Consider the following 95,349-nt stretch of genomic DNA (forward strand, 5'->3'; position numbering starts at 1 on the left):
TCTTAAGCGTGTCTCTGCTTCTATTAATCAAATTACTTATTCTGGTTAATCAACAGACGTGATAAATAAAACCATTTTGATCTATATGTACTCTTGATTAAAGCTACTGAGGGTATTATGAAATTGATTCAAATAATGCTCAATAAAAATAATTATTTTCGATAACGAAGTTAAGCACTCTGCTTTCTTTGTTTTTTTGTGTTCTAAGAATGGCTTCTTTTTTTGAGAGAAGAAAGGAGTACGCCAAGACGATAACGAATAGCTTTATATAGTTAAAATGAATGTTAACGGAGTATTATCGCGACGTCTCTGAGGAAACAAAAACCTGGAGGGGGAATGTTATGAGGTTCACGCATCTGGAAAAAGCGACAACTGTGCTGTTGGATCATCCGGTTCGTCTGACGTCTGCTTATGCAGTCGGTCCGGTCAAGCTGCCGGAAAATTGCGGTGTGGGTAGGGCATGGTCCGATCATTTTACCCCTGAGGAATGGGATTTGGAAAGGGCTTGTAATGAAGAAGGACTGGAGCTTTCGGCTGGAGGAAAGGCAGCGTGCCGCTTTTTAACTGAGCTGGACCCCCGGAACGCCGAATTGAAATTAGGTGTCTTTTCGCCCCTGACTGAGCAAGAAAGGCTTTTGTTGGTTTCTAATCTCCGCTGCGCGGCAGCACAGGAAGTTATTTTCAGACCGTTTGAAGGAACAGGACAAATTTGGGTGGACGGCATATTGGTATATGCGGAATCCGGTCCTTTTCGCCTGGTTCTGGATGAAGGCGATCATACGGTGGTGGTCGTTGCAGCCTTTATTCCCGATGAAGCTCGCTCTATTCGGATTAGTGGAACTCTTATTTATGATAGTGCAGATGTGGCGGAGCTGCATCAGGAATTCGTAGAGCGCAATATACGTTTTCATATGGCATGGCTGGAGGTGGAGAAATCCGCTGGCAGGGAGGGAGAAGACAGTCCGATCTCATTTTATTTGCTGCGCAAGGATCGGATAGATCTTCCTGAAGATCAGCCGTTATGGGTCGAGGTAACGAATGATGAGGGAACATTGCTGGACCGGTTTCAGGCGTTTTGGGAGCAGGAGCAGCAATATGCTTGGAATGAGGAAGTTGTCGGGAATACGGGAATGCTGCATTTTACGGTTACATATCAGGACCATGAGGCAAGAGAGCATTATTTTGTGTACTCGATGCTTGTGCGGCCTTTGTTGGCGGTTGTGGAGAGTTTGCAAGAAAAGTACGACCAGTATAGTCAAGCTTATAATATAGATGCTTTTGGCTCTGCGAAGAAATTACAGGCAGAAGGCTTGCTGGCTGAGCTGAAAAGGTTAACGGCTTTGCCGGAAGATCCTTTTGAAATCTGGGATAATCGCATAGTGCGGGAATATATCAAGCTGCTAAAACGGATTTTCACACATGCGTATACGGAACGGCCTCAGCATCCATCTCGGGAGGATAACATCCTTTTGTGCCCTGACGGGATTGGCGAAGGCTTTTTTGTCTCCCGTTTGGACAACAGCCTGCAACGCTACACGATACAGCTTCCCCGAAGCTATTCGGCGGATCGGCAGTATCCTCTAATCGTCCTGATGCCGGGCAAACGGTATGAGCTGGGTCTGCCGGATTTTCAGAAACGGGGGTTTGGACGGGGCTGGGAAGAGGAAGCGATATTCGTCACTTTTTCGTGCCGTGGAGTTACGCTGGGCAGCTACATTGGCGAAGCCGCTTTTCTGGAGGCGCTGGATGTCATTCTGCAAGCGTACCCGGTGGATGAAGACCGAATCTATCTGACGGGCTATTCTAACGGCGCATACGCTGCCTGGGCGATGGCACAGGCGTATCCTTCGCGTTTTGCGGCTATTGCTGTCATTGCCGGCGCACCGCATCCGAAGCATCTGATGAACCTGCTGAATATGCCCATATTCAATGTGGTGGGAGATCAGGATTACTTGTTTGCGCAAGCTTATACAGCACCTGAAACCGAGCTTGCATCCGACTATTATAAAGGAATGGTGGAACGGTATGCCAACCATTGGGACACGCATGAACTGAGGCTTTTGGACGGTGTACTGAGCTGGCTTATGCAATGGACGAGAGTGATGCTGCCACAGCGTATTGCCTACCGAACGGAGCGGGGGAGACATCATCGGGCTTATTGGCTGGAGCTGTCGCAGGCAGATGAAAACGAGGAATACGCGGAGCTGTACGGTGAATTAAGCCAAACGGGTGAACTGGATGTTAGAGCCGTCCACGTTGATGAATTTATTATTCACCTCTCACATGAGATCGTACCATTGGAGCTTGCACATGTCCGTATTGGAGGGCGGATTTTCGTGTTGGATTTGCTAGAATATAACCGCTTTCGCTTCGTTAAAATAGAGTTGCGGAAACGCCCCTCACCTGAATATCGATTAATTGCTGAACGGGGCAGCGAAACAGATGGGATTTCTGGAAAAGCAACAGATGATGAAACGGCTATGTTTAGGTTAGACGGCGCAGGTCGGAATCCTTCTGGCCATGGTATGGGAGTGCTAGACGTTTATATGGATCGTCTGCATATTGTCCTTCCATCCAGCTATGCTACACCCGAAGAAGAGCAGGCGGTAAAACGGACGGCAAAGGCTTTGGCCAGCCCTCGGACAGCGACTTGGAATCCTTATATTGGTGTTCATTATCCTGTGGTGGCTTCTCACATGATTTCGGAGGAAGAACTGGCTGACAGTAACGTGATTTGTATCACCTCAGGTTTGTCCAGACATGAGCTGCTTCAGCGGTATCAAGCCCATTTGCAGATCACCTGTACGGAAAAAGGGTATGTACTGGGTGGTGATTTCACGTCAGGCGAGTATTGTCTTTCGTATATCCAGCCTGTCCCGTGGTCCCCACGCCAACAAATGCTTGTTGTGGCCACCAATTCTCCCCGCATGCTAGCTAAAAACCTGTTCACGCGCAGGCTGATTATGCCCGGTTATTTTAACGGTCTGCACCCGTATTTGAACAAGGATATTATCGTGTATGACAGCAAGGGTGTGCGTGCTTTTAATTTTACTTCCATAAATCATGCGCAGCAAAAGCTACAAAACTGATCCAAAAGCCGTAATGAAAAAAACCGTTCGGAGCCACGCTGGCGATCCTGACGGTTTTTTGCTGCTTTATTGCAGTGGTTTGTCATGGTAATGACGTCATATATAGAAGGGCGTTAGGACAGATCAGTTTTTATACTGCTCCATCAGATATACGATCTTGACCTCATCGGCCAAATCGCCAAAGGGTTCATAAGGATTCTCCTGAATGATATGATATAAACGCTGGACTCGTTCCTTTGGCAGTTTGCGCACATATCTGGAAATAAAACCGGCGTGCGTGACCACGTAGCGTTTTTTACGGACAGCAGCGTTGGCGACACGGACGAGAATATCCTCGCCTCCTGCCATTTCCAGAATGCGGCGTTCATAAAAGGTCACGTAACGGAACGTCCGATCCTTGATCAGCTCACGATTTAATCTGGCAATCTCTCCGATATATCTGACCATAAGCGGCTCAAAGCTTTTGATCAGGAGAGGGTCGAGCGTTAGCTCCATATCCTTGCGGAGCACAAAGGATTGCAGCAGAGCGACCTGCTGGAGCCTTATCCGGTCATTGTGGATGAGTACGGCAATCTCACGCAGCATTTCATAGGAGACACGCTCGTTGAGCTGTCGCAGGGCAACTGCGTTTTTATGATTGATATTCAGGCCCTGTTTAACTTGCTCTATGCGGCTTCTGAACAGGCGTATAAGCTGCCTGCGCTGCTCATAGGGACGAATACGCTGCTGTAAAAGCACCAAGGGTAGCAGGAGAAGTGCGCCGACGATACCACACAGGAGCATTTGCTGGGTAGAATGGCCGAAAAAGACGGCAGCGACCAGTAGCACGATGACGAAGGCAAGGTCCTTGCGAAAATAAAGCTCGGCTCTGTGGTGGGCATATTGCTCTACAGGAATCAGTGCATCCCGACCGCAAGACGTACATTTATCTTCCCATAGGGCAGTAAACTGTCCGCAACGCTTGCAGATCCGCAGCTTTTGGTACGCATGCTCGGTGTGGATAAACGGACGAAATTGTACAGGCTGTTTGGCACTACTCATTGCGATCACTTCTCCGGTTCAGCAGGGCTAGAAGCTCGGTGCTCAATTGTGTAATCGAGGGAGCGCGTTTTTTATGTATAGAGTAAGTGATTAATTTGATGGCGACAAAAAGAAACAAAATCGCCAAACATCCGTATGAGATCATAGTGTACTTCCTCTTTCTGCTCAGATTTTTACAGCGATAATTTGCAAGAGCGGGTTTCGCTTCTGTCATTTTTGTCGTATAAAGGAGAAGGCTGGTGCCCGATTGCCCTTGTTGGGGTATAATTATATCATTACTGCAGGATATTGGTAAAATCCCGCAGTATAATAGGCTTCTTGGCTGTAATCAGGCTATTCGGGCATCATTTTCAGCTGGCTCTCATGTAAAACTCATTATAATTTAATAGTAGGAGAGTACAACTGTAATTTAGAATGAGAACTAACCGGCAAAGGGGTACAAGCGATGTATAGTAGAGACAGAAAATGGTTTTTGGTCATCGGAATCATATGTGCAATGATCATGACCTCAATTTCGGCATGGCAGCCGCAGACGGCGAATGCCGCTTCAACCTCAGCCTCCAAGGTGGATGCGGTGCTGGTTGTCGATGTGAGTAATTCCATGAATACCAGTGATCCAGGCAAAATTGGCAATGAAGCCATGAAAATGTTCATTGATATGCTGTCGACGCAAAATGACAAGGTCGGTATTGTAGCGTATACGGATGTCGTACAGCGCGAGAAGGCTTTGCTTAATATTACGTCCGAAGCGGACAAGCAGGAACTGAAGTCGTTCATTGACGGGCTGAACCGGGGGGCGTATACTGACACCTCCGTAGGTGTCAAGGAAGCGATTCGCATTTTGCAGGATGGCAAAACAGCCGGACATGCGCCTATGATCGTCATGCTGGCCGATGGTAACAACGATTTAAATAAAACAGCGGGCAGAACTGAAAGCCAATCCGATCAGGATATGGCGAAGGCTGTGGCCGAAGCTAAAAATAGCGGTGTTCCGATCTACACCATCGGTTTGAATGCAGACGGAAAACTGAATAAAAACAAACTCGCAGACATTGCGCAGCAAACGGGCGGTAAATCTTTTATTACAAGCTCGGCGGATGACCTGCCGAACATCTTGAGTGAAATCTTCGCCAGCAATTTGAAGCTGAAAGTTGTTCCTTTGAAGTCCATTACAGCGAACGGCAACTATCAAGACGTTACGGTAACTGTACCGAACGATAGCGTGCAGGAGGCTAACATTTCGATTATGTCCTCCAAGCCGGTGGATGCGAGACTGATAGACCCGTCGGGCAACACCAAGCCGATTCCTTCAAGTGATGTACTGCTGTCCAAATCGAAAAGCTACTCGCTGATTAAACTGCTCAAGCCTGTGGCTGGCGACTGGAAGCTTCAGGTCAAGGGAGTCCAACAGGATCAGATTGATATTAATCTGGTGTTCAACTATGATTTGGAACTGAAACTGGACGCACCGCCTGCCAAAGCCTTCAAAAAAGGTGACGCTGTCCAAATTCGTTCCTACCTGACGAGTAACAACCAGCAGCTTCAGGATCAGGAACTGTATGCAAATATGAATGCAGTTCTGAAGGTCAAGGACCTTGATTCCGGTACAACGAATGAGGTTCCATTGAAGAATGAGGGGGACGCTTTTACTGGCTCGTACACGATACCAGAAACGCATGACTATGAACTGACCGTCAGAGCAGAGGAAAAGAGCTTCTACCGTGAAACCCAGCCTGTGACCATCAGTGCCAAGGCTGCGGCGGGCAGTGGCACAAATAATGGTACTACGACGGCGCCGGCAGCATCTGCCGAGAAGTCCAAACTGCTCCCCCTCATTCTGTTGGGACTGGGACTGATCGTTCTGCTGCTTGCAGCCTACTTCATCTGGAAGGCTGTCAAAAAAGCCAACCGTGGCTTCGTTGGACAAATCGTTCTGGAAATCAGGGACGAAAATACCGGCGAAAAAACGTATCCGCAATACAAAAAGCTGAACACCTTCCGGGGTAAATTCAATCTGCACCAGTTGCTGCAACTGGCACCGGAATTTGCCGGAACCGATAAGGTAGTGTTCACGCCAGCCAATCAGGACCGTATCATGGTGCGCAGCACTCCGGAGATTACGATTGAAAAATCTGGACGCGCTGTAGATACAGGCAGTGGTCTTGAACTGAAAAACGGCGATCGTCTGACGATTCCGCTGGCAAGCGTGGACAAAACCATTTTGCTGGAATTCATTTCAGTAAACAGCTAAACGAACCCTTAGGAGGTCAAATCTATGAAACCAGTAGTTAGAGAGCATATCCAGCAATTAGACGTATCACTCGGCGGAGGGATCGTAAGCGATAAGATTAGAGTGGATACCATTGATAATCCCATTTTGATTATCGGACTCGGAGGTACGGGTATTGATGCCCTTCTCCGCTTGAAATATCAAATTAACCGCAGATTCAAGCTGCCGGCAGATCCGGTTTCCAAGAAAAAGAGCGAGAAGCCGGACAACGTGGAATTTCTGGCTTTTGAAACAAATGAACAGGATCGCAACAAAAAATATAAAGGGATTGGCCTGGACCCGATCAACGAGTTTGTCCTGCTGTCCAATGCGGAAATCGGCGGATTGCTGCAAAACCGCAGCATTTTGGAGCCGTACATTACGGATTGGCTGTCACCCGAGCTGAGTATTACCGATGGCATGAACGGGGCAGCAGGGGTGCGTCAGGCTGGACGTTTGCTGCTGTTCACCAAAATCAATCAAGTCGTGCAAAGCATTGACAAAAAAATCAAAACCCTGTCTGAAGGCACCAATAAGAAGCTGATGGTGTTCCTGCTGTCCGGTTTGTCCGGCGGTACGGGGAGCGGTACCTTCCTTGATATCTCGTATATCGTCCGTGGGATTATTGAGCGTGATTACGGCTCCGCAGGTGTGGACCGTGTAAATACATTAGGGTATCTGTTTACACCGGACATTAACCTGGCGAACAAAAGCCTGAGCGAGCATACACGCGAATATATTAAAAAGAACGGCTATGCCGCGCTCAAAGAGCTGGACTACTGGATGAATGTAGACAGTCGCGGAGAACGGTTCAAGCAGCAGTATGGCAACATTTTGACTGTGAATTCACCGTTGCCGCCGTTTAATCTGTGCCACCTTATTTCTGCGACGAACACAGAAGGCAAGCTGCTGGAAAACGCCTATGATTACTGCATGAATGTTACCGCCGAGAACATCACCAACTTTATGGCGAGTGAGGAAAAGCAGTCAGGCGAAGAATTTGCCATTCATGACTATATCAGCAACATTCGTACCAATATTGCACAAATGAACAAGGCATATCCTGCCAACTACGATTACAATATTATCGGGGCTTCCTCGGCGGTACTGCCGATGGAGGAAATGACGACATATCTGGCCTACCGGATGTTTGGCAAAATGTCCAAAATGTTCGAGCAATCGCCGAATCAAGAGGATGTCGAGAAGTTTGCCCGCAAGCTGGGCGTGGATCTGGACAGTATGATCAAAAACTTCGAATCCCGCGTCCCTGAGCCGTTGCCAGGCTTTGAAAACAGTGAACGATTAAGCTATAACAATGTGGTCAAAATGCAAGTTGTGAATATGGACACCGAGCTGGAGCAGACCTTCCTGACACGTGCGCGTGAGGAATATATCAAGGCGAAGAAGCAGCTTCCGGGTGAAATTACGGGGCAGTTTACCGACCAAATTCGGCGGATGTTCCTGCATCCCGAGCAAGGGCCGTTTTATGTGTCCCGTATGATTTATACGGAAAAAGGTTTTAGCTTGCTGAAAATGCTGCTTTCCTACATTGAGACGCTGCGTGAATCACTACATCGTATCCCAACGGATATTGAATGGGCGCGTGAACAGGCGGGCGAAAAGCTGGGCGATGCCAAGAGCGCGTTCGTGTCCAAGGATAAAAAGAAAAATGCGTACATTGAAGCGAAAATCAATGAATACTGGCTTCGGGCCGACGTGGAGCGAACAGAGCAGCTTATTGAATTTTATGAAGACCTGTATGATCTGCTGAACAAGGAAAACAGCCGCATTTATAATGTATTTACTGAAATTTTGAATGCCCTGAGCGCAATTTTCGAGAAGAATGGCGATCTGCTGATCAACGGCGAAGAACAATCCGATCACAGAGGCAACAAGACGTACTATTGGAACCTGGTCAGTGTCCCGGATATTTCCGAAGTCGTAACCAAGTTGCTGGATAAGCGTGACGGTGACGATTTGATCCGTGATTTTGCCCAAGAGTTGCTGGAAAATTCGGATCAATGGGTGAAGGATCAGGATATCGACATCATTAGTTCTATCTCCAACTTCCTGACCGATAAGTTCGGTGATCTGATCACCCGTTCGATGGAGGATTTCCTCGTGATGAAATACGGGCAGGATGAGGCCATTGAAAAATTCGTGGAGCGCTATATTGCAAGCAAGCTGGATGAAGAGGCCGTACCTGTTTTTCATCTGAGCAATAGCTCTGGTAACCTGTATTTCCCGTCATGGGGCTTCGTTTCGGTTCCGGTGCAGTCGCCTAATATTCTGAAAGGCGTTCGCAATTATCAAAATAATGCCATTGGTAAATCACACTTTACAATTAAAGAGAGCGAAGTCCGTAACCGGATTTTCTGGCTCAATACGCGCAATGGTGTGCCGTTGTTTGTATATACACCGCTCAAGGTGTATGAAGAAAGCTATGAAAAAACGATTCTTGACCGCGAAGGTATTGGCCGCCATCTAGTGCAAACGGGCCAGAACAACTGGACGAATTTGCCGTCACCGATTCCTGAAAAATCGTGGGGCGAAACGTATGTCAATTCGCGTGTGCAAGCTTACAATGCCCGCATCCGTAACGATTTCGACCGTGCCAAGTCACTTGGCGTGATCCGTGAGAAGGATGTTGACCAGAATACGAGCAGCCGCTTTACTGTGCTGCGTTCACGTGCGCTGGATCTGAATGGTCTGCTGGCAGGCTACGATATGCGTCTGCAAGAATCCAAGCCGAATCTGGGTGAGGTAAAGAGAGCATGGTCTGAGCTAAAACGTCTGCTGGCTGAAGGGCTGGAACAGGCGGGAAGCAAGGACATCTTTGGCAGCATCAATGAAGAGATGGCGAAGGAAAATCTAATCCGTTCACCGGAGTTAACGCAGGTGGTTCGTGAAGAACTGGCGAAATATACACAGATGGAAGCGAAGGCTGCTGAACTGGAAGCCTTGCTGGGCAAATATCAGGATGAGGAAAAATGGCTGGATCAATTCATTCAGGCACTCTATACCGACACGATTACGAAAAAAGGCGCTTTATACGTATATGACCGTGACGAAGAGGAAGAGGCATGGGAGCCGTTTGCTAATGTCATGAAGAGCCGTAATTACGTGGAGTTTGAAGTGTTTACGAATTTCCGTGGTCTGGAAGATAAAAAATATGCAGCCCTGATGCGTAAGGCGGACCGCCGTGATGCTGTCCTGACTTCGTCTGAGGACATTGCGCCGTTGCTGGCGAAGCTGGATGAGCTGGCTGCAACCTACACGGAAGCCCGGAATCAGTTGGAATATGAAAAGGTGGAGCTGGCTAACGGTGCGGAACTCTATGCGTTTTACGCTCAAATGTCCGGGAAATTAAACGATATTCGCAGAAAGTTGAAGTAAAGTATGAGAGAGCAGCTGTTACGTTATGCGGCTGACTATGCAGCCGCAGAGGACCAATTAATCGGTAGCGGGGATGGACGCAGCAGCATCCATTTCCCGTCCGTGTTTCTTTTTATCGGTGACCGTATGGGCCCGGTGATGAACACCATTGCAGATATCAACCGGACCAAGTGGGATAACAGTACGGGGGTAACGTACATTCACATCCAGTCGCAGGAAAACCATGCCGCTGTAGACCGTTCGGTGGATGCTATTGTCCATACGGTAGCGGTACCGGAGGAAAACAGCCACAAAACCGGACGCCGTGATTTGCATCAGGCTTTTTATACACATGAGTCGCAGTTGGTTGAGCTTAACACCGCGTTGCGCCGGGCGAGTGGGCACTTGGCGGATTACGGTCGTTTGTATTCGTCGTTCGAGCGTGTCCATCTATCGATCCTGACGACAGCCGACGATCCCATGAATGTATTGGTTCCCGAGATTACGCTGTTGGCGGAATATATTTTTGCACAGTCCTTTAAGTCGGTGCAGATGGATCTGTACGTTTTGATCAGCGAAAGCGATCAGACAGCCCAATTTGGCTATAGCAGCGCAGCGTCAGTCGCTTTTATGAGAGAACTGGACTATTTCCAAAGTCCGGATTATACGTTCACGGCGCCACTGCATATGACTGAGGACAGACTGACCATTCCAGTATCTCATGCTCCGTCGCCGTTGTTCGATCTCGTCTATGTGCTGTCCGACAAGAACGAACGCGGTGTAACGGTGCCGAATAGCCTGCGAGAGAGCTGTGATATCATTTGCCACATTCAGCTTCTCAAAAACCGCTATCAGGCGGGAGATTCCTATCGGTCACAGGATGGGGGGTACAACAATACATCGTTTAAAAACAACATTATGACGGAATCCGGGCGTCAGGGCTATGTGTCGGCCGGATTTTCCCGGGTCAAGCGCCCTAATGAGTCGATTGCGCTTACGGTGCTGCATCACTTTTATGTGAAACTGCTGGCCCGTATGAGAACAGAGCAGGAATGGGATATACGCGATAAGCTGGATTATTTCGGTTTGGATGCTGCCGAGCGCAGCCGTACACGAAATGACCTCGTTCCTGGTAATGAGGCCATTACGGACATGAGCGCTTTAATGACCAGCGGAGCCAGCTACGGCTCGTTAAAGCGAATGACACTGCGCGAGGCGGAGGAAGCCTTGTTCGGACAGGGCTGTGAAGCCTTTTTCCGCGATAATTGTGAACGGATCGTACAGAAACGGTTGGGGGATTTTCAGGCGGAATTACGTCTGCAAACGGCTGTGAACGAATCGGCCAAGGAGCACCCCGAGATCGGTTTGTTCGAGCTTACGGACTGGACGGATGAGAATAAGACCGGGAATGTGCTTACCGCCCTTCGGGGACTGATTCGTGATACGTCCAATGATTTGCAGATCAGCGCTGCTGAGCTGGATGCCCTATATAGCGGACGGGTGGAGGATCAGCCATTTCAACGCTTACCGCTGATGGATAAGCATAATGTGCGCAGCTTGATCCGTTACCTGACTGAGACAGTTTACGGGCACAAGCTGCACATGCTGCGGATTCAAACGGATCTGGAGCTATTTCGCCGTTATGAGCTGGCTCTTGAAAAGTGGCATATGCAGGCGAGACATATTACCGTACAGCTTGCCAATTTGGAGCGTGATCTCCATCAGACTGCAACGGACAGCGTCCGTCAGGCTGACAGCTATACAGGCCAAAACCTGTTTGAGTATTACGAGCGTGTGACGGAGGATGTCATGCGTGAGCTGGAGACCAAGCGGGGGAAAGCCGTATTCTTTGATGTCCGGCATATGGGTCCTGTATCCGGTTTGCTGGATGGAGGTCCGTCAAAGCTGGTGGATCGACTCACACAGACTTGCCGCACTCTGATCCTTAGCGCACAGCCGTTTAACCAGACATTCGAGGAAGAATTGCTGCGGCGGGCGAATGTGGCTGCTGCCTATGAAAATCGGCTGGTTGTTCCGAAGGATGAGCTGTTTAAAAAACTGTACCAAACGCTGGAGGAAAACGGTGGTATTAACATACGTTTGCTGGATTACACCCATGAGCATCGGTATGAGGAAAAATATTTCTTTGGTGACTATGAAGGCGAATTTCTCCCGTATGCACTGGATGTGGATATTACCTCGCGTATTTACAAGCTGGGGTTTGTGCATGAGCGTCGCAGCAGCGGGGTAGAAAAGCTTCATTTGATGGGTGGTTTCCATCTGGAGGATCTGATGGTCTACCGCAACGGCAAGACGTATTATGAGACATATATCGCGAATGGTTTCGTGTTTCACGGGATCAACGCGGATCGGCTGCCGGAACTGCGGTAGCAGCAGATTTATCCTACGAGGAATTTGCACAATCCTCCTACTTTAATTATGGAAGGAAGCAACGATTCTTATGAAGCACCGTAAATTTAATGTTCTCCTATTGCTGTTCGGCTTGCTGGGCGCTGTGGTGGGCTTCATCATTGGAGAGCTGATTCTTAACAAACTGATAGGCCACTGGCCACATATCATCGTGATTGGGCTGTATTTTGGCATCATAGCGCTGTGCATTGGTCTGGGATGCCTGATGGGTGAATGGATTTCGCCACAACTGAACGGGCCGTCATGGCGGCAGCGGTACTCTGGGCTGTCCTGGAAGCTGCTGGTGCCTGCTACGCTGGTAATGCTGTTCGTGGCAGGGCTGTTACTGGAGCTGGGCTATCAGGTGAACCCGGAGGGCCGCAAAAGCGTACAGGACCTCGTGCTCGTCATTGATAATTCCGGGAGTATGGAGCAAACAGATCCCGACAATGAACGTCTGACAGCCGCCAAGAGTTTAATTGGCCAAATGGATGGAGACAAGCGGGTAGCCATCGTTTCCTTTGAGTCCACTGCACAGTTGGTTCAGCCGTTTACCCCGATTGGCACAGATGCGGAGAAGCAAGCCGTTTATGCCAAAATCGACAGCATGCAGACCTTAATGACAGGCGGCACAGAAATCGGTCTTGCTTTGGATGAAACCATCAAAGAAATCGAAACTCAGGGTAATGCGGACAAGGGCTCTCTCGTTATTATGCTGTCTGACGGCTTTAGTGATCTGGATAGCCAGACGGCATTGGCTCCTTACATCGCCCGGCAGATTCCGATTAATACAATCGGTTTGAAGCTCGCTGAATCCGATGGTATAGCATTATTGCAAAATATTGCCCAAATGACGGGTGGAACTTACTTCAATGTGGCGAATGCGCAAGGTCTTACTCAGGCGTTTGGTAAAATTTATGACAAAATCGGCGACCGTACACTGGTAACAGAGCGAACAGGTGAGTATGCCGACAGTCTGTATTTTGCCATTTACCGTGTAACCGCACTGGTAATTATTGGAGTACTGCTGGGATTGGCACTCGGACTGATGTTCGATAACCGTTTTCTGGCCCGGAATTTCGCGATTGGCGGGATTCCTGCGGGCTTGCTGGCTGGCTTTATTTTGGAAAAGGGCCTGTCCGGCTCGCCCATCGGTGATTTGATGATTCGTTTGGTGGCTGCGCTCGTATTGGCGGCTCTGATCGCGGTCTTCTCGCTCGTGTTGCCAGTTGCGGAAAATACTCGCCGTTCTTCCGGAGGAGGAAGCCCTGGTAACCCATCAGGTCGCCGGAGAGGGGAACCGGAAGGCCCTCCGCGCAATCGACGCAGCAGTGGATTTTAGAACGGGAGGCTGGAACTAATGCAGTATAGGGACGCGCAGCCCGGTGATCCTGTTATTTCGGAGCTGAGCCACAAAATTGACGATAACCGGGTTGTGCTTCGCTGGCAGTGGCCAGAAGGAATCGCCGTGGTATATATTGCGAAACAATTAGCCGATCCGGGTGTGAATGGGCAGGAAGATGCCGAAGCGTTGCCGCCTTTTTCAAGCCTTAAGCTCTTCACACGTGAGGAGTACAAGGCTGCTGGCAGCTACCGTGACCGAATCGATGGCATTGGACGCGTGCGATATACCGTGTATCCGGCTGTACGGGAGGACGGAGATACTTTTGTGATCCGTCAGGAGGATGGAGCTAACCGGCTGGAGCTGAGCACGGGTAGAGCTAAAATCAGATATGCGGTCCACCACAAAAAAGGCTGGTTTCGCAGCCGCAAAACGGTGCAGATTCAGGTGACGGCTGAAGTTCCTGTTCCGCAGGAGGCGCTTTGCTATGTGAAAAAGCGTGGTGGCTATCCGGCTGACCGGGAAGACGGAACCTTGTACCCGTTTACGGCACCGTTTGTCGCGGGACGGAATGTGTTGCCCGCTGTCGAAGTGGGCGGAGATGAATTTGTGCGGCTGTTTTTTACGGACGGCCAGAAATATGGCACGGTATATGAATTAGTCCCTGAATGAAAGGAGGCCGCAACCGATGAGTTTTCTTAGCAATTTATTCAGAAGAAAGCCGCAGGCAGCACCAAGGCCGTTATTTTATGATATTGTGTGCCCTTATTGCTTTAGTAAGTTTTCCCCGGAGGAAGTTGTATTCCGTGCTTCCCATCACCGTGAGGATGACGAGGATTACGCTTTGGGCGAGGACGAGCTGCTGAACAAATATCGGGAGCGCTTTGGTTTGGACAGCGTGCATGATATGGAAGCCATTCTTCGTCCCCTTGATGTTCCTGAGGAACACCGTTTGTACTCGGATCATGTACTGACAGGTCTGACGGATCGCTACGGCGAGCTGACACGTCGCAGATTGTGTCCACATTGCCATAATGAGCTGCCGGTGACCGCAGGCAAGGTGCCGAGTAATATCATTTCGATTATTGGAGCTTCACAGGCAGGAAAATCCGTCTATATGACCTCCCTAATTCACACGTTGCAGCATGTTACGGCCGATCATTTTGATGCGGCTTGCATGCCACTGAATGCAGAGATCAGCCGCAAGTTCCGTACGATGTATGAGGAACCGTTGTTTGAGCGTGGGGATCTGCTGACCTCCACACAGAAAGAAAAGATGCAGGAGCCTTTTATCTTCCAGTTTGTGTTTAAGGATGAGGAGAAGCCGCCACTGACGCTGGTGTTTTTTGATGTCGCCGGTGAGGGGATGGTCGATCAGGACTATCTGGGTCTGCACGGTCAGCATATTAAAAACTCGGCGGGCATTTTGTTTATGGTTGATCCGCTGCAAATCCGCTCTATTCGGGAGCGTATCAAGATCAACATCGGGGACAAGCCGGGCGAGTTTGTTTCACAATATGATGAGCCGCGTGATGTTGTACTTACGATGTTCGGTGATTTTATCGCATACCAGGAAAAAGGGAAGACGGACATTCCAACCGCCATTGTCCTGACCAAAAGCGACATGCTCACTGCGCTGTCAGATGAAGAAGGCACGTACATCAAGACAAACAGCAATATTTTTAATCCAATGGAGCACCGGAAATATATGGATTTGAATGAGTTTGCTAACATTGATGGCGAAGTGCGACGGTTCATTGAAAAGGTGGATAAGCCGTTCAAGGGCACGATGGATGTGTATTTTACAGACACGGCCTATTTTGCGGTTTCCGCCTTGGGCAGCAATCCAGTAGATCAAAAGCTGCAAGGGCTGGTTAGTCCGATCCGTGTGGATGAGCCCTTCATTTGGCTGCTCTACAAGCTGAAGTACATTGAGGGGAGAGAATCACAGTGAGTAATTCTACCTCTCATTTGATACAGCAGCAGATGTACACACGGGAACGGCGTGGTATTTTCCGTTCAACGGAAGGTTTCGATACGGTGGCCAATTCCAAGGGGCTGGACACTTCTTTTATTAAAAAGGTGCTGCATCCCTTGTGTGTGTATGATGCGCCTGCTGCTTTAACGGCGCGTGGCGAGAAGCAGGAGAGCGTCTACCCGGAAGCCATGCATCTGGTACGGACGGAGTCCGGAGATGTGGTGCTAGGACGCAGTATCTACAAGGCAGCGGATTTTACTGGGTTGCGGAGCGCCTTTTTTACGCACAATTATGTGATTCCAGGCGGGCATGGTGAATCTCCGTCGGATTACAAGCAGTGGCTGAACACATCTTTTGTCGATACTTACGATATTGAGCAAGGAACGGAATTGCCGGAATTGGAGCGTCTGCCGGGTGGGAGCGTATTTCCATCTGTTGATCCGTCTGCGGTGCTGTCTCAATTGCAGCTCAGCGAAGAAGTTTTCAAGCAGATTCTATATGCAGTCATGATGTCGGCTACGGGCCGTAAAAAGGTATATATAGCACTGAACGTTCCAGTAGAAGCGGTGGCATCTTCAGCCAAGCTGCTGCTGGGTGTGTTGTATGCGGCGCTGCCTTATGCATTTCGCAACAGGCTCGGATTTCTTACATATGCGAAGGAGCCACACAGCAGAAAAGGCATTCATTTGATGTTTGTTGAGCCTTTCAGTTTGCGTCCCGGGGATCGGAATGTGGAAAAGGATTTTGTATTTGACCTGACTAACAGTGGTCGGGTACTCAATGTGGATGCAGAGCAGGTGAGACAGCCGTATTTTGACTGGATTACCCGTACGTTGCTGAATGGCGAGACGCCAGACGATTTTTTCAAATTTGCGGAGCAAATGCTGACGGGCATGGAGGCAGGGCGTGATCTGACGCTATCCAGCTATCACGAGCTCATTACACTGTACAGAATAGAACAGGAAGAACGCGGGTTATATAACGAACGGCGCATTTCCGTACTGAGAAGCTTAACCGACTATTTATCTTCTCCCGATGCGTTGCCACGTAAAATGCGGTTGAATGACTTATTTCTGTCGTTTTTTGATCATGAATTTGATCGGGTGAAGGATGGATATATTCCTGACGTGGGTCTGGTTGACTGCTTCAAGGATTACTATAAAGTTCACGCGCGTAGCAGCGAGAATCGGTTGGTGGAATATTTGATCCGCTCGCTGAATAACGCCTATACCGCCAGAAATACGGAAGCTGTCACTTATATTTATCATACGATTGAAGAAAATCCTTCATTGGGCAAGTCGTATTTTACGAAGGTACTGGGTAATCCGGCGCTCACAAAGCTGCTGTTTATTCCTTACATGGATAGCCAGATGAAAAGAACACCGGATGTGAAGGGGCTGCTGGCTGTCGTGCATGAATGGGGCAGTCGATATATTGAAGTATCGGCGAATGCCGATTTTCAGCTTTTGGCTGAGTCCGCATTGATGGGCAAACTGCGTGCCGAAAGAAAGCCGGTAGAGGCTGTGGCTGCTATTCATCAACGGTTGCAACAATGGGAAACTAGCTCTGCGGTGAGCCAGTTCTCTCCACTGGAGCAATCCGGGTTAACGGAACGCTTGCAGGAAGCGTCGGATCGGTATTTGCTTACGGAAGTGGAGCTCAAGGAAATCTCGCCTGATCAGGTCGTACAGATTCCGTTCTTGACACGTCCTGATTTGGTGCAGTGGGTCGGGAAACTGCATGCCCCGCTCAAGGGACAAGCGGTGCGCTTGATTGCGGCTTACGATTGGTTTGGCACGGAGAACCCGGAACCGTCAGTGCTGGAGGGGCTGGAGCCGGGCGAAGTGGAAAAGGTGCAGGATTGGGCTTACAGTTGGCTGCCCCAGCAGCTTGCGGAGGGCTATTTTGCCCGTCTGCTGCCCGCCTTCTATCGTTCTGATGGCACGGGCGAAGGAATACTGGATTTTGCCCGTCTGGTTAGCTCGATCCGCAAATGGGCGAAGGATAACGATACGATGTACCGTTTTATCCGCTGGTCGGAGGGACATGCCGAATTTGCTACGCCACGAGGCGGTTTTGAACCAGCCTACCGACGTGCGTTGCTTTTGTTCTTCCAGAAGGAAGGACGCGAAGGGCTGCATAAAAAAACGCTGTGGCGTGAATATTTTGAGCCTGCCAAGCCTGTTTTTAAAAATTTCTATCTGACAGCGAGGCATGAGACGGATACACCTTTAGTCAAAACGCTTCGTCGCTTCCGCAAGGGTGGGCTGATCTCCGGGATCGTGCTTGTCGTCATTGCAGGCGCGCTAGGCGGCCTGAAAGCAGCGGGCGTAATCGGCTCGGAAGCCACGCCAGCACCTGTCACTACACCCAAGCCAGTGCAGCAGCCTGTAGTGGAGCCAACAGCACCCGTAAAGGAAGAGCCTACGGCGATTGTGACTCATGTACCCAACACCAAGGCGACTACGAAAATGGTCAAGCTGCTGTTTGCTTTTCAAACATCGGCGGAGCAGGCGGCGTTTAAGCCTAAAAAGCTCGTCATTGTCGGTGCGGATCAACAGGAGTATTCATACGAAAATTTTACGCTTGCTGAACAGAACGACAAGGAAGCAGCCAGTAAAGCTAACACGGGTCAGCCCGGTGATGCGAAAACCGGCAGTGCCACTATAGGAAGCACGATAGCAGGGGAGGCTACTGGCTCAACGGTTGGCGGAGGTACATCCAGCAGAAACAGCGCGTATCAGGTTGGAACGGTGACAGGCCAATCGGGCGCAGGCACGACATCGGGGACTCCTACAGGAGAGAGCGGCACAGCAACCGATGGAACCGGAACCGGCTCTGACGCACCAACCAAGTATGACCTGAAGCAGTATCCTTATCGCACACTGCTGACCATTTGGCAACGACTGGAGCTAGACGATGCTAGTACAGTTACGGTGGATGGAGAAGAGTACCCGCTGGTTCAAGTGAAGACTGCTGATTAAACAAGCAAAATGAAATAGAAATGAAGTAAAAGACGGGCTTCCTTACAGGGCTCGTCTTTTACTGTAATCTCTTTTATATTTTCCGTAAGTATTGACACCAGATAGGCGACTGTTTAAGATTAGTTGGAATTCAAACTATTAAAATTCAATGATTGTGGAGGTTAGTAACGACATGGGAAGTGAGGTGTATCCCGTTTGTCTCCCTTGGGAGGAAGAGAGCACGATGTATTTAATTAAATGGATTTTCACAACAGTCCGGCGCGAGATTGAGACGGCGTTGCGTCCTTTGGGGCTTACCTCCCCGCAATCGCAGACGCTTTATATACTGGCAATGTCGCCAGGAGTGACCAATACGGATTTGGAAAAGCTGCTGCTTATTGATAAATCAAGCGTTACCAGCCTGGTGAACGGGATCGTTAAGAAAAACTGGGCAGTACGCAAAAGTCACCCTCAAGATGCGCGTATGAAGCAGATTTATTTGACTGAGGAAGGCTGGAAAATTCACAAGGTAGCTGAGCATACAGTTGAGCAGATTAAAAGCTCGGCAGGCGAAACATTATCTGTGGGGGAGTTAGAGATTCTTCGAGGTCTGTTGAAAAAAATACTTCACAATTACCGTCCTGCGAACGCCCGCGTTTGAACGGATATGCACGGATAGGGGTACTCAAAAGCTGAGTTATTACAGCATAGATAGATTTTACAGGAGAGGGAAGAGACCCGATGATAAAAGAACAAACTTATCCCAATGCGGATAAGCTTATGCGTGTGTTGGCCTTCACACTTGTTTTTTCAGTGATGAACGCCTTTATGTTTAATGTAGTCATGCCTGTAATTCGCGAGGAGTTCCATATTAGTGCTTCCGATGTGAGCTGGCTGTTGACCGGTTATATGATTGTGTATGCGGTTGGCTCGGTGACCTATGGAAAGCTGGCGGACAAATACCGTCTCAAGGATTTACTGACGTTTGGGATTATCTTTTTTGCGTTAGGCTCGCTTATTGGTCTGTTGGCCAATCAATTTTGGCTGCTGATTGTAGCCCGTTTGCTTCAGGCCGCAGGGGCTGCTGTTATTCCGGCGACAGCTATGATCATTCCTGTCCGCTATTTCTCTGCTGAAAAAAGAGGACGCGCCTTGGGCATTACTGCAATCGGATTGGCACTGGGTACGGCGCTGGCTCCGATTATTTCCGGCTTGATTACAGGCTTTGCAAGCTGGCGTTTTCTGTTCGTTATTTCCATGCTGCCGGTTATCGCCTTGCCGTTCTTTCGCAAATATTTGGACGACCAGCGTGGAGAGAATCAGAAATTTGATTTTCTCGGTGGATTGCTGCTGGGTGGCACGGTGGCCTTCTTATTGCTTTCCATTTCGCAAAGCAATAGTATATTTTTTCTGGTCGGGATTGTGCTGTTTGCTCTGTTTATATGGCGGATTACTACCGCTAAAGATCCATTCATTCAGCCCAAGCTGTTCAGAAACAAGCAATATTCCTACGGATTGTTTATAGCCTTTTTGGGAGCAGGGGTCAGCTTTGGGCTGCCATACCTGGCGCCGCAGTTTCTGAACAGTCTCAATCAGCTTACGCCTGCAACAATTGGATTGATTATGTTTCCGGCTGCTATTGCGTCGGCGTTGCTTGGTAAAAGCGGTGGGCGTTTGGCCGATAGCAAAGGAAATTCATTTCTCGTCTACACGGCAGTTACGCTTATGTTTATCTGCTTTATCAGCTTGTCTACCTTTGTGGGCGCGTCTCCGTATCTCATTTTATTTTTGCTCATTTTCGGCAACGTAGGTCAAACCTTTATGCAGATTGCCATGTCTAACACGATTTCCCGTACCTTGTCGAGGGATCAGATTGGTGTTGGAATGGGGCTGCTGTCTCTGCTGAATTTTATTTCCGGTGCAGTGACGACAAGTATTTTGGGCAAAACGCTAGATACCTCGTCTACCTTTCACCTGAATCCTGTCGTATCCAACGTACAGGTGTTCAATTTTAGCAATATATTTACGGTGCTTGCGCTGATTGCGCTCGCGACCATGGCACTTTACGCCTTGCAGCTCCGCCAGGGCCCACGCAGCAATACGCCTGCTGCTCAGCAAGGATAAACATTTTATGCAAACTCATGCCAAAACAAGGGTATAATATAGAAGGAAAAGTTCATCTACGGAAGGATGGAGTGTCCGGCATGACAAGAAACCTTCAATATGTACCCTATGGCTATGAGCCTCCAGTCGAGACGCATAAAGGGACTATGATCTATTATGATATGTTTGAGCAGATTACAGCTGGAGAGCTGGAGATTTTTGCTGAAACGGGAGCTGCGTTATCCTTTAAAAAGCTGGTACTATACCCGTTGCATGAGGAAACAGTCAGAAGAATGTGGAAGCAGTCGGTTCGCTCGTATTACAAGCGGGTGGATGCTCTTGGGGAGTGGCAGCGCGAGCAGGCTTTGGGTGCTGTCGTAATCGAGAGCTGGGAAGGTAAACGCAAAAAGTATACGCCGATTGAAGCAGCAATCCGTTTTCTGGCGGAAAAATATACTCCCCCGCTTTTTCTGTACATGAGTCCTGAAACTGCAAATTTGTGTGCATCCTATGCATCGTTTGATGAATGGATCAGAAACGTCAGATTGCTGCTTTCCACTGAGCCATTAGAACTTCATCCGAAGCTGGCACAGTACCGTAATCGCTGGAATTCAGTAGAAGAAGCCATAAACCGTCAGTCAAAGGTTGACAAAGAGCACCATGAATTATAGAATAGAACTAATCGTAAAAATTACTATTGTAATTGTATACCATGTATTCCATTTAAGGAGGAAGAGAAATGCGCGTAATTGTTACCTTGGCATGCACCGAATCTGGTGACCGCAACTATACAACAACCAAGAACAAAAGAAATCACCCGGAGCGTCTTGAAATGAAAAAATACTCTCCGCGTCTGAAAAAGTATACGATCCATCGTGAAACTAGATAATTTGGGTTTGCTACATAGCAACCTGAATTATTTTGCATCCTGAACGAAGTCTGAAATCTATTGATACAGGGCTTCATAAAGGAGCCATAGCATGGTCTCTCCACTTCATGATGAAGAAATCGTGTTAAGTTTGCAAAAGCCTGCGTTATGGAACCGGCGAAAACTTGAATTAGTCCAGTGGATAGAGCGTCCAAAGATAAAGCTTACGCCTAAGCGAATGGCTTTTTTCATGGCTGTACGATAGATGCGGAGCTGCATGGTACGCTTTGCCTTTTGAATCGAAAGCACGTGGCTACCGAGTTCTCCTGTGCTGGTGTCAGCATTTGGGACGAGCCGGAGGACCATTCACTATATGCTTATATAACGATGAAGGCTGACGAAAGATTCGGAGCGTTCGTGCAATGGGCGATGCGATATATGCGGCATCGTTTGCTTGTCGTTTACGAACCTGAGCACAACCCTTACGATCTGTCGTCTTTTTTTTCTGGGACATAACCGTTCCTTTTGCTAAGTGATGGAATGTTGCGCCAGTACGTTTGAGTTTGAACCAATAAAATGATATGAAAGCTTAGGTGAATAATATGAAAAAAGATCTTCATCCAACATTGAACAAAGTTATCTTTTTGGACCCTAGCTGTGGATTCTCTTTCCTGAGTGCTTCCACTAAGTATTCCCAAGAAACGATGGAATGGGAAGATGGCAACACATACCCGGTTATCCGTGTAGATACCAGCTCCGCTTCTCATCCGTTCTTCACTGGTAAACAAAGAAACGTGGATATCGGTGGACGTGTGGATCGCTTTAACAAAAAATATAACCTTTAGAACAAGACGAGCGTTATGTTCACGGATTATACAAATAATTCGTGGACGTCGCTTTTTAAAACACCTCCTGCAGATGCAGGAGGTGTTTTTGTCTTAATCCAGAACTGCCATTTAAAGCGAAATAAAGCACTGCTCCCATTGGTCGGTAATGGATGCTTTATCCAGTTGCTCCCCAATGAGCGTGACATACCCCTGACTCACGGGGAGCGCGGTGGGCTGCCACTCCAAGTGACTGCCTGAATATTGCAAGAGCATCGTACCTTCGTGCGGAAGCACGCAATAGCCTTTTGCGCGAAGCAGGGAGGAGCCGATTCCAGTCAGGAAGCTTTCCAATCGTTCCTTTTCCAGCGACTGTAAAGTATATTGATGCAGCGTTAAGCTCTCCAGACGGGAAAACGAATGGGGCTGGTTGGGATCGTGGCTATGACTGTGCCCAGAAATGACCTTGAATGCTGTACTTCTGGAAATACTGCCGGGTTGCCCGATACCTTTGACAGAAATAGGGTCGTCCGATGCCGTTGCATCGGTTCGTTGCGCCTGTGCTGCTGGTGCGGGTTGAGATACCTGTACAGGTTTTGCGGCAACGGATACGGAGGCCAGTGCAGGCTCCAGCAGGGGTCCAAGGTCAACCCGGCTATACTCAGCGGTTTGCAGCTTGGCCGTATCATTGAGCTTGCGAATGCTCTTGACAACCCTCTTCACTTCGCGGCTACTTGCCGCATCTGTCTTGTTCACTACAATGAAGTCTGCGGTGCGAAGCTGCCCGTGCAGGGTCTGGACCAGTTCCTTGTCAGCGGTGAAGCGGCTATTGTATTCATGAAAAAGCTCAGCGTCCACAACACTGATGCTGTGAACCAGATAAAGCCGATCCGCCAGCAACGGGGAGCGAAGCTCTTCCAGCACTTGCTCAGGGTTGGCTACTCCGGTGGTTTCCATGAAGATCAGATCCGGGTCCTGACTGAGCAGGGTGTGCAGAGCGCCTGCCAGCTCATTTCTTTTGCTGCAACAAATGCAGCCCTCCAGCAGTCCCTCCACCGATACGTCAGGCATTTCTTCAGTAATAATGGCACCGTCTACATCGTATTCACCCATTTCGTTCATTAATACTGCGGGACGGAGCGGAATTTGGCGGGCATGGGCCAGCAAGCGCAGAAGCAGCGTCGTTTTACCGCTTCCAAGAAAACCGCTGATTAATATCACAGGAACCTTGTTCATCATTATTCCTCCTTGATAGGGTTAGTGTGCTGCATTCAAGCGATCAAAGGTGGCTACTGAATCTGCCTGGGTATAAACATAAGGGGATTCCGGCTGTGCGACTGCGGTTATTTTCTCGGATCGAATTTCGAGTACGGGTGCATTGCCTTTCTGTGTGGCATGTAATGTGCCTTCAATGGTCACCCACGTATCCTTGTCAAAGGACGGGGCCTTCTTGGATTGGACGATGATTCCGAATGGCATGGCATCGGCGGTACAGCACATAACAAGGAACCTTCCCACCGCAAATAGACCTTTGCCCGGCAGGCTGCCGTCTTTATAGACAAAGCCAGTCACCTGCACCTTTTTTCCTTCAAAAGCGTGCTTATACAATTCGATGGCCCCGATAGTCTCGGAGAAAATTTCCGGTTTGATCAGTATGATCGGCTGCTGGTACAGACGCTTCGCCAGCTCGGCAAATTCTACATTGTACTTATCAGGCGGAACGAACAGCTTATCCAGCGTTTCCTGACTCCATTTTCCCCCTGCGGGGGGCGAGGCTGAGCTAGAAGATGCAGTAGATAAAATGGAGGATACAGGTGCTTTCGTGGTTTGTGTATCTGTTTTGCGTCGGATCTCCGGGTTGGGATACGTGAAGGACATGCCTTTTTTGGCCGCCATATCACTGCCAAGCGCCTGATTGGGCAGCAGCGAACCGAACAGCAGCGGAATGAGCAGCATTCCATATACGAGCATTTTTTTGAACCAGCCTTGCGGTAACGGATGCTCACAATCACATAAATCCTCACCTTCTCGGTCCCCGGCTATGCCGTGCCATGCCATGGCCAAAGCGATAAACAGCAAGGGCACGGGGCAGAGCAGGAGCAGCTTTTGCATTTGCGGAGCCAGATAGTAATGAAGGGAATTCGAGCGGCTCAAGGTGATGATATACACAGCCAATCCAATCATGAGCAAGGAGCGCATGCCATACTGCCAGCGCATGCTAAAGGTTGAATTCACGTTCGTATTCACCTCCCCAATAACCATTCAGCAGCTATAGAGCCCGCCAGGACGAACGAAACAATGAGTAAGCACAAGACGGCGACAAATTTGGTGCGGAAGGTGCTTAGCAGCATGAGCGTGCCTTTGAAATCCAGCATCGGGCCTAATACGAGAAAGGATGCCAGCGGACCCAGTGTAAAGGTATGCGAAAAAGCAGTAGCGACGAAGGCGTCGGAGGTGGAGCATAGCGACAGGACGTAGGCAAAGCCCATCATAAAGGCGTACGAGCCAGCCGTTCCATCGCTTAGCGAAAGCATTTCATCACGCGGGATGAAGGTCTGTATGCAGGCTGTCAGCAACGCGCCGATAATGAGATATTTGCTCATGTCCAAAAATTCGTCGCCAGCATGTACAAAAAAGCCCCGCCATGTGCGATTGTGCTGATGAGTCTGGTTGTTCTGCCTTTGCTGGCTAAAAGAGAGCAATGACCTTTTGAGCGGATGCACACGCACAAAGGCATACACGATCAGCCCAATGATCGCGGAAACGGCAAAGGCCAGCCCTATTCGAACGGCAGTGACCTCGGGATGGGAAGGGAAGGCCATCATCGTCGCAGCCAGCACTACGGGATTGATAATCGGCCCGCTTAAAATAAAGGTGATGCCCATATAGGCAGGCATTCCCTTGAGCATCAATTGGCGAACGACAGGGATCATGCCGCATTCACAGATGGGAAACAGCAGACCCAGCAAGGAGGCCAGCAGGACACCCGACACAGGATGCGCAGGCGCTATTTTACGAATCCATGTCTCTGGTACGAGCCATTGCAAAAGGGATGAGACGAGTACACCGATAAGGAGAAACGGGACAGCTTCCAGAAAGATGCCCATAAATACCGTTTTTAACGGTTGCAGTTGACTCATATCTAACAAACGAAGCCATCGGGGAGATAGCGTAACAAGCACAGGGATGAGAAAGGCAAACGGAATCATAAAAGGCAGCATTTTCAACAGCGTACTGGTTTTCATTCCACGGCTCCTTGGGAATAAGGGTTCTTGTCTACATTCTATGCCTGTAATGGGACAAACATGTCCGCTGGTAGCGTATGAAGTACTCCCTTATAGACGGTTCATGCGTGAACATCTATATAATTGTGTTCTTTAATTGGACAATGTGCCTATACCAATTTGTAAATATTACGATTAAAATCCGATAAACGATTGCAAGAAGGAATTTTTTACGGTACGATCCATATTAAAACGTTGGAAAGACAAGGAGGATTTTATGATACCGATTGTTGTTTTGTCTGGATTTCTGGGTAGCGGTAAAACAACTCTTCTTCAGCATGCGCTGGCTTACTATAAAGGGCAGGGGCTCAAGCCAGCTATTTTGATGAACGAGTTGGGCGATGTTAACTTGGACGGCAGCCTGGTGAACGATCAGGCTCCCATGAAGGAAATGCTTAGTGGCTGTATATGCTGTACCATTCGTGGAGATTTAGGCGTTGAGCTGATGAATCTTGCCGAGGAATATAAGCCGGACGTGATTATCGTAGAATGTACCGGAGTAGCTAATCCGATGGAAATTGTAGATGCCGTGACAGATGCCTCCATATATTCCACTATGATTTTACAATCCGTCATTACAGTGGTGGATGCCCGTCAGTTTCTGGATTTTGCGTCAGGTCACGAGAGAAACAAGTCGTATCGCCTGATGCAGGATCAGCTTCGATGCGCTTCCAGGCTGATTATTAACAAAACTGATTTATTGGCTGCCGGGGAGTTGCCAAAGGTACAGGCACTCATCAAAGAATTAAATCCGTATGCGCTGACGGTGAGCACGCAACGGAGCGACGTGGACGCTGATACTTTTTTCGCTATTCAAGGAGAGGATCGCATGGACGTTTCGGGGCAAAAGGAGTCAACTGCCGATAGCGAAAATAATCTTCATCGTTCGGAAAATCATCCACACGCTCATGATCATGAAGACCATGCAGACCATCACCATCATGACCATGACCACGAACATGGGGAGCATTATCATTCCTACGACCATGTAGTTGTTCACACGCATTTCTTTGGACAACCTGTGCCACGCTCCGAGTTTGAACAGTTGTTTCGCAGTTTGCCAGCTGAAATTTACCGAGCCAAAGGAATTGTGCGTTTTCTGGAATCAGAGGGTCAGATGATGTTCCAGTTTGCCTACCGGGAGCTGGAAATCATTCCGATTCGCCCGCAAAAACAGGTAAACGATGTAGCCGTCGTCATGGGCGAAAATTTCTCTGCTTCCGAAATCGAGGAACGGTTGAGAAAGCTGGAAGCGGCTGAAAAGCCTTTGACTGGTTCATGACGTCAGGAATGAGTGGCATGTAAAGTAAACGAGTAAAAGACCTGCAAAACATTGACGAACCTTTTCTAAACTGTTAAACTTGCTAATGCGTAAAGGTTACGTTTATCAAACGCTTGTTTTTTTATTATCTAATCGTAATAATTACGGTAGATGGTTTAATGAGAATAAACGACCTGGAGAATCTGCGCGGAGGTATGCCGTTCAGATGGCTCCAGGCTTTTTAAAGGAAAGGGAGATTTGCGTCATGTTATTAGCCTCACTGGAACAAGTTACATTTGGCTACGGGGATGTTCCTAACCTGGTAGATGCCAATGTTGAAATTTTTTCTGGCGAATTTGTGGCCATTACCGGGCCGAATGGGGCTTCCAAATCGACAATGCTCAAATTGTTGCTCGGTTTGCTTCAACCTTGGAAGGGCAAGGTGTTTATGTCCGACCGCACAGGTGAGGGCAAGAAGCTTGTTGTTGGATTCGTATCGCAGCAAATTGCTGCTTTTAATGGCGGATTTCCAAGTACTATCCTGGAATTTGTCCGTTCAGGAAGATACACTCATGGCTCCTGGTTGCGCCGCATGCGGCCCGAGGATCATGAACGGACAGAGCAGGCGCTTCGTCAGGTAGGCATGTGGGATTTGCGTCATCGTAAAATCGGTGAGTTGTCCGGTGGACAGAAGCAGCGCATCTGTGTTGCACGAGCGCTCGCTCAGGAATCGGATTTGCTCATTTTGGATGAGCCCACGACCGGAATGGATCAGGAAAGCCGTCATCACTTCTACGATCTGATGAATCAGCAGGTTAAGGAATATGGAAGAACCGTCGTCATGGTTACGCATGGCCTATCGGAAGTGCAGCATTATCTGGATCGTATTATTGAGCTTGAGAGGAAGGAAGATGGCGGATGGAAATGCTGCACTACGACTTCATGCAGCGGGCATTTTGTGCCGGTGGGGTAATTGCACTGCTGGCCTCGGTGCTTGGAGTGTACCTGATGCTGCGGCGTCAGGCGCTGATGGCGGACATGCTATCGCATGTATCGCTGGCAGGGGTGGCAGCGGGAGCCTATTTGGGCATTAATCCGACGATAACCGGTTTTATTGTGGCTATAATCGGAGCGATTATCGTTGAATACGTCCGCAGGTCTTATAAAACGTACAGCGAGATTTCTGTGGCAATTATTATGGTAGGTGGCCTGTCGACGGCTGTTATTTTAATGAACCTGAATCAGAGCATTAATAAAGGCTTTTCAGCTTACTTATTCGGTTCGGTAGTAGCGGTCAATCAGACAGAGCTGATGTTGATGATCGCAGTGGCTGTGATCGGTGGGATTTTCTTTTTCGTATTTCGGCGTCCTTTGTACCAGATTACCTTTGATGAAGAGACGGCGAAGACAAATGGCCTTCCTGTCAAATCCATTTCATTTGCGTTTAGCATTTTGACAGGGATGATTGTAGCCGCTGCCATGCCGATTGTCGGTGTGTTGCTTGTCTCCTCACTGATCGTGTTACCGGCTGCGTTGGCGATTCGAATTGCTCCAAGCTTTGCCGCAGCCATCTGGATATCTATGGTGACCGCATTGATCGGGGTATTTTCGGGTTTAACGGCGTCGTATGAACTGAGTACACCCCCAGGGGGAACGATTGCCATGGTGCTGTTATTATTCCTGATCGTGGGAACCGGTATTCAAAAGCTGGTCCGCAAGCTGGGTAAGCAGCAGGCCTCCCGGCAGAAGAATGCAGCACGCCAGTGAATGAAACAGTGCGTATTCTGAAAAACCAAACAAATAAAGGAGTTATGAGCATGAATACATGGTTCAAAAAATCATTCGTATGGTCTGCGGGGCTGGCACTTATTTTGTCCGGCTGCGGAGCTAAATCTGATCATACAGCTACCAACGCTCCCCAAGCCGAGCCGAATCAGGCACAAACGACGGACAGCGGCAAAAAGCTGAAAGTGGTTACCACTTTTTATCCGATGTATGAGTTTACAAAGCAGGTCGCTGGAGATCATGCTGATGTAACCGTGCTGGTTCCTGCTGGTGCGGAGCCGCATGACTGGGAGCCAAGCGCCAAAGATATGGCACAGGTGAAGGATGCCGACGTTTTTGTATATAACGGTATCGTCGAAGGCTGGGCAGAGCAGGCTTTGAGCAGCGCGTCTAACGACAAGCGTGTTGTGGTTGAAGCAAGCAAAGGGCTTAACCTGATGGAAGGTACTGCTGAGGAGGAAGAAGGAGAAGCACACGCTGAGGAAGGTCATAGTCACGATCATGTGCTGGACCCTCACGTATGGCTTGATCCGGTATTGGCCCAAAAGGAAGTAGAGTCCATTAAAGCGGGTCTTATCTCTGCAGATCCTGCGAACAAAGCAGATTATGAAAAAAATTCCAATGCATACATTGCTAAATTGAAAGAGCTGGATACCGAGTTTAAAACAGCTCTAAAAGATGTAAAGCGCAAAGACTTTATTACCCAGCATGCTGCTTTTGGTTACCTGGCTAAGCAATACGGCCTGACCCAAGTGCCGATTGCTGGACTTTCTCCGGAGCAAGAGCCTACACCGGACAAGCTGGCGGGAATTATCAAATTTGCCAAAGGGAATAATGTTAAAACGATTTTCTTTGAAACCCTTGTTGATCCAAAGGTCGCTGAAACTGTAGCTACTGAAATCGGTGCAAAAACCGATGTACTGAACCCACTCGAAGGACTGACGGATGAAGACAAACAGAAGAACCTCGATTACCTTGGCGTTATGAAAAACAACATGGAGGCTTTGAAAAAAGCCCTGAATGAATAGAATATATTTGCAGACAGACGCTGGGACTATATGGGCGTCTGTTTTTTTATGCATGAAAAAGAGTAGGCGGAACGGCACAATAGGTCACTTTTAAGTCCAGCTTATATAGTGCTAAGGTTCCAGTGTATACCTAGTACTTTGTGATCTTCACCCTACAGGAATAATTTACGTCATTATGAAAACCTGTTTTGAAAACTAATTCAATAGTATCTGGTTTAAAATTCCGTTTGTAATCCATTGGTAACGTTTTTATTTTTAACAGATTTTTTCTATTAACTTCAGTTATTATTTCACCGATATTGAAACTTGGATATGCATTTTGTTCAGCAGTCAGCATCTGAATGAAGAAGTATGATATATACAACGACAGGAGAGATTAACCTTGGCAACCATTATAGTCGTCGACGATTCTTTATTTATGCGATCTGTGCTTAAGGATATTTTTTTGGATTTGGGTCACTCTGTTATTGCGGAGGCGGAAAATGGGTATGACGCTGTTTTGAAGTACTCGAACCTTCGTCCAGATCTAATCACCATGGACATTAATATGCCCAAGATGGATGGACTTGAGGCTGTTGAAAAGATTATAAGGCTTGATCCTCAGGCTAAAATTTTAATGTGCTCTGCTTTGGGTCAGCAAGAAGCGATTATCAAAGCATTTCAGGCAGGTGCAAAGGACTTCATTGTTAAACCATTTCAAATGGAGAGAGTTGTGAACGCAATCACAAAAATATTTGGTAGTTGATTGATCGGATTAACCGTACCCATTCATGATGATGGCTGCAATCCATAAGTTGAACGAGAGAGCAATTCTATGACATAAGATTTTAATTTACATAAATATGAAGCATCTTGAAAATGAGTAAGAGGGTTGTGATTTAAATGAATGTGGAGATGAATAGGATGAGCAATCGGGTTTTATCTCAAAAGGTATTTATCGATGAACTGATCACCACGGTTAGGAAAGGAGGGCTTGTCCCTGTATGTTATGAACACCTCATTAGCGAGCAACGAGAAAGAATAGATGCTCTTAACAGTGAACTTACCGCGCGCATAGAAGGGGTGGAAACGGATTTAATTCCTGCTTCGACGTATTCCATTCCTTTTTCCAATGGTGACATTATTTTTCTTGCTCGTTACATTGTGCTCATTGGGGACAACACCGAGGGTTGCTTTGTTTTTTACAGAGCTGAAGAATGTGAAAGCCCGGAAGAGTACCATTTTATAACAAGCTCTTACCAGCTTCCACATTTGTTGCCTGAGTTATCTCTTATGTTAAAAGAACATAGCGCTAATGAGCCTGTTGATATCCTGACTTATTGGAGTGGCCAAGCCTATCCGTTGAAAAGTTTGAATAAAGAGGATATCAAGCTGTCCACCTACGAATTTTAATTCCGCACCAGCGATTTAATTCTGACAAGCGTTAAATGGCAAGCCCCTCATCACTTGGAGGCTTGCCACTTTTCTAATGTTAAGAACTGTCCAACTTCGAGGGAGTGTTTAAATATTGAATTAGTTGTGGATGTGTTGTGATTCGTTATTATTTAGATGAATATTCGTTTACTTCGAATGTCAAAATTTTATTGAATATTACATAGTCTTTGCGGCTGTTGAAAGGGCCCTTGTTATTGGTATGTCTATCAATGGCGAAGAAAGAAGCACCCCGTCCGGCATCTTTAGCGTCATACCACTGAATGAAAGAGGCTAGTTCTTTCTTGCTTATATCAAATTCTTTTTCAAGCCCGTTATCCATAGTCACTACCAGAATTGCACGGTCACCACTCGGCTGTGAGGGTTCGGATGGTTCAGAGGGCTTTGACGGTTCGGAAGGTTTAGTTGGTTCTGACGGTTCAGGAGTTGGCGCTACCTCGACAGGTTTAAAAGGAAGTAACGACCCATCCGTATCAATTGCATATATAAATAAATAATTTGGTGTTTTATTTACAAATTCAACAGAGTGCTCTCCTTGAGGCAAGTTTAATTTTTCGTACATGATTTTACGGGCTGCTACGTCACTTCCAGTCAAAGAAAAGTTATCAACCTTAACGCCATCTATAACGACATCAATGCTGCTGGAACCAGACCACCAAGTGGTGGAAATTAATCTTAATTTAGTACCTTTAAAATTAAACTTTAAACTGGTTCCAGATTTTTGCCAGGGAGAAGTCCAGGTGATTGGGCCAGTATTATCACGAAACCAATTACCACCTAGATAGGTGATCTCGGGCGTATTCGCTTCATAACGAGACCATCCTTCTTCCGGTTTATTAAGGACATCCCCCGTAGCCGCAGCATATGTGCTGTGGCTAGTACTAAAAAAGAGGACCATCATCCAAACTACCGTGAATAAAGTTAGCTTTACAAATTTCATAATCATTACACTCCTTTAAATTTTATTTTCTTACCAAGACTACAAAAAATGAAAAGTATTGTCTAAACATTAATACCTATATTTATAAATAAATGTTTATAAAACCCATATATATTGGAGTTTGGAATATTCTACGTTCCAGGATATAGGCATAATACTATGATGATCTATTACATGTGGGCTGGAATTACGATTGGGAAGATTCATTTTTTGATGCCAAAGTGTGTTAAATAATCCCCTGAGAGCATCACATTCTCTCAGGGGATTATTTAACATTGATAATCAAACGCATGTTCGCATATAATACAAACAAACGTTCTGATAAGGAGTGAAGGAGCATGCTGGAAAAATACGTGGGACAGATCGTGGAAATCGTGTATATGGACCGGAAGGGCAAGCTGTCTCAGCGGCGCATTGAGGTGCATCGTGTGCGGAATGGTTTGATACGGGCCACTTGTTTACAGACAGGCCAGCCACGCGTTTTTCGATTAGATCAGGTACTGGCATGGCATCCGGTAACCAGAACAGCATAGGAGGCGTTTACAATGGGGAAAAAGCTTGAAGGGAACGGCATATGGGAAAGCTCGCGCATGATCTTGCCTGAACATCGGGATGCATATTTGCGACTGATGAAGGAGCAGGGGAGACGCGGCAAGCCGACACTGGACGATCAGGAAATGCAGCAGATTGAGCAGGCGATCATCGTTTCCTATAACGAGCGGAAGCCCATTACGCTGCGGGTATTTAATCCATTTGATGATGAGGAGCTGTGCGGGTTTGTGACGGTGATTAACACGAGTCGGCGGGAAGTGAAGCTGTCCCGTGGGGAAGAGGATTTTAGCTGGATTAAGCTGGAGGAAATTATAGAGGCAGATATATGAGCATTTTGCAACAATCCCAAGAGCGGTTTTAAATCAGCAATATAGAGATCGAAACGGTTTAGTTCGTCTATCTATTGTACTTTCGAACGTTGGGAATCGAATGTTGTAAAATGCTGATTTTAAAAAATAGTCCGGGTAAGTCGGACTTTTTTACGTTCGTTCTGTTGGATGAAAATAAGATTGTAGCCGTAGGAATATAGGCATAAAATGAATCAGTAATGGTAAAAGGAGGGGTTCAGCTTGAAAATAAGTAAAAACAATGCCGAACATTACATATGGGGAGACCAATGTGATGGTTGGCGTTTGGTGAAAAATAAGGATTTGAGTATTATTCATGAGCGTATGCCCGGGAACACACACGAGGTCAGACATTATCACCATCATGCACGCCAATTCTTCTTCATTTTATCAGGTACAGCCATACTTGAAATGGATGGTGAACGAATCCAATTAGGATCTCAGGAAGGCTGTGAGGTTCCTCCTTTGGTTCCTCATCAAATGTTTAACGAAACGAATGAGGATGTTGAATTTTTGGTGATCTCTCAGCCTGCGAGCAGAGGTGATCGGGTCCTGACTGAAAAATAATATTTCGGCAGCCCATCATTTTCCGATCTCGCAACCGGAGCGAACAGCGCACTGGCTAAAGCAGCACATATAAATCATGTCTGACTGGTCTTTTCATTAAAAATATCCTTTGAATCTACTGGAAGAGCTTGTACATGATGGAGATAGTTCGTAACAGTAGCAAAAATCTCATATGAAAAGCCGCACTCCTGATTCTGTCAGGAAGAAATGCCAAAGAACCACAGTGAAAATGGTCGAAATGACGATTTTTGTTGTGGTTTTTTATTCTATTTTAGGAATTAAAAGCAGTTTTTGTCCAAATTCCAGTCTGAAATGTCCATGGAATGAGGATATTTATTCCATATAATAAGGAGGTGAATTAATTGAAAATGATTATCAATATCAAAGGAGTGGTCGAGTTGCCAAAAGCTACTACTGCTATCTCGCAAAATACTCGTTATCTGGAGAGTCAGGCTGCACGGGAATCCAATGCCAGATCCTACCCCCGACGTATTCCCATTGCCATCGCCGAAGCAGAGGGCATTCATGTCAAGGATATGGATGGAAAAATGTATTACGATTGCTTGGCCGGGGCCGGAACTTTAGCACTCGGTCATAATCATCCGGTGGTCATTGAGGCGATCAGGGAGCTGCTGGATCACAAGCGTCCGTTGCATACGCTGGATTTGACTACTCCGGTGAAGGAGCAATTTGTAGAAGAGCTGTTCGCCAGTCTGCCTCCTGAATTTGCCCGTCAGGCAAAAATTCAATTTTGTGGCCCGACCGGGGGAGATGCGGTGGAAGCCGCGATCAAGCTGGTCAAAACGGCTACGGGCCGCCGAAGCATTTTTTCCTTTCAGGGAGGTTATCATGGCTCGACCCACGCTACGATGAGTCTCAGTGGTACTTTGGGGCAAAAAGAGCGGGTACAGGGCTTGATACCGGATGTTCACTTTATGCCCTATCCCTATGCGTATCGTTGCCCGTTTGGAGCAGGTGGAGACCAGACGCAGGCGCATAGCAGTCGTTATATCGAAAATCTGCTGGATGATCCCGAGAGCGGGATTGCTACGCCTTGCGCTTTTATTCTGGAGGTGGTTCAGGGGGAAGGAGGCTCTATTCCTGCGCCTGTGGAGTGGCTTCGGGAAATTCGCCGTATCACCAGGGAACGGAATATCCCGCTAATCATTGATGAAGTGCAAACCGGGCTTGGACGAACGGGGAAGCTGTTTGCTTTTGAACATGCTGACATTATTCCCGATGTGCTGGTCTTGTCCAAAGCGATCGGCGGCAGTCTGCCGCTGTCGGTTGTGATTTATAACGAAGCGCTGGATGTATGGAATCCGGGTGCACATATTGGTACTTTTCGTGGCAATCAGATGGCCATGGCTGCCGGGCTGGCCACGCTGAAATATATCAAGGAGCACGGTATACCCGACCATGCCGCGGCCAGAGGCCAACAATTAATGGGGCATCTGAATTCCTTGAAGCAGCAAACAGGCTGCATCGGAGATGTACGCGGCCGGGGGCTTATGATCGGGGTGGAAATTGTGGATGACCGACAGCCTGTAGATCAGCTAGGACATCATCCGGCTCATAAGCAGCTAGCCTCTCGAATACAGCAGGAATGCCTGAAACGTGGACTCATTTTGGAGGTGGGGGGAAGGCATTCGGCCGTGATGCGCTTTTTACCGCCGCTGATTGTGACGGAGCGCCAAATTGACGACATTTTCCTCATCTTTAGTGAAGCGGTGCATGTGGCCTATGCCGGGTTGCAGCACGGTCATGGTTAAGCAGGTCAAGGAATGAAAATACGGGCTGTGTCCGAGCAATGGAAGGTCGTCATCACGGTGATGCTCGGCACCTTTACGGTTTTGCTGAATAACAGTTCGCTGAACCCGGCGATTCCGTCCTTCATTAAAGTATTTCATACGAACGCTGCTGCGGCGAGCTGGCTCATCACTATTTTTCTGATCACGATGGGGATGACGATGCCTTTAACGGGATATCTGGCAGATCGCTTTGGCAAAAAGAAAGTATACCTGAGCGGACTTGCGCTCTTTGTCACAGGTTCCTTGCTCGGCTCGTTATCGTGGGGGCTTACCGCCGTCATCCTCTGTCGGGGACTGCAAGGGATGGCAGGCGGGCTGATGATTCCGTTATCGCTGGCGCTGATTTTTGAAGCCTTTCCCAAGGAGGAGCGAGGCAAGGTGACAGGAATCTGGGGGATTGCGATTATGGCGGCTCCGATGCTCGGGCCTACGGTGGGAGGAATCGTGCTGTCTCTAAGTAGCTGGCAGGTGCTTTTCCTCATAAATGTGCCAACCGGACTGCTGGGCTTGCTGCTGGGGTTACGTTATTTAACAGCCGCACATAGCAATCCGTCGCGCACCTTTGACAGCAGCGGATTTATAACGGTTACGTTGGGTGTGGGATTCATTCTGTTTGCGCTGGGCAGGACAACGACAGTTGCGGATCTGATTGCCCCGCTGCCTATTCTGCTGTTCCTTGCAGGAGCGGTTTTGCTGGTTCTGTTCGTGCGAATGGAGCTGGTGAAGGAGCAGCCGCTGCTGAATGTACACATTTTCAGAATACCGACCTACAGCTTGAGCGTTATCGTGGCGAGTGTACAGGCGATTGCGATGTTCGGCAGCATTTTTCTGGTTCCGATGCTGGTTCAACATGTGTATGGCTATGACGCCATGATGACAGGACTTGTGTTTTTGCCTTCCGCTATATGTACAGGGTGGTTCGTCACGATAGCGGGCAAGCAATTAGATCGCAAGGGGCCAAAAGGAATGATCAGCACGGGACTTATCATCACCTGTGCCACTACGGCGATGCTCGGTATGCTCCAGATGAATTCACCGCTGTGGATGATTTTCGTTCTCATGATGCTGAGGGGGATTGGGCTGGGTCTGTCGAATATGCCTGCCACAACGGCCGGGCTGAATGCGATTCCCGACGAGCTGGTAGCCCAAGGCTCAGCAATGAATAATGTGATGCGAAGACTGACCTCTTCGCTTGGAATGGTTGTGATTTCGGTTTATTTTGAAGTTCGCAAGGCTCAGCTTCTGGTGGGGGGCTATTCGCTGGAAACGGGAACGCTGCAAGCGATCAGGGAGGGCTTTATCGGGTTGAGTATATTGATTTTACTCACGATTCCCACTGCTTTTTTCCTGAAGACCCCTGATTTCCTTCGCAACAAAGGAGCGCGGCGTACATCCAGAGATACCCAGGAAGCGAAAGCATCTGCGGCTGCACCTAAGGTTTGAACAGGAAGGGAGAGAAAGAGTATACATGCTGACACAATCAACGGAGGTTTCCACGATCGCTGGAGAGCTGTCCAAAAGCAAGAGCTGGGCGGAGCAAGCGACACTACGGGCTTTGGTCAACAGCTATCTGCGGGAAATGCAACAATTTGACCCGAGAATGAATACGAAAGCACCGGAAATAAGGGTGACTCTGCCCCAAGTCGGGCTGCAAATCATGGGAACTCTACACCACTTCTCTGCAACCGGGCAACATGTGTATGGGAGTGCTTGGTACGAGGTAGAAGAAGGTGGGATGCACAGGCCGCTGGAGATGGATGGAGTTATACAAAGGCTGCTGGACGAGATGAGCTATCACGCTACGCCCGAGCAACGGGAAGCAGAGCAGCAAAAGATGAAGCAGCGTATTCGTAACAGTATACACAAAATGACGCTCTTTATGGATCACCATATTAAGACCATAGGCGAGAGCAAGCTACACTCTTTCTCTGGTACAGAAGCCCACCTGACGTATGTACGTTCGGAGCAGTCTTTGCTGATCGGGCACCCTTTTCATCCTTTTCCGAAAAGCACGGAGGGCTTTGCTGATGATGAGCTTCTATTATACAGTCCCGAGATGGGCGCGGCGTTTCCGCTGTATTATTTCGCGGTTCATGAGGATAACGTGCAGGAGGAATGGATTGGTGAAGAGTATCGCAGGGATGCCATTGACCCATCTGTGCGGCTCCATGCTCGGCGTCAATGGGGAGAGGAGCTGGCACGATATCGCATTTTGCCCATGCATCCATGGCAGGCCGAGCAGGTGTTGCGTCAATCCTGCATTCAAGGTTTGATACGTCAGCGGGTGTTGATTCCTTTGGGTGCGCTAGGTCCTGTCATTTATCCGACTTCTTCGATACGAACAGTATGGGATTTAAAAACCGGAAACGGCTATAAGCTGCCGCTGCATGTGCGGATTACCAATCTGGTGCGTGACAATACACAGGAGCAGGCTCGGCGTACATTGGATGCTGCGAAGGTCATTCACGAGCTTTCAGCCAGCTGGTCGTCTCATATCCAATCCGAGTCCTTCAAGGTGCTGACAGAAACGGGATACAGCCGCGTATGCTTCCAGGCGAATGAGGAAGCGAAACGCACAGAGAGTCCTGAGTTTACTAAGGATGCAGGGCTTTCACAGGTCACCACGAGTGATGCAAAGTATGACGCAGGACATGAGTATAGCCCGGCGGCAACAGAACGAGGAACAGCGACGGCTCAAGAGCTGGAGCAGCTTTCTGACCAGTTTACGGTTCTTTATCGTCCCATGGATTTGAACCCTGAATCCACCTATGTACTGGCTTCCTTGCTGGAGCCGTTGCCGGGTGAACAGGAGCCGCGGCTTATTGGAGTAATTCGGGACAATTACCCGGGCAAAAATGGAAATCGGCCTGACCTGTTAGCTTGGCTGGAACGGTATCTGCACATATCCATGGTGCCCATGCTGCGTTTGCTTGCGGTGAAGGGTATCGCCTTCGAGGCCCATGTACAAAATTCGCTTCTGTCCCTACAGGATGGATGGCCGGACTGCTACTATGTACGGGATTTGGAGGGCGTAAGTATTGTGCGTGAACAGGCCGAGGCAGTCGGGTGGGTCGGTTCACTGATTGCTGAGGATAGCCCTGTATTGTACGGTGCAGAAGAGCCGTGGATGCGAACCCGTTATTATTTCTTTGTTAACCATTTGGGGGCATTGATTCATGCCCTTGCGGTTCATGAGCAACACAGTGAGCAGGAGCACTGGAGGGTGGTTCGCAAGGTGCTGGAGCAATTACGGAAACAAGATGCTGGTTCTTGCCCCCGTCTAGCCGCCTATATCCAGGATTTATTGACCGCACCTACGCTGCCTGCCAAAGCCAATTTTACAAGCTGTTTTCAGTCCAGAGGGGATACGCCGTCGTTTATCCTGATCCCTAATCCAATTCATTTTCGTGAGGTGACTTCATGTCTGTAACCAACATTTCGGATCATATTTTCTCCACAAGCAATCTTTCTACAGCTCCCGCCAGCAACGCTTCGACGACTCAACGCTTCATTCAGGCGCTCCGCTCGGATACCTTTACACAGGTCGAGCAGCGTATCATCCGTCAACTGATTCAGGCATTGCTATATGAAGAAATTTTGCCTTATGACACGTACAGCGATTCCGTGGATAGCGGTGATCCACATTTTATACTGTCCGGCAAGGACCTTACAGGTCGCCCCGTCCAATACCGTTCTGTCGGGAAATGGATGCACAGCTTTGGGCGCATTCGGCTGGTTCCTGTTCCGGTCATTCGAGTTGGGACAGACGGAAGCGAAACGACAGCCATGCTGGCGGATTTTGCAAATGAGGTCCTCAGTGCCGCACAGCAGGGTGAACGGCTTCAGCGCTTTATCGAGGAATTGGAGCAGACCTTGCTAAAGGATGTACAGGCGCAAAGCTCTTTCACCGCGCCATTTCTGACGGATGACCAGCGTCGATATGATGAGCTGGAAGGCAATTTGGGGGATGGACATCCCTACCATCCATGTTACAAATCCAGAATCGGATTTACGCTGGCAGATAATGAGCTGTATGGTCCCGAGTTCAAGCAGCCTCTCCGTCCTGTTTGGTTGGCTATCGCTAAAAGCCATAGCCGGGCGGGGCAGTCGCAGGCAATTGAGTATGAAGCATTTATTCGCCAGGAGCTGGGAGAAGGTGAAGTTGCGCGCTTCCAAGCCTTGTTAACCAGCTACGGTCAGCAACCGGAGACCTATCGCTTCATGCCTGTCCACCCGTGGCAATGGCAGCAGGTCATTTTGCCACGGTTTCATCAAGAGCTGACGGATCAGCGGATCGTATGGCTCGGTGAAGCGAGCGATGTGTATCAGGCGCAGCAGTCGATCCGCACATGGTCCAACCGGACCACACCGGAGCGCTCGTATGTGAAGCTGTCGCTCAGCATTACGAACACCTCCACCAGCCGGATCATGGCTGGACATACGGTGCTGAACGGAGCGCTGATCACGGACTGGCTGCATGGGTTGCTAGAGCACGATGAATATGCCGCTCAGCAGGGGTTCTTTGTTTTACGTGAGATTTTGGGTATCACGTATGACTATGAGCAGCTTCCCGAATACCGTCAGGCGAAAACCTACGGCTCACTGGGGACGGTTTGGCGGGAAAGCATCCATGGCTATTTGCAGTCGGATGAGGATGCGATTCCTTTTAACGGACTATGCTATGTGCAAAAAAACGGGGTGCCCTTCATAGATCCGTGGATACAGCAATTCGGTGTAGAGGAATGGACCCGGCGTGTGCTGGAGGCCACAATATCGCCGATTATTCATATGCTGTATGCGCATGGGATTGGTATGGAATCCCACGGTCAGAATATCATTTTGATCCACCGGAACGGGCAACCGACACGGGTGGCGCTTAAGGATTTTCATGATGGTGTGCGGTTTTCCGTGAAGCATCTGACAGAGCCGGAGAAATGCCCCGATCTTCATCCTGAGCCGTCAAGTCATGCCCGGATTAACCGCAATTCGTTTATTAAAACGAGCAACCCGGACGATGTACGCGACTTTTCCTACGATGCTTTTTTCTTTATTGCTGCCGCCGAGCTGGCGATGTTCCTGGCTGAACAATATCAGTTGGATGAGCAGCGCTTTTGGAAAATGTCCGCACAGGTCATTCATGATTATCAGCGCCAGCATCCTCAGCATGAGGAGCGATTCCGTCTGTTTGATTTGTTTGCCCCGACCGTACAGATTGAAGAATTGATGAAACGGCGGCTGCTTGGGGATGAGGACCTTCATTTCAAACCGGGAATGAACCCGCTATATGCGTATCGGGAGCCGACATGCTGACTGTAAATCGGCTTCAGGAGAAGCTGCGGAAAGGTCAGGAGGTATTTGGCCTCATCGCTTCCATCCCAACGGCGCTTACGGTCGAGATGATCGGACATGCCGGATATGATTTTGTGATCATTGACATGGAGCATGTCATGGTCAATCCCGAGACGGTGGAGCATATGATCCGTGCTGCGGAAGCTGCACAAATCACGCCCTTGGTGCGTGTGCCAGAGGTCAATGCCAAGGAAATACTGCGTGTGCTGGATAGCGGAGCACAGGGAATTGTCGTTCCGCATGTGGAGAGCAGGGAGCAGATGGAGATGCTGGTGCAGGCTGCAAAATATAGCCCGGAGGGCAAACGAAGCCTGAACAGCGGCAGGCCTGCCGCATTTGGCAAAGGAAGTCTGGTGGACTATATGAAGCAGGCCAATGATCAGATCATGCTGGTGCCGATGATTGAGAGCGGATTGGGTGTGGAACGCATCACCGATATTTTGTCTGTATCGGGTATGGGCATGGTGCTGGAGGGAGCAGCGGATTTGTCCCAATCGTACGGGGTGCCGTGGCAGACCGATGCAACGATTGTGCAGGAAGGGCTACAGCGCGTCTTTGAAGCTTCACGGCAAGCAGGTATTCCGTACTGTGCCATTCCGCGTAGGGACGGTGAATACGGCGCACGGGCAGGACAAGGGGTTCATGCCTTCGTGCTGGGTGATGAGCGGGGAATTGCTTTTCGCGCCTTGCAAAAAAGAAGGTCTGACCTACAGTAGCTCTCAACATAAAGGAGGAAGAACATGAGTCAGCTTGTTACAGCATTATCGGGAGGGCAGATCGTTCCGTATCTGAAAAAGCTTATCCAGCAAACACGGGAGCGAGAGCAGCAGCCGGTATGCGCATATATATATGACCTGGGCGCACTGAGAGAACGGGCACAACGTTGTGTGAGCAGCTTGCCCGACGATTGCAGTTTGTTTTACGCGGTCAAAGCTAATCCCGATCCTCATTTGATTGCTAGCCTGCTTCCCATCGTAAAGGGCTTTGAAGCTGCATCTATTGGAGAGATTCGGACCATTCGTGAAGTGTCAGCCGACGTGCCGATTATTTTTGGAGGTCCGGGGAAAAAGGACGCCGAAATTGAGGAAGCGTTGGAGCGGAAGGTGATGCTGATTCATGCTGAAAGTCTGCATGAGTTGCAGCGTATCGGCTGGATTGCGGAACGCAGGCAACAGCATGTATCTATTTTGCTGCGCATTAATTTACGGCGTACCTTGCCGGAGGCGAGCATTACGATGTCCGGTCGTCCCACTCAGTTTGGTATCGACGAAATTCAGGTGCCGGAAGCGATCCGACTGGTCCAAAGCCTGCCGTATGTACAATTGGAGGGCTTCCATATGCACTCTCTGTCCAATAATCTGGATGCCCGGCTGCATGCTCGCATGGTCGCTACGTATTTGCAGTGTGTGCAGGGCTGGATTCAGGAGCATGAGCTATCTATCCGCTATCTGAACGCGGGCGGTGGCTTCGGCATTTCGTATACCGATCTGGAGCGCAGGTTTGAATGGGATGATTTCATGGAAGAATTGCATCAAGTGTGGGAGGAATACCGTATTCCAGGCATCCAGCTCATTTTTGAATCCGGGCGCTATATGGTGGCACACTGCGGGTATTATGCGGCAGAAGTGATCGACCTCAAAACGAATCATGACCAGCATTATGCCATTATTCGTGGGGGAACCCATCATTTTCGATTGCCAGTGTCATGGCAGCATAATCAGCCGTTTGAGGTGGTTGCTGTTGACGATTGGCGTTATCCTTTTCCGCGAACAGAGCGGCGACAAACAGCGGTGACCATCGCGGGTGAGCTTTGTACTCCCAAGGATGTACTTGCGTATGAAGTGTATGTGGAGCATTTGCGGATTGGCGATGTTCTGCTGTTCCATATTGCGGGAGCCTATGGCTGGACGATTTCCCATCATGACTTTCTCAGTCATCCACATCCACATTTTTACTATATAAACCAAAATTGAGAGTGATCTATAGCGCTACTACGCAAACAGAAAGTTCTTCCCATCGCCCCGCCCCCGGATTTCTAAAATAAAGCCTATGATCAGGGTCGAAATCAGTCAAAGCAGCACTAACATGAAGGAGGAATGAATCCATATGAAGTACACAACAAGCACGACCCCGGTGCTTTCGTCCGAAGAAACAACGCTTTTGCAGAAGAAAAAGCAGGCTGAAAACCATGTCATGCAGGATCTCATCAATACATTGCTGGCAGAAGGATTTTGGGAGCATGCCGATGTTGAACTGTTGTCTATGCCGCAATGGCAAAGCTACTATACTACCGTCCATCCCGAATTAGGCGAGCTATTTTCTTTTGCCGATCCTGAAGCAATTGCGGATGCAAAAGGGGAAATCTCTCCCAACGGCCGTTCTATAAGCCTTTACCGCTGGTGGGTGGATCGGGAGCAGCAGCACAGTCTCATTTTTCCCGTACAAGCTGCGGTGGTTCAACCCCATCGCTATCTACAGTCGAATGGCGTGTATGAAATTCGGCGGTGGCCAGAGGGTGGCGGGTTTGATGCAGTATTGCTTCACCCCGTAACGCTGATGCAGCGTGTGATTGAGGGATGCCTGGATGAAGAATACCGCCAACAGGAGGGAGTGGGACGGTTTGTCCAGCTACTGGAGCAAACCATTGAACAGACTACATGGTCGCTGGATAGCGGACTGACGGATGAAAGTATACTGGAGAAATCGCCCTCAGAGGCTTTTCAACGATTGGAACAGTATTCTTCGCTGCGTGATCGTCCGTTTCACCCCGCATCCAAGGCCAAAACGGGCTTGAACGAGGAGGACTATCGCAAATATATCGCTGAATTTGGGCAAGCCATCACGTTGAACTGGGTGGCGCTCCGAAAGGATGCGGTGATGACCGGAGTGGGAATCGCAGAAGGGCCTCATTTTACGGACACAGAAGCAGTAGCAGCAGTAGTCGAATCGGTTACACAGCGTCCATACGATGGGCAGCAGCCGGGTGACCTTCTTCTGTCCAGTTCCGAGCGTCAGCTAGTAGAGCAGGAGATGCAGGAACGCGGATTTGCTGCGGATTATATTGCAATCCCCGTTCATCCGTGGCAGCTCACGTATATGCTGCCCCAGCATTTGCATACCGAGCAGGCGGACAAAGTATGGATTCCACTGGAAGTGAAGGCCGGAGCTTTTCAGGCAACCTCGTCTGTGCGCTCCCTGTCTCCCAAGGATGGCGGGCCAAATTATGTCAAGCTGCCGCTGGGCGTGTTTTCATTGGGGGCATCCCGCTATCTCCCTGCGGTAAAGCTGATTAACGGAGATCGTGGACAAGCCATGTTGCAGCAGGCCAAGACCCGTGACCCGCAGCTTCAGGAACGCTTATTTTTATGCGATGAAGGCTCCTGGTGGGCCTATATGCCGGAAAATGGCAGCCTGTATGATGATCCACCCCGGCACCTGGCAGCGATGGCGCGGATTTATCCGCATGAATTGATCCATGATCCTGCTGTTTGCCTGATTCCCATGTCTGCGTTGGCCGCAGGCCAGCATCATTTTTTCCGGGAATGGGCCACTGAGCGCGGACTTCCAGACACGGCAGAATCGGTAAAACAACTGTTCGGTGAAGTGTGCTCGACATTTTTTGAAATCATGCTGCGCCTGTATCGGATCGGGCTTATGCCTGAAATCCATGGACAAAACTGTGTACTGGTCTGGAAAAATGGCAGGATCGAGCACATTTTGCTGCGTGACCATGACTCGGTGCGTCTGCATCTGCCCTGGCTGACAGAGCAGGGGATTGCCGATCCTGAATACCAAATCCGACCCGGCTATTCCAACAGCCTATATAATGAAACACCGAAGAAATTGCTGTTCTACCTGCAAACCCTTGGCATTCAAGTCAATCTGTACGCCATTATAGATACTCTTAGCAATGTTTATGGAATAGATGAGTCCACTTTGTGGTCTGTACTAAAGCATCAATTGGAAGAAGCGATCCAACGTGTGCCCTTCAAGGCTGACGTTCGTCAGGAAATCGAGCATATTTTATTTGAAAAGCCGGATTGGCCGCTCAAGCTGCTGGTTAAACCTTTACTGGAGCAGTCCGGGGTACCCGGCAGCATGCCATCTGGTCAAAGCCGCATACAGAACCCGTTTCATCATTTATAAGCTTGAGCGCAATTCCATTTTGCAAAATCCGACCCAGTCTATATATAATGAAATGAGTTCTCACATAAATGAGAATAATTATCGATATATAGAAGGGCTGGGAGCCATGAATACTCAAGACCCATCTTTTACTTCATTTCTTTATAAACTGCAGGATATTCAGCATGTGTACTCTGGTCGCTCTTTCTCCCGGCAAGAAACGTCCTTTCATACCTTGTTATTATTCAATGAAGGCGAAGGGGACATAGCCATTGATGGAATGATATATCCTCTTTACCGTCAAAAGGGCTTTATGCTTGCTCCCGGCGCAGTCATGAAGCTCCATATGCTGTCCGGCGCTCTGGCGGATTATTATATCATCCGTTTTCTTGCATTACAGCCGTCCGGGGAGCCGGACCGTTACATACCTGCACCAGCGCTTGGACCGCATGATTGGATCATTCCCCACTTTCGTTTTGTAATGGATATGGTCGAGGAGATCAAGAGGAAGCATCATTGTAATAGCGTGTGGGACCAAATGAAGGCCAACATTGTATTTCAGGAAATGCTGATGTCCTTGTTCCAGCATACGAGCCGTGATCAGAAGCCCGATGTGCAGCAGGCGGTGACGCTGACCCTCCATTATATGGAGCAGCACTATGCTTCCGATATTACACGGGACAAGCTGGCGGAGCTGGCAGGGATGAGCGCTGATTATTATTCGCGTATGTTCAAAAAATTGATCGGCAAAAGCCCGATGGAATATTTGACGGACATTCGTATTAATCATGCGAAGCAGGCGCTTGTGCTCACTCGTGATTCCTTCCGATCTATTGCTCACGGTGTCGGGTTTAGCGATGAGTTCTATTTTAGCCGTAAATTTAAAGCCGCTACTGGACGTTCTCCCTCAGCCTACGTGAATACAATTAGGTATTCGGATAAAATCGCTTCGCTCAAGCATCTGTTAACCGGACATTTGGTGGCATTGGGCATTGAGCCGTACGCGGCAGTCATCAACAAGGCTTATCCTGTCACCGAAGGCTTCCGTAATACCATTTCGGTGGGTGAGGTCCAGCCCGATCTGGAGAGGCTGATGTCAGCCCGGCCTGATCTGATTTTAACCTGTGAGTTCAGGGATTTTGAGAAGTCGAAAAAGGAAAAAATGTACGAGCAGATTGCGCCCACCGTCACCGTGCCCTTTTTTCAAAACTGGCGCACTCATTTTCAGTCCATTGCCCGTATTGTCGGCAAGGATGCAGAAGCGGTGGAATGGCTGGAACGGTATGAAACGAAGGCTGCGACCATTTCTCGAAAGCTCAGGCAAAAGCTCGGCGGGGAGACGGTGCTAATCGTGGGAGTGGGGAACCAGAAAATGTGTGTGTATGGACAACGGAATGTGGGAACGGTGCTATATGGGGATTTAAAGCTGTCTATGCCTGTGGGAGTGGAGGATATTGCCCATTACCGTGAGGTGACGTTGGACGATCTGGCTGAATATGACGCGGACCGCATCATATTGACCTGTTTCCGCCACTATGGAAATGCCTGTGAAGAACAGACGATTCAGCAGGAATGTCTGGCTCTGTGGCGCTCCCCTGTATGGCAGAAATTGAAGGCGGTGCAAAGCGGAGCTGTACACTCTATGTGTGATAGCCGACACCTGTATACATGCTATACTTCGTTGTCCCACGACCTGTTATTGGACAAAACGGTCACGTTGTTATTGTCTGATTCGTCCAAATAAGGGACGCTAACGTCCATGTTCATCATGGCCCCTCTCCCTATAATTAATAATGAGAATCAATATCATTATTGGCGATCTAAATAGGGGGAATAGAGAAATGTTTCGAGCTTCAGGCAAGGGGAGTATATGGGTTGCGCTCATCGTTGTATTGCTGCTTTTATCCGGCTGCGGAGCTGGAGGCGCGGGTAAGAGTGCAAATTCCGGTGAAGCGACTGGAACGGATAAAGGAACGACGGATACGCAGGGAGCGACTTCAACCGATTCGGTGCGTACCATTGAGCATGTGTTGGGGAAAACCGAGATTAAAGGTACGCCCAAACGGATCGTAACACTGTATAACGGCGCTACAGACGTCATGATCGCCTACGGCGTCAAGCCTGTGGGGATTGTGGAGGCAAGTGGAACGGAGCCGGTATACGATTATTTGAAAAAGGATCTTGAAGGGATTCCGACCGTTGGTCTGGAGACACAGCCGAATATGGAGGAAATCTATAAGCTGAAGCCGGATGTCATCCTTGCAAGCAAGTTCCGTAACGAAGCAACGTATCAGCAATTGTCGGAAATTGCACCTACGGTTGCCGTCGATCAGCTATATGAGTGGAAGGATACAGTGAAGCTGATCGGACAAGTGCTGAATCAGGAAGACAAGGGCACACAATTGCTGGCGGATTGGGACCAACGTGTAGCGGACTTCAAAACAAAAATGGGCGATCGCCTGCCGATCAAGGCTTCCATCGTTAATTTCCGGGCAGACCATGCACGTATTTACTATATGGGCTTTGCCGGACAGATTTTGAAGGAACTGGGCTTCACCCGCCCTCCTGCACAAGAAGGAGACAAGTGGGGAATTAAAGTCAACAGCAAGGAAAGTATACCGGACATGAATGCAGATACGTTGTTCGTCTTTAACTCGGGCAAGGATCAGGCAGCGATTGAAAAAAATGTTGAAGCCTGGACAAGCCATCCCTTGTGGAAAAACCTTGATGCATACAAGAAAAAGAGTATTTTCAAGGTCGATGAAGTGAACTGGAATCTGGCTGGAGGCTATCTGAGCGCAAATCGGATGCTGGATGATCTTTATAAATTATATGATCTGAAATCATAAATAAATATTTCAAAAGCAAGACGGAAATACAGCAGAGGAGGGGTGAGGGGTCTATATCTCTCATCCTTCTTTTGTGTTGTACCATGCTGCTGGAAGAGTGAGGCTATGCAAAGATGCTAACAACGAATCTAAGAAAATGGACGGGACTTGGTGTATGTCTGATCCTATTGGCAGGGTCTTTGTTTCTTGGCTTGCTACTGGGCAGAACGCTGATTCCTCCGGAATTTATGATATCTTCCCTCCTGCATTATGATGCTCAAAATGTAGAGCATGTGCTGATACATACCGAACGTTTGCCGCGCACGGTCATTGCTGCTGTTGTAGGCGCGAGCTTGGCGATGGCAGGAGCCTTCATGCAGGCACTTACCCGCAACCCGCTGGCTTCGCCCAGTACGTTCGGTATCAATGCGGGTGCTTTGTTCTTCGTCTCTATCGCAGCGGTCGTGTTTTCGGTCGAGTCCATGATGTCTCTGATGGGCTTTGCCTTGATCGGCGCAGGACTGGCGGCTATTCTGGTGTACGTCATCGGTTCATTAGGCAGGGATGGTTTGACACCGATCAAAATTGTGCTGTCAGGCTCAGCCATTCACGCTTTGTTCATGTCGATGATCCAGATTATTTTGGTGATGAATGAAACGGGGATGCAAAATGTACTGTTCTGGATGGCAGGCTCTGTCAGCGGACGTTCATTGGAGATGCTACAGCCATTATTTCCTTTTATGCTGGTAGCGGCTATCTCAGCCATATGTATGGGCAGAGCGGTGAACCTGCTTGTGACCGGGGAAGATGTGGCGAAGGGACTGGGACAAAATACCCTATGGGTAAAATGCGCGATGGGCGTGATTATTGTGGTGCTGGCTGGTTGCTCTGTCGCCATTGCGGGCGCCATTGGCTTCGTTGGCCTGATCATTCCGCATGTGGCGCGTGCCTTGGTTGGTGCGGATTACCGCTGGATAACCCCTTTTTCGGCGGTACTGGGTGCTTTGCTATTGGTGTCGGCGGATACCGCAGCCAGAATGCTGATTTCGCCGCAGGAAATTCCGATTGGCGTCATTACAGCTTTAATCGGGGTTCCCTTTTTCGTTTACATTGCCCGTAAAGGGGTGGCGTGGAAATGAAGCGTGTGATTTTGAAGCATGGGACTGGCAGAGACGACATGAATGCGAAGCGTTATGTGACGCTGCGCAGCAGAAGCGGCAGGTTTCATATCCAACTGGAAAAGAAAGCACTATGGATGATGTGTGGACTGGCCTTGGCGCTACTGATCATTGGCGTGATTAGTGTAGGCTGGGGGGATACGTATGTGCACCCTTGGGAAGTGCTTCGAGCGATATGGGGGCGTGGCTCAGGCGATTATGATTTTATTCTGTACAGGCTGCGGTTTCCGCGAGCGCTTACGGGAGTGCTGGTTGGAGCAGCTTTGGGCATCGCAGGGGCGGTGCTTCAGGGCATTATCCGCAATCCGTTGGCATCCCCGGACATTCTCGGGATTACGGGCGGCGCATCCGTAGCGGCAGTTACGTTCATTGCTTACGGGGGAGCTGTTTTGAGCATTCAGTGGCTGCCTGTGGCGGCTGTTGCCGGAGCGCTGGTCGTATCGCTGCTTGTGTATACATTGGCCTGGAAGGATGGTGTGACACCAATCCGACTGGTGCTGGTGGGGATTGGTTTGGCTTCTGCTATGAGCTCGATTACGACGCTGCTGCTGGTCATGAGCTCGTCCTTTACAGCCGGCAAGGCTTATATTTGGCTGACGGGCAGCGTGTATGGAGCATCGTGGAATAACGTATATACGATGCTGATCGCTATTGTGATTTGCACACCTCTGGTTCTCTACTTTTCCCGCAGCCTCAACACACAGGAGTTGGGGGATGATGTGGCTACCGGCTTGGGGGTGGAGGTACAGCGGCATCGTGTGATGTTGCTGCTGCTCAGTGTGATCCTTGCTGGAACTGCGGTAGCAGTTGCGGGAGCGATTGGTTTCGTGGGTTTAATCGCGCCGCATATTGCGCGCCGATTGGTAGGCCGATCCATGGGCAGCCTGACGCTGGTGTCGGCGCTGGTGGGTGGATTGCTGGTGTATCTCGCCGATTTGCTGGCCCGTACGGTTTTTTATCCGATTGATATTCCCGCAGGTATTTTTACAGCAGGGGTGGGTGCACCGTTTTTCCTGTATTTGCTACTCCAGCGCCGAAATCAGTATTAAAGCCGAGCTGGGATTTTTTTGAACACTTATTTGAACATTTATATGGGTGGTTCATCTTTTTTAAATGGAATATACAAGATCTTAAGTTCGCAGTTTATAAAAGGGGAGGGAAGCTGCATGGGTTTAGAGGTAAAGAACCTGATGATTAACTACGGGACAGACCCGGTTATTCAAGAGCTGGACCTGCAAATTCCGGAGGGAAAGATTACGGTGCTGGTAGGCAGCAATGGCTGTGGAAAATCGACGATTTTGCGTGCCATGGCGCGGCTATTGAAGCCTGCGGCGGGGGCGGTACTGCTGGATGGACAGGCTATTGCCCAGTTACCCTCCAAGCAGATTGCCAAAAGGCTATCCATTTTGCCGCAGGGACCGTCAGCGCCGGAAGGACTGACCGTGTATCAGTTGGTCAAGCAGGGTAGATATCCGCATCAGAGCTGGCTGAAGCAGTGGTCCGCAGAGGATGAAGCACAGGTGCAAAACGCGCTGCAAGCGACGCAATTGGAGGCTTTTGCGAATCGTCCGGTAGATTCCTTATCTGGCGGGCAGCGCCAGCGTGCGTGGATTTCCATGACTTTGGCGCAGGGGACAGATATGATCCTGCTGGATGAGCCAACGACCTATTTGGACATGACGCATCAAATTGAGATTTTGGACCTGCTGTTTGATTTGAATGAACGAGAAGGGCGAACCATTGTCATGGTGCTGCATGATCTGAATCTGGCTTGCCGCTATGCGCACCATATGGTTGCTGTATACGATAAACGTATTTACGTGCAGGGAAAGCCGGAAGAAATCATGACGGCAGAGACGGTGGAAAAGGTATTCCAACTGCGCTGCCAAGTCATTCCTGATCCCTTGTACGGAACACCGATGTTTATTCCTCATGGAAAGGGGAGGAAAATGGATGCCGTACGCCAAAGGATCTTCGTTTGAGCCTGCAGAATGGTCGTATCTGACGGAAAAATTGCGAATAAGCAGCAGCGGAGAGCAAGCTCCAACCGGACGTTATGATCTACCTGCAGCTGATTTGCTGGAAGCAACTCCATGTGCTATGTATCTGGATCGGCTGGCAGGGCTGCATGATTTTTCTTCACGCAAGGTGACGGCCTCTGTTTTGGCGAAGCGGTACGGTTTTTTGATCGTGTCCCCGGTACTGTATGCCATGTCGGTGTATAACAAGATGCTGGAAGTCGGGATTGCTGAATGTGCAATTCAATCTGCTTTTGTCAAGGATACCTGGCTCCCAAGGTTGCATTTGAACAGACTGCTGGTTACGGAATGTGACATCGGAAAGAAGGGTGAGGATGGGGGAGGCATCAGTCTGGAGCAGCGTCATGCTTGGCGTGATCACGTCATTCAGCATGTATTTGCAGAGCATTTGGCTCTGGTGTGGCGATCTGTATCCGCTGTTGCTTCCATTTCAAGAACGGTATTATGGGAAAACACCGCCATCTATGTCTATGCGCTATATGAAAACCGCATCCGTCAGGAGCTAAAGAGCGAGGATCGGCTACGAATGGAGGAGGATTTTAAATATCTGACCTGTGAAGCTCCGGCTCACTTGTTTGGTGAACGGCAAAATCCACTGGCCCGGTATTTCGGCTCTCCCCGTTCAGAGAGAGCGGCGGTACCTGTAACGGCATCTGTATCCATCGCACCCACTGCGGCCGTGAAAGCTGTACGTGTTCGCAAAACCTGCTGCTATTTTTACCAGATGAAGGAAAAGGGCAGCTATTGCCCTACCTGTCCGAAGATACATTGTACGAGCTAAATAAAAGCTACGATGCTTGGGCTACAGTGAACTGAAACTTTGCCTAAGCGGCCATTTCGCCTGCTTTGATTTCTATATGCTAATGTGAGTTGGGTTATATCACGAAAGGAGCTGGTTTGTATGTTTCGCATTCAACCTCGGGTTCAGGGGATAACGACGGAACTGCTGGAGCTTTATCAGCATGTAAGTGCTTCTACCCTTGGGCATTTCACGGATTTTGGATGTATGCAGGCAGTACAGCCGTTGTTTCGTCCCATTCGATTGCTGGGAAATGCAGTTACGGTGAGGCTTCCCCATATGGACTCCACCGCTGTACGTCATGCGCTGGAATTGGCACAAGCGGGTGATGTGCTTGTCGTCGATATGTCAGGTGATGATGCCAGAGCCTGCTGGGGAGAATTCAGAGCTTATGTGGCGATGAAAAAACAACTGGCTGGAGTGATTGTTTCCGGTTGCGTCACAGATGTGGGGGTCTTGAACCAGCTACAATTCCCCATTTTTTCCAAAGGAATTAGCGCCTTGACTACACGTACACTGGAACTGGAGGGAGAGGTGAATACCCCGATTAGCCTATTTGGGGTCAGCGTACATCCAGGTGATCTCATTTTGGGTGATGACGATGGTGTATTTGTAGTAAAGCCAGGGGAAGCATGGGAACTGGGGGAAAAAGCTTTGGAAAAGCAGCGCAAGGAGGAGCTTACGCGCAAGCAGTTCGGATACGATCAGCTTTTGAATGCCCGGCTGGAAAGGTAGACATTGCACGAGCGTCAGGTGTTAGGTATAGTGTGGATAAAGATTTTGCACGCAGGGGAACTTTTTCGTTTTCATAGGAGAACCAGGAAGTATTGTCAATCTCATCGTATGTCATCTGAGAGAGAGCAGGAGGGAAAACGATGAACCATCAGCAATTGGATGAATTTCTCAGAAGTCTGGACGCTGTTGAGCAAATACAGATTCGCACCGGGAAAAATGTGAACGATTTAGAACACTTAGGGTTTCATATTACGGAAAGCGAAATAGGGCATGAGATTCTTCGAATGCAAGGCAAGTATTTTTTTGATAGCGGGTCCATTTATATGAGCAAGCACCATCGGTTTGCGGACATGCCCTCACACAATCATGATTTTATTGAAATGAATTATATGTATTCCGGGGAATGCACACAGGTTATTGATGGTAGGGAAATCAGGCTGGAGCAGGGGCAGATATGTATTTTGGATACGAATGTTCCGCACAGCATTTATGCGCTTGGGGAAAATGATATATTGGTTAATTTGATTATGAAAATGGAAACGTTCTCAACCACTTTTTTTGGAGGTTTTAGCAATACGGGTATTGTGGCTGATTTTCTGGCTAACGCGGTATCCCGGGACAGAAGGCATAACCGTTATATTTTATTTCATTCCCAGCAGTATGAGAATGTACAGTATATTTTTAAAAATATGCTGTGTGAATTTCTATCCCCCCAGGATTATGCTCAACAAATGCTAAGTCATTATGTGCCTTTGCTGCTTACCGAACTGATGCGGGTATATCAACTGGATATGAATTTTGAGCTGGATCATAAGCCGGGTAAAGCGAGCATTATTGATATTTTGCAATACATTGAGCAGCATTACCGCGACTGTACGCTACCCCAATTGGGGGCGACGTTTAATTTTAATCCTAATTATCTGGGGAATTTACTTAAAGAGCAGACAGGCAAAACCTTTCGGGAGCTTGTCCAAACTCAACGTATGCAGCACGCGGAGACACTGCTTCGCCATACAAACCACAGTATCAGCGAAATAGCGTACAAGGTGGGATATGAAAGCCTGGGATTTTTTTATCGGAAGTTTAAGGAGTATTCGGGACATACCCCCAGTCAATATCGCGAGTATCAAGGGCGGGTGGATGATGTTTGACATTGACAGCAAGACTCGAATGAGAGAAAAAGTGCACCAGAGCCCTGATACGGTCAAACAAAAGCTTGATTATGAACCAGATGAGAGCCATTGAGCTAATTACAACATCCCATATATGATCATCCAGCGCGTCTGCGGTCGTATGAGCTGCTTGCTCAAGTGATGCGAACAGTCACATAGTAAGGTCGTGCCGGAAGAGGTTCTCTTAACCCGATCCTGGCACGGCCTTATGGCATTTAAAGCTTATACTTGCGAATCAAATAGGTTGGGGTACAGCTCCACGCGTGACAGTAGCTGTTGATTAAATAACTGCCGTAGGGTGAAAAGGATTTATTATGAGGATCGTACAATTCCCAGAACGTGTCCGCTCCATCCCTCAGCATACCTCCCCAGTAGGATTTGAGGTGTTTTACGGCCCCGTCCCGGTCTCCAGTAATCAGCAAAGCTTCGACCAAATAGTGATGCATATACGGTGTCGTCAGGCCAATATCCGGTTGCTCGGACAGCAGTCGTTGCATAAGAGCTGCATTTTGCTCTGCATCCAGCACTTCTGCCAAAGCCATCCAGATTTGTCCGGCCCACGAAATTTGGAGGTTGGGACCGCTGACGAAGAAGCCTTGTTCTTCATCCCATAGTTGGGCAAGCGTTGCGGTCGTAACGTCCTCCAGCCGCTGGTTAAGGAACGGAAGCTTGTCGGGATCAACCTGTTCAGCTAATCGAATGGTTCGTTTTAACGTATAAATGAGTATCGCTTGTGAAGGGGCTTGCTTATCCAATTCTTCCTGCCAATCGATAAAAGACCACCATTCGTCACTGTGTGGTGGAAGATGCTGCTCATTCAGACGCTCCAGAGCCAGTTCCACCTGTCGGTACGCGGTCGGCCACAGCTCCTGCAAAGTGCCACTGTCCTGAGTCGCCTCATAGTAATCGTACAAGGAGACTGTAAATAGCAGGGAATAATCGAACAAGTACGTATCGTCCGGTATGAGTGTGGGAGTGATAAACAGATTCGCTGCGACTTGACCTTGATGATTCGGTACCCCCGCAAATAAATACAAGCAATGCTTGACGAGATCATTATTGCCGAAGGTTTCGTAATTAGCCAGCGCTTGAAGGCGCAAATCACCTAGCCACAGCCGTCGATCCCGTTTGGGGCCATCCTCGAACACTTCCTGCATACAGTTTTGCAAGGTTCGGATGCTGACTTGATCAATGTCCTGCAAGAGTGGGTCAGGATGCTCCAATGGGACTATACGCGAAGCGTCACCAGAGGTAACGGTCTGGATCTGGATGTTATCGAAGGCTACCCGATATTTCTGAGAGGTATCTATAATTTCAAATTTAACATATCGGAAGCTGTAGCGGCGCGGCAACCGAATGACGTCAGGCAGTACATCGACATATAGCGTTTCCTGCTGTAGCCATGAACTGCTGATCCAGCCTGTATAATTGGCGAAAGGTTCACCGACTTCAACCGGCATTTCGCCAAAGGTCAGCTTGAGATGCAGCGGCGCGTCTGGGGGACTGCCCACAGGGCTAACAGAGAAGGAGAGGTACCCCACCTGATGCATGCCAAAGTCAAGAATGAACTCATCCCCCTTGCCATAATGCTGCTCCGAAGAACTAACGGCAGAGTGAAGCGGAAGTGCTAACCAGCCATGCATCGCGTTCGTATCCTGCAATACCTCAACCATTTGTTGTGGTTGGACGGTAGAAGTATTTAAATGTGGCTTCAGATCAGTGGCCTTATGGATGAAGGTTTCGTTACGCACAATTGTAGTTGTGGAAGTTTGAGGAACAGGGATTGAATTTGACATGGTTATGCCTCCTTTAAAATAATTAAACGGAATGTGGGAATGGTTTATTTCCAGCCGCCAGTGTTGTTTCATCTAAAGAATCATCCGGCTCCGGATTCCGCTCCTGAAGTTCGGCGCGAATCTGCGGGAAAATGTGATCCAGACGATAAAAGAACATCATCATAATCGAAATAACAGTGAGAATCATCGGAATGATGAGATAATTAAGCTGAATGGCAAACAGCCCTGAGGCACTTTGAGTCTGGTTGGGAATATAATGTCCCCAAGTCAAAAATACGCCGGATAGAGCGCCAGCCAGCGCCATAGCTACCTTTCCGATAAAACCATTAATAGAAGAAATAAAGCCACCTGCGCTAATGCCGGATTTCCATTCTCCATAGTCAACCGGGTCTGCCTGCATAGAAAAATATATAGGCATTCGGACACCGTTGCCCAATCCTGCAATGACTGCACCCGCAATCAATCCAAAGACGTTGGTACCGGAAATGAGCATCATCAATAGTCCTGCAAGATTGATAACGCTCCCAATTTGAAACAACTTTCGTTTGTACATATGACGTGCCAGCAGCGGGGCGATAAAAGTTCCAATAATCGGAATTAATGAACCAATCCCTGCAATCAGACCGATCAGATCTGGGCGATTCACATAATACGTAAAATAATAAATCAGGCTGCCTTGATGAAAAAACATGCCTCCAAACATAAAGATAATGTTGGCTGCGAAGATGTACCAGGGCTTATTCCCTTTGAGCGCCGAAAAGGTTTGGGTAACCGTCACTTTTTCCTGCTGGAGTTTTACCTTTTCCTCTACATTTTTGAAGGTTACAAAAAACATCATCATACCGACGACCGAAAAGATAACCATGGTCCAAAAGAAGCCCTGCGCCTGTGAGCCGTTACCCAGCATTTTGACAAGGGGCATAGTCAAAACGCTGACCGCCGTAGCTCCAATAAAGGAGAAAATAATACGGATGGTTGCCAGCATCGTGCGTTCCTGTCCATCACGGGTCAAGCTTGGCAAAATGGAGGCCATCGGAATATTTACCATCGTATAGGCAAGCGATAACCCCATATATGTGATATAAGCGTAGATTAATTTGCCCACAGGACCGATATCCGGTACATAAAAGGTCAGGATACCCAAAAGACCGAATGGAATTGCACCAAACAGAAAGTATGGCCGCGATTTGCCCCAGCGTGTACGCGTTTTGTCAATGATGATCCCCATGACCGCATCCGCGACACCGTCCACAATACGAGTAACTAGCAGCAGCGCACTGACCGCAAGCACCTCTAATCCCATGACATCCGTATAAAAAAACATTAAATATAGCGTGATCATTTGCCAAATCAAGTTACACGCAAAATCGGCAACTCCGTAACCAAGACGTTGTTTCCAGATGCCTGTCTTTGTAACCATACTCATCCCTCCGTAGATCCCTATGACGCCGATACGGCATGATAGAGGATAAAATTCAGTAGCTCATCTTTCTTGAAGATGTGTGTCATGTTGTAAGTTGAATGAGGCGGCTCCGGATTGCCTTCCAAACTTACATTTATTAAAGCGCTTTCTTTTTCATATGGCAATTATCGTTTTACAGATCAATGTATCCGTTTTACAGGTTATTCAAAATTAAAATTTATTTTTGATTATTTTTGTATTATGTATTTTCAAAATAAAACAAAAGTGTTATAGTCTCCGTAAACCAATTATACTCACATTAATAAATCGATTCAAAAATAAAAATGAACTTGGAGGTCTTTTTCCTATGGTACAAAGTCTGTGGAATTCTTCACAAGCATCTGAGCAAAAAAGTACGCTGGAACAGCTCGTATATCGTTCTAACCTGATCGGCACAGATAGGAGCGTGTGTAACTGGGGAGGCGGCAATACTTCGGCCAAAACGACGATACAGGATTTTCGCGGGCGTGAAGTAGAAGTAATGTACGTCAAGGGCAGCGGTTCCGATCTTGCTACGATGAAAGCGCCTAACTTTACAGGGCTTCGTATGGAGGATATCCGTCCCTTGATCGAAAGGGAAGATATGTCTGACGAGGATATGGTCGCGTATCTGGCGAATTGTATGATAGATGCCAAGCATCCGCGCGCTTCGATTGAAACGCTATTGCACGCTTTTTTACCTTTTAGACATGTGGATCATACCCACCCGGACGCCATTATCAGCTTGTGCTGTGCGCATAACGGCAAGGACATTGCGAAAGAGATTTTCGGTGACCGTTTTGTATGGGTACCTTATATTCGTCCTGGTTTTAAGCTGTCCAAGATGATTGCTCAAGGTGTACTCGATCATCCGCAAGCAGAATTGGTATTAATGGAAAAGCACGGTCTGGTTACATGGGGAGAAACATCCGAGGCAGCCTATGCGAAAACCATTGAAATCATTCAGGAAGCAGAAAGCTATATTAAGGCTCGTCAAGAGGAAAAACAGTCGTTTGGAGGCGCAAGATATAAAGCGCTTACTCAAGAGGAACGCCGTAGTATTGCATCTCGTGTCATGCCATCCGTTCGGGGAGCGGTCAGTGATGAGAAGAAGATGATCCTTACCTTTGATGATGCAGAGGACGTGCTGGAGTTTGTAAATGGTCAGGATTCTGCTGTATTGTCACAGGTCGGGGCAGCGTGCCCGGATCATTTGGTTCATACCAAGGTGGTGCCGTTTTTTGTAGACTGGACACCGGACGTAGAGGATGTCGAGGGTTTAAAAATAAAGCTCGTAGAGGGTATCGCAGCCTATAAGGAGCAATACCAAGCTTATTTTGAACGCAATCGGCATGAAGGAGACGTTATGTTTGAGGCTGCGCCACGTGTCATTTTAATCCCGGGGATCGGCATGATTAACACAGGCAAAAGCTGGAGTAACGCACAGGTGAGTGGCGCTTTGTATCATCGTGCTATCGCGGTGATGCGGGGTGCGACGGCGTTAGGACAGTTTGTTTCGCTTAGTGAAAACGAATCGTATAACGTGGAATACTGGCCCTTGGAGTTGTATAAGCTGTCACTCGCTCCGGCAGAAGCGGAATTTTCACGCAAAATCGCGCTCATTACAGGCGGTGCAGGCGGAATCGGCAGTGCAACCGCACGCCGTTTGGTGGATGAAGGAGCACATGTCGTGTTGGCCGACCTGAATCTGGAAGGCGCACAAAAGGTGGCCGCCGAGCTGAATGACCACTACGGAGAAAACCGCGCTATTGCAGTCAAAATGGATGTGACACAGGAGGACCAGATTCAGGCTGCCTATGCGGAAACCGCGCTGACCTACGGCGGAGTGGATATCATCGTCAACAATGCAGGACTTGCTACCTCCAGTCCATTCGATGAAACATCATTAAAGGAATGGAATTTGAACATAAACGTGCTGGGCACAGGTTATTTTTTGGTAGCACGGGAAGCGTTCAAGCTGATGAAGGAGCAGACACTTGGCGGCAGCATGGTGTTCGTCGGCTCGAAAAACTCCGTCTATGCAGGTAAAAATGTAACGGCCTACAGCTCGGTCAAGGCGCTGGAAGCGCATCTCGCCCGTTGTATTGCCGCAGAAGGCGGCGAATACGGCATTCGGGTGAACACGATTTTGCCGGACGCGATTCTGCAAGGCTCCGCCATCTGGAACTCCAACTGGCGCAACGAACGCGCCGCCGCCTACGGCATCGAGCCAGACCAACTGGAAGAACACTACCGCAAGCGGACGACGCTGCTGGTAAACATTTACCCGCAGGATATCGCCGAGGGGATTGCCTTTTTCGCCTCATCCAAGGCGGAGAAAACGACAGGCTGTATGCTCACCATCGACGGCGGCGTACCCGCTGCCTTTACACGCTAGGAAGTTATGAGCTTGGACTACTTTCAAATAAATCTCTGATTATAAGATAGCCAGCTCTTTTAAATAAGAAAAACGTAAATAAGTTATAATTACTTATTTACGTTTCGTGTTTTATGATTTTTCGAAAATATACACACTAACACTTTAAAATAGAAGTGACTTTATGGGTGGTTGGCAGCGGAGCGGATGGAATCGTTCTGAAGAAGCGTAGCGTTCGCCTTTATCCCCGGATTTTTACCTTTATATGTTCTATAAAATAAAAAAATCTGGGGATAACAGCGATAGGAAGAATGATCCATCCGCGAAGCGATCTCCCCCGCCCATAACTCACTTCATTTTCCAAGGAGGAACCACGATGAGTGACAAAGCGTACGCCTTATTCGAGGAACAGCAGCAACAAAGGGGCATTGACCTGGAACAAGTAAAGTTAAAGCTGAAAGCGCTTAGCATAGAAACCCCGTCCTGGGGCTATGGCGACTCAGGTACACGGTTTAAAGTTTTTCAAAAAACAGGCGTGCCGCGTGATCCGTTCGAAAAGCTGGAGGATGCCGCACAGGTACATGCCGTAACGGGATTGTGTCCATCGGTCGCCATTCATATTCCATGGGATAAGGTGGATCATTACGGCAAGCTGCGCAGTCATGCCGAAAGCCTGGGACTGCAGCTTGGGGCGGTTAATCCGAATCTGTTTCAGGATGAAGATTACATGCTCGGCAGCGTCACCAATGTAGACCCGGCCATCCGCCGCAAGGCAACAAACCACTTGCTGGAATGTGTGGACATTGCGAAGGAAACGGGCTCCAACGATTTTAGCCTGTGGTTTGCAGACGGAACAAACTATCCGGGTCAGGGAGACATCCGCAAGCGGAAAAATTGGATGCTGGAAGCACTCAGCGAAATGTATAAGGCGCTTACACCTGATATGCGCATGCTGATTGAATACAAGGCGTTCGAGCCAGCCTTTTATCATACGGATATTGCCGACTGGGGCATGGCGTACAATTACGCGACCAAGCTGGGACCGCAGGCACAGGTGCTTGTGGATACAGGGCATCATCTGCCGGGAGCAAATGTGGAGCATATTGTGGCATTTTTAATAGATGAGAAGCGATTGGGCGGTTTTCATTTTAATAGCTACAAATATGCAGATGATGATCTGATCGTAGGCTCCGCGAATCCATATGAGCTGTTCTTGATTTTTTATCAAATTTTAAATGCGGCTCAGGATGTGGATACGGATATCCGACATACGGTGGACAAAATTGCTTATTTGATCGACCAATCGCACAATATTGAACAAAAAATCCCGGCGATGATTCGCTCGGTGCTGAATGTGCAGACACAATATGCGAAGGCGCTGCTGATCAATCATGCAGAGGTGGAGGAAGCGGCGAATCGTCAGGATGTGCTGGGTGCGGAGGATGCTGTGCGCAAAGCGTTTGAGTTCGACGTTGCACCATTGCTCAAGGCAATACGTGAGGAGCAAGGGCTACCCGCTGATCCGATGAAAGCCTATTTAGCGTCTGATTATGGCACGCAGATTTTGCAAAGAGGCAAGGGTGGTGCAAGCTGGTGAGCATCCTCGCATATGATCTGGGGGCAAGCAGCGGCAGGGTTCTGCTCGGTCGATTGACGGATTCACGTATAGAGGTGGAGGAAATCCATCGCTTTTCGAATGATCCGGTCAAGGTCGGGGAGCGTCTGCACTGGGATATTTTGCGTCTGTATCACGAGGTTCAGCAAGGGCTGCTCAAAGCCAAGCACATGGGTGTGAACCCGTCCAGTCTGGCGATTGATTCCTGGGCGGTCGATTTTGGACTGATTGGAGAAGCCGGAGAATTACTGGGTAACCCTTATCATTATCGGGATTGGCATACCCATGGGGTGATGGAGGAAGTACAGGGCCAGTTAGGCAAGGAGTTTATTTTTCAGCGCACAGGGATTCAGTTTCTGACCTTTAATACGATGTATCAGTTGGCTGCTATGCGAAATGCGAGATCGCCGTTGCTGGAGCAGGCAGAGCATTTCTTGATGATACCCGATCTGCTGCGGTATTTTCTGACGGGTGAAATGGTTAATGAATTTTCCAATGCAACCAGCACGCAGTTATATAATCCGTTGCAGCAGGACTGGGATGATGAGCTTTTGTCCAGTCTCAGTATTCCCCGTTCCTGGTTTGGAAAGGTACTGGAGCCGGGAAGTGCCGCCGGTACGATCCGTTCCTCGGTCATGACTGATCTGGGCATCGGGGCGATTCCTGTCATTGCGGTCGCGGAACATGATACGGGATCGGCTGTGGCTGCGGTGCCAGCGTTGGAGCGGTCATTTGCCTATTTAAGCTGCGGAACGTGGTCCCTGATGGGAACGGAAACCCCGCAGCCGGTGATCAACGATGATACGCTGAGATTTAATTTTACGAACGAAGGCGGGGTAGGCCGGACCTACAGGCTGCTTAAAAATATTATGGGCTTGTGGATTTTACAGGAGGCACGCAGAGAGTGGGAGCGTCAAGGAACCTCTTATTCCTTCCCTGAGCTGGTACACATGGCGGAGCAAGCTCCGGCGTTCGTTTCTTGGATCGACCCGGACGATGAGTTGTTTCTGCATGCCGGGGATATGAGAACACGCATACGCCAATATTGCCGCAATACCGGGCAGCCTTTGCCGGAGACACCGGGTGAGGTTACGCGCTGTATTTTGGAAAGTCTGGCCTTGAAATACCGTTACGTTCTAGAGCTTACGGAGCGTGTGTCAGGACAACGATTTAACGGGCTGCATATGGTCGGCGGGGGGATTCAAAATCGGCTGTTGTGCCAATGGACGGCCAATTCGATTCAAAAACCCGTGTGGGCTGGACCCGCAGAAGCAAGCGCAATCGGCAATCTTGCGGTACAATGGATGGCACAGGGAAAGTTCGCCGATATATGGGAAGCACGCCGGGTCATCGCGGATTCTACTTCCGTAGAGGTATATGAACCTGCCGAGTCGGAAGCGTGGGAGGATGCCTACGGACGATTCCGGCGTGTGGCGGGACTTTTTGTACATTAAAGATGTGGAGTGAGATTGCCATGCTGGTCGCAGAAAGATATGAGATGATCGTACAGCTCGTCAATGAAAAAGGAAGCATCCGTGTGTCGGAGTTGAGTGAGCTGTGCAAAGTAACGGAGGAAACGATCCGCCGCGATCTGGACCGTTTGGAGCAGGCGGGACGGCTACGCCGTTCACATGGTGGAGCAGTCAGCGTCAAAAATGAGCAGCCCGAAACGCCGTATGCGGTACGGGAAATTATGAACGCAGAGGAAAAGCGCCGTATTGCCGAGGAAGCGGTCAAGCAGATTCAGCCGCATGATCGTATTTTGCTGGATGCCAGCACGACGGCCTGGTATATGGCGTCGATTTTGCCGGATATTCCGCTGACGATACTGACGAATTCGATCCGCGTGGCTACTGAGCTGGCGGGTAAGGAAAAAATCGAGGTTATTTCGACCGGAGGACAGTTGCTACAGCGTTCATTGTCCTTTGTAGGCCCACTCGCAGAGCGCTCGTTGGAATCGTATTATGTGGATAAATTATTTTTCTCCAGCCAGGGGGTGCATCTGGATCGGGGAATTAGTGAATCGAATGAGCTGCAAGCCCGTTTGAAGCAAAAAATGGTCAGTATTGCAGACCGCGTGATTTTACTGGCAGATGCGAGCAAATTTGGGCAGCAGGCATTCACGCATGTCGTGAAGCTGTCGCAGGTATCCGAGATTATTACGGATGCGCGTTTGTCGGACCCGATTCGCAGTCAATTAGCAGAGCTGTCGATTCCGGTTACGATAGTGTAAAGCAGTTAGTTGCCGAGGGGGAGGCCGCTCCACGTTTCATTTGATCTTACGATCGCTGTTGCAGCGGGATTCTTTGATGATGTAAAACAAGTATAGGTGAGAATCCCGCTGCAAGCTTATGCTTACGATAAGAGCTTTCCTTTGGAAAGTTTTACTATCTATATAAGATGAACTTGTAAAATGTACACAAAAACGGAGTAGGCGGAATGGTGCTGTACAAGCGAAGCGGTCGCTTTTGTCCCCGGATTTCTACTGTGATGGAGGCTTTATTCAAGAAATCCGGTGGCGGTGGCGGTGGCGATGGAAAGCACCATCCGACTGCGCAGTGGCTCTATATGTAGCTTTCCAGCTCAGTTTATGTATAAAGTAATAGCTATTCCATGGACGGAAGGGGTGTCTCGTGTGAAGGTATCTTTATTTATTACCTGCCTGAGTGATGCGATTTATCCCAAGGTGGGGGAAGCGATGGCACGCTTGCTTGCCAGATATGGTGTTCAACTGGATTTTCCGAAGGTGCAGACATGCTGCGGCCAGCCGTCCTATAACAGCGGCTACTGGAATGAAACGAGGGCAGCGGCGAAAACGATTTTGAAAGCGTTTGACGACAGCGACTTTGTTGTATCGTCCTCCGGTTCCTGCACTTATATGATTCATCATTACCCGGAGTTGTTCAAGGATGAGCCGGAATGGCTTGACTCAGCGCGGCGATTGGAGGAAAAGACGTATGAGTTTACACAATTTATGGTGCAGGTGCTTGGCGTGACCGATGTGGGCGCGTCTTTTCCGTATACCGTAACCTACCATCCGTCCTGCCACGGCACACGTTTGTTAGGCGTAAAGGAGGAGCCAATGCAGCTACTTGGCAGTGTAAAGGGCTTGCAGCTGGTGCCGCTTCCTTTTGCCGAGGATTGCTGTGGCTTTGGTGGTACTTTTGCGGTAAAAATGTCGGATATTTCGGGAGCCATGGTGACGGAAAAGGTGGATCATATCAGGGAGACGGAGGCCGAGGTGCTGGTTGGACTGGATATGGCCTGCCTGATGAACATTGCGGGAAATCTCCGGTACCGGGAAGAGCCGGTTCGGGTTATGCACCTGGCCGAGCTGCTGTATGAAGGGGTGAAGCACACATGACCGCTGTACATTCACATTCGATGAGCGAAAAGGTCAAAAAACGCGCCGAGCTGGCCCTGAACGACGATTTTCTGCGGAATGCGGTTCGTTTCACAACCGAGCGTTTGCGCAACGGGAAGCAGGCGGCTTCAGAGCAGCATGGGAATTGGGAGGAATGGCGTGAGCGGGGCCGTCAAATTCGGCTGCATACCATTGCCCATCTGGACTATTATCTAAACCTGTTTGTGGACAATGCCCGGGCCAACGGGGTGCATATCCATTTTGCCGATACAGCCGCAGATGCCGTACGAATGACGCTGGATATTGCTGCTCACAATCAGGCCCGGTCTGTCGTTAAATCCAAGTCGATGGTGTCGGAGGAGCTACACTTGAATCAGGCGCTGGAGGGCGTGGATATCGAGACGATTGAAAGCGATCTTGGAGAGTACATTATTCAGCTTGCAGGTGAGGCCCCGTCCCATATCGTCATTCCGGCGATTCACAAAAACCGCTATCAGATTGCCGAACTGCTGTCCAAAGAAGCGGGCGAGGAACTGTCTGCGGATACGACGATTTTGGCTGGTTTTGTCCGCAAGAAACTGCGTGAAAAGTTTCTGGAGGCGGATATTGGCATGACAGGCTGTAATTTTGCCATCGCGGAGACGGGTTCCATGGTATTGTTCGAAAATGAAGGCAATGCGCGGATGGTATCTACTTTGCCTAGAACACAAATTACGCTGATGGGAATGGAACGGATTATTCCATCATGGACGGACCTGGAGGTCATGGCTACATTGCTGCCACGGTCCGCTACCGGACAGAAGCTGACGATGTATATGTCCGGCATCTCAGGCCCACGGCGCAGTCAAGATGCCGATGGGCCTGAGGAAATGCATATCATCATCGTAGATAACGGACGCTCGCTACAGCTAGGCAATCCCGAGTTTCAGGAGCTGCTGAATTGCATTCGTTGCGGGGCGTGTCTGAACGCCTGCCCGGTTTATCGCCACATTGGCGGACATGCGTATGGCGGGACTTATAGCGGACCTATCGGTGCGGTACTTACGCCTGCTTTGCATGGCAACATCGAAGAGTGGAACGATATTGCAAGCGCGTCCAGTCTGTGTGGTGCGTGCTATGAAGCCTGTCCGGTCAAAATACCGTTGCACGACATGCTGGTCTATTTGCGCAGACGCAAAGTTGAGGCTGGACAAGGAGATAGACTGGAAGCGGTGGGGATGAAAGGGTTTGCGACCGTTGTTTCCAGCTCGAAGCGATTCGCAGCGGCGATTCGGCTCGGACAAATTGCCCAAAAGGCTGTCGTCCGTAAGGGAGAAATTACGCTGAAGCTTGGTCCCCTAAAGGGCTGGAATACGTACCGCGTGGCCCCCTCTCTGGCGAAAAAGTCCTTCCGTCAGCAATGGAACACACTGGAACGTGAGCTGGAGCAGGAACGTAACGTGATGCAGCCTGACGTTCGCAGCCGAATGGAGAGAATTTTGGAAGATAGAAGTAAAGGAGGCGGGCAGCATGATTGAACAGAATAGACCTTCTGCGCAAGCAAAGGCGGCCCATGAAGCGTGGCTCCATCAAATGGAAGCCGAATCCCGCGCCAAGCAGGTGCGCTTTATGGATAGCATTGCAACGAAGCTCAAGCGTCCGCGACAGACGGAGCCGCCCGTGCAGCCGTTTCGCGGCGCACCTGCATTTTGGCACGAATTCGAATGGAGCGCGGAGCAGCGCATCGAAGAGTTTACCGCCAACTTTACAAGTGTTGGCGGGCATGTCGTGCGTCTGCCGGATCTGGAGCAGACGGCAGACTGGATCGCGCGCAAGGCGCGTGAGCTGGGAGCGGCCTATATCGTCCGGCAGAATGAGCCGGACCTGGATGCGCTCCAGCTGGAATCGGCGCTGCCGGAAGCCCGTCTATCGGTGTGGAACACCGATCCAGTCGAGGACTGGAAGGCACGCGCTGCCGAGGCGGACATCGGCATCGTCATCGCCGATGAAGCTGCCGCCTACACCGGATCGGTGGCGGTGCTGTCCTCACCGGAGAAGGGCCGCGCAGTCAGTTTGCTGCCGACGGTGCTGATCATTCTCCTTCCGCTGGAGCGTCTGCGGACGCGGCTGGGTGAAATTTTAAGCCGCTTTGACGAAGTAGGACGGGAGCAACTGCCCGCAGGCATTCATTTTATTACCGGACCCAGCCGTTCGTCGGATATTGAAAATGATCTGACCATTGGCGTACACGGACCCGGCATCGTTTATACGTTGTTAATTGGTTAGTTTGTAGATGGATTTAGCAGGTAGACTGGCGGACCTTCAACTCAAAAGCAAGGGAGATTGGCTCCAAAGGCTGGCTATTCAACTGTCGATACAACGTACGAAACATTTCCTGTCCGATGCGCTGCAACGGATTCGTAATATTGGTCAGTCCCATGGCGTCGGCTACCTGACTTTCGTCAGCTTCAAAACCGACCACCGCCAAGTCCCCTGGAACATTCCAGCCCTTACTACGGGCGGCGGAGATAATACCACAGGCCACAAAATCATTGGTGGTCATGATGGCATGTGGACGTTCCTTTAATGAATCCAGCTTGGCGAACGCCCGCATTCCGTCTTGCACCGTATGGATACCGCTGAGCAACCATTCCTCATTCACTGGCAGCTTCCTTGCCGCATGCAGGTCATTATAGGCCTGGAGTCTTCTTTGGCTGTTTATGCTGTTTTTCCTGCCCACGGTGCAGGCGATTTTTTCAAATCCCAGCTCGGCCAAATGCTCTAATCCGATCCGAAATCCTTCATAATGATCGAGATAAATGGATGAAATCTCTTTATTTTTTAATGGCTCACAGGTCACAATCGGCCCATATTGGGTATAACGCCTCACAGCAGACCATTCCAGCATACGCCGTAAAATGACGAGCCCGTCCACTTTTTTCTGCCTCAATAACTCTAACGCCGCGCTCTCCAAATCCCGCTTTTCCTCCGTCTGGTAGATAAGAACTTGATAATCCTGCTCTTTACCCGCATTGGATACTCCCTTGATGATTTGCATGTAATAATTGTTAATCGTTGGAGTCATGATCCCGATGACCTTGGTACGGCCCACTTTTAACTGCACCGCATTAATATTCGGAATATAATCCAGTTCCCGAATCACTTCCATCACCCTGGTCCGCGTAGCCTCACTGACATGAGGATGATGATTCAGCACCCGAGATACAGTACTTGTCGATACCCCTGCGATTTCAGCAATTCTTTTAATATTATGCATAGAATTCAACTCCAAAAATTTAGTTCTTGACCTGGAATGCATCCCAGATTGTAGCATGAAAGCATAAAGCGTATGCAGCAATCCGGAATGCATTTGAGGCGCACGGGTTCCGTCATACTTCTTCACAAATTATATACGACCTGGAGGAATGCAACATGGAACAGGCAAAGGGATTTCCCAAGGATTTTCTATGGGGCGGGGCAGCCGCTGCCATGCAGATTGAAGGGGCTTACAATGTAGATGGGAGAGGGCTCTCCATCTCTGATGTATTTACCTTTGATCCGGAACTCGACAAAAAGCGCTGGCTGGATCAGTGGCATATGATGACCCACGCCCAAGTCAAGGAAGCATTGGACCCAAACAGCACCCAAAATTATCCCAAACGCCGGGGAAATGATTTCTATCACCGTTATGAAGAAGATATTAATCTGCTGGCCGAGATGGGTTTTAAATGCTTCCGAACTTCCATTTCCTGGACACGTATTTTCCCGAATGGCGACGAGACAGAGCCCAATGAGAAAGGGCTGCAATTCTATGACAAGGTTTTTGATGCCCTGCTAGCCAAAGGTATTGAACCTGTCATCTCACTTACCCATTACGATATGCCTTTGTATCTTGTCACCGAGTATGGTGGGTGGAAAAATCGGAAGCTGATTGAATTTTTCGTCCGTTTTGCCGAAACCGTGTTTACTCGTTACAAGAATAAGGTGAAATACTGGATTACGTTTAACGAAATGAACTGTGTCAAGCACCATCCGTTTGTCAGCGCCGGGATCATTGAAGAGAATCACCCGAACCTGGAGCAGGACAAGTATCAATCTGCCCATCACCAGTTTATAGCCAGTGCGCTGGCAGTCAAAGCCTGTCATGAGATTATACCAAACTCCCAGATTGGGTGCATGATCAGCTATCTGTTACTTTATCCGAATACCTGCAATCCGGATGATGTGCTTGAATGCCAAAAGGAAGAACGTGTGTCCTTCTTTTTCAGTGATGTACAAACCAGAGGCTATTATCCGTCCTATACCGCACGCATGTTCAAGGAAAAGGGCGTTGTCCTGCATAAAGAACCGGGCGATGATGAAATCCTGCGCGATAATCTCGTGGACTTCGTGTCCTTGAGCTACTATATGTCCAACAATGCCAGCGCCACTGCCGACCAGCATGCCAAAGCAAGCGGAAATCTGATTGGCGGTGTGAAAAATCCTTACCTGGAGCAGTCCGAATGGGGCTGGCAGATTGATCCTAAAGGATTACGTTATGCGCTGAACAACCTGTATGACCGCTACCAGAAGCCGCTGTTCATCTCGGAAAACGGCGTGGGCGCGACAGATCAAATGAGCCCTGACGGGACGATTAATGATGATTATCGTATTGATTATCTGAAAAAACATATCGAGCAAATGAGGGAAGCGATTGAGGATGGAGTAGATCTGTTCGGCTATACCGCCTGGGGCCCAATCGACATGATCAGTGCTTCAACTTCACAGGCATCCAAGAGATACGGCTTTGTCTACGTCGATCAGGATGATCTGGGCAACGGAACACTGAACCGCTACAAGAAAAAAAGCTTTGACTGGTATAAAAAAGTGATTGAATCGGGCGGAGAAGTGCTCTAAACGGAGGCGTATGAAGCATGAAAGGCTTGAGCCTGCTCTTATGCCTGATCTGGGGCTTTAATTTTGTCATCATGAAATTGGGCAATGGAGCCTTTGAACCTGTCCAATTTGCCTCTTTCCGGTTTCTCACGGGCACGCTGCTTCTGTTCGGAATTCTCTTTTGGAAGCGGGTTCCCTATCCTGACAGGCACGCGATGAAATGGGTTATACTCTGCGGAATTCTCCAGACTACCTATTTTAATATTGCGATTCAGATTTCCCTGAACTACATTAATGCTGGCTTAACCTCTGTGCTTACGTACAGCATGCCGTTATTTGTATCCATTATGGCGCATTTTCTTATTCCGGGTGAGCGACTCAACACAAGCAAAACGATTGGAATTGCTACAGGCATGATGGGGCTGTTATTTGCTATGGACATTCATTTGGGCGGCAATTTGTGGGCCATGCTGCTTGGAGTGAGTTCGGCGATTGCATGGGCACTTTCCAACCTGATTATCAAGCTCAAGCTCCAGCATTGCGATAAAACCCAGTTTACGACCTGGCAGATGGCGTTCGGTGCGCTCGGACTGCTATTGTATTCCCTGTTGTTTGAGCGATGGGAGCCGCATTTTAGCGCTGCGTCGATCTTTTATATTTTATTTTCCGGTATTGTGGCGTCGGCTCTGGCATTCCTGCTGTGGACCCATATTCTCACCAGAATGGAAGCAAGTAAAGCTTCTGTTACACTGTTGCTGGTTCCCATCATCGGTGTTGTATCCGGCTGGATCTTTCTTCACGAGGAGCTCAAAGCGGCTACTCTGCTTGGCATTTTTTTAGTACTGGCGGGCATCTGGATAGTGAATCGTTCAGGGACTCCGAAGTCGCAGTAAGCGGCTGGAAGGCTTTTTTTAATAAAGGGTTGACAGTAAAAAAGAAACTCTATTATAATAAAGTCAAGAAAACGGTTACAGAAATGAATTTTATAATTTCAGGGTGTTACTATTTTAGGCATAACCTGAATGGAGTTCCGGTAAGTGGGCGATAACGTCTATTAAGCGGTGTTCTGTTCAGGTTTTTTAGTGTGTTCACATTTTTTAACAGAGTCTCTTTAAAAAATGGCCTTCCAGTAAATAAAAGCAGGTGGTCGCATGATTTTGAAGAAAGCGCTTAACAACAATGTCGTATTAGCAGAGGAAGAGGACGCCCAAGAGGTCATTGCGACAGGGAATGGAATCGCATTCAACCTGAAGCCGGGGGATACCATCGATGAGCGTAAAATCACGAAGCTGTTTGTAGTCAAAACTCAGGATCTATCCGCGAAGCTGGCGGATTTGCTGAAAGATGTGAAGATGGAATGCATTGAAATTGCAGATGAAATCGTGGAGTATGCCAGACCGAGATTGGCCGGAGACATTAGTGATTATATTTATCTGGCCTTGATTGACCATATTTCATTTGCCATTGAACGGCATGCAAGGGGCACCCCGATTGAAAACCGGTTCCTATGGGAAATCAAGCGGTTTTATCGCGAAGAATTCGCGATCGGAAAACATGCGCTGGAGATGATCCGTAACAGGATCAACATTACGTTCGATGAAAATGAAGCCGGATTTATTGCTCTGCATTTCGTCAACGCCCGTCTGGATAACCAGAAGCTAGACCTGACGCTAAAAACGTCAAAAGTCATCAAGGATATTATGGATATTGTAAAATATCACTTCAATGTTGAGTTTGATGAAGATTCATGGAACTATAACCGATTTGTAACTCATCTTAAATTTTTTGCCCAGCGGCTTTTTGCCCATGAATCGGCAGATCCACAGTACATGAATTTGTTTGAAGACCTGAAAACCAAATTTCCGGAAGAGCACAGATGCGTACAAAAAATAGGGGTTTATGTGAATAAGCAGTTTGAACAGAAACTAACCAATGATGAAATGATGTACCTTATGATCCACATTTCCAGATTGGTCAACAGAACAGAAAACTAGCAGGGTGTTACCATTCGTGGGCATTACCTGAGTAATTTCGATACTAAAGTGCATTTTGGTATCGGATATTACTCAGGTTTTTTTTATATCAACCAGAGAGCATTGGAGGCAGGCGTTATGAGCAAGCATGATGAATTAGCGAAATTCATTGTAACAAATGTAGGCGGAGAGGAAAATATCCGTGATCTGTACCATTGTATGACCCGTCTGAGATTTACACTCAAGGACAAGAAAAAAGCCAACAAAGAGGCTTTGGAAAATTCCGACGGGGTCATTTCCGTGATCGAAAGCGGAGGACAGTACCAGGTGGTGATCGGCAATCATGTTAGCGAGGTCTATGATGCGATTGCGGGGAATTACAACCTTCAGGTAAAAAGCGGCAACAATGAGAAAGAGGACCATTCAAAGGAAGGTAATTTTATCAGTCGAGCCTTTACCGTCATGAGCTCGATCTTCCAGCCGATTGTACCTGCTTTGGCTGGTGCAGGGATGCTGAAAGCTATCCTGGTTATTCTTACGCAGTTAGAGTGGCTGGACAGTGCCTCCAGCACCTATGCTATCCTTGCTGCCGCAGGCAACGGTGTGTTTTACTTCCTGCCACTGATGTTAGCATTTTCAGCTTCGAGAACGTTCAAGACCCAGCCTATTGTATCTGCCGCCATTATGGCCGCTTTGCTGGAGCCTAACTTCACCAAGCTGATGGAAAACACGGGGGATATATCATCCTTTATCCATATTCCCGTTGTCCTGATGAGTTATACGACATCCATTATTCCTGCTATTTTAGCCATTTGGCTGTATTCATATCTGGAACGATTCCTGAAGCGAGTGGTTCCGAAAAGCATTGAATTATTTATGGTTCCGCTCGTTTCCTTATTAATTATGGTTCCGCTTACTGCCATTGTGATCGGTCCGCTGGGAGTGTACACCGGTAAAGGCATTGCAGATGGTATTGAATTTTTAAGTACACAAAGCGGTCTCTTGACCGGGGCCATTCTGGGAGGCGGCTGGACCTTCCTGGTGATGTTTGGTTTACATTGGGGGATTGCACCTGCGATGATCAACAATCTTTCCCTCAAAGGGTTTGATACGATCCGACCCATGATGGCTTCCGCGACCTTTGCCCAATCCGGTGTCGCTCTTGGGGTCTTTCTGAAAGCCAAGGACAAAAAGCTGAAAGCTTACGCTCTGTCATCTATTCTCCCTTCACTGTTCGCCGGTATTACGGAACCTATCGTTTATGGGCTGTCCGTGAAGCTGAAAAGACCGATGATTGCCGCCGTAATCGGGGGAACGATCGGTGGGGCCATTGCCGGGCATTTCCAGACAACCGTGCTCGCTTATGTGTTCCCTGCCATAACGACTATTCCAGCGTTCTTTACGAATACTATTGCTTTTTATTTGATCAGCATCACCATTTCATTCGTGATTACTACCGTATTAACTTATATTCTGGGCTTTAATGAAGGTAACGGGGCAACGGATGCGGAGACAGGAAAGACGGAACCAGAAAAATCCGGGCCTGCCTTACAGACTGAATCTGGACAAACCGTAGTCATTGAGAGTGTCTATGCTCCTATAAATGGCGTAATTGTTCCGCTTCATGAAGTGCCTGATCCTGCGTTCTCTACGGAAGCGATGGGTCAAGGTATAGCCATTTTGCCGAGCGAAGGAAAGGTATATTCACCCGTCTCCGGGGTCGTCTCGCTCGTATTCCGAACCGGCCATGCGGTGGCCATCACCTCTGACAACCATCTGGACCTGTTAATTCATGTGGGACTGGATACGGTTAAGCTGAAAGGCGATTATTTCACAAAGCATGTGGAGCAAGGGCAACGGATTGAAAGGGGAGACTTACTGCTTGAATTTGATATTCCGAAAATCCAGGCAGCCGGTTATGACCTGACCACTCCGATTATTGTTACCAACAGCACTGCTTACCAAAAGGTTACCCAAACACAGCAAAAATCCGTAGATTTGCAAAGTGTTTTGCTCACAATACATTAAATAAAGGAGGAAGATAGTCATGACAGAACAAATAGGCAAAAGTTTTCCTGAGAATTTTCTATGGGGCGGTGCTATAGCGGCGAATCAGGCCGAAGGGGCATGGAACGAGGATGGTAAAGGGCCAGCGATCAGCGATGCATTCCGGGGAGGCATTGTAGGCGGAACGTTTGATGAGACGATTGATGAGAACAAGTATTATGCCAGCCATGAAGCGATTGATTTTTATCATCGTTATAAAGAAGATATCGCCCTGTTTGCGGAGATGGGCATGAAATGCTTTCGGACTTCCATTGCATGGTCCCGAATTTTTCCGAATGGGGATGATGCCGAGCCGAATGAAAAAGGGCTGCAATTTTACGATGATTTGTTTGATGAGCTATTGAAGTATGGAATTGAGCCGGTCATCACTATTTCTCACTTTGAGCTACCCTTGAATCTGATCCGCAAATACGAAGGCTGGAAAAGCCGCGAGCTGATTGGATTCTACGTAAAGTATGCGGAAGTTGTCTTCAAACGGTATAAAAACAAAGTGAAATATTGGATGAACTTCAACGAAATCAATCATTTTCACACGATTCCTTTGGCGGCAGGAGGCATTGTCGTTCAAGACGATGAGCATAAGCTTCCGACGATTTATCAGGCCAGTCACCATGTTTTCGTTGCCAGCGCGCTGGCTACCAAACTGTGCCATGAAATTATCCCTGGTGCAATGATGGGTGCTATGTTGTCTCTGAGTCCGATCTATCCGAATACCTGCAATCCGGACGATGTGTTTGACGCCTATGAGCTGAGAAGAAGATCCTTATTTTATTCCGATGTGATCCTTAGAGGCTATTATCCAAGCTATGCCAAACGGATCTGGAAAGAGCATAACATCATGATTCAAATGGAGCCTGGCGATGAACAATTACTGCGGGAGCATACGGCTGATTATTTGGGATTTAGCTATTATCGGAGTACTACGCATAAAGCAGGTATGCCCATCCTGGGCAATACAGGTGGCATTATGGGACTCGACAATCCCTATTTGGAAAAAACACCATGGGGATGGCCAATTGATCCGAAAGGCTTCCGCTATGTATGTAATGAAATGTACGACCGATATCAGAAGCCTCTGTTTGTTGTAGAGAACGGTTACGGCAGTCATGACGAAATTCTGGAAGACGGTTCAATTCATGATCCCGAGCGAGTGGACTATCTGAACAAGCATCTGATCCAGTTGCATGAAGCTATTGAGGATGGCTGCGAAGTGCTCGGCTATACCTGGTGGGGTCCAATCGACATTGTCAGCGCAGGAACGGGAGAAATGAAAAAAAGGTACGGCTTTATCTATGTAGACAAAAACAACGATGGTACGGGTACGCTGGAAAGAAGAAAAAAGAACAGCTTCTACTGGTACCAAAAGATTATTGAATCCAATGGGGAGGTATTGTTCGAATCCTAAAAAATAAAGGGGTACAATCCTTTAATTCCATAAAAGTCAGGAACGAACCGGCCCGAGATACGATCTTTGGCTGGTTCGTTTGTATATGGACTAGCGAGAATGGTAGAGAGGGAAACGAGTTTCAAAATCCGTCTGCCTGCGGCTGCTTCTAACCGAAATACTGCCATCGTGCAGCTCGGTAATGCTTTTCGTAATCGCCAGCCCCAGCCCGGTACCTCCAGTTTCCTTGGAACGTGATTTGTCCACCCGGTAAAAACGTTCAAAAAGATGCGGCACATCTTTTGAAGGAATCGGAGTTCCGTAATTGGTGCAGATGACCACAGCCTCGTCGCCCTCGCGTCCCACTGTAATATCCAGGCGCTTGCCGTCTTTTCCGTATCGAATCGCGTTGGAAAACAGATTTTCATACAGACGCACCAGCTCGTCCGTATCAGCCAAAATCCGCACGGGCTCGACTATTCGCACGCGGTAGGTCATGTCCGCCTGTTCCAGTGAAGGGACAAATTCCTCGGCCAACTGGGTAAGCAATTTGCCAAGGTCTACAGGCTCCAGTTCCAGTGGCAGACTGCCGCCGCTCACGCGTGTATATTCAAACAGCTCGTCGATCAGCTTTTTAAGCGTCAATGATTTTTCATAGGCAATGTTCACATAGTAGCGCAGCTCAATTTCGTCCCGGTAGCGGTCGGTTTCGATATATTCCAGAAAACCGATGACAGATGTTAGCGGGGTGCGGAGATCATGGGATACGCCCGTAATCAGGTCGCTTTTGGCTTTGGCGGAAGCCCGTTCCTCTTCCATAGAGAGACGGAGCTTGTCCGCCATAGTATTCATATTTTTTGCCAGCGTCCCCAGCTCATCCGCCGAGGAAACGGGAATCGAGTAGGACAGATGCCCGTCTGCGAATTCCTGCATACCGGTCGTAATTTCGCGTAAATAACCAATCGTATTTTTGGAAAAGCGAAAAAAGAAATACACATACAATGGCAATCCGCCCATGATCATGATCACTGGAGAACCAATGTTGTTCACAGCCCAGCGAATCAGGCGAGTGCCAAAAAACGAACGTGAAGGGTTCAGCCACAATAGTAAAGATGCCCCATTGTAAAATACCATCAGAATCAGTCCGGTTAAAGTAAAGGCGGCGAGGCTAAGGGCTGCCAGCTTCCATCCCAACGTATCGTATCGTTTTGCCTTCAAGACATAAGTCCTCCATTAATCCAATTTTTCCATTTTGTAGCCGATGCCCCACACGGTTTTCAGGTATTTGGGTTTTCTCGGGTCCGTCTCAATCTTCTCACGAATTTTGCGTACATGAACCATTAGCGTGTTATTGGATTCCAGATATTGCTCCTTCCACACTTTTTCATAAATCTGCTCCATGCTCAACACCTGACCGCGATTACGGGCCAATAGCTCTACGATGGCAAATTCACGCGGCGTCAGCTTAATGGGCTCTCCAGAAAGGGTAACCTCGTGAGTGGCAGAGTTAATGGATAATTCGTCCAATACCATTTCATGCTCCAGCACAGCGGAAGGCTGGGTGTATTTGCGTATTCTGCGCAACTGTGATTTGACACGTGCTACCAGCTCCAACGGACTAAATGGCTTGGTCACATAATCGTCGGCTCCGACGCTCAGGCCCGTAATTTTGTCCATGTCTTGTCCTTTGGCCGATAGCATAATAATCGGAAAATGCTCGGTTTCCCTGATTTTCATACAGGCTTCAATCCCGTCCATATTGGGCATCATGATGTCCAGCACCATCACATCCACCGTTTCCCGGCTGACCTGCTCCAAGGCTTCGAGACCGTCACGGGCGGTCAGCAGGCGGTAGCCTTCATTTTCCAAATAAATCTGCATCAGCTTAATGATTTCAGGTTCATCGTCAACCAATAAAATCGTTCCATTATGCATCATTGCGGCTTCCTTTCTCTTCTTTCAAGCAGTATACAATATGGGCGTATTATATACCTTTTTGCACACGCAGGCCATTCAGTCCGCTGCTCTGGTCGCTTGTTTTCCATGATCATCCTTTGGACAGCAGTGTTTCCAGTGAAGACATGCGTTTCCCCTGATCCACTTTCTTTTTCCGCATTCCCGGCAACTGACCAAAGAATATCCAGGCGAAGGGAAGGAGGCGTGCGGTGACCGCAACGACGACCCAAGAACAAATGAGTGCAAAGAGAAACTCCCCGGCATACCATACATGAATAAGCAATGGTGAACCGATATGCGGCGAGAACTGACGATACAGCAGCAGGAAAAACGGGTGAATCAGGTACACACCAAAAGATAATGCGCCCAAGTGATCCAGTTTACGGGTAATAAAGGTATGTTTTTGCCGATACATCAGAAAGGAGACCTGTAGCAAAACCAACACGCTGGACAAGCTGTACATATTGTACACAAGCTCGAATATCAAGGAATTATACGACGTTCCGTATTTTCTTCTTTCGTACCACATATAGACATGCACGGTGGCGGAAATGAGCCATACAGCCCATATGCCGATCCAGGTCAGCGCCCCGGTAGAGCGTCTTTCTCTCTTGCTCATCAGAAACCATGATTTGAGCTGCGGATAGTAGTAGCCAAGGACAGCGCCCAGCATGTAGCAGGCCATATATGACAAAGCCCAGCTTCCTTTATTTTGCACCTGGAATATGAACTTGTTGCCAATCACGAACGACCACTGCACCAGCAGTCCAATGGCCACAGACCATTGAGGTGTACGACGGTAACGCTGGAGCAGCCACAATATCCATGGGAATACCAGATAGAATTGCATCATGATAAAAATATAGTACAAATGCGTATACGCCTTACCTGTTGCCAGCTTCACAGCAAAGCTTTCCGCCAGTCCGGTTGCAGTCCAGGGTTCGGAGCTGCCAGCCGCAAGGGACAGGACGAAATAAAATAGAGAAAACATAATATAAGGCAGGAGGATGTACCGTAGTCTCTGTTTATAAAAGCGGATTAGCAGCTCTCGTCCCATGGGACGATCCTTATAGTTGTAGAACAATACCATGCTGCTTAGCGCGATAAATACAGGTGTGCCGTACTTCATGAGCACATTGAGCGCATTATACACAATATATAGGCTGGAATTTGTAAGTTGAACGGTTGCGTAAGAGGTGGCATGTACCATGATGACGGCCAGAATCGCCATGGCTCGGACCAACTGCAACTCGGGAATTATTTCTTTGGTCGTAGGCTTTATAAGGGGCTTCATAAGCTTCATTTCCTTTCGGCTGTGAACTGTCCTTGTATGAACTCTCTCTATTAAAAGCTAAAGTTCTTAACACCCCGGAAGGAGAGCGCTTAAGAAACGCTTATGAAGTTCTTAACTTTTGTTAAGAATTAATGAGGAAAGGCAAAAAAAGAACTTTCATTCCACATGAAAGGGGCTATGGAATCGCTCTTGGGATTTATGCAAAATACTCATTTACATAATATAACCATTTATTCTATAATGTTTAAGAGTGTGATTTATTTGAAAGGAGGGATCGGATTTCTAAGTAAGCCTTCGCCTGCTTAGAAATCCAATGGATACAAACCTGTGTCTATGAAGTAAATGAATATAACTTATTGTATGCGCTTACAAATATCGAAAGACTTTTGGACTATTCTACATTTTGGAGGAGGAATGATGATATGAAGTGGATAAAAGGAATGACCAGTATGCTTTTGGTCGCTCTGTTATGCAGTACGCCGGGCTTGAATGGGACAACGCCCGCATATGGAGCAGCTGGCGATTACAAATTTGATTTTGGCGCGGGTCCAGTGGAATCTGGCTATACTGGGGTGAGTGCATCCCTGCGATACGATTCAACCCGCGGTTATGGATTTCGTACACCCGAGAATGTGCGCAATGTGGGTGCATCGGGTACTGGTGTCGCTAGTGATGCAGTACGCTTTCTGACGACTGGTACGAAAAGCGAAAATACATTTGATGTGGATCTAGCTCCTGGGCTATATGAGGTATCGGTCACGCTAGGGAATACAACCCGAGCGAGCGTTGCCGCCGAGGGAGTATATCAGGTCATCAATATGACGGGGGACGGAGCAAAGGACCGCTTTCAAATTCCTGTGACCGATGGACAATTGAATTTACTAATTACAGAAGGTAAAGAGGGAACCTCTTTTGCAATAAGTGCATTGGAAATCAGGCGATTGTCTAACAATCCCGTCACGAATCGGACGATTTACATCGGTGGGGATTCTACCGTCTGCAATTACTATCCGCTGGATAGCAGCGTGCAGGCCGGCTGGGGGCAGCTATTGCCGCAATTCGTAAACACAAATACATTCCAGATCCGTAACATGGCGTCAGGGGGGCAAATTGCAAGGGGCTTCCATCAGGACGGTCAGCTAGAGGCGATCGTCAAATACATTAAACCGGGGGATTATTTCATTCTCCAGTTGGGCATTAATGACACCAACCCGAAGCATAACGAAAGCGAAGCGGAGTTTAAGGACTGGATGCGGGATATGATCCGGCAGGTCAAGGCCAAAGGGGCAACCGTAATCCTTTCAACACCGCAGGGGCGAGCCACTGATTTTAACGCGAATAATGTACACACCGCTGAAAATAGATGGTATAGAGGCTCTATTTTAGCGCTGGCGCAAGAGGAACAAACGCCCTTGGTCGATCTGAACGTGCTTAGCTCAGCTTATTTTACCTCCATTGGTCCGCAAGCCACACTCGCCCTGTATATGAATGGTGATACGCTGCATCCGAATGTTGCCGGAGCAAAGGAACTGGCACGTCTAGTAGCCAAGGATTTAAAAAGGCAGGGTCTAAGCGGATTCTAGCCTTCGCCATCTGAAGACTGTGGGTGCTATAATGATAGAAAAACAGCACGAGAGCCGGAATGGTTTTGTTGTCTGGTGTCAGCACTGTTTTGAGACGTGAAGACCACAGTTTACGGCTAGGGGAAAGGAGATCCGACGATCACATGCAGCCTTTTACAGCTCGTGTATTAAAAATAATCAAGTTCATCCCTGAGGGAAGAATCATGACCTATGGACAAATTGCAGCGGAAGCAGGCAGTCCGAGAGGGGCGCGTCAGGTTGTGCGTATTTTGCATACGCTGAGCAGCAAGCACCGCTTGCCCTGGCACAGGGTCGTAAACCGATTGGGAGAAATTGCGCTACAGGACGATGAAGGAGCTTCTTTACAAAGGCTGCTTTTGGAAGCGGAAGGTATACAGTTTATGAAGAACGGACGAATTTCACTGGAAAAATACCTGTATGATTCTCAAGCGGTGATAGAAGACGAATAGAAGCAACCTGAAAATGCCGATCACGTACGCATCCAAAGCGACGTTGATCGGCATTTTAGGTTAGAAGCGAGATATAATTCTATTAAAATCATCCCTAGCTGATCAGATGCTGCTGATTCCGTTGGGCAAGGTGGAAAGAAATACTGTTTATAAGCGGTAAATCGTTATTTTTCCGGGCTTCCCGGATCAATTGCTTCTTTTGCTGTTCGGATTCACGTAAAAATCGGGTCATCCACAAATCAGACGGTACGTTCGTAGTAGTCATGCGAGATTCTTTTATCATCTATTAACCCTCCCAGTGAGCGGCTGTTATTCTTTCTCTATTATATGCTCCTAACCTTAATAGATGCTGTTGGTTTCCTTAAAATTAGCTGAAATTTAGGTAAAGTTCAGGTAAAAACAGGTTCATTTTATATCTGATTTGCAGGAGAACAGCTTGAATCGACAATCCTGAAATAAAGGTTACAAAAATGTATTGGTTTGACACCTTGTACCAACATTCACCTGAAAGTACAATTAGGTGGCGGATAGACTGTGGAATTTTATGTCGAAATCTATAAAAATCATTTGAAAGATTACACCGAGAGGGGAGAGATTCATCCTATGAAGTATAAAGCGGCTGCCACGCTGCTCGTATTGACGATGTCGTCAGGCTTGATTTCCACCGTTCAGGCTGACAGTGCAGCAGGAAGCACAACAGGAAATACGTCGGCAAGTATATCAGGAACCTCGTCTGCTGTGGTTACATCGAAGACCGCCTCCATAACGGGTCAGGCTTTACCTCCATTAACGCTCAAACAGGCAGCGGAATGGGCACAAACGAATAGCTACAACACGCGTACTGCTGAGCGGGACGTGGAGCGCCGAAGAATGGAACTAAAAAATGCGGAAAAGGATCTGGGCAATGCATTCGTGGATTTTATAGATGGTGAATATGTTGGTGATGAGTCATCCTGGAAAAATTATAACTCTTCGACGTTATCCTATCTAGCCAGCAAAAAGCAGGCGCAATTCGCTAAGGATCAGATATATTTTAATGTGATGAAAAGCTACCAGAGCGTGTTCGTGGCAGAGAATCAGGTGAAAAATGATCTGGAAGCGCTTGAAATTGCTCAAGCGGAGGAAAAGATTGCACTCGCCAAATTTGCGCGCGGCAAGCTGTCTGAGTATGCGAAAAACGAGAGTACACAGGCCAGAAGCCAGGCTGAGCAGACAGTCGAGCAGGGGAAAATTACGCTGCAAAAATCGCGTGACGCTCTGAATTTTCTGATGGGTCAGCCAAACGGAACAGCCTATGAAATGGTGGATCGACCCGTATACAAGGAACCGAAGAAGCTGGATATCGAAATACATATACAACAGCTGATGGATATGAATCCAAACTTGTGGAAGCTGGAGGATAGTATCAAAACTTCGGAACTCAATGTGAGATATTTCGATTTTAACAGCGGCGCAGGTGCTTACGATTTAGCCAAAATGGACGTGGATACGGCCAAGGAGGAGCTGGACAAGGGACAAAAGGATTTTGCCGAATCGCTTCGCAATTTATATGCCACGGTCAAAGAAAACCAAAAAAAATACGTTCAACTGGAAGAAAGCCTGCGCACGGCAAAAGAGGGGCTGGATTTGTCCCGCAAAAAGTGGGCCAGAGGCTTAATTATTGAGCTGGAGCTGAAAAATAGTCAGTTGAAGGTGGACCAGATTGAACGGCAAATGGAAGAGCTGGCGATTGAGCTGAGTCAGAATGAATACACGTTGAGCAAGCCATGGAGCACATAGGGAGGAAACGAAGTTGGCAGAAACGGTTTTAAACGACGCCTTATTAAAGTTACGAAGAAAACGGAGAAAAAAGTGGATCTGGACCATGGTTGTGCTGCTGGTAATAGGCGGGGGTGGAACAGCAGTATATTTGAAGCTGCCCAAAGAGCAGGCTGTACCATTGGTTCAGGACGAGACGCTTAAAGTGGAACGTGGGGATGTGAGCGAGAAGCTGGATACGTCTGGTACCGTGCAGGCTTCCAAGGAAGTAAAACTGAATTTTACAAGTACAGGCGAAAATAAACTGGCGGCGGTAAATGTGAAGGCTGGAGATAAGGTGAAAAGAGGACAAGTCCTGGCTCTTCTGGACAGTTCTGAAATTAAGATGCAAATCCAGAGCGCATCCGATAATTTGGAAATATCCAAATCCAAGCTGGCTGAATTGGAGAAGGGGCCGAAGGCGGAGGATATTGAAATTCAGAAGACGAATGTGCTTCGGGCTAAAATGGCTGTCGATACAGCGCAGGAATCCTTTGAGCTGGAAGAAGCGGAAAGTCAGAAGAAGGCTTCCAAAAAGCAGTTGGAGCAGGCGCGAAAGGCATATGAAGACCAAAAGTTTTTACATGATGCCGGAGCGGTGTCCAACAGTGAAATGGAGCAAGCAGAGCAAGCACTGGATAAAGCACAGACGGATTATGACGGTCTGGATTTACAATTCCGCAAAATCATGTCGCAAAAGCGCCGTGCTATCGCAGAGGCTGAAATCGGCTATCGATCGGCTATGGCTGAGCTTCGCAAAATAGAGGTTCCAGCCGATGCTTCCAATATCCAATCCGCACGGATTGAGGTTAGAAGACTGGCCACCGAGCTGGAGCAGAAAAAAAATGACCTGAACAAGCTTCAGGTCACGGCACCGTGGGACGGAGTCATTTTAAAGGTGAACGGGGATGTCGGAACCAGTCCGACGGCTCCTTTTATCGTCATGAATAACTCGGACTCCAACAATCTCAAGATTGGCGCAAAAATCAGTCAGAACGATATTGTAAAGGTGAAAAAAGGACTTTCAGCGGTGTTATCCACCAATGCTTACCCGGGTGAGTCGTTCCCGGGCAAGGTGCAATTTGTCTCACCGGAAGCATCCACAGATGAAGGCATGACGACCTATCTGATGGAGCTGTCCGTTCATGATCCGAAAGGCAAGCTGAAAACCGGCATGGTTATGAATGTATCCGTTATTTTGGGAGTACACAAAAATGTACTGTTTGTTCCAGCGATTGCGCTGAGATCCGAAGGTGGACAGGACGGCGTCTATTTTGCTGCTAATCCGGCAAATCCAGGGGCGCGCACATTCAAGCCCGTAGAGCTCGGATTTTACACGCCAGATCGAGTCGAGCTCAAGTCGGGTGTGAAGGAGGGTGACACTCTTATTGTGCCTGCTCCTGAACCTCCGCCGGACCCTTCCGCTATGGGCGGCATGCAGGGAGGCTTTTAAACGGGTATGAGATACGTCATTCAAATTGAGGATTTGAAAAAGGTGTACCAGGTTGGGGATCAGGAAATTCATGCCCTGCGTGATGTGCAGCTCAACATTGCTGACGGTGATTTTGTGGCAATCATGGGCCCGTCCGGATCAGGCAAGTCCACGATGATGAATGTCATCGGCTGTCTGGATCTGCCTACCTCGGGACAGTTTTATTTGGACGGTTATTCCATACTGGATGCTCGTGAGGATGAGCTGGCTATTATCCGTAATCAGAAAATCGGATTTGTATTTCAAAAATTTCATTTGCTTCCGCGGGCCACAGCTTTGGAGAACGTAGAGCTGCCGATGATTTATGCAGGCGTACCAGCCAAGGAGCGGCGCTTGCGGGCCATTGAGGCGCTGACCAGTGTGGGGCTGAGCGATCGGATGAACAACAAGCCGAATGAGTTGTCAGGCGGTCAGCAGCAACGGGTATCCATAGCGCGCGCACTTGTGAACAATCCGGTGATTCTCTTGGCGGATGAGCCGACAGGCGCACTGGACTCCAAAACGAGCGTTGAAATTATGGAGATTTTCCAACGCCTGAACGATCGGGGGAAAACGGTTGTGCTCGTTACGCATGATCAGGAAATTGCGGAATACGCCAAGCGTCTGATTCATTTTCGCGATGGACGGATTGAAGAGGATCAGCCTGTTGGGAACCGAAGAATGGCGGCAGAGGAAGTGAAGGCATGAAATTTCGGGAAATTATCCGGGTATCGCTCAACAGTTTGCGAACCAATATGCTGCGATCCTTGCTGACCATGCTGGGCATTATTATTGGGGTGGCTGCTGTAATCACGATTGTAGCCATCGGTAAAGGCTCTACGGCCACGATTACGTCGCAGATTAACAGTATGGGAAACAATTTGCTCATGATTTATCCTTATGCCCCATATGATGGGTCCAGCTCCATGTCGTTCAGTCAGACGAAAGGAATATCTCTGGAGGATATCGCTGCGCTAGAGCAGCAAAAAGCCGTAGCCGAGGTAGCTCCAAGTGCCATGACCAGTGCGGATATTACGTGGAGCCGCAATAAGGTCAGCGGGCAGATTGAGGGGACTTCGCTGGCTTTCATCCATGTGAGAAAGCTGTCGCTCGCTCAGGGCAGGTCTTTTACCCACTATGAAGTGGAGAAGAGACTGAATGTCGTGGTGCTAGGGAGCGATGCAGCCCGTAATATTTTTGGTCCGGATGCCTCCAAGGCAGTGGGGGAAACGATCATGATCAAGCAGCTACCTTTTAAGGTGGTCGGGGTACTGACGAATTCCAATTCCAATATGGGTAACAGCGGGCAGCAGGTATATGTGCCGATTACAACAGGGATGGAACGACTGGGGAATATGAGCATTCAGCAGGTGAATGCTTCTGCAACAACGGAGGAGAAGATTGACCAGGCGAGTGCTGAAATCCGACAGGTGCTGCGCGCCCGGCATGAGCTGAAGCCATCAGAGGGCGATGATTTCCAAATCACGACCCAGACGGAGATTCTAAAAACGGTCTCAGGTGTAGACAAGGTTATGAATATGCTGTTGCTCGGCGTTGCTGCGATTGCGCTCGGTGTTGGGGGCATTGGCATCATGAATATTATGCTGGTGTCCGTCACGGAACGGACGAGGGAGATCGGGATTCGCAAGGCGATTGGTGCGCAGCGCAGTGATATTATGCTGCAATTTCTGGCCGAGGCTGTTTTTCTTAGTCTGATGGGCGGACTGGTTGGTGTTATGGCGGGTCTTGGGGGCGCGAAGCTGCTGGAGAAATTTGTCCATATGCCGATTGTGTATACGATGGAACCGGTGTTGTACTCTTTTCTGTGCTGCATGGGTGTTGGTGTACTGTTTGGAGTGTACCCGGCACGGAAGGCGTCCAAGCTGCGTCCGATCGATGCTTTAAGATACGAATAAAGAAGCGGATACTTCGTCTTACTCGAAAGAGCAGGGTGTGAAGTATCCGCTTTTTTGGTGTGGTATAAGTGCTTTAAACGATAAAAAATCATCAATAACCGCTTTAATTTTATATATGTGATGTTTTATATGCTTTTAAAGGTTGATTTATAATTATATATGACGTATTATATTCAATATCAGATAGCAAGGAAAAAAAAGGAGGGGCGTTCATCATCGACCTTACGGCAAGACAAGTGGAAATTTTAAACATCGTACAAAAGCATGCCCCGATTACCGGTGATCAGATTGCGGAAATGCTCAATCTCAGCAAGGCGACCATTCGGACCGACCTATCCAAGCTGGGCATTCTGAATTATATAGATGCGAAGCCCAAGGTTGGTTATTTTGTCGGAAAACGGGGCACGCCGAACCGGGAGGAAAAATTCCGGCTCATGCAAATGAAGGTCGGCGATCTTCACGGAGTTCCAGTCATCGTACGTGAAACAACAACGATTCAGGAAGCTGTGGTTGCTCTTTTTCTGGAGAACGTGAGTAACCTGATCGTTACCGATGAAGAAGGGAATCTGGCAGGAGTAGCTTCCCGCAAGGATCTGCTCAAGGTTACGTTAGGCAATCCGAATGCGGCGACCATCCCTGTCAGCCTCGTGATGACTCGTCAGGCGAATGTCGTCACTGTTTCCCCGGAAGACACTGTACTGGAGGCAGCGCGCAAAATCATTGCTCGTCAAATTGACAGTCTGCCCGTCGTCGTCCCTTCCAACTCCGACAAACCAGGGGAACACTGGAAAGTCGTGGGACGCATTACGAAAACAAATATTATCAAAATGTTGCTCGATATGGTAGCAGAGGATTAATGGGAGGAATCGAATGGTTCAGGCGCGTAGTCATTTTATAGCGATCTGTTCAGACTCGATTGGCGAGACGGCGGAAGCTGTCGTTCAGGCCACTATGCGCCAATTTGAGCTACAGGACACAGAGATCAAGAGATTTATGAATGTAAGAGATGAAGACGAACTGAGCCGGGTGATGGAAGAGGTGGCTGAGCGTAAAGGTTTTGTAGCCTATACGCTGGTACAGCCGGAATTGAGAGAAGCGATGAAAGAGGAGGCTGTGCGACTGAATGTGCGGGCTGTCGATATCATGGGCCCGATGATGCAGGCGTTTGCTGACACGTTCCATGATGATCCCAAGGAAAAGCCCGGTTTGCTGCATCGGATGGACGACAATTACTTTCGCCGTGTGGAAGCCGTGGATTTTGCGGTTCAATATGATGATGGCAAAGATGTGAGCGCCATCCTCAAAGCAGATATTGTATTGCTAGGCGTATCACGTATTTCCAAAACCCCTTTGTCGATGTTTTTGGCGCATAAAGGTTATAAAACGGTCAACATTCCCGTCGTACCGGAGCTGACACCGCCTGCACAGTTGCAGGATGTACAGCATGGTCGGGTGTTCGGGTTGACGATCCAGCCGGAGCTGCTGTTAAAAATACGCAGTGAGCGACTCAAGGTGATGGGATTGCCTAACAATGTGCAATATGCTACATCGACGCGGGTGGAGGAAGAGATTGCGTATGCGCAATGCCTATTTACGAAATTAGGTTGCCCGATCATTGATGTCACCGATAAAGCGATTGAAGAAACAGCAGGTTTGATTATCAGGATGTTATAGAAGCGTAGCTGCTCAATAGATAATAGTTGCTGTAGGATACAGGAGTGTTATAGATAAAAAAGGCAGTATAGCTGCCCTATAAAAATGATTTTCCATAGGATAACAATTATGTATAGGAGAGGTGGAGGGAAGGTATGGAGAGTCAACTGGCATTGGAATTCGTTCGGGTTACAGAGGCGGCAGCGCTGCAATCAGCGCAATGGACAGGACGTGGAGATAAGAACAGCGCGGACGAGGCGGCTACCGTAGCCATCCGCACTCATTTTAATGCGGTATCTATGGACGGTACGGTCGTCATTGGCGAAGGAGAAATGGATGAGGCCCCCATGCTGTATATCGGGGAAAGAGTAGGCAATCGCAGAGGGCCAGCCATAGACATCGCCGTCGACCCGCTGGAGGGAACCGAAACGGTGGCGAACGGATTGAACAATGCCCTATCGGTCATTGCTGCTGCCCCCCGTGGAGGTCTGCTCCATGCTCCGGATATGTATATGCAAAAAATGGCTGTAGGCCCGGCACTGGCTGGAAAGCTATCGCTGGATGATCCGATTCCGGCTACCCTTTCAAAGGCCGCACGGATACTGGGTAAATCCTTGTCCGAACTTACCGTGTCTATTCTGGATCGTACACGTCACGCCGGGATTATCAAGCTTCTGCGGGAGAGCGGCGTTCGGATCAAGCTGCTTGGGCATGGAGACGTAATGGGTGCTATTGAAACATGCCTGGATAGCGGTGTTGATCTGCATATCGGCTCCGGTGGAGCGCCTGAAGGTGTGCTGGCTGCTGCTGCGCTGAAATGCATGGGTGGCGAGATTCAAGGTCGCCTGTTGCCTCATGGTGAAGAAGAGATCGAACGGTGCAACCGTATGGGCATTGCTGATCCTGGGGCTTTATTATCCATGGATGATATGGTCGGACGCCAAGGTGTGATGTTTGTGGCTACTGGCGTGACGCCAGGCGAGTGGCTGCAAGGAGTTCGTTCCCTTCCTGGTCATAGAGCAGAAACTCATTCGGTCGTGATGCACTCGGAAACAAAAACGATTCGCTTCGTGCGCAGTATTCACCACACAACAGACGCTTTGGGTACGCTCGCTGCAGCCGCATCCTCTTAGGTCTTCACAGCTAACTCAAAGACCAGGTCATAATACAGCATGAAAACAGCAAGTCTCTTACCCTATGGAGACTTGCTGTTTGGTGTTTCCTGTTCGTTTACCGATTGCAGAAGGGGCATAACCAAAGATATAAATTCCTGAAAATCGGCACTTTTGAAGGAAGATAAAAACGTTTCTATAAAAGTTTGAAAAGAAAATTCATAGCTTTGAGGGAGAAAAATTCAATCTGAACTAAAATTTTTAGACAGAGAGTCAAAAAAAAATCGTGAAAATTAGTTCTATAGGACTATAAAATGACGTGATTTATTGAAAAATTAAAGAGTTATTAATTTTGATGGATGTGAGCTTGAAGAAATTTAATCCCATAAAACAGGAGGTCGAAGGCTATTGCGGAAAAAGGCGGAATTTGTCGGATAATATCAGGTTGAATTTGTTACATTTATGTTAATGGCATGTAAAGGTATAATCATTGTAGTACAAGGCTTTTTAGCTTTATTGCAAATCGTCATCATTTTGATTTTACAAAATTCCTGAAAATCTGAAAGCTCGTTTTGAATCCAGTTAACAGATCATTATCAGCAGGAAATTAATAAATAAAGTGAGATTTTTGCTTTTAAAGACTGGAAATAAATATCATAATATGGGTTTTGTTTTATTTTTATGAATTCTATCAATTTAGAACTTTTGTCCCATGTCAAGCGGTTTTAAAGTTTGTATATTTAAAAACAGATAGAAAGTGTTGGAAGAAAAAAAGAGATATAAGGATTTATTGTAAAATTATGAACTGCATAGAGGATGGAGGAATTCATATGACGACTCGGTCACAATCTTGGTTTGCGAAAGCAGCGGTTCATCCAGCTGAGAAGCTCCAGCTATTTTGCTTCCCTTATGCCGGTGGTGGCGCTTCTATATTTAGTTCCTGGAAGTCTAGACTTGCGCCTGACATTACGGTGTTGCCTGTACAACTTCCAGGGCGTGAAAGCCGTTCAACTGAGGCCCCAATGGATACTATTCAGGACATCGTGCACTCGCTGCTTCCTGCTATGGCTCCATACGTACATAAGCCGTTTGCTTTCTTTGGACACAGTATGGGAGCGCTGATTGCTTTTGAAACAGCACGGCAATTGTATAGCAAAACCGGAAAACTGCCTGTCCACATCATCGTATCCGGTAAATCCGCACCACATCGTCCGTATTCAAAAAAACAACTCCATGATTTAGCAGATCAACCATTCACCGATGAGCTTCGCTTGATGCAGGGAACACCCGAAGAAGTACTGCAAAATGCAGAGTTAATGCAAATTATTATGCCCCGTCTGCGCGCGGATTTTAAGGTGTGCGAAACGTATGTGTATCAGCCAGGAAGCCCCTTGGCCTGTCCAATGACCATCTTGGGTGGCATGAAGGATCATGAGGTGAGCACTGAGTCACTTCATGCCTGGCAGCAGCACACCACATCGCCCATTGATGTGCGAATGTTCGAAGGCAATCACTTTTTTATTCATGAACAAGAGCAAGAAGTTCTAAGCGCAGTCGTGAATATTTTGTCCGCATCCTTAGCCCTGAACCACGCTGCCGCAGCTCATGCATCCTACAGCACCAATACCCTACAACCACGATTCAGACAGAGTTAAAAGTCCCACACATCATGATACACCACGCGATACACAACGTTATTAACAACTCGGCAACTACTCAACTATCAACCCACCACCATGATGCAATTCCCAGAATAATTCAATAATGATTACATTCCATGTAAATTCTCATACGTCCAGAGCCAGAGCCAATCCCACCATGTCCAATGCAACTTCAGGATTTTGCAAAATCCTCACTAAAAAAGTTCGCACTGCGAAAGTGTGAGCAACGAAAAAGAGGGATGTCCTTGTTTCGATCGAATTCTGCTTTTCGAAGACTCGCGCGTTATGTAAGACCGTACAATCTATGGGTTTTCATAACAGTGATCGCCTCCTTATGTTTGGCAGCCATAGATATTATTTTGGGTAAAGCCATTGAACAAATGGTAGAGGGGACCTTCTCCTCCACCCAGAACATGATCTATCTAGTTGTTGGTATGACGCTAATTGGAATGCCCTGTAAGTTTGTGATGAGGTACGCTTCGGCGCGATTTAGCGTTAGCGCACTGCGCGATTTGAGAGGTGACCTCGTACATAAGTTTTGCGATTTACCAGTTTCCAGAGTGGAGAGGAAGTTCACTGGAGATTTGGTATCCCGGCTTACGAACAATACGGCGAAGTTACAGAATTTTTTTATCGAGCATTTTGCCAACCTGTTTTACTTACCGCTTGTGTTTACGGCATCACTAACGTTGCTTTTAATGACAAGCTGGAAGCTAATCTTGGCCAGTCTTGCGCTTATGCCTTTAGGAATGATCGTAACAACATTGATGAGCAGGCGGATTGAAAAATATTCCGAGCAGCTTCAGGAGAAAATGGCTCATTTGAACGCGGTCGGTCAGGATGCAATTGGAGGAATTCCTATCGTCAAGGCATTCAATATGCAGGCTGTGCTACTGAAGAAGTATATGGTGATGATGGAGGAGGTCGTCAGGCGCGGCCTGGGGCTGGAAAAGCGCTATGCTTCTATTACTCCGGTAGGTGTGATGATGCTGGCAACACCGATTATTTTGGTCATTGCGTATGGAGGATACCTGATTCAACAAGGCGAGCTGAATGCTGGAGGCATTGTCCTATTTTTATATCTGATTTCGTTCATATTGCAGCCTGTTTCCATGCTGCCGACGATTATCTCGCAAATGAAGGAAGCGGGGGGAGCTGCGAAGCATTTGTTTGAGGTATTGGATTGGCCGGATGAACGTCAAGGTGGTGATATCACCTCACTCGGTGATGACCGAGGGGATAAGGGCCTACGTTTTGAGGACGATGCAGAAAGGAAAGCCAACCAAGCTAGTCAAGCAAGTAAAAGCGAGATAGACGGAGCAGAAGGTGATGATGACGCTGCTGTAGTCAGGCTTGAGCATTTGACCTTTGGCTACGACGAAGGGAACACGGTGCTCAAGGATATCAGCTTTCAGGTAGGACAAGGAGAAACGGTAGCGATTGTCGGCGGTAGCGGTGGCGGCAAAAGCACGATTTTTAAGCTGCTTTGCGGATTTAATGAACCGGGAGAGCATGCTGGAACGGTTCAACTATTTGGAAAGAGTTTGACAGATTGGAATTTAACAAGCCTGCGCAGCCATATTTCGATGGTATCTCAGGAGCCTTCGCTTTTTCCGGCCACGATTGCAGAAAATATCGGATATGGACGTTTGGAGGCGACCCGTGAAGAGATTGTCGAGGCGGCGAAGGCGGCGCATGCGCATGATTTTATTGTTCAGCTTCCCGAGGGCTATGAGACCCTTTTGAGCGAGAGGGGAGGAGGATTGTCCGGTGGACAAAAGCAGCGTATTTCCATAGCAAGAGCATTGTTGAAAAATGCTCCGCTGCTTCTACTGGATGAGCCAACTTCAGCGCTTGATAGCCAGTCGGAGGCTCAGGTACAGATCGCGATGAGTGCAGCCATGCATAATCGGACGGTACTGGTGATTGCTCATCGATTGTCAACCGTGCGTCAGGCGAACCGGATTATTGTACTTGATCAGGGGAGCATTGTGGAATCGGGTACGCATGAGGAATTACTGGGTCGCGACGGTGAATATCGAAAGCTGTATTTGCAAAATTTCGAAGAAGAACCGCATACGATGGAAAACGGCAATTTGATGCCAGAGGAAAGGAGTGAGAAACGTGACCTTCAAGCAGGGGTTTTATGAGTTTAAGCAGTTGCTGTCCCTGATGAAGCCGTACCGAAAATGGTATTTTATCGGGTTGGTTGGCAACAGTCTGACCAATGCGAGCATCACGATTTTACTTTCCTTTGTGGTGCATTATTTGCTGAATTTTGCGGTTGATGGGAAAGTACAGGGGCTTTACCAGGCAGTTTATTTGGTCAGCGGTACATTTTTGGCACTAAGTCTTATTTCTCCGCTGTGCAGCTACATGTATAAGCGATGTGTGAGGCTGGCGATTGCCAATGTACGGGTAAGACTATTCGGGCATATTGTCAAGCTATCCTATGAAAAGGCAGAAAAACGCCATTCAGGTGATCTTGTATCCCGCATGACAAACGATGTGCAGACGTTGGAGCAGGCCTACACTGTTCATATTCGCTCGATTATACTGGAAGTTTCGCTTTTCTTTGGCTCGTTAGTCATTATGATGGTGCTGGATTGGCGATTTGGGATTATGGCGGTTTTACTTGGACTGGCCTCAGCTTGGGTAAATTCTCATTACGCGAATAAGATGCGACAGACGAGTGATGAGTTACAGGGACGGATGAGCAGGTTCACGGAACGGTTAAGTGATTTGCTGTCCGGCTTGCAGACGGTGAAGCTGTTTGGATTGCGGACAAAGGTAGGCGGACTTTGTAACGATGCAAGCGAGGACATTAACCGTATCAGCATCCGGCAGGGACGTCATATGGGGTTGCAGGATATGTATAATTTTGTAATTGAATTCATTACGTTGGGCGGTGTGCTTGTCGCCGGACTGATTCTGGTTTCACAGAAGCAGATGGAGCTGGGAGTACTGGGGCAGATTGTGCAACTCCAAGGCGGCATTTCCGCGGTGTTTTTGCAGCTGGGGGCGGCTGTATCGTTGTTACAAAACTCTTTGGCGGGCTTGGCGCGTATCCGCGAAATTCTGGATGAGTCGAAAGAAGAGGAGCATTTTCCAGCGTCGAAACAGAAGGAACTGCGGGCTGGGCTGATCGACCCGGAGGCAGCAGTTTTATCGGCTCGTGAACCTAGCGGATCTCATAGTGATGTCGAAACTGTGAGTTTAGGCCAAGCCATTGAACAAGTTCCGGCTGCGTTGGAGCTGCACGACATCACCTTTAGTTATCAACCGGACCGTCCTACGCTGCAAAGGCTGAACCTGATCGTACCGGAAGGGCAGGTCACTGCGCTCGTCGGCCCAAGTGGTGGTGGAAAAAGCACAGTCATGAAGCTATTGCTAGGCTTTTATCCACCGGATGAGGGTGTGCTGCGGGTCCGTGGCCGCTCGGCAGGTGAGCTTCGGTTAGATGAGGTCAGGGATTTGATGGCCTATGTACCACAGGAGGCTACGTTGTTCCACGGTACAGTAGCGGATAATATCCGCTTTGGCTCACCGGATGCCACGGATGAGGAAGTAGAGGCTGCGGCCAAAACAGCCTATGCGAGCGGCTTCATAGCCGAGCTGCCAGAGGGCTACGACACGATTGTCGGTGAACGCGGAGCCAACTTATCCGGTGGTCAAAGACAGCGGCTCGCGATTGCTCGCGCTTTGCTCAAAAACGCACCGATTTTGCTGCTGGATGAAGCGACCTCGGCGCTGGATGCTGAATCGGAATATGAAGTCCAGCAGGGCTTGAATGAGCTGATGAAGGATCGTACAACATTAGTCATTGCCCATCGATTGTCTACGATTGAGCGGGCGGATACGATCTGTGTTCTTGCCGAAGGCGAGCTGAAAGAACAGGGTACTCATGACCAACTCATTGCCAAGGATGGTCATTATGCGAAGCTGTATGAGCTTCAGTTTCGAAAGCATCCCGAGGAACAAACCGCATAAATATGCGAGGTTTCTTTTTAACATATCTATTTTGCGAGGAGAGAGACATATGACTCAGCACGATATTCAATTGTTTGCATTAAGCCAGCCACAGCAACGTATTTGGTACACGGAGCTTTTGTATCCCAATCGCAACACGTCCACGCTTATTACAACTGTTAAAATCAAGGGAACTGTTCACATAGATGCATTGCAGCAGGCAATGCATCAGGTGATTGCACAAAACGATTCTTTTCGCATTAAAATCACTGCTCAGGATGGTATTCCGTATCAATATGTAGAGCCATTTACTGCACAAAGCATAGAAACGCTCCAGGTTAGCCTGGAGGAAGCCGAGCAACTGGTAAACCGTCTTAATTCCCAGCCCTTTTTATTGCTGGATTCACAGCTCTACCAATTGGTAATTTTGCAGCTGGGTGCAGAAGAAACCTGGTACAATTTCACAATGCACCATATTATTTCAGATGGTGTATCCATGAATCAGGCTATTAATGAAATTACGACGCATTACATGGATATTGTCCATGGTACAGGTCAGGCTACACCGACCAAAGCGAATCCATATCTGGATTTCATTCAGGTGGAGCAAAGCTATGAGCAATCTGACCGTTACCAGAAGGACAAGGCATATTGGACGGAAAAGTTTGCCGATTTGCCAGAGACGACAGGTTTGAAATCATACAATCCGTTAACGCTGAGCACAGCTGCACGCCGGGAGAGCTATACACTGGAGCCTGAATTGTATCGTGGTGTCACGGTTTTTTGCGAGGAGCATAAAATCAGTATTTTTACGTTCTTCCTGGCCGCCCTGTATATTTATTTACATAAAGTGACAGGGGAACAGGATTTAACCGTAGGTACGCTGTACGCTAACCGTACGTCGAAGAAGGAGAAGGATACGGTCGGCATGTTCGTCAGCACCGTGGCTACGCGTCTGCTGGTTGAGCCGGAATCCGAGCTGCTGACCTTCCTGCAAGGTGTGGGCAAGGAGCAGTCGTCCATTTTGCGGCATCAGCGTTACCCGTACAACAAAATTATTCAGGATTTGCGTGAACAGCAAAGCAGTCTGGATATTCAGCGCCTCTTTGGTGTTTCAATTCAGTATCGTACGCTGAGCTTCTCCCGTTTTGATGAAGCGGTTCAGCAGGTGGATACCGATTTCTGTGGAGATACGGTGAATGACTTTGATATTCATATGGTAGATATGCTGGATGACGATAAGTTTATAATGCATCTGGATTATCGTACCGATCTGTTCAGCGAACAGGAGATTGCCCGAATTATCCGACAATTCCTGAGTGTGGCTGAGCATATGGTGAAGGGTCCGCAGAAGTGTATACAGGAGCTGTCACTGATTAGTGACGAGGAGCGGACGCAAATTGTGGATGTATTCAATGCTACAGCAGTGCCATATCCACATGATGCAGGGATTCATGAACTGTTCGAGCAACAAGCAGAGCGTATGCCGGATCAGACTGCGGTTGTGTTTGGAAACCGTCGTCTAAGCTATGGGCAGCTGAATGAACAGGCCAACCGACTGGCTCACACGCTGCGCGGTTACGGTGTTACTGTTGAACGAACGGTTGGTATCGTCGCTGAGCGTTCCACAGATATGATCGTCGGCATGCTGGCAATCCTCAAGGCGGGCGGCGCATATGTACCGATTGACCCGGACTATCCGGCAGAGCGTGTACGCTACCTGCTGGAGGATTCAGGAGCGAAGCTGCTGCTGGTGCAGCATGCGGAGCAGCAGCCGGATGACTACAGCGGAATTGTGCTGGATCTGAGCGATGCTACTGTATACGGGGCAGTGGCTGACCAAGGCTTAAATACCGTACATTTGGAGCAAAACGAGGCTTATCATGCGGATTATACCCATTATACAAATCCGAAAAATGAGATTTCAAAAACGGGTACATTCGGGGATCGACTCGCCTATTTGATGTACACCTCAGGGACAACAGGCCAGCCGAAAGGGGTTATGGTAGAGCACCGTAACGTCGTCCGTCTGGTGAAAAATACAAACTATGCGCAACTGGATGCGGATACCCGCATTTTGCAGACCGGGGCTGTTGTCTTCGAC

The 95,349-nt window shown here is 48.4% G+C and carries 76 protein-coding genes; 64 read left to right on the forward strand and 12 right to left on the reverse strand.

From position 1 onward, the window contains the following. Positions 1 to 341: 341 nt before the first annotated feature. A complete protein-coding gene (locus C1I60_RS17735; protein ID WP_137062934.1) occupies positions 342 to 3,089 on the forward strand; it encodes an alpha/beta hydrolase family protein in 2,748 nt (915 codons plus the stop codon). Positions 3,090 to 3,212: 123 nt separating this feature from the next. Here C1I60_RS17735 and C1I60_RS17740 read toward each other — a convergent pair whose 3' ends face one another. Then, positions 3,213 to 4,130, reverse strand: coding sequence for a hypothetical protein (locus tag C1I60_RS17740; protein ID WP_137062935.1), 918 nt, complete (start codon positions 4,128 to 4,130; stop codon positions 3,213 to 3,215). 445 nt (positions 4,131 to 4,575) lie between these two features. Between C1I60_RS17740 and C1I60_RS17745 the strand changes: the two genes are divergently transcribed. The 13 genes from C1I60_RS17745 (at position 4,576) to C1I60_RS17805 (ending at position 22,282) form a co-directional block, all read left to right on the forward strand. Continuing rightward, the gene (locus C1I60_RS17745; protein WP_137062936.1) at positions 4,576 to 6,381 is read left to right on the forward strand and encodes a vWA domain-containing protein; all 1,806 of its coding nucleotides are present in this window, start codon (positions 4,576 to 4,578) and stop codon (positions 6,379 to 6,381) included. A gap of 24 nt (positions 6,382 to 6,405) precedes the next feature. Further along, positions 6,406 to 9,795, forward strand: coding sequence for a tubulin-like doman-containing protein (locus C1I60_RS17750; RefSeq protein ID WP_137062937.1), 3,390 nt, complete (start codon positions 6,406 to 6,408; stop codon positions 9,793 to 9,795). 3 nt (positions 9,796 to 9,798) lie between these two features. Further along, positions 9,799 to 12,165, forward strand: coding sequence for a transcription initiation factor TFIID (locus C1I60_RS17755; protein ID WP_137062938.1), 2,367 nt, complete (start codon positions 9,799 to 9,801; stop codon positions 12,163 to 12,165). 70 nt (positions 12,166 to 12,235) lie between these two features. Next, positions 12,236 to 13,525 carry a vWA domain-containing protein gene (locus tag C1I60_RS17760; RefSeq protein ID WP_137062939.1) on the forward strand — a complete coding sequence of 430 codons (1,290 nt, stop codon included), beginning with the start codon at positions 12,236 to 12,238 and terminating at the stop codon, positions 13,523 to 13,525. 18 nt (positions 13,526 to 13,543) lie between these two features. Continuing rightward, the gene (locus C1I60_RS17765; RefSeq protein WP_137062940.1) at positions 13,544 to 14,197 is read left to right on the forward strand and encodes a beta-mannanase; all 654 of its coding nucleotides are present in this window, start codon (positions 13,544 to 13,546) and stop codon (positions 14,195 to 14,197) included. A gap of 16 nt (positions 14,198 to 14,213) precedes the next feature. Next, on the forward strand, positions 14,214 to 15,479 hold the full coding sequence (locus tag C1I60_RS17770) for a TRAFAC clade GTPase domain-containing protein (RefSeq protein WP_137062941.1): 1,266 nt from the start codon (positions 14,214 to 14,216) through the stop codon (positions 15,477 to 15,479). Next, a complete protein-coding gene (locus tag C1I60_RS17775; RefSeq protein ID WP_137062942.1) occupies positions 15,476 to 18,487 on the forward strand; it encodes a GAP1-N2 domain-containing protein in 3,012 nt (1,003 codons plus the stop codon). The genes C1I60_RS17770 and C1I60_RS17775 overlap by 4 nt, the downstream gene beginning before the upstream one ends. A 172-nt stretch (positions 18,488 to 18,659) precedes the next feature. Continuing rightward, positions 18,660 to 19,127 carry a MarR family winged helix-turn-helix transcriptional regulator gene (locus C1I60_RS17780; protein WP_137062943.1) on the forward strand — a complete coding sequence of 156 codons (468 nt, stop codon included), beginning with the start codon at positions 18,660 to 18,662 and terminating at the stop codon, positions 19,125 to 19,127. 80 nt (positions 19,128 to 19,207) lie between these two features. Continuing rightward, the gene (locus C1I60_RS17785) at positions 19,208 to 20,590 is read left to right on the forward strand and encodes an MFS transporter (RefSeq protein ID WP_137062944.1); all 1,383 of its coding nucleotides are present in this window, start codon (positions 19,208 to 19,210) and stop codon (positions 20,588 to 20,590) included. Between the two features lie 80 nt (positions 20,591 to 20,670). Beyond that, entirely contained in the window at positions 20,671 to 21,240 is a 570-nt protein-coding gene (locus tag C1I60_RS17790) for a hypothetical protein (RefSeq protein ID WP_137062945.1), read from the forward strand. A gap of 68 nt (positions 21,241 to 21,308) precedes the next feature. Next, entirely contained in the window at positions 21,309 to 21,458 is a 150-nt protein-coding gene (gene rpmG / locus C1I60_RS17795) for a 50S ribosomal protein L33 (protein ID WP_007430271.1), read from the forward strand. 273 nt (positions 21,459 to 21,731) lie between these two features. Beyond that, positions 21,732 to 21,953 (forward strand): hypothetical protein, encoded by a 222-nt coding sequence (locus tag C1I60_RS25790; RefSeq protein WP_252361766.1) that lies wholly within the window; start codon positions 21,732 to 21,734, stop codon positions 21,951 to 21,953. A gap of 86 nt (positions 21,954 to 22,039) precedes the next feature. Next, on the forward strand, positions 22,040 to 22,282 hold the full coding sequence (locus C1I60_RS17805; RefSeq protein WP_014281334.1) for a type B 50S ribosomal protein L31: 243 nt from the start codon (positions 22,040 to 22,042) through the stop codon (positions 22,280 to 22,282). 111 nt (positions 22,283 to 22,393) lie between these two features. On the opposite strand, the gene C1I60_RS17810 is transcribed toward C1I60_RS17805, so the two are convergent. From C1I60_RS17810 to C1I60_RS17820, 3 genes are read right to left on the reverse strand one after another with little or no spacing between them, the layout of a single operon-like run. Further along, the gene (locus C1I60_RS17810; protein WP_137062946.1) at positions 22,394 to 23,500 is read right to left on the reverse strand and encodes a CobW family GTP-binding protein; all 1,107 of its coding nucleotides are present in this window, start codon (positions 23,498 to 23,500) and stop codon (positions 22,394 to 22,396) included. 18 nt (positions 23,501 to 23,518) lie between these two features. Then, positions 23,519 to 24,496, reverse strand: a complete 978-nt coding sequence (locus C1I60_RS17815) for a TIGR03943 family putative permease subunit (protein WP_137062947.1) — start codon at positions 24,494 to 24,496, stop codon at positions 23,519 to 23,521. Positions 24,497 to 24,504: 8 nt separating this feature from the next. Continuing rightward, positions 24,505 to 25,506, reverse strand: a complete 1,002-nt coding sequence (locus C1I60_RS17820; protein ID WP_137062948.1) for a permease — start codon at positions 25,504 to 25,506, stop codon at positions 24,505 to 24,507. A gap of 256 nt (positions 25,507 to 25,762) precedes the next feature. Here C1I60_RS17820 and C1I60_RS17825 point away from each other — a divergent pair, with 256 nt between their 5' ends. From C1I60_RS17825 to C1I60_RS17850, 6 genes are all read left to right on the forward strand, one after another. Further along, a complete protein-coding gene (locus C1I60_RS17825; RefSeq protein ID WP_137062949.1) occupies positions 25,763 to 26,827 on the forward strand; it encodes a CobW family GTP-binding protein in 1,065 nt (354 codons plus the stop codon). Positions 26,828 to 27,071: 244 nt separating this feature from the next. Next, positions 27,072 to 27,779 (forward strand): metal ABC transporter ATP-binding protein, encoded by a 708-nt coding sequence (locus tag C1I60_RS17830; RefSeq protein WP_137062950.1) that lies wholly within the window; start codon positions 27,072 to 27,074, stop codon positions 27,777 to 27,779. Continuing rightward, a complete protein-coding gene (locus C1I60_RS17835; RefSeq protein WP_137062951.1) occupies positions 27,725 to 28,573 on the forward strand; it encodes a metal ABC transporter permease in 849 nt (282 codons plus the stop codon). Before C1I60_RS17830 ends, C1I60_RS17835 begins: the two co-directional genes overlap by 55 nt. Positions 28,574 to 28,623: 50 nt before the next feature. Beyond that, positions 28,624 to 29,619, forward strand: a complete 996-nt coding sequence (locus C1I60_RS17840) for a metal ABC transporter substrate-binding protein (RefSeq protein ID WP_137062952.1) — start codon at positions 28,624 to 28,626, stop codon at positions 29,617 to 29,619. Positions 29,620 to 30,001: 382 nt separating this feature from the next. Continuing rightward, positions 30,002 to 30,364, forward strand: a complete 363-nt coding sequence (locus C1I60_RS17845; protein WP_137062953.1) for a response regulator — start codon at positions 30,002 to 30,004, stop codon at positions 30,362 to 30,364. A gap of 158 nt (positions 30,365 to 30,522) precedes the next feature. Then, positions 30,523 to 31,011: a hypothetical protein gene (locus C1I60_RS17850; protein ID WP_137062954.1), complete on the forward strand. Its 489-nt coding sequence runs from the start codon at positions 30,523 to 30,525 to the stop codon at positions 31,009 to 31,011. 148 nt (positions 31,012 to 31,159) lie between these two features. Here C1I60_RS17850 and C1I60_RS17855 read toward each other — a convergent pair whose 3' ends face one another. After that, positions 31,160 to 31,990 carry a hypothetical protein gene (locus C1I60_RS17855; protein ID WP_137062955.1) on the reverse strand — a complete coding sequence of 277 codons (831 nt, stop codon included), beginning with the start codon at positions 31,988 to 31,990 and terminating at the stop codon, positions 31,160 to 31,162. 338 nt (positions 31,991 to 32,328) lie between these two features. Here C1I60_RS17855 and C1I60_RS17860 point away from each other — a divergent pair, with 338 nt between their 5' ends. The 18 genes from C1I60_RS17860 (at position 32,329) to C1I60_RS17945 (ending at position 53,471) form a co-directional block, all read left to right on the forward strand. Beyond that, positions 32,329 to 32,523, forward strand: a complete 195-nt coding sequence (locus C1I60_RS17860) for a hypothetical protein (protein WP_014281351.1) — start codon at positions 32,329 to 32,331, stop codon at positions 32,521 to 32,523. 12 nt (positions 32,524 to 32,535) lie between these two features. Next, positions 32,536 to 32,871, forward strand: a complete 336-nt coding sequence (locus C1I60_RS17865) for a YolD-like family protein (protein ID WP_025683611.1) — start codon at positions 32,536 to 32,538, stop codon at positions 32,869 to 32,871. 240 nt (positions 32,872 to 33,111) lie between these two features. After that, on the forward strand, positions 33,112 to 33,456 hold the full coding sequence (locus C1I60_RS17870; RefSeq protein WP_137062956.1) for a cupin domain-containing protein: 345 nt from the start codon (positions 33,112 to 33,114) through the stop codon (positions 33,454 to 33,456). Between the two features lie 368 nt (positions 33,457 to 33,824). After that, entirely contained in the window at positions 33,825 to 35,228 is a 1,404-nt protein-coding gene (locus tag C1I60_RS17875; protein ID WP_170970877.1) for a diaminobutyrate--2-oxoglutarate transaminase, read from the forward strand. A 12-nt stretch (positions 35,229 to 35,240) separates the two neighbouring features. Further along, positions 35,241 to 36,710, forward strand: coding sequence for an MDR family MFS transporter (locus C1I60_RS17880; protein ID WP_137062958.1), 1,470 nt, complete (start codon positions 35,241 to 35,243; stop codon positions 36,708 to 36,710). A gap of 25 nt (positions 36,711 to 36,735) precedes the next feature. Next, complete coding sequence (locus tag C1I60_RS17885; protein ID WP_137062959.1) at positions 36,736 to 38,697, forward strand: IucA/IucC family protein; 1,962 nt, start codon at positions 36,736 to 36,738, stop codon at positions 38,695 to 38,697. Next, positions 38,688 to 40,577, forward strand: coding sequence for an IucA/IucC family protein (locus C1I60_RS17890; protein WP_137062960.1), 1,890 nt, complete (start codon positions 38,688 to 38,690; stop codon positions 40,575 to 40,577). Before C1I60_RS17885 ends, C1I60_RS17890 begins: the two co-directional genes overlap by 10 nt. Then, the gene (locus C1I60_RS17895) at positions 40,571 to 41,332 is read left to right on the forward strand and encodes an HpcH/HpaI aldolase family protein (RefSeq protein ID WP_137062961.1); all 762 of its coding nucleotides are present in this window, start codon (positions 40,571 to 40,573) and stop codon (positions 41,330 to 41,332) included. Before C1I60_RS17890 ends, C1I60_RS17895 begins: the two co-directional genes overlap by 7 nt. A 24-nt stretch (positions 41,333 to 41,356) precedes the next feature. Then, positions 41,357 to 42,589: a type III PLP-dependent enzyme gene (locus C1I60_RS17900; RefSeq protein ID WP_137062962.1), complete on the forward strand. Its 1,233-nt coding sequence runs from the start codon at positions 41,357 to 41,359 to the stop codon at positions 42,587 to 42,589. Between the two features lie 133 nt (positions 42,590 to 42,722). Further along, complete coding sequence (locus tag C1I60_RS17905) at positions 42,723 to 44,762, forward strand: IucA/IucC family protein (protein WP_137062963.1); 2,040 nt, start codon at positions 42,723 to 42,725, stop codon at positions 44,760 to 44,762. A 106-nt stretch (positions 44,763 to 44,868) separates the two neighbouring features. After that, positions 44,869 to 46,485, forward strand: coding sequence for an AraC family transcriptional regulator (locus tag C1I60_RS17910; protein ID WP_137062964.1), 1,617 nt, complete (start codon positions 44,869 to 44,871; stop codon positions 46,483 to 46,485). A 97-nt stretch (positions 46,486 to 46,582) separates the two neighbouring features. After that, positions 46,583 to 47,590: an ABC transporter substrate-binding protein gene (locus C1I60_RS17915; protein WP_137062965.1), complete on the forward strand. Its 1,008-nt coding sequence runs from the start codon at positions 46,583 to 46,585 to the stop codon at positions 47,588 to 47,590. 113 nt (positions 47,591 to 47,703) lie between these two features. Beyond that, complete coding sequence (locus C1I60_RS17920; protein WP_137062966.1) at positions 47,704 to 48,708, forward strand: FecCD family ABC transporter permease; 1,005 nt, start codon at positions 47,704 to 47,706, stop codon at positions 48,706 to 48,708. Further along, complete coding sequence (locus C1I60_RS17925) at positions 48,705 to 49,796, forward strand: FecCD family ABC transporter permease (protein ID WP_137062967.1); 1,092 nt, start codon at positions 48,705 to 48,707, stop codon at positions 49,794 to 49,796. Before C1I60_RS17920 ends, C1I60_RS17925 begins: the two co-directional genes overlap by 4 nt. A gap of 117 nt (positions 49,797 to 49,913) precedes the next feature. After that, positions 49,914 to 50,729: an ABC transporter ATP-binding protein gene (locus tag C1I60_RS17930; protein WP_137062968.1), complete on the forward strand. Its 816-nt coding sequence runs from the start codon at positions 49,914 to 49,916 to the stop codon at positions 50,727 to 50,729. Then, positions 50,701 to 51,567, forward strand: a complete 867-nt coding sequence (locus C1I60_RS17935; RefSeq protein ID WP_137062969.1) for an IucA/IucC family C-terminal-domain containing protein — start codon at positions 50,701 to 50,703, stop codon at positions 51,565 to 51,567. Before C1I60_RS17930 ends, C1I60_RS17935 begins: the two co-directional genes overlap by 29 nt. A 120-nt stretch (positions 51,568 to 51,687) precedes the next feature. Then, positions 51,688 to 52,320 carry an RraA family protein gene (locus tag C1I60_RS17940; protein WP_137062970.1) on the forward strand — a complete coding sequence of 211 codons (633 nt, stop codon included), beginning with the start codon at positions 51,688 to 51,690 and terminating at the stop codon, positions 52,318 to 52,320. A gap of 140 nt (positions 52,321 to 52,460) precedes the next feature. Further along, entirely contained in the window at positions 52,461 to 53,471 is a 1,011-nt protein-coding gene (locus tag C1I60_RS17945; RefSeq protein WP_137062971.1) for an AraC family transcriptional regulator, read from the forward strand. Positions 53,472 to 53,707: 236 nt separating this feature from the next. Here the strand turns inward: C1I60_RS17945 and C1I60_RS17955 are convergent, their stop codons facing one another. Continuing rightward, positions 53,708 to 55,288 carry an alpha-L-rhamnosidase-related protein gene (locus C1I60_RS17955; protein ID WP_137062972.1) on the reverse strand — a complete coding sequence of 527 codons (1,581 nt, stop codon included), beginning with the start codon at positions 55,286 to 55,288 and terminating at the stop codon, positions 53,708 to 53,710. Between the two features lie 22 nt (positions 55,289 to 55,310). After that, positions 55,311 to 56,708, reverse strand: a complete 1,398-nt coding sequence (locus tag C1I60_RS17960) for a glycoside-pentoside-hexuronide (GPH):cation symporter (RefSeq protein WP_212734485.1) — start codon at positions 56,706 to 56,708, stop codon at positions 55,311 to 55,313. A gap of 349 nt (positions 56,709 to 57,057) precedes the next feature. On the opposite strand from C1I60_RS17960, the gene C1I60_RS17965 reads away from it, so the two are divergent. The 8 genes from C1I60_RS17965 (at position 57,058) to C1I60_RS17995 (ending at position 66,350) form a co-directional block, all read left to right on the forward strand. Continuing rightward, positions 57,058 to 59,127 carry a bifunctional aldolase/short-chain dehydrogenase gene (locus C1I60_RS17965; protein ID WP_137062974.1) on the forward strand — a complete coding sequence of 690 codons (2,070 nt, stop codon included), beginning with the start codon at positions 57,058 to 57,060 and terminating at the stop codon, positions 59,125 to 59,127. Between the two features lie 355 nt (positions 59,128 to 59,482). Continuing rightward, a complete protein-coding gene (gene rhaI, locus C1I60_RS17970) occupies positions 59,483 to 60,703 on the forward strand; it encodes an L-rhamnose isomerase (RefSeq protein ID WP_137062975.1) in 1,221 nt (406 codons plus the stop codon). Further along, entirely contained in the window at positions 60,700 to 62,175 is a 1,476-nt protein-coding gene (gene rhaB / locus C1I60_RS17975; protein ID WP_137062976.1) for a rhamnulokinase, read from the forward strand. Before rhaI ends, rhaB begins: the two co-directional genes overlap by 4 nt. 20 nt (positions 62,176 to 62,195) lie before the next feature. Beyond that, positions 62,196 to 62,954 (forward strand): DeoR/GlpR family DNA-binding transcription regulator, encoded by a 759-nt coding sequence (locus C1I60_RS17980; protein WP_137062977.1) that lies wholly within the window; start codon positions 62,196 to 62,198, stop codon positions 62,952 to 62,954. 206 nt (positions 62,955 to 63,160) lie between these two features. After that, a complete protein-coding gene (locus tag C1I60_RS26210; protein ID WP_289306531.1) occupies positions 63,161 to 63,295 on the forward strand; it encodes a hypothetical protein in 135 nt (44 codons plus the stop codon). 61 nt (positions 63,296 to 63,356) lie between these two features. Then, positions 63,357 to 64,085 (forward strand): (Fe-S)-binding protein, encoded by a 729-nt coding sequence (locus C1I60_RS17985; protein WP_137062978.1) that lies wholly within the window; start codon positions 63,357 to 63,359, stop codon positions 64,083 to 64,085. Then, the gene (locus C1I60_RS17990) at positions 64,082 to 65,602 is read left to right on the forward strand and encodes a LutB/LldF family L-lactate oxidation iron-sulfur protein (protein WP_137062979.1); all 1,521 of its coding nucleotides are present in this window, start codon (positions 64,082 to 64,084) and stop codon (positions 65,600 to 65,602) included. Before C1I60_RS17985 ends, C1I60_RS17990 begins: the two co-directional genes overlap by 4 nt. After that, entirely contained in the window at positions 65,595 to 66,350 is a 756-nt protein-coding gene (locus tag C1I60_RS17995) for a LutC/YkgG family protein (protein ID WP_137062980.1), read from the forward strand. The genes C1I60_RS17990 and C1I60_RS17995 overlap by 8 nt, the downstream gene beginning before the upstream one ends. A 13-nt stretch (positions 66,351 to 66,363) precedes the next feature. Here the strand turns inward: C1I60_RS17995 and C1I60_RS18000 are convergent, their stop codons facing one another. Next, positions 66,364 to 67,341, reverse strand: a complete 978-nt coding sequence (locus tag C1I60_RS18000; RefSeq protein WP_137062981.1) for a LacI family DNA-binding transcriptional regulator — start codon at positions 67,339 to 67,341, stop codon at positions 66,364 to 66,366. Positions 67,342 to 67,496: 155 nt separating this feature from the next. Between C1I60_RS18000 and C1I60_RS18005 the strand changes: the two genes are divergently transcribed. The 5 genes from C1I60_RS18005 (at position 67,497) to C1I60_RS18025 (ending at position 74,384) form a co-directional block, all read left to right on the forward strand. Next, positions 67,497 to 68,960, forward strand: coding sequence for a glycoside hydrolase family 1 protein (locus C1I60_RS18005; RefSeq protein WP_137062982.1), 1,464 nt, complete (start codon positions 67,497 to 67,499; stop codon positions 68,958 to 68,960). Between the two features lie 17 nt (positions 68,961 to 68,977). Beyond that, positions 68,978 to 69,832, forward strand: a complete 855-nt coding sequence (locus tag C1I60_RS18010; protein ID WP_137062983.1) for a DMT family transporter — start codon at positions 68,978 to 68,980, stop codon at positions 69,830 to 69,832. 258 nt (positions 69,833 to 70,090) lie between these two features. Next, positions 70,091 to 70,933: a BglG family transcription antiterminator LicT gene (gene licT, locus C1I60_RS18015; RefSeq protein WP_137062984.1), complete on the forward strand. Its 843-nt coding sequence runs from the start codon at positions 70,091 to 70,093 to the stop codon at positions 70,931 to 70,933. 117 nt (positions 70,934 to 71,050) lie between these two features. Further along, positions 71,051 to 72,940 (forward strand): beta-glucoside-specific PTS transporter subunit IIABC, encoded by a 1,890-nt coding sequence (locus tag C1I60_RS18020; protein WP_137062985.1) that lies wholly within the window; start codon positions 71,051 to 71,053, stop codon positions 72,938 to 72,940. A 19-nt stretch (positions 72,941 to 72,959) separates the two neighbouring features. Beyond that, complete coding sequence (locus tag C1I60_RS18025; RefSeq protein ID WP_137062986.1) at positions 72,960 to 74,384, forward strand: glycoside hydrolase family 1 protein; 1,425 nt, start codon at positions 72,960 to 72,962, stop codon at positions 74,382 to 74,384. Positions 74,385 to 74,474: 90 nt separating this feature from the next. On the opposite strand, the gene C1I60_RS18030 is transcribed toward C1I60_RS18025, so the two are convergent. The 3 genes from C1I60_RS18030 to C1I60_RS18040 all read right to left on the reverse strand — a co-directional run bounded on the left by C1I60_RS18030 (position 74,475) and on the right by C1I60_RS18040 (position 77,601). Beyond that, a complete protein-coding gene (locus C1I60_RS18030; protein WP_137062987.1) occupies positions 74,475 to 75,581 on the reverse strand; it encodes a sensor histidine kinase in 1,107 nt (368 codons plus the stop codon). Positions 75,582 to 75,596: 15 nt separating this feature from the next. After that, positions 75,597 to 76,298: a response regulator transcription factor gene (locus C1I60_RS18035; RefSeq protein WP_137063836.1), complete on the reverse strand. Its 702-nt coding sequence runs from the start codon at positions 76,296 to 76,298 to the stop codon at positions 75,597 to 75,599. A gap of 112 nt (positions 76,299 to 76,410) precedes the next feature. Next, positions 76,411 to 77,601, reverse strand: a complete 1,191-nt coding sequence (locus tag C1I60_RS18040; RefSeq protein ID WP_137063837.1) for an acyltransferase — start codon at positions 77,599 to 77,601, stop codon at positions 76,411 to 76,413. A 434-nt stretch (positions 77,602 to 78,035) separates the two neighbouring features. Between C1I60_RS18040 and C1I60_RS18045 the strand changes: the two genes are divergently transcribed. Both C1I60_RS18045 and C1I60_RS18050 read left to right on the forward strand, forming a co-directional pair. Then, positions 78,036 to 79,196, forward strand: coding sequence for a rhamnogalacturonan acetylesterase (locus C1I60_RS18045; protein WP_137062988.1), 1,161 nt, complete (start codon positions 78,036 to 78,038; stop codon positions 79,194 to 79,196). Positions 79,197 to 79,339: 143 nt separating this feature from the next. Then, positions 79,340 to 79,666, forward strand: coding sequence for an MGMT family protein (locus C1I60_RS18050; RefSeq protein ID WP_137062989.1), 327 nt, complete (start codon positions 79,340 to 79,342; stop codon positions 79,664 to 79,666). 94 nt (positions 79,667 to 79,760) lie between these two features. Here C1I60_RS18050 and C1I60_RS18055 read toward each other — a convergent pair whose 3' ends face one another. Continuing rightward, positions 79,761 to 79,949, reverse strand: coding sequence for a hypothetical protein (locus C1I60_RS18055; protein ID WP_137062990.1), 189 nt, complete (start codon positions 79,947 to 79,949; stop codon positions 79,761 to 79,763). Between the two features lie 320 nt (positions 79,950 to 80,269). Between C1I60_RS18055 and C1I60_RS18060 the strand changes: the two genes are divergently transcribed. The 11 genes from C1I60_RS18060 to C1I60_RS25795 all read left to right on the forward strand — a co-directional run. Beyond that, entirely contained in the window at positions 80,270 to 81,445 is a 1,176-nt protein-coding gene (locus C1I60_RS18060; protein WP_137062991.1) for a TolC family protein, read from the forward strand. A gap of 13 nt (positions 81,446 to 81,458) precedes the next feature. Next, complete coding sequence (locus tag C1I60_RS18065) at positions 81,459 to 82,916, forward strand: efflux RND transporter periplasmic adaptor subunit (RefSeq protein ID WP_137062992.1); 1,458 nt, start codon at positions 81,459 to 81,461, stop codon at positions 82,914 to 82,916. 6 nt (positions 82,917 to 82,922) lie between these two features. Next, entirely contained in the window at positions 82,923 to 83,642 is a 720-nt protein-coding gene (locus tag C1I60_RS18070) for an ABC transporter ATP-binding protein (protein ID WP_137062993.1), read from the forward strand. Then, positions 83,639 to 84,850 carry an ABC transporter permease gene (locus C1I60_RS18075; protein WP_137062994.1) on the forward strand — a complete coding sequence of 404 codons (1,212 nt, stop codon included), beginning with the start codon at positions 83,639 to 83,641 and terminating at the stop codon, positions 84,848 to 84,850. The genes C1I60_RS18070 and C1I60_RS18075 overlap by 4 nt, the downstream gene beginning before the upstream one ends. Before the next feature lie 236 nt (positions 84,851 to 85,086). Further along, positions 85,087 to 85,707, forward strand: a complete 621-nt coding sequence (locus C1I60_RS18080; RefSeq protein ID WP_014281403.1) for a helix-turn-helix transcriptional regulator — start codon at positions 85,087 to 85,089, stop codon at positions 85,705 to 85,707. A 13-nt stretch (positions 85,708 to 85,720) separates the two neighbouring features. Beyond that, positions 85,721 to 86,524: a pyruvate, water dikinase regulatory protein gene (locus tag C1I60_RS18085; protein WP_137062995.1), complete on the forward strand. Its 804-nt coding sequence runs from the start codon at positions 85,721 to 85,723 to the stop codon at positions 86,522 to 86,524. Between the two features lie 134 nt (positions 86,525 to 86,658). After that, positions 86,659 to 87,636, forward strand: a complete 978-nt coding sequence (gene glpX, locus C1I60_RS18090; RefSeq protein WP_137062996.1) for a class II fructose-bisphosphatase — start codon at positions 86,659 to 86,661, stop codon at positions 87,634 to 87,636. Between the two features lie 809 nt (positions 87,637 to 88,445). Beyond that, a complete protein-coding gene (locus C1I60_RS18095) occupies positions 88,446 to 89,270 on the forward strand; it encodes a thioesterase II family protein (protein ID WP_137062997.1) in 825 nt (274 codons plus the stop codon). Between the two features lie 251 nt (positions 89,271 to 89,521). Then, complete coding sequence (locus C1I60_RS18100; RefSeq protein ID WP_137062998.1) at positions 89,522 to 91,426, forward strand: ABC transporter ATP-binding protein; 1,905 nt, start codon at positions 89,522 to 89,524, stop codon at positions 91,424 to 91,426. Further along, positions 91,401 to 93,266 (forward strand): ABC transporter ATP-binding protein, encoded by a 1,866-nt coding sequence (locus C1I60_RS18105; protein WP_137062999.1) that lies wholly within the window; start codon positions 91,401 to 91,403, stop codon positions 93,264 to 93,266. Before C1I60_RS18100 ends, C1I60_RS18105 begins: the two co-directional genes overlap by 26 nt. A gap of 49 nt (positions 93,267 to 93,315) precedes the next feature. Next, positions 93,316 to 95,349 (forward strand): condensation domain-containing protein (locus C1I60_RS25795; protein WP_252361768.1); only part of this gene is annotated, 2,034 nt, incomplete at its 3' end.

It is taken from the genome of Paenibacillus terrae (assembly GCF_005217525.1).
GTDB classification, from domain to species: domain Bacteria; phylum Bacillota; class Bacilli; order Paenibacillales; family Paenibacillaceae; genus Paenibacillus; species Paenibacillus terrae_C.

Coding starts and splice junctions, on each gene's coding strand:
- C1I60_RS17735 (WP_137062934.1), top strand. CDS start 342: ATGAGGTTCACGCATCTGGAAAAAGCGACAACTGTGCTGTTGGATCAT.
- C1I60_RS17740 (WP_137062935.1), bottom strand. CDS start 4,130: ATGAGTAGTGCCAAACAGCCTGTACAATTTCGTCCGTTTATCCACACC.
- C1I60_RS17745 (WP_137062936.1), top strand. CDS start 4,576: ATGTATAGTAGAGACAGAAAATGGTTTTTGGTCATCGGAATCATATGT.
- C1I60_RS17750 (WP_137062937.1), top strand. CDS start 6,406: ATGAAACCAGTAGTTAGAGAGCATATCCAGCAATTAGACGTATCACTC.
- C1I60_RS17755 (WP_137062938.1), top strand. CDS start 9,799: ATGAGAGAGCAGCTGTTACGTTATGCGGCTGACTATGCAGCCGCAGAG.
- C1I60_RS17760 (WP_137062939.1), top strand. CDS start 12,236: ATGAAGCACCGTAAATTTAATGTTCTCCTATTGCTGTTCGGCTTGCTG.
- C1I60_RS17765 (WP_137062940.1), top strand. CDS start 13,544: ATGCAGTATAGGGACGCGCAGCCCGGTGATCCTGTTATTTCGGAGCTG.
- C1I60_RS17770 (WP_137062941.1), top strand. CDS start 14,214: ATGAGTTTTCTTAGCAATTTATTCAGAAGAAAGCCGCAGGCAGCACCA.
- C1I60_RS17780 (WP_137062943.1), top strand. CDS start 18,660: ATGGGAAGTGAGGTGTATCCCGTTTGTCTCCCTTGGGAGGAAGAGAGC.
- C1I60_RS17785 (WP_137062944.1), top strand. CDS start 19,208: ATGATAAAAGAACAAACTTATCCCAATGCGGATAAGCTTATGCGTGTG.
- C1I60_RS17790 (WP_137062945.1), top strand. CDS start 20,671: ATGACAAGAAACCTTCAATATGTACCCTATGGCTATGAGCCTCCAGTC.
- rpmG (WP_007430271.1), top strand. CDS start 21,309: ATGCGCGTAATTGTTACCTTGGCATGCACCGAATCTGGTGACCGCAAC.
- C1I60_RS17805 (WP_014281334.1), top strand. CDS start 22,040: ATGAAAAAAGATCTTCATCCAACATTGAACAAAGTTATCTTTTTGGAC.
- C1I60_RS17810 (WP_137062946.1), bottom strand. CDS start 23,500: ATGATGAACAAGGTTCCTGTGATATTAATCAGCGGTTTTCTTGGAAGC.
- C1I60_RS17820 (WP_137062948.1), bottom strand. CDS start 25,506: ATGAAAACCAGTACGCTGTTGAAAATGCTGCCTTTTATGATTCCGTTT.
- C1I60_RS17825 (WP_137062949.1), top strand. CDS start 25,763: ATGATACCGATTGTTGTTTTGTCTGGATTTCTGGGTAGCGGTAAAACA.
- C1I60_RS17830 (WP_137062950.1), top strand. CDS start 27,072: ATGTTATTAGCCTCACTGGAACAAGTTACATTTGGCTACGGGGATGTT.
- C1I60_RS17835 (WP_137062951.1), top strand. CDS start 27,725: ATGGAAATGCTGCACTACGACTTCATGCAGCGGGCATTTTGTGCCGGT.
- C1I60_RS17840 (WP_137062952.1), top strand. CDS start 28,624: ATGAATACATGGTTCAAAAAATCATTCGTATGGTCTGCGGGGCTGGCA.
- C1I60_RS17850 (WP_137062954.1), top strand. CDS start 30,523: ATGAGCAATCGGGTTTTATCTCAAAAGGTATTTATCGATGAACTGATC.
- C1I60_RS17855 (WP_137062955.1), bottom strand. CDS start 31,990: ATGAAATTTGTAAAGCTAACTTTATTCACGGTAGTTTGGATGATGGTC.
- C1I60_RS17860 (WP_014281351.1), top strand. CDS start 32,329: ATGCTGGAAAAATACGTGGGACAGATCGTGGAAATCGTGTATATGGAC.
- C1I60_RS17865 (WP_025683611.1), top strand. CDS start 32,536: ATGGGGAAAAAGCTTGAAGGGAACGGCATATGGGAAAGCTCGCGCATG.
- C1I60_RS17875 (WP_170970877.1), top strand. CDS start 33,825: ATGATTATCAATATCAAAGGAGTGGTCGAGTTGCCAAAAGCTACTACT.
- C1I60_RS17880 (WP_137062958.1), top strand. CDS start 35,241: ATGAAAATACGGGCTGTGTCCGAGCAATGGAAGGTCGTCATCACGGTG.
- C1I60_RS17885 (WP_137062959.1), top strand. CDS start 36,736: ATGCTGACACAATCAACGGAGGTTTCCACGATCGCTGGAGAGCTGTCC.
- C1I60_RS17890 (WP_137062960.1), top strand. CDS start 38,688: ATGTCTGTAACCAACATTTCGGATCATATTTTCTCCACAAGCAATCTT.
- C1I60_RS17895 (WP_137062961.1), top strand. CDS start 40,571: ATGCTGACTGTAAATCGGCTTCAGGAGAAGCTGCGGAAAGGTCAGGAG.
- C1I60_RS17900 (WP_137062962.1), top strand. CDS start 41,357: ATGAGTCAGCTTGTTACAGCATTATCGGGAGGGCAGATCGTTCCGTAT.
- C1I60_RS17905 (WP_137062963.1), top strand. CDS start 42,723: ATGAAGTACACAACAAGCACGACCCCGGTGCTTTCGTCCGAAGAAACA.
- C1I60_RS17910 (WP_137062964.1), top strand. CDS start 44,869: ATGAATACTCAAGACCCATCTTTTACTTCATTTCTTTATAAACTGCAG.
- C1I60_RS17915 (WP_137062965.1), top strand. CDS start 46,583: ATGTTTCGAGCTTCAGGCAAGGGGAGTATATGGGTTGCGCTCATCGTT.
- C1I60_RS17920 (WP_137062966.1), top strand. CDS start 47,704: ATGCTAACAACGAATCTAAGAAAATGGACGGGACTTGGTGTATGTCTG.
- C1I60_RS17925 (WP_137062967.1), top strand. CDS start 48,705: ATGAAGCGTGTGATTTTGAAGCATGGGACTGGCAGAGACGACATGAAT.
- C1I60_RS17930 (WP_137062968.1), top strand. CDS start 49,914: ATGGGTTTAGAGGTAAAGAACCTGATGATTAACTACGGGACAGACCCG.
- C1I60_RS17935 (WP_137062969.1), top strand. CDS start 50,701: ATGCCGTACGCCAAAGGATCTTCGTTTGAGCCTGCAGAATGGTCGTAT.
- C1I60_RS17940 (WP_137062970.1), top strand. CDS start 51,688: ATGTTTCGCATTCAACCTCGGGTTCAGGGGATAACGACGGAACTGCTG.
- C1I60_RS17945 (WP_137062971.1), top strand. CDS start 52,461: ATGAACCATCAGCAATTGGATGAATTTCTCAGAAGTCTGGACGCTGTT.
- C1I60_RS17955 (WP_137062972.1), bottom strand. CDS start 55,288: ATGTCAAATTCAATCCCTGTTCCTCAAACTTCCACAACTACAATTGTG.
- C1I60_RS17960 (WP_212734485.1), bottom strand. CDS start 56,708: ATGGTTACAAAGACAGGCATCTGGAAACAACGTCTTGGTTACGGAGTT.
- C1I60_RS17965 (WP_137062974.1), top strand. CDS start 57,058: ATGGTACAAAGTCTGTGGAATTCTTCACAAGCATCTGAGCAAAAAAGT.
- rhaI (WP_137062975.1), top strand. CDS start 59,483: ATGAGTGACAAAGCGTACGCCTTATTCGAGGAACAGCAGCAACAAAGG.
- C1I60_RS17980 (WP_137062977.1), top strand. CDS start 62,196: ATGCTGGTCGCAGAAAGATATGAGATGATCGTACAGCTCGTCAATGAA.
- C1I60_RS26210 (WP_289306531.1), top strand. CDS start 63,161: ATGGTGCTGTACAAGCGAAGCGGTCGCTTTTGTCCCCGGATTTCTACT.
- C1I60_RS17990 (WP_137062979.1), top strand. CDS start 64,082: ATGACCGCTGTACATTCACATTCGATGAGCGAAAAGGTCAAAAAACGC.
- C1I60_RS17995 (WP_137062980.1), top strand. CDS start 65,595: ATGATTGAACAGAATAGACCTTCTGCGCAAGCAAAGGCGGCCCATGAA.
- C1I60_RS18000 (WP_137062981.1), bottom strand. CDS start 67,341: ATGCATAATATTAAAAGAATTGCTGAAATCGCAGGGGTATCGACAAGT.
- C1I60_RS18005 (WP_137062982.1), top strand. CDS start 67,497: ATGGAACAGGCAAAGGGATTTCCCAAGGATTTTCTATGGGGCGGGGCA.
- C1I60_RS18010 (WP_137062983.1), top strand. CDS start 68,978: ATGAAAGGCTTGAGCCTGCTCTTATGCCTGATCTGGGGCTTTAATTTT.
- licT (WP_137062984.1), top strand. CDS start 70,091: ATGATTTTGAAGAAAGCGCTTAACAACAATGTCGTATTAGCAGAGGAA.
- C1I60_RS18020 (WP_137062985.1), top strand. CDS start 71,051: ATGAGCAAGCATGATGAATTAGCGAAATTCATTGTAACAAATGTAGGC.
- C1I60_RS18025 (WP_137062986.1), top strand. CDS start 72,960: ATGACAGAACAAATAGGCAAAAGTTTTCCTGAGAATTTTCTATGGGGC.
- C1I60_RS18035 (WP_137063836.1), bottom strand. CDS start 76,298: ATGCATAATGGAACGATTTTATTGGTTGACGATGAACCTGAAATCATT.
- C1I60_RS18045 (WP_137062988.1), top strand. CDS start 78,036: ATGAAGTGGATAAAAGGAATGACCAGTATGCTTTTGGTCGCTCTGTTA.
- C1I60_RS18050 (WP_137062989.1), top strand. CDS start 79,340: ATGCAGCCTTTTACAGCTCGTGTATTAAAAATAATCAAGTTCATCCCT.
- C1I60_RS18055 (WP_137062990.1), bottom strand. CDS start 79,949: ATGATAAAAGAATCTCGCATGACTACTACGAACGTACCGTCTGATTTG.
- C1I60_RS18060 (WP_137062991.1), top strand. CDS start 80,270: ATGAAGTATAAAGCGGCTGCCACGCTGCTCGTATTGACGATGTCGTCA.
- C1I60_RS18070 (WP_137062993.1), top strand. CDS start 82,923: ATGAGATACGTCATTCAAATTGAGGATTTGAAAAAGGTGTACCAGGTT.
- C1I60_RS18075 (WP_137062994.1), top strand. CDS start 83,639: ATGAAATTTCGGGAAATTATCCGGGTATCGCTCAACAGTTTGCGAACC.
- C1I60_RS18085 (WP_137062995.1), top strand. CDS start 85,721: ATGGTTCAGGCGCGTAGTCATTTTATAGCGATCTGTTCAGACTCGATT.
- glpX (WP_137062996.1), top strand. CDS start 86,659: ATGGAGAGTCAACTGGCATTGGAATTCGTTCGGGTTACAGAGGCGGCA.
- C1I60_RS18095 (WP_137062997.1), top strand. CDS start 88,446: ATGACGACTCGGTCACAATCTTGGTTTGCGAAAGCAGCGGTTCATCCA.